Source organism: Psychrobacter sp., assembly GCF_049295055.1.
Taxonomy (GTDB): Bacteria; Pseudomonadota; Gammaproteobacteria; order Pseudomonadales; family Moraxellaceae; genus Psychrobacter.
The window spans coordinates 1-86,279 of record NZ_JBAQQF010000084.1; the positions used below are offsets into that span (position 1 = coordinate 1).

Here is an 86,279-nt window from a genome sequence, read left to right on the forward strand (position 1 = left end):
TACCTGAAAGAAAAAATGCTAAACAACCTAATCCAGAGTTTGATAGCTATTTGTACAAACTGCGTCATCTTGTTGAGAATATGTTTGCGAGACTCAAGCATTTCCGTAGCATCGCTACTCGCTATGAAAAATTAGCTCGTAATTTTAAGTCTATGCTTTATCTGGCCTGCACTATCATTCACTGCAAGATGAATTGAGGACACGCCCTAGTAATATAACTTTCAAATGCTGCTAAATAATCTTAGAACCAGTTATAAGTTAAAGAGGTGAAGAAGTTGGTGCCATCAGTATTGTAGCCGGGTAGCGTAATATATTTTTTATTGGCAATATTATTTAAACGTGCAGTCATAGATAAATTATCAGTGAGTTTATAGTTACCGCTGATATTTAATAAGCCGTAAGAATCGACTGACTGTGAATCTGTATTCGCAACACTACTATAATAATCACCAACATATTGATATTCAGCACGAACATCTAAGCTTGGTAAGCGATAACCTGCATATATCAGACCTTTATGTTCAGGACGAATAGATAGGAAGTTGCCATCGTTCACGCCACCGCTGGCATTTTTTGCTTGCTGATAATCATAGCTACCACCAAATAAATAGCTATTAACAACCCAATCTGAAGTTAAAGTAATACCTTCAATTTTAGCTCTATCAACGTTTTCACTACTACCACCCCAAGGATTTTCGGGCGTGGGCTTTGCCACATAGCCGATTAAATCGTCAACTTTATTGTTATAGCCTGTTAGACGTGTCGACTGTAACGCAGTATCGTATTCAACAAAAGCTTCATAGTTATCGCTGGTTTCAGGTTTTAAGTTAGTATTGCCTGAACCCGGATAATATAAGTCATTGAAAGTAGGCGCACGAAAGCCTTTGGCATAGCTGGCACCAGCACGTAGGTTCGGATTAATTCGATAAGCACCACCTAGATTATAAGTCGTCTCACTACCATATTGTGAGTTGTCATCAAAGCGCACGTTGGCTTGGGCATCAAATTGATTGTTGGCCAATAGGTAGCCTAAAAATGCGCTTTTCACGTCACGGTCATCAACGGTATAGGCAGTACTATCAAGCCCTTGGTTAAGGTATTCAAGGCCATATACACCTTGACCAACTTGAAACTTGTGCTGACCTACTAGGCTGACTTGATTTTGTTTGGTATCAAAAACACCAGGAAAGCTACTATAGTTATCACTTTTATCAATAGAATGGCCATACTGTAATTTTACAGAAGAACCAGGCAGATAACGCCAATCAACAAATGCTTGCGCAGAACCGTTTTCTTGCTTTGAATAGGCGTTTGCTGCACCGTCATCATAATCGGTGGTTGATTTGCTATATAAAACACTTGCACCGGTTAACCACTGCTCATTAATACGCTGAGTTAACGCTAGGCTAACGTTATCGCTTTTAAAGCCATCGTCATCGCTATTATAACCATAGCTATCTGGTAAGGTTGCATTGATACCATCAGTTTCATTATGGCTGGCTGATAAGCTCATGGTCGTGCCGTTGCCACTGTTAAGTTGAGCACTAGCGCCATACAGATATTCGTTATGTGAGCCTACACCTGCAGTCACAGAAACCTGACTCTTTTCAACGTTCGTGCCTTTGGTAAAAACCTGAATCACGCCGCCAATCGCGTCTGAGCCATAAATACTAGAGCCAGAAGCACCATATAATATCTCAATACGATCGATTTGATCAGCAGGTAATAAGCTCAATGTTGCACCGCCAGCACTAATTGAGCTATAGCGTATCCCATCAATAAGCACTAATATTTGCTTGTTATCATATCCGCGCATATAAAAGTTTGAGGTAGTACCAGGGCCGCCATTAGTATAATGACTGATACCTGGCTGACGTTTAATGATATCAAGTGCATTTTGACCTTGGAAGCGTTTCAAATCTTCTTGATCAACAACTCTCGTCTGAGCAATGGCGTTACGGGTCTTAGTCGGCGTGCGCGTGGCGGTTACGACAATCTCATCAAGCTCAACTTGTGGTAGCTCGTTATTGCTAATGTCAGCTGCATCGGTAGTGGCGGCTGTCGCACTTACAGCCAATACGCCTAAGGCACTTAGAATACACAACCGAAGATAAGTGGTCGAAGATGAACGTGATAAAATCATAGGTAATTCCAAAGTAAAAAAGCAGAAGATACAAAACCAAAAGATACAAAAGCAAGCCTTTAAGCAATTAAAACTTACAAAAAACAATAGATAAGTTACACGCGCTTATTATCTATAAAAGTGCTCTACTTATAAACCACTTTAACCTAATGTTTATTCATCATAAGATGAATATTCCTCAAGGTAGACTGCTATCTATTCGTTTAAGCGATATGAATGACGATTGTAAGGTTACTGAGTAAGGCTATTGTCCATTAATGATGCTTTTTATCATAAAGATTACTGTGTCGATCATCATAAGTGAAAACGTCGCAGGCTAACATAGACAGCCATAAAAACATGCAATCAAAAGTATTGCTGTCATAAAAAATTGCTATTATAGTGGCAGATTTTATCTGTTCTTTGTTGTGCCATTCATAAAGCCATGAGGTTTGTTTTGTCTATTAAGCATCGTCTGAGTACCACTGCTATACCACCTTCATCAAAGCCAGCTTCATCAAAACGGTTGCTGAAAATACCACTATTCGTGATGACACTGCTTTTCGCTATGATATTCAGTGTCATCTCGCAGCCCAGTGCGTTGGCAGCTGAAGCAAGCATACTGGGTGTGGGTGGTGCTAAAGCTGAGGAAGGATCTGATACGTCGGTACCAGATTCATTTGGACGCGATACCCCTCGGCATACGGTGCAAGGGTTTCTCGGGGCGCTGGGTGAAAATGATTATTTGCTGGCGAGTAATTATTTAAATTTATCCAAGTCTGATAATCCGACGACGATTGTGCGGCAGTTTAAGCAAGCGCTTGATGCAGGAGGTCGCTTTCAGCCTGACTTGCAGATTAATAATACGCTTGAGGGTAATTTAACCGATCAACTGCCGCCAAGCCAAGAAAACGTCGGTGTTATCAACGTCAGTGATAAAAGTATACCGCTGATACTTGAAAGAGTGGTTTCAAAGCAGGGTGAGCAATATTGGCAGTTTTCTACCGATACGCTCAGCTCAATACCGGAAGCGATAGAAAATTATAAGCCGACTTTGGTTTCTCGTTATACCATTGACTCTCTAGAAGGTAAAAAGATCTTTAGCTATCAGTTGGCTGATTTGGTTGCTGCTTTAGCGATGACGATCAGCAGTTTTTTATTCACTTATATTGCTGTATGGCTGCTATATCATTTATTGAAGCTTGTTTATCCTCGTGTTCGTGGTGTACCGCTACCATTGCCAGATAGGGTGATATTGCCGCTCGCAGTGGTGATTATGGCGCTGATTTTATCTGAGGTAATGGTATATGCTGGGGTGTCAGTGACACTGCGCGAGCCTATCAATCGTTATACAGATATCGCTTCTTGGCTTGCGACAACTTGGTTATTACTGCGAGTTATCGATGCTATATTTACCCGTGCGGTCAATTTGAGTTATAAGAAGAACTATACTGAACGCGTCTCTATCTTAGGGCTATTACGCAAAATCGTTAAAGCGCTACTGCTAATATTTGCCATTATCGTTATTTTTGGCAATTTAGGTTTTGATTTAACGACGGGTATTGCGGCATTAGGGGTCGGTGGTTTAGCGTTAGCCTTAGGTGCGCAAAAGACTATCGAAAACTTAGTAGGAAGTGTGGTGGTGGTGGCAGATTCACCCGTACGTATAGGTGACTATTGTAAATTTGGTACTTATGAGGGCACCGTCATCGATATTGGTATTCGTTCATCACGCGTGCGTACGTTGACCCGTACTATCGTCACCGTACCTAACGGTGATTTTTCATCGATGCAAATTGAAAATTTCACCTCGCGTGATATGTTCCGCTTTTTACATCAGCTATATATCAAACGTACGGGTGATATTGACGTCGTGTTCCAAATGGTCAAGCACTTGGATAAATTTTTGGATGAGCATGAATTGACCAACCAAGAATGGAATCAAGTGAATATTTTAGAGTTACGTCAAGATTGCTATATCATTCAATTACAAGCCTACGTCAATGCCAGCGGCATTATTGAATTCTACGACAAACAAAACGTGTTATTCGTTGATGTGTTAATGCAAGTTAGAAAATATGATGTAGAGCATGCCTTGCCAACGCAGCAGCTGATTGTCAAGCAACCAGAACTTCAGGCTCAATTAGAACATGAAGTCGAAAGTGAGACAGTTGACAAGAAAGAGGGCCAAAAAAATGCTGCTGATAATAAGCCTGAAGCCGTTAATTTAAGCAAAGAGGTAGATACCATTGAGAATAAGCAGGCAACAGATAAGCCCAAAGATAAACTAAAAAAGCACATGGTAGACAATAGATATAAGAGCATTCATAAAAATCGTGGTTATACTTTAGCAAGACTAAAGTTCAGGCAGGTTAAAAAGAGCTTTAGAGTTCCTAAAGTAAAAGGTAAGTAGTGAAATAGACTGTTATACCGGCACAGTCTTTTTATTATGCATCCAGCCATAATGTGACCATAATAGTAAGCTTGCCGCACTGCGATGTGGCGACCACTCTTGAGTCGCTGTCTTTAATTGCTTTGGCGTTGGACGCTCTGTTAAGCCTAATACATCCATCGCAGCGACTTTAATGGCTAAATCATCAACTGCAAGTACGTCTGCGCGCCCTAAAGAGAACAGTAAATACATCTCAGCCGTCCAGCGCCCAATACCAATAACGGCGGTAAGTACTCTAAGCACATCTTCATCACTCATGATTGTTAATGTATCAAAGTCGATGTTGTGGTCAATCAATGATCGCGTATAACGGATTTTCTGTTTCGAGAGACCTTGTGCCCGTAATGTGTCGTCTTCTACTTGGATGATCGTTTGCGGGGAGGTCAAGTTGGCATCAAGCAGTTTGCTCCAAATACTGGAAGCCGCCGCAACTGATAGCTGTTGACCTACCATCGCTCTTAGTAGTTGCTCAAAGCCACCGGCATTACGTCTTAAGTCAGGCAAACCTACTTGCTCATAAATCGCAGCAAATCTTGGTTCAATGGCGATAAGTTCCATGATGTGAGATTTTAACTGTTCAGTAGTTTGAATTGTTTTTATTGTCTCTGTTGTTTCAATCGGTTGTAAGCTCATAACTGATTTATCCTCTATTGCTATAAAAAAAGGACTGCGTTTATGCAGTCCTTTTTTTCTAAATTAAAAAGCTTATTCGCTATCAGTTTTCGTCTTTTTTAATAATACCAATACCGCGCCATTACCACCATCTTTTGGCGGGGCTGAGCAAAATGCCAGTACTTCTGGTAATTGACGTAACCAACCATTGACGCAGGTTTTTAAGATAGCCTCAGAGCCTTTACCATGGACGATTTTAACCATCGTTTCATTGTTTTGCTTGGCTTGGCTGAGCAGTTGACTCATAGCAATGCGTGCTTCTTCAATCGTACAGCCATGAATATCAACCGCATCATACCAACGTAATTTACCCTGTTTTAATTGGGTAAAGACTTTAGTCTGTAGCGTCGGATTCTTATAAGATAAGTAGGCTTCACCAGCGACAGGATTAAGTAGCGCTTGCATATCTGATAAGCCTGCGCCTAAGTCCACACCTTCACTACCTTGAGCGGCTGCACGTTTTGATAGCGTGGCTGCGTCAGGCTTTTTGGCTTTTGCTGCGTTAGCAGGTGAGCGCACATTTTTATCATCGAGCTGATTGACGCCATGCATTGCTTGCATGAATAAGACTTTGTCATCATCGATATGTTCGCTGTCCATCTGCTTAACGGTCTTTTTGACTTGTTTTTGCGTGAGCAAAGAAACAGGTTCAGTCGGCTTGCCATTGTCGCCATCAGGTGACGTGGTATCACGACCTTTGCTCAGTTGACCTTTGAGCTCTTTGAGCTGATCTTGAATTTCTTTTGAAAATAGAGAATTTGACATAAAAGTTAACGTATCGTTGGTTAATGAATGGGGTAATGATCGTTATCAGCTGATATCTGCACTTAACTATGATTTGCACTTATATGAGCAGTATCCGCTGATTTTGTCCTACTTTACGCGCTCGTAGGGACGCTCGCAAGTAAGGATTGTAACGCATTCCCTGGATGATCGGTCTTCATAAATTGCTCACCGATTAAAAAGTGCTGAATATTGTGATTAAGCATTAACTTAATATCATCGGCGCTATGAATACCGCTTTCAGTGACAATAAGGGGTCTTTGTGAAAGATCGTCAGGATTCGCAGCAAAGGCATCGTTAATGGCTAACGCTTGCAATAAGGTATTTTTTAAATCTAGCGTGGTCTGTAGATCGACTTCAAAGGTATTTAGATTACGATTATTGATACCGTAGATATTATGTTCTGAACGAGGAAGCTGTAAAGCACGTTCAAGCTCGCCTGCCGTATGTATCTCAATAAGTACATCCATACCAAGCTTAATACTCAGCGCATGTAGCTCTTGCACTTGTGCATCATCAAGGCATGCCATAATCAGTAGTATGCAATCTGCACCCATTAAATAGGATTGATAAATCTGATAAATATCAATCATAAAGTCTTTGCGTAATATGGGTAGACTACAAGCGTCACGCGCTTGGATTAAATAGCTATCATCACCTTGAAAATAGTCACGGTCGGTTAATACCGACAGACAGCTCGCACCACCTTGCTCGTATTGCTTGGCAAATTCGGCAGGCATAAAGTTATGATTGATAATGCCTTTGGAAGGTGAGGCTTTTTTAATTTCGGCAATAATACCAATATCAGCAGCCCGTAAAGCCGCAGCAAAACCACGACGTGGGCGTTTATCCGCTGCTACTTGTGCTTGTAAATCGGCAAGTGATAACTTATCACGGGCAGTAGCAACTTCATTATATTTAGTGGCGACTATGCGCTGTAACACTGAAGGGATATCGGTATTTGTTTTTAGGTTGGCGGTCATGATTATATCCAGTTATCGATAAATCTAAATTATCAGTAAAGTGTGGTGGTTATCAATGGAGCATGTTTATTAAGAGGGTTATTAACATAGTTATTAATATCGTTATCAATAAAGTATCGCTATTAGCAGTCTTAAACACCGGCTTAATGACCGTTTTATCTTAAGCGTCGGCTACTAGCTTCTGAGTATAAGCCGCCAATGATTCAAGTTTGGTCAATGCTGAACCATTTTGAATAACAGCCTGCGCTTGATTAACGCCATTAGGATAATTGCTGGCAAGACCGGAAGTATAAATAGCTGCACCGGCATTCAAGGCAATCATATCACGGGCTTTGAGTACCGCACGGTCATGGGTTGGCGCACCTGATAACGCCGCACGTATCAGCTCAAGGCTTTGCTCAGGCGACTCTACATCAAGCCCAATAAGCGTCTGTGATTCAATACCCGCATCTTCTGGCATTAACTCATATACAGTTATTTCACCATCTTTTAGTTCAGCGACTGTGGTTGAAGTAGCAAGGCTAATTTCATCTAAGCCATCTTTTGCACCGACGACCATCACGTGACGGGCACCTAAGTTCTTCATCACTTTGGCGATTGGTTCACAGAGCTGTGCGGTAAACACCCCAATGACTAGATTTGGTACGCCAGCAGGGTTGGTTAATGGCCCTAAGATATTAAAAATAGTTCGTGATTTGAGTTCGCGACGGACTGGGTTGGCATAACGCATGGCGCTATGATGATTGGGCGCAAATAAAAAGCCTATGCCTTGGTTTTCGATGCAGTCTTTTGTTTGCTCAGGTGTGAGCGACAGACTAATACCAGCTTGCTCAAGCAAATCTGAGCTGCCAGATCTGGTAGAGACACCGCGATTGCCATGCTTAGCAACTTGTGCACCTGCTGCTGCTGCGACTAAAGCTGAGGCAGTAGAGACATTGAACAAGTTTGCACCATCGCCGCCGGTACCAACGATATCGACCAAATAGTTACAATCCTTAGGTGCAATATTGGCAGCTAACGCACGCATGGCACTAGCAGAGGCGGTGATTTCATCGATAGATTCACCTTTCATACGCAAACCCGTTAAGATAGCACCCATCATGGCATTGCTACATTTGCCTTGCATGATAACTAGCATGACTTGATGCATCTCAGCAAAAGTCAAATCAATATGCTGGAAAATTCTATCCAATGCAGTCGTCAGCAATTTATGAATTTGCTCATCAGTCAGTTGAGCAATACCTTCCGCTGTTGTGACGTCTCGTATATCCTGCAGGTTAGCAGTAGTCATGAGGATTCTCGCTTATTATTATGTTTGACAGTAAGGGTTAGTGATTAAAGGGTTAGTGGTTTACCATTATAAAGCTAATTTGACAGACTGACCTTATTAACATAGTCAGTATCAAAGCAAGTATCGTCAAGACAGCGATCATTAAGCAGAATTGCCAAACAAATTAGCCTACTTGTGGTAACTCGTCTGAGGGTAATACCGCCAAATTATGACTCTGTAAGAAATTATTAAGCAGCTGATAGCCCGCTTCACTTAAAATAGATTCTGGATGGAACTGCACGCCCTCAATAGCAAAGCTTTTATGACGCACGCCCATAATCTCCTCAATACTATTATCTGCATTTTGTGTCCATGCCGTTACCTCTAGGCAGTCGGGCAGGCTCGTCTTATCAATAACGAGAGAATGGTAACGCGTGAATTGTGAGGGGCTAGGTAAGTTGACAAACACACCTTTACCATTGTGATAAACGGCGGATAAACGTCCGTGCATGACTTCGCCAGCTTTAACCACTTGTCCGCCAAAAGCTTGTCCAATCGCCTGATGACCTAAGCAAATACCTAATATGGGTATCACACCTTTAAAGGTATCGATGACTTCTAACGAAATACCAGCGCGATCCGGATCGCAAGGACCAGGACCAATGACAATGATGTCAGGGGCGAGGGTGTGAATCTGTTCGATGGTGACCTCATCATTACGCCATACAGTGATGTCCTGCTGCAACTCACCGAAGTACTGTACAATATTGTACGTAAAGCTGTCGTAATTATCGATCATCAAAATCATTATAATTTTCACCTACTATTGTCGTTATACGTGTATAAGTGTGCATCCATTACATCTAATAGCTGTTAGATGTAAGCTATTAAACATAAGCTATTGGGTATACTTTTATTAATGCTTGATATCTTACCACTATTTTTCCGTCTATCAAGAGTAGCGTATAAGCCATCATGTTATCTAACCCGTACTTTCGTTCAAAAGCATTTATTTCAGCATTTATTCTATGGTCATCATCAAAGCCACTTCATCTAATGATAAGCATTAAACGCACTAAAATAGTTCGTTATTACCATCGCAGTGCTTTTATGTGCACTTATTTAGTGCAAAATAGTCATGTATAGCTGCTTATTGTGAAGTATTTTCATCATTATATTGAAGTTATTGGTTTTGAAGTCATTGTCGCAGGCCAATGGGTTCATCAGCTTGATATGAGTGTCATCCCAGTTTGTATCGTATTGAATATAAAGTCTTGGCACAGCAGTTGCAGTATTATAGCGGTAGCAATTTATTGATTAAAATGAATAGCGTGTTATATATTGGCATAGATTTAATCCAGCGAATTATTCACAAGCGGATAAAATCACCATAACAGTTCAGCATTATTAATCAGATATTGTTAAAATAGCGCCAGCATTGGTTCAGCGGATAAGATGCTGACATTAGGTAAGTGCATACGTTGACCGATGGCGCTAATCCATAAATTCATAATATTTAGATCGCCATTAACTGATAACCACGAAGGATATGATTCATGTCAAATAAATTACTAGATCTCATTAAGTCATCTAATGCTAAATGGGTGGACTTTCGCTTCACTGATACTCGTGGTAAAGAACATCATATGAGCTTCCCAGCTCATAGCGTTGATGAAGAATCGATGGAAGATGGCAAAATGTTTGATGGCTCATCGATTGCTGGTTGGAAAGGTATCGAAGCATCAGACATGATTTTGCGCCCTGACCCTGATACGGCGTTTATCGACCCGTTCTTTGATGCGGTTACGGTTGTCGTAACTTGTGACATCATTGAGCCATCAACCCTACAAGGTTATGACCGTGACCCGCGCTCTATCGCCCGCCGCGCTGAAGAGTATTTAAAGTCTACTGGTATTGGTGACACGGCCTATTTTGGTCCTGAGCCTGAATTCTTTGTATTTGATGAAGTAAAATGGTCTGTTGGCATGTCTGGTGTCAGTCATGAAATCGTTGCTGAAGAAGCGGCTTGGTCAAGCAACAAAGATTACGAGTGGGGCAACATGGGTCATCGCCCACGTGTCAAAGGTGGTTATGTGCCAGTACCACCAGTTGATAGCTCACAAGATATGCGTACTGTCATGTGCGATCGCATCGAAGATATGATTGGTGAAGGTTGCATCGAAGTCCATCACCATGAAGTTGCGCCTTGTCAGTTAGAGATTGGCGTTGCTTTTAACACCCTAGTACGTAAAGCAGATGAAGTGCAAAAACTCAAATACGCCGTACATAACGTTGCCCATCAGTTTGGCAAAACAGCAACCTTTATGCCAAAGCCGATCGTTGGTGACAATGGTTCTGGTATGCACGTCCATATCTCAATCTCAAAAGATGGCGTCAATACTTTCTCTGGCGATGAATATGCGGGCTTGTCTGAAACGGCATTGTATTTTGTTGGTGGTATCATTAAACACGCTCGTGCGCTTAATGCGATTACCAATCCATCGACCAACAGCTACAAGCGTCTAGTGCCTCATTACGAGGCGCCTATTAAGCTTGCTTACTCAGCATCTAACCGCTCAGCATCTATCCGTATCCCACACGTCAGCAGCCCAAAAGCGGTGCGTGTTGAAGCGCGATTCCCTGATCCAGCAGCCAACCCATACCTAGCATTTGCGGCACTGTTGATGGCGGGTCTTGACGGTATTCAAAACAAAATGCATCCAGGTGAAGCGGCTGATAAAAATTTATATGATTTGCCACCAGAAGAAGAGGCATTGATTCCAACGGTCGCTGAGAACTTAGAAGTGGCACTACAAGCCTTAAAAGATGATCATGAATTCTTATTGAAAGGCGATGTATTTACTAAAGATATGTTAGAGGCTTATATTGCTCTAAAACAAGAAGAAGTACAGCGCGTCAATATCACGGTACATCCTGTTGAGTTTGATTTGTACTACAGCTGCTAATCCATCGTTGAAATTTTGAGTTTCTAATTAAAAAACCAGCTAAATAGCATTTAGCTGGTTTTTTTGTGTCTAATCAAATATATGCGTCAACTCAGATATCAAACCAGTAGCCACTTTTTTCAGTGATATCGAATAATTCAGAACTGTTAGATTTACATCTTTTGATGTTTTCTTCTGAAATATTGACCTTTTCAAGCTCTGAACTCCAACCTTCAATATATATTTCTGAAGGTATAATAGTCAAGTCAGGAGAGCTGATTATTTTTCCACTAATTTTAGCCTTATGAAATAGAAAAGTTTCGCCTCCACCAACAAGTGGAAGAATTTTTTGTAAAACGTATGCTATATCTCTATTGCTTATTCTAACTCTTTTACAGTTTTTATAATTTGGCTCATAGTTTTCTTCTATAAAATACAACCCTTCATCAATAAAAACAATCCAGCCTGTCAAGTCAACTGTACAATTCTCTATATTTTTTCCTTCACTATATAACTCTTGAAAATTCATATTATTTTCCTTCAGTTCTCTAACTTACAAGCCAGCAATTCATTTTCACAGCCACTACTGTTTTTATCATAAAAAACCCGCATAATAATTATATTATATTTTAATCAAACGCACTTATTAGGTTGACTGACTATGCACTCACTCTTGAATCGTTCACAACTTATTCAGACCGCAATGACCATACGCAGCCATGCACAAATTAAAAACAAAATGGTATTGGCTGGTTTGTTAATGGGTGCAGCCAGTCTCTACGCGCCGATAACGAATGCTGCACCTATTTATAAAGTCATTGATGAAAAAACGGGTCAAGTCACCTTTACCGACCGTCCGCAGAACTATGAGCATAAAGTGGGCAAGCAAATTAGTGAGACGTCTGTTATGACGGATACTCGCTCTACGTCCAATAGTGTCAATAATAGCACCGCAGTAAATAGCAATCCTGCGCCTCCTCAGCAAATGGTCGCCAGTAATGCAACACCACCAGCGCTAGCAAATGCATCGAGCACAATTCAAGCGCCACGCGTCAGTTATCAATTAACGATGATTGAGCCTAGTGAAGAGCGCGCTTATCGTCGCCCTGTACAAAGTATCGTTGTCAATGTACAAGTAAAGCCCGCCCTACAAGCAGGCGATAGTGTGAGCATTACGCTTGATGGTAATGAGGTAGCACAAAGTTTAAGTACATCGATTTCGACCGTTGATATTTTACCGGGCTCTCATATTGTAAATGCTGTGCTTAAAAATGAAAAAGGGCAGGTATTAAAGCAAATCTCACGTACCGTCTATGTCATTCAGAATACGCAGACACTGCAGAATAATAAGAAAATTGTCGAGCAGCTTTTAGCTTATCAGCAGCTACCTTGGCATCAAAAGGTGTTATTAAAAATGCGTCAAAATGGTAAGCAACCGAATATGCAATCATTTACTAAACCAGTAGCCGACAAACCAATGACCCTTGAACAGCCAGCTATAAAATAATTCGTGGTAAATATTGCCTAGCGTTGACGGATGAAAGATAGATTTAAGTAATAAACCAAACATCTCTATACATAATAAAGGCAATCACTGGCATCAGCGATTGCCTTTATTTATAACAGTTTTTTTATATAGAATAGACAGAAGTCTATTTGGTTAACTCAATTGTGCCATTAGCAGTCACTGAGATGGTACTATTACCAGACTCAAAATTTTGGCTTGGTACTGACGCATCAGCTGATTCAGCTTTCATACTCATCGCATTGTACATTGGACGTGGATAGTTGCTACCAGTGTTTAGATTTACTGTAACCACACGGTAGCTACGGGCATCCCAAGCACGGGTTAGGTTCTTAGCTTGCTGTTGAAAGGCGAGTGAAGCATTCGTCATCAGTTTTTGCTCTAAAGCGTCTTTTTTGAGTTCCGATACGCCAAAGCTTAGATTTTCCATGACCAAGGTTTCTTGCAAGTCCGCAATCAGTTGGCTGGTTGCGGTAAAATCGGTGCTTTTTAAATCTATATTTGCCTGTCCTGTCCAACCAATAATTTTATTGTTTTTATCGTAGCGTGGGTAGGTACGTTGTTGACCAGTGCTCACGGTGACAGTCGGGTAGCGCTTAGCGATTTTCAGAGCATTGTTAATTGAAGTATTAAGGGTGGTTGCCAATGCTTTTGAGTCAGTTGCCTGCGCCTTTTTATATAAGGTAGCATTTACTTCATCGTTTTGAATCTCTTCTTTGACTTCTGTCTGAAAAGTAAGCTGGTCATAGCCCGTTGGTTCTGCATGAGCGCTGCCCATCATTGCTGTCATTAGGGCCGCGGTAGTGGTGGCTAGAGCCACTTTATTCAGTAGAGTGGTTTTCATTATTATCTCCTAGTCATTGATAGTAGTAATATTTATGTGAGTCGTGTAGTGATTGTATTGATCACGCTTATTTTTATAACGTATGTCGTTTGTATTCATTTTTTATTCAACGTACCCTAACTAAAATAACAAGAATTAAATGTGCTGCTGTAAGAATTTTGTCACTTAAGTTACGGGCTAGGTTGTGAGAGTGACGAGATTATTTTTTTATCTCATTAAATTACACAGTTTTTTAGCATATGAAACGAATAGTTTTACGATTGGGGTTGTAATCATAAAAAATCCTTGTATAATCTGCAACTGGTGGCTCCATTGGTAGCCTCGCAACATTGTTCTATGAATCCCGCCAGGACCGGAAGGTAGCAACGGTAATAGTTATAATGTGTGCCGAGGATGTGCTTTTGGAGTCGCTTTTTTTTGCCTAAGATTTGATAGCTTAATATATGAGTGGCTATACAAGTAGTTTGAAATGCTGAATACTGATAATAAGTCCTTCATTATAAAGGGCTTTTTTTTCGCCTGTATTTTGTTAAATTTTAACATTTCATTGATTAAGATAGGTTAATATACAATATATTAACTTTTTACTAACATTCTAGACACTTTGGGATTTTCTTATGAAAATGTTTGTTTGGCTATTCATTGCATTCGTGGTACTGGTGATAGTTTTCGGGGTATCGATATTTAATAAGTTGGTACGCGCCCGCAATCAAGCAAAGAATGGCTTTGCGCAGATAGATGTACAGCTAAAACGTCGTCATGATTTAATTCCAAATTTAGTCGAAACGGCAAAGCGTTATCTAACGTATGAAGAAGAAACATTGACTCGCGTCATTAGTGCGCGTAATCATGCCCAAAGCTTGCAAGATTCTAGTAAGCATCAGCCAGATGCACTTGAGCATATGGCATTGTTTGCCAAGGCTGAGAGTATGTTATCGAAAGCTTTAGGACAGTTTTCTGCGGTTGTAGAAGCGTATCCTGAGCTAAAAGCAGATAGTATGATTAAAGAATTAATGGACGAGCTGACCAATACCGAAAACCGCATTGGCTTTGCGCGTCAGCACTATAATGATAGCGTGATGTTCTACAATAATGATCGCGAAGTATTTCCCAACAATTTGATTAGCACCACCTTTGCATTTCGTCCGTTAAGTCAATTGGTATTTGAAGATAGAAAGGTGATTGCTCAAGCACCGATTGTTAATATGGGCTAGTGTTTTACTACATTCATAGGCTCAAATATATTTAGCATTCTTTAGGTCAGACAAATAAATGGACTTCTTCGGTGAACAGCGCAAACGTACTCAGCGCAGCCTACTGCTGTATGGGCTATTTTTTCTTATTATATTTGTGCACATTGCGGTGGCACTCGGTGTCATGGCGCTATTGCTTAAACTATTTACCGGTGGCATTTATTATTGGGCATTAATACTGGTTGTTGTGTGGACGATAGGTAGCTTTGTCATTGGCAGTTTTTTGGAATATGGGCGCTTAGCAGCAGGCGGTCGTGCCATTGCTCAGCGCGTAGGTGCCGTTCGGTTGTTTATTGATCATAGCCAAGATGCTTGGGAGCACAGTCAAGGGGTTGCTCATCAACATGAGCCTATGCAAAAAGTTCGTTTTAGTGCGCATCATATCGCAGTACGTGATGAGCGTGATTTTCCGTCTGTTTATAGGCGTTATTATGAGATTGCTCAGCAGTTGGCCATTGCATCGGGTTTGAGCATGCCGATTCTGTATGTGCTGCCTGATGAACAAGGTATCAATGGTTTCGTCGCCGGTCGTCATAGCCAAGATATGGTGCTGGTGCTGACTCAAGGGGCGCTTGATAAGCTGTCTGATGAGGCGCTATACGGACTCATAGGACATGAATACGGTCATATATTGCATGGCGATGCGACGTTTAATCTGCAACTGATGATTGTGCTAGCAGGGTTACAGCTATTATATGATTGGAGCGATTCCGTTAATAACTTTGCCACTAGTTATCAAAGCGGCCATAAAAGTAGCCAGAAAAATTATTTTGATAATTTTTTTATCAATAGTGCGGTCAATCAAAATACCCCTTTACCGCAAAGAGCCATTGATAGCCATGCTCGTAGCACTGAGGCGCAAACGGCAAGCTTTACCACTCATAGTGAATGGGTCACCTATTGGCAGAAGCAGTCCCAAAGCCAATCCCACAAAAATCAGTCATCCGCTAAGAGTCAGTCGATATGGCTACCAAACAGCGCTGGCAATGATCGGCAAGCACCGCGTAATATCTTGACATTGTTTATACATGGATTGAGCTTCTCAAGTATGGCCAGTGCTCAGCTGATTAAGCATAGCTTTAACCGGGAGCGTGAGTTACTCGCTGATGCCACCAGTGTGCAATTGACGCGCTCGCCCGCGATTATGGAAACCTTACAGGCTATTCATCGAGATTCACTGGGTTCGCGATTGACAGGTATCGCTGATATCAATGGACTCAGCCATTTCTTCTTTGCCAGTAGTGGCGCGGACTTAGGCGATGTCTCATGGTTTGCCACGCATCCAAGTTTAACTGAGCGTATGAGCGCCATTAATGCCAATGCTTATCATGATTTTGCCGTGCAAGTCGCTACAGAAAAACGCCTAAATCAACAAAAAATTAGAGAGATATATGAGCAGCGCCGGTTGGGTGATTGGGGTGTCGTAAAAGCAAATAGCCTAAGTAAAAATAAGCAAGCGAAAACCTCGTTTCAACCTCAAACATTGTCCAATAGTAATAATACAGTTGATAATGTTAATAATAGAAAAATAACTGAATCTCCTAACAATGTTATTGATGAGAAAATTTCAGCTTTTACTCAAAGCGTACAAAACGAGCTTAGTAATAAGTTAGAAACCGAAGCAGGTCTTGAGTTCGTTGTAGATCAAGATGTCGTTATTGATGGGCGCTTGCAAGTAGAACCAGAGTCTATTGGTACTCATAAGATGCTAAAGCCATGGCAGGCAATACCTGATAGCGACTTGCCAGCGAAAGAATTAATCAGTACTGATGATATACAAAAGGTATCACTATCGCACTATGTGCTTAATCACAGTTATCATCCGCTAGGGGCGCAAGCTTTGATTGAAGCAGTACTGCTATGTCATCAAGGTTGCACACTGTCAACGACTGCAACTTATGATTTAGCTGATATTTGGACGGGGCTGCCTAGTGATGAAATGTCTGCTACGATTGATAGCCATACTGAAGCCGATACCAACAATGAAATCGATATTGCTAATAATGAGAAAATTTTACCGCATACAATAGACCATAAATTATTAGAGATGGTCGCCAGTATCGACCGCCGTTTAGATAGCGCTCTAATGACACTTTCTTTGGAACACCTAGGTCAGCATGATTTATCCGAAAACGCTATTAATGAGTTACATTCAAAGTATGAAGCCAGTCATAGCAATCAAGATTATCAACATTATGTGCAGCAAAAAAAGTGTCGTACGATGCTGTTGCGTTATCAGGACGGTATGACTAAGCTCTTTGAAACCCATCTAACCACAGATTTAAGCCAAGAAATTGCTGCTACTATATCTAGTGACAATGCTTATATTGATAAACCTAAATCAGTATCAACGCCTATAGGAAATACTAACTCTCGGTTGCCATCAGTGTCAGCATTATGGCAAGCGCTACAGCTACAGCAATTATTACCTATACTGTCTACTGTATTGAACGATAAGCAGTCGCATGTACCTGCACAGACATCATGGCAGCAAACATTGTACGCTGGCACGGATGATATTTATGCTCAGCTTGATCCTTCAGGACAGATATTTACGGGTCTCGATATTGCTGCAAAAACAATGCTTGTTCTATTAGCTTATCGTTTATCCAGAGACGCCAAAGGCCAGATCATATCGGCGTTGGATAGCTCAGTACATATTTCAATGCTCAGCTATAACAATGACAGCGTTGCCCACTATATTGTGGATTTACGACGTCATGCGCGTTTGATTTATATTGACCTTGAAGCAGTAAGTGATGCAAATTTACAATGGCTATTATTGACTGCGCAAAATTTAAATAGTGTGCAATTATTGGCATTAATAGAAGCTGTACCTGTTTTTAAATCATCGGTAATGGATACTAAATATGATGATAATTCTCAAGAGCGACAACAGAGCAGTGCTCAAATAGATTATAATGCAATGATTAATAAGCCTTATGCTTATAATAATTACCGGCAATGGCTGAGTACGTTGCATACAATGATGCTACACGATACGATAGTCAGCCAAGATGAATATGATTGCTTAACTGTACTGGCAGATCATTGGCTTGGCGTTAAAGAGCTTTTTTAGATTGCCTAGATGCTTTAAGCGTTAAATTGTTTTTAAAATTGAAAAACGGTAAACCCATTTTAGATAAGTAGGATAGTAGAGTCGTATGAGTGATATCCAAGGCCCGCTAATTGTATTGCAGCATCGTATGCAGCAGCGCCAGATTTTAGCGATGATGGGTATCAATCAGTGGGTGCAGCCAAGCTCAGAAACCCTTAACATCGCAGATATTGCTGTGCCTACTACAAATCCTCAAGGCATCAATCAGGCTATTTCTTCTCCGGCTAGCACTGAACAGCCAAGCGTTGAATCTCCCCATACTGATGCTATAAACGTCGAGATGTCACATATAATATCTGCGGATGCTCCATCAAGTATCGTAGATGATGAGTCTATTAATCATTATTATAATGATGCTAATGATAAAAATTTAAGCCATTCTGACTCACAAAGTCCTGTTACCTATAGCTTTGACACAACTGCTCCCGATATCTCTAATCAAACCGTTACATCCCTCGTAGATACTGTGGTACAGCATAGCGCTATTGCCGAGATAAATAATATTGAAGGCTTTCAGGGTCATAGTTTTAAAGAGGACAGCTTTAAAAAAGTAGCACCTTTTGACTTACAAGGTGGTCGCTACGGTAACTGGGTAATATTGGTTGATATCCAAGCCCTTAATAATGACAGTCAAAAGCTCTGGAAAAATATCACGCAAGCATTATCAATTGATTGTGAAACCACATCATTCCCTATATGTGAAGGTATGGATACGGCTGAGCTTGCCAATGCCAGCTTTGCTGGATATGTCTTTAAAATTGGTCGAAGCGAAGAGATACAAGTGGTCACATTAACGGCACTGCCTGATGGTCTTGAGCATCCTAATCTGACTACTGCACCCACTTTAGATGAAATGCTTACCGATAGTCGCTTAAAACGTCAGCTTTGGGAGATGCTCTCTAGCTCCGCTGATTAATAACAAATGTTTTAAAAGTTTGGTATAACAGCAAATTTGTGCACAAGCAAAAATTCTTTAGCAACTAAAATAAAAAATGTAAGAAGTATTTTAATTATTAAGTTTTCAATCCCAACTAACAACGATGATGCCATCAACTTTAGGATAATGATTATGACGACCAAAGCTACTCCTAACCGTACCCCTAACTTTTCAGCGGGTCCTGCGACGATACCGACTGCAGTATTATCACGTGCTCAAGAAGAGTTGCTTGACTGGCAAGGACGTGGTGTATCGGTGATGGAAATCAGCCATCGTAGTAAAGAGTACATCGCCATTACTGAGAAAGCCGAAGCTAAACTGCGCTCATTGATGGACATTCCAGACAACTATAAAGTGCTGTTTTTACAAGGTGGTGCCAGTTTACAGTTTTCAGCGATTCCATTGAACCTGTTAAAAGATGGACGCGCAGATTATCTAACGACTGGTACTTGGTCAGAAAAGGCGGTCAAGGAAGCACAGCGCTATGCCAAGCTTGGTCTTGGTGAGATTAATCAGGTTGCAACAGGCAAAGACAGTAACTTTACTGATGTACCAGCTGAAAGTGACTGGAATATGAGTGAAGATGCAGCGTACTTTCATTACTGCGCTAATGAGACTATTCATGGTTTGCAGATATTTGAGCCACCACAAGTCGATGCGCCCATTATCGTTGACATGTCATCTTGCATTTTGTCACAGCCAATCGACGTGTCTAAATTTGGGATGATTTATGCGGGTGCGCAAAAGAATATTGGCCCTGCAGGTTTAGTAATTGTCATTATTCGTGAAGACTTATTAGGGCAAGCTAGTGAGTGGTGTCCACTGCTGATGAACTATGAGCACCAAGTAGATAAAGAGTCGATGTCAAACACGCCAGCGACTTACTCTTGGTATTTGGCTGGACTGGTTTTTGATTGGTTGGAAGAGCAGGGCGGCGTTGCTGCTATCGGCAAAATTAATCAGCAAAAAGCAGATCTGCTTTATAAGACGATTGATGACAGTAGCTTTTATAGTAATCCAGTTGCCCCGAAGTACCGCTCTATCATGAACGTGCCGTTTACTTTGGCCGATAGCAGCCTCGATAAGGTGTTTCTAGAAGAGTCAGAAGCAGCGGGCTTATTGCATCTAAAAGGTCACCGCGATGTTGGCGGTATGCGTGCCAGTATTTACAATGCCGTATCGTTAGATTGGGTACAGCAATTGGTCGACTTTATGATAGCGTTTGAAAAAAAGCACGCTTAAGTACTTATAAGTTTTAAAAAAGACGCACTTTTTATGGGTTGCGTCTTTTTTTATGGCAAATTAACATTCTGTTTTGCTTAGTAAGACAATAGGTAGCACTTAACATTGCAAACCATTAGGTTAAAAAACCTAAGTTTGATATGATAAAATTTTGCGGTATTTATCGCTTTTCATGATTTATTATTTAAGCTGACATTATCTTGCCGTTATTGGGTAAACTCTTAATATAGTCATTGGTTGCATAGAGGGTTGGTGATAACTTTATTATGATAAAAAATACCATGCTAAAGACCGTCTTGTTCGCTGCAACATTAGGGGCAATGGTGAGCTGGATACCTGCCAGTATCGCGGCCCCAATCACGACGGCTGCGCTTGGTCATAATAGTCCTACTGAATATATTGACGCGCCTTTTATGCCTTATGCCAATCCAAAGGCGCCAACAGGTGGCACGTTATCGCTTGATGCGCGCGGTACTTTTAATAGCGCCAATCAATGGATGACCACTGGTGTCGCAATGATTGGTACTAACTATCTTTATGATACTTTGATGACCGGCTCACTAAATGAAGCATTCACCATGTATCCACAGCTGGCAAGTAAGGTCACTTATGACCCTGATGACACCAGCTGGATCATCTATCATATTAATCCTGCCGCTCGTTTTTGGGATGGAACGCCGGTCACCAGTCACGATGTGAAAGCGACCTATAATGCACTATTAAACAAAGGGCCAATGTATATTCGCAGCTATTTGGGCGACATCAAAGATATTCAAATTATTGATAAGCAACGTGTGAAGTTTGTCTTTGCCTCTGATGATAATAAAGAGATTTTATTAACGGTCGGGCAATTTCCTATTTTTGCAAAATCTTCTATTGATGCTGACTTTGAGAAAATCAGCTTGACGCCGTTAATGGGCAGTGGGCCTTATAAGCTTGGACGCGTCGACGCGGGTCGTTCAGTTAGCTACGTGCGTGATCCCAATTATTGGGGTCGTGATTTGATGGTCAATCGCGGTCGTTATAATTTCGATATGATTAAGTTTGTCTATTATCAAAGTGATGAGATTGCCTTTGAAGGCTTTAAGTCCGGTCAATATCGTTTTCGCCCTGAAAATAAAGCCTCTAATTGGGCGACAGGTTATAATTTTCCTGCTGTCAAAGCCGGTCTTATTAATAAAGAGACCATAAGTAGTGAAAATCCAGTACCGATGCAAGGACTGGTGATGAATATGCGCCGGCCCATTTTTCAAGATATTCGCGTCCGTCAAGCACTGAGCAAGGCTTACGACTTTGAGTGGATGAATAAAACCTTGTTTCATGGACAGTATGAGCGCTTACAGAGCTTTTTTCATGGCTCAGAGCTTGCGGCAACCGGTACGCCATCAGCGGCTGAAATGGAAGTGTTAACACCTTTACTATCTAATCTTGAGCCAATTCAACGTCAAGCCGTATTAGCAGAATGGCAGTTGCCAACCAGTGACGGTAGCGGCTTTAACCGTGCAGAGTTATTAAAAGCGCGGCAGTTATTACTAGATGCTGGGTTTTATTATCAAGATATGAAATTATACCAACCTGATGGCAAGCTTGCTCGGATTGAGATATTAATGACAGGCGACAGCATGGCGCGCGTACTGCTGCCTTATATTCGCAATTTAAAGCGCCTAGGGTTTGAGGCGAGCTTACGTCAAGTTGATGGACCACAATATTACGAACGTGTGCGCCGTTTTGACTATGATATGGTGGTTGATGTATTTGCTCAGAGCTTATCTCCTGGTGCCGAGCAAATTGGCTTCTGGGGAAGCTCTACCGCCGACCAAGCCGGCAATAGAAATACTATTGGTATTAAAAATACAGCGATTGACACGGTTATAGAAAAACTGGGTAATGCTAAAAATCGTGACGAGATTATTTTATATACTCACGTGCTTGATCGTCTGCTCCGTGCGGGTCATTACTTAGTGCCTTTATATGGTAAGTCGGCTACCAATGTCGCTTACTGGAATCAATACCGTCATACTGAGAAACTGCCGTCCAATGCTATTGGTATCGACTACTGGTGGACAGATAAAGCCGCAGAAGCCCGCGTTAATAAATATTTAAAACAATAGTCATTTTTAATTTAAAAAGATTTAATAGCACACCTGAGTGATAAAGATAACTACTAGTAAGGATTTAACATGAGTATTCGTATTCACCCCATTAAAGCATTTAATGACAACTATATTTGGACGTTAATTAATGACAGTAATAAACAAGCCATTGTTATTGATCCGGGCCAAGCTGAGCCTGTTATTAGATATTTAGAAGAAAATGAGCTGGAGCTAACCTCGATTTGGACCACTCATCATCATCATGATCATATCGGCGGCGTCGCAGAGCTACAAGAGTCTTATCCGATGACCCATTTGGTCGCCCACGCTGAACATAATGTCGATGAAGATCAGACCATAAAAGATGGCAGTACAGTAAGCGCGTGGGGCAGTGCGGCGCAAGTATGGGATGTGTCTGGGCATACTGCCAGTCATATGGCTTATATCTTAGATATTGACGGTCATAAGCATTGTTTTTGTGGTGATACGCTATTTAGTGCCGGTTGCGGGCGTGTTTTTACTGGGACCATTGAACAATTACACGACAGCTTTAAGCGCTTAAATGGCTTACCTAGCGAAACGTTGCTATATCCTGCGCACGAATATACGGCAAGCAACTTACGTTTCGGTCTGTCTATTGAGCCTGACAATGCTGCAATGCAGCGAGCATTGGCGCAAGCAGAAGAAAAAACGGCACAAGGTATACCGACATTGCCAGTTACTTTAGAGCATGAGCGTTCGGCAAATGTGTTTTTGCGCACGCAAGAGCCTAGTGTGGTAGCAGGGGTGAAAGCGAAAGTAAATCTTGATGATGAAAAATCTTTGACCATCTTTGCCGCTTTACGTGAGCTTAAAAATAACTTCTAGATGCTAAGCACTAACCAATAACCAATAACCAATAACCAATAACCAATAACCAATAACCAATAACCAATAACCAATAACCAATGCTTCTATTGCCGCTTTACTGATAAATATTAGCTGCTTATTTCTCTGTTATCATATTTGTTTATGTTAGGAAGCCGTCATTATGGGTCGTTATATCTTAAAAAGATTATTGCTGATATTACCGACGCTTTTTTTGATATTGCTGGCAAACTTCGTCATTGTACAAGCCGCGCCCGGTGGCCCTGTTGAACAGCAGCTCGCACTTATCGAGCAAGGCGCAAAAGACAATGCGCTTGGCGGTAATATTGGCGCGGGCAGTGCAAGCGGCAATAACAGCACCTATCAAGGGACTCGCGGATTGTCCGAGGAGATGGTTGCTGCCATTAATGCGCAATACGGCTTTGATAAATCTGCGCCTGAGCGCTTTTGGCTGATGCTAAAGAACTATGTAAAGCTAGATTTTGGTGAGTCGTTTTTTAAAGGGCAGTCGGTCACGGATTTGATTGTCGAGAAGTTGCCCGTTTCCATCTCGCTTGGGCTTTGGAGTACGCTGCTGATTTATATGATAGCCATTCCGCTTGGTGTCTATAAAGCCATGCATCATGGCTCAGGGATCGATAAAGCAACGGCGATGCTGCTTGCTATTGGGCATGCGATACCGGTCTTTGTATTTGCTGTGATTTTATTGGTGTTTTTTGCGGGCGGCAGCTACTGGAATATTTTTCCACTGCAAGGATTAACCTCAGAGAATTTTGATCAATTAAGCACACTTGGCAAGGTTAAAGATTATTTTTGGCATTTGGCATTGCCACTATTGGCAAGCACCGTCGGTGGTTTTGCTGGCTTGACCTATCTGACTAAGTTTAGCTTTTTAGAAGAGCTCGGTAAGCAATATGTGCTCACTGCACGTGCAAAAGGTTTGGGGGAACGTCAAGTGTTATACGGACACGTTTTTCGTAATGCCATGTTGATTATTATCGCCGGTATCCCAGCCGCTATCGTTGGGATTTTCTTTGCTGGTAATTTCCTTATTGAGATTATCTTTAAGCTTGATGGTTTGGGATTGTTAGGTTTCGAAGCCATTCAACAGCGTGATTATCCAGTGATATTCGGTACGCTATTTATCTTTACCTTGGTCGGGCTGCTATTACAGTTGATCAGTGATTTAAGTTATCACTTAATCGATCCGCGTATTGATTTTGAGGGGCGCTAATGTCAGATAAAATGTCAAGTCACTCGCTATCCTCAAATGCCTCTTCTATCTCTTTACAAAGAAAATCGCGCCTAAATCCTATCTGGCAGGCGCGGCTTAACCGCTTTCGCCGTAATCGTCTTGGTGTGATATCGCTGCTAATTTTTGCGGTGATATTCATTATTTGTATGGCAGCCAATGTGATTGCCAATGACAAGCCGCTGTTAGTACAGTACCAAGGCGATTATTATTTTCCAGTCCTAAAAGCCTATCCTGAAACGACCTTTGGCGGTGTGTTTGAGACCGAAGCTAATTACAAGGATCCTGCGGTGCAAGCGCTGATTGATGAGCAGGGCTTTTATATGATGCCGCCCATTCCATTTGCCGATCAAACACCTAACGTTGAGCTAGGTATTCCATATCCAGCAGCGCCCAACAGTCAGAACTGGCTTGGTACAGACGATTTGGGTCGCGATGTGCTGGCGCGCATACTTTATGGCATGCGGGTGTCGTTACTATTTGGTTTAGCATTAACACTTGCTGGCGCGTTAATTGGGATTATTGTTGGTGCGATACAAGGTTATTACGGTGGCTGGGTGGATTTGGCAGGGCAGCGCTTCATGGAAGTGTGGGGCGGGATGCCGCAGCTGTTCATGATTATTATTTTGGTCAGCTTATTCAGCCCCAGTATCACCATGCTATTTGCAATGATGCTACTATTTGGCTGGATGGGCTTGGTCGGTTTGGTGCGGGCTGAGTTTTTGCGCGCGCGTAACTTTGATTATGTGCGTGCGGCGCGTAATCTTGGCATTTCGGACAGTCAGATTATGCTCAGACATATTTTGCCCAATGCGTTAGCCTCAAGCTTGTCTCAACTGCCTTTTATTTTAACGGCCAATATTATTGCTCTGACGGCGTTAGACTTCTTAGGTTATGGTTTGCCGCCTGGGTCGCCGTCGCTCGGTGAGCTGATGGTACAAGGGAAAAACAATCTCGATGCACCTTGGCTTGCGCTATCTGGATTCTTTAGCTTAACCTTTATTTTATCATTGCTAATTTTCGTTGGCGAAGCGCTGCGTGATGCGTTTGATCCGAGGCGTTCTTAAAATGACTATGAATGATACACAAACTGACGACCTAAACCATAGCAATACATCGCAAAAGCTAATGTTGACCGTCGATAAGCTCAGCATCGTAACTGATGCAGGTATTACTCTGGTCGATAAGCTATCGTATGAGCTGAGGCAAAAGCAAACCCTGGCTATCGTTGGTGAGTCAGGCTCTGGTAAATCTATTGCCAGTTTGGCGCTATTGGGGCTGTTGCCCGATAATTTGAGCATTAGCGGTAAGGTGCAGCTAGCAAATTCAACAGGGTTGACTGTGCTACCGATAGCCAATGGGAAAGGGCGTAATACTGCGCTGCGATCTATTCGTGGGCAGCGTATCGGCATGGTATTTCAAGAGCCGATGACCGCATTAAACCCGCTACATACGGTTGGCAAGCAAATCGCGGAGTCTCTCCGTCTAAGCGGTATACCTAAAAAACAATGGCACAGTCAAACCATCGATTTACTAAACGATGTCAATATTACTAACCCGACTGATAAGCTCAACCGCTATCCGCATGAGCTATCAGGTGGTCAACGCCAGCGTGTAATGATCGCCATGGCTTTGGCGCAGCAGCCTGATATTTTAATCGCTGATGAACCAACCACCGCGCTTGATGTCACTTTGCAACATGAAATCCTTGAGCTGTTGGATAATCTTAAGCGTCAGCATAATATGGCGATGGTGCTCATCAGTCATGACTTAAATTTAGTCAGGCGCTACAGTGATGAGGTCATCGTCATGCGCCAAGGGCAGACGATTGAGCAAGGTGAAACCCATGCTGTCTTTAGTCAGCCTAAAGCAGATTATACTCGCTCACTGATTCAGCAAGACTTTGGAGAAGCATTAAATTTCTCTAATGATGATCAGAATCAGAAATTAATCGTGCTGCAGGTAAATAATCTTCAAGTACAGTTTGCCATTGAAAAAAGCTTGTTTGGTGGTACTAAGCGCTGGTTTGATGCAGTAAAAGATTTAGATATGACCCTACAAAAAGGGCAAGCGTTGGGTATTGTTGGTGAGTCAGGCTCTGGAAAAACCACCATAGCGCTTGCGTTGACTCAGTTGCTCAGCAATCAAGCGCGAGTCAGTGGGCAGATAATAGTCAATGAACAAGATATTTCAAAATTGTCTAAAAAAGAGTTACGTATCTTTCGTTCGCAAATTCAGATGGTATTTCAAGACCCCTTTGCCAGTATCAATCCTCGTATGACGGTCATGCAAATCGTAGAAGAAGGGTTGCTAGTACAAGGCGTTGATAAAATAGCGCGGCAGCAAGCGGTGATGGACAGTCTTGCTACCGTGCATCTGCCAGCTGATTTTGCGCAGCGCTATCCGCATGAGCTATCAGGTGGTCAGCGCCAACGCGTGGCTCTTGCCCGCGCCCTGATTATGCAGCCCAGTCTATTGATATTGGATGAACCGACTTCTGCACTTGATAGTACCACGCAGGTGACTGTAGTGAACTTGCTACGTGAAATTCAACAAAAACTGCAAATCAGTTATGTGTTTATCAGCCATGACTTAAAAGTCGTACGTGCCTTATGTCAGCATATTATGGTAGTTAAAGATGGTGTGTGTGTGGAATCTGGGAGTACTGAAGATATTTTTAATCATCCACAGCATCCGTATGCTCAGCGGTTATTGCAGGCGAGTGCGCTTTAGCTCAGTCAGATAGCGTTAAATAATCAGAACATAGCAGTTCATCATAATCGCGACATCCTAAAAACGGTAATGGTACAATAATTTAAACAGTAGTTTACTTTATGTAGACCCTCATACTATCTATATATCACTTAAACAATAGTTTCGTCGGCTCTTTAAAATTCTCTTCATTACTATGGTTAGCATCATCAAAAAGGATTTTTGCTCATGAAAAAACAAAACAGCTTCTCTAAATTAGTAAATAATAATTCATTGCAATATGCCGGTTATTTGGCAGTTGCCAAAACGCGTGCCAAAGTGCTAAAAGCGTTCGCTTATGTGGTACCTATCAGAAGACCAATGTTATTTGTCGGTGAAACCTCTTGTGATGAGCTATGTGATATGGTCATCAACGAAGGCAGTACCAACGTATTTATCGTCACCGATGAGGTATTAAACAAACTTGGCATACCAGCCAAAGTTACTGATTATTTAGATGCAAAAAATATCAGCTATAAAGTCTATGACGGTATTACGCCAGATCCTACTTTTAAAGTGATTGAAGAAGGCCTGCGCCAATCTGTAGATGCTAAGTGCGATTCGATTATTGCCATCGGTGGTGGCTCGGTCATTGATGCCGCTAAGATGATTGCGATGTCGCAAGGCAATAACTGCAAGCCGAAACAGCTTATTGGTATTCTTAAAGCAAGAAAGCCTTCGGTTCCGCTATATTGTATTCCTACGACTGCTGGTACTGGCTCAGAAGCAACGCTTGGTGCGGTCGTATCAGACGATGAAACTCATCAAAAAGCACTGTCTATCGATCCAAGAATGGTGCCGTTAGCCGCAGCTATTGACCCTGTTATTATGAAAGGTATGCCAGCACACATTACAGCGGACACAGGTATTGATGTATTGACGCATGCGTTAGAGGCATGGATGAGCGCCAATGCTAGCGTTGAGACGGATTATTATGCGGCCTCTGCTGTTAAATCGGTTATGCATTATCTACCGATAGTTTATAAAGACGGCGGCAATCTTAAAGCAAGAGAAGAGATGGGTATCGCCGCTCACTATGGTGGTATCGCCTTTAATAAAGCAGGTTTGGGCTACGTCCATGCCATCGCTCACCAATTAGGGGCGCACTATAGTATTCCCCATGGTCGCGCTAATGCCATCGTTCTGCCTTATGTACTTGATGTAAACCGTCAAGCGACCAAAAAGAGATTGGCTGAATTGGCTAGAAAAACGGGAATGGTCAAAGCGGGTCAAGCCAGCAGTAGTGATAGTGATATCGCTGATCATCTAATCGCTCAAGTGCGCAGTTTGATTGAAACCTTAAATATCGATCCGACAGTCAAAGGCATGGAAACTAGCGATTTTGATAATATGACCAAAGCCGCGGCAAAAGAAGTGAGTGATACTTATGCGGTGCCAACCTATCTATCAGCGTCTGAGATAAAAAATATCTTAATAAAGATTAAGCAGGCAAGTGACAAGCGTGCGAGTAGTGACTCTAAAACTGATAGTGATTCTAAAAGTAATAAAGTCGCTTAATAAGCATTAAAAGTAAAAAAGAGCATATTACTAAGAAAGTAATGGGCTCTTTTTTTTGATTTTATATTTAGCTTATAGTGGATCCACTTTTAAAAGAATACAGTGCTACTGGGATTGATTATTCGCAGCCTCTGTCTGCGTAGGCACAGCAAGCAAGAAAAATTGATACCAGTAGCACGTTATAGTATTTATATTTTTTTTATTTAGGATTGACTATAGTAATAGCTCAAACAATAAAAAAGGATGCCTCATTAATAGACATCCTTTCTTTATTTCTCTAACTTGTTTTTTTTAACCAAAACTTAAAAAGCGGGTTTACGCTTTGGCACCGCATCCAAAAACTCATTGCGCGCTTGATTGTCGTGTACATACTCACCTAACATCGACATCGTTCGTGTAGTAGAGTGTTGCTTATTGACACCGCGCATCATCATACACATATGAGCGGCATCCATCACGACTGCCACACCGCGGCAACCCGTCACATCCATAATCGTTTGCGCTATTTGTTCGCTTAAATTTTCTTGAACTTGCAAGCGACGAGCAAACATATCGACGATACGAGCAAATTTTGATAAACCTAATACGTGCCCATTTGGTAAATAACCGATGTGCGCGACACCATGAAAGGGTAACAGGTGGTGTTCACATAATGAATAAAATTCAATGTTTTGTACCAGTACCAGCTCACGGTTGGTTGATGGAAACAAGGCGTCATTAACGACCTCATCTAGGCTTTGATGATAGCCTTTGGTCAAATGTGCAAACGCTTTGGCGGCACGTATTGGCGTATCTTCAAGTCCTGGACGATGCAAGTCTTCACCTGTTGAGGCGATGAGCTGGCGATAGGACTCGGTACTTTCTTGATAATCTGATGTTATTGTTGGGGTATTGCTCATAAGTTTGGCAGCCATCCAAAATGTGGGTGTAGCTTAACGCTAAATCCCTAATTAGCAACAGTTACAAACAACGGTTGTAAAGGATTTTTATAAAAATTGTGCAAGCTTGGAAGGGTTGAGATTATACTTGAAATCAGCTTAACTTCATACCGTTAAGGACAATACCTCTCATCTATATAAAATAAGGTGGTCTGCAGTATTGTAGGTCAAGGACATAAATAGTTGGCTTAAGAAATTCGATAAGACAGTTATAGTTTACGACTGTTTACTTAAATTGATTCGTGTATAATAAAGCAACTTTTATATTTATAATTGCTACTTCTCATAAAAAATTATCTTAACAAATGTTAATCGTTTAACAAGGAAATATTATGCTACTCCAAGGACAACGTTTTGTCGTCACCGGCATCGCAAGTAAGCTTTCTATCGCTTGGGCCATCGCTGAAGCCCTGCATCGTGAAGGCGCGTCTTTAATTCTGACTTATCCCAATGATAAAATAAAAAAACGTGTGGATATGGCCGCTGAAAAATTTGAGGCGGACCTGGTCCTTGAATGTGATGTAGCCTCTGATGAGTCTATTGCCGCCTGCTTTGAGCAAGTCACGGCGCATTGGGGCGATGGTATTGATGGCGTGGTACACGCGATTGGTTTTGCACCAATGGATCAGCTTGATGGCGATTTTGTCAACGCGACCACTCGTGAAGGCAGTAGCATTGCTCATGATATTTCAAGCTACAGCTTTGTGGCATTGGCAAAAGCCTCGCGCGCGTTGCTTGCCGTGCGTCACGGCTCAATGTTGACATTGACCTATGAAGGTAGCATTTCAGTATTGCCAAATTATAATGTTATGGGTATGGCAAAGGCCAGTCTTGAAGCCAGTGTCCGCTATCTTGCTACTTCTATGGGCGGTGAAGGCATTCGTGTCAATGCCATCTCGGCAGGTCCTATTCGTACGCTTGCCGCCAGTGGTATCAAATCATTCCGTAAGATGCTAGATATCAGTGAAAAAATTGCACCGCTACAGCGCAATATTACCCAAGCTGAAGTTGGCAATGCCGCGTTATTTTTATTATCACCGTGGGCATCTGGTATCACAGGTGAGATTATGTTCGTTGATGCAGGCTTCAATACCGTTGCCATTAGTGAGCAGTTAATGATGGTAGATGAAACAAAGTAATCGTATTTGATAGTTAATTATATGGTTTTAGAAATACGCAAGGCAGCCAATCGGCTGCCTTTTTTGGTTATACTATGGGCTTTTGCAGTAATAAGCCATTAGGCGACGAATATGATAACCAGACTACCAAAATGGATATTGTGGGGCGGGGCAGTACTGGCATTTAGTGCAGGCTGCGTCAATACTGCAGCATTGATGGGTTTTACCAATTTGTCAGTCTCTCATGTGACGGGCAACGTGAGCTTATTTGCAGCGGCTATTGCTTATTTAGATGCGCGCAGTATTTTATTCATCGGTGCGATATTACTATCATTTTTGGCAGGTGCAATTTTGAGTGGCTTTGTCATTGGACAAAGGTCCTTAAAATTAGGCAGACGTTATGGCACTGCGCTATACATTGAAGCAGCATTATTGTTAATAAGCTATTGGCTATATCAGCAACATGATTACTTAGGACAGTTAGCCGCCGCCATGGCATGTGGATTACAGAATGCGATGGTAGCGACTTATAGTGGCGCAGTTATTCGTACGACACACTTGACAGGGCTAACCTCAGACATGGGCGCTGCCATCGGTAACTGGCTGGCGGGTCGGCGTATCAGTAAGCCGACATTAGGATTTCAAGCCATTATTTGGTACTGCTTTTGCGGCGGCAGTGCCGTAGGCGCATTTTTATATGCCAGAGTAGGCTACGGTGCGTTGTTCTTACCCATTGCCATTGTTTTGACTGCTGCGTTTGTTTACAACTACGTATCAGACCGTTTACCAGAGAAAAGACAACCAAGACAAAAAAAGCGCTCATCGGTTTGATGAGCGCTTTTCTATTTTATTCTAGCTAAGCAGACTACTTATCGTCTTCTTCATGATCTTCGTGTTCGTGCATACCTTGCATCATATCGAGAGCTGAGTCATCGGTACGCTGTTGGTCCTTTTTGGCAAGGCCATCTTGATTGATATCTTGTCTTGCCATTTTAGTCGTTGAGTCAGTCTTATTGTCGTCTGCCATGAGGCGCTCCTATTTGTTTTTATGAACGTTCTTTGTACTAACTTACTAAGTATGTGATACTGCTTATGCGTTGTACAGGGAAGATGTGAGCCTGTTTAGTGACGGTATGTAACTTTGTATCAAACTGACTCGAAACGCTCTGAAATAGATTTTGTCGTGATTAATATAGCTGATTAGTTTTGGATAAGTAAAGTTAAAATCATATGGCTGATATGTTTTTTACTATGTCTATACGGATAATATTTTGGTGGATAGTATTTCTGCTATGATGGCGGCGTATTTTTTAGGGTTGGAGATAAAGTAGGCGCTAACCGCTAAAATACGTCTTTATATTTATAATTTTTAACACCGTCTTTTGGCACAATAAGGATATTATATGTCAGAGAAAAAACTAGACAGCCATCTACCTGATGATGGCAATGAATACTTATTTACTGATACCTTTCCAAAGGGTACCGGCAAAGGATTGATAGTTGTCGCTATTGCAGCGGTTATTAGTCTGCTTATCTATAATGTATTGCCATACGATATTAGTGCCAATAAAGGCCTCGCCGTGTTGTTCTTTATCGGCGTATTATGGCTGACGGAAGCGGTGCATGTGACCATTACAGCCATATTGGTCGTTGTCATAGGCGCGCTGATTGGTTTACCAGACTTCGATGCTGCCATCGGCTTACAAAGCTTTGCCAACCCAATTATTTATTTGTTCTTTGGTGGTTTTGCATTAGCGGCAGCGTTGCATGTGCAGCAATTAGATAGAAAGATTGCGCTCAAAATTCTGTCTATGTCAGGCGGCAATCTTAGAAACGCGGTGTTCTTAATATTTGGGGTCACTGCATTTTTATCGATGTGGATATCGAACACAGCGACGGCAGCGATGATGCTGCCATTGGCGCTTGGTATTTTAACGCAGGTTGATCGTGAAAAAGACCGTGGCACTTTTGTGTTTGTGCTATTAGGTATTGCTTATTCTGCCAGCCTTGGTGGTTTGGGTACGATTGTTGGTTCGCCGCCCAATGCGATTGCCGCCAAAGCGCTTGACATTGCTTTTGTCGATTGGATGAAGTTTGGTATTCCAATGATGTTAGTGCTGTTGCCATTATTGCTTGGTGCGATGTATTTATTCCTTAAACCTAACTTGAATCGTCAAGTAACACTCAACGAAGACGCGCCTATTGAATGGAATAAGCCACGTGTGCTAACGATTATCGTCTTTATCGTCACCGCATTGAGCTGGATACTCTCAAAACAAATTGGTGCAGCACTGAATGTCGATGATATTGATTCTATTGTCGCGTTGTTAGCGGCATCAGCAGTGGTTAGCTTAGGATTGGTGTCATGGAAGCAAGTGTCTGACAATACTGACTGGGGCGTACTCATGCTGTTCGGTGGTGGTATTGCGCTATCAACGGTTTTAAAAGTCTCAGGAGCCTCTTTAGTTCTTGGTCAGACGGTTGCTAATGGACTATCAGCTGCACCGCTTATCGTAGTGGTAATTGCAGTCTCGGCATTTATTATCTTCTTAACGGAGTTTGCCTCTAATACCGCTTCTGCCGCCTTGTTAGTACCTGTCTTTGCTGCTATTGCTGAGCAAATGGGTCTACCACCTGCAGTATTAGTCATGATTATCGGTATCGGTGCGTCTTGTGCCTTTATGCTACCGGTTGCTACTCCGCCAAACGCTATCGTCTTTGGTACCGGTCTCATTAAGCAGACAGAGATGATACGTGTTGGTGTCATCCTTAATATCATTGCTACGTTCGTAGTGGGTTTATGGGCGTATTTTTTCTTACTGTAAAATGACCAAAATATTAATGGTAATAGGCGTATTGCCATTGTTTATATAAAGAACCGATATCGAGCTATAGCTGGATATCGGTTTTTTTATATAGGTGTACTTATTTTGTACTTGTGAGTTAATAACAGATTAAAGTGATGCTTTTTTTTGCTGCTACTATGGACACGCTATCACTGATATTTAGCTATAAGAAATAACCACATATAATTAAATGGATTTAATGAAAATGATGTCACGTTTAGTCAAAATCACTCTCTATGTTTTTATCATTATCCTTACCATACTAGCTGCTGTATTGGTTTTTTATTGGGCACCTGATCGTAGTGTTGCCGAGCTTAAGCAATGGCAATTGCCTAATAGCGAGTTTATCGATATTCAAGGTATGCAGGCTCATGTAGTGCAATCAGATAAGTGTGATGTTTATCGTAGCAGAGCGTCAATCGATCAGGCGGTTATTGCTGGTGAATCGCTACCCGAAGCTATCGTTTTATTACATGGAACGTCTGCAAGCTTGCATACGTGGCAGGGGTGGACCAAAGAGCTAAGTAGTGAGTATTGTGTGGTCAGTATGGATTTACCGGGTTTTGGTTTGACTGGCCCTTATACAGATGAGACTACAAAATATACTAGCGCTAATTACGCTAAATTCGTCGCTCAGGTGCTCGAACGCTTGAATCTAAAGCAAGCGCCTCAACTGACACTAGCAGGTAACTCTTTAGGGGGCAAAATCGCGTGGCGTACCGCAGCTTTGTATCCTGAATATGTCAAAAATCTCATACTGATAGATTCGGTCGGCTATCCAGCTACGCCAAAAAATGTACCTCTTGGCTTTAAGCTTGCAAAATACTCTGCGTTAACGCCTATTTTAAGCCATGTATTGCCCCGAGATGTGGTTAAAAAGAGCGTTTTGAGTGTTTATGCTGATGATAGCAAGGTCAATGATGCTCTGATCGATCGCTATTATGACTTGACACTGCGTCAAGGTAACCGTAAAGCCTTAAATCGTCGTTTACAAGAAACGGATAGCTCGGATAATCAAGAAGATATTAAACGTTTAACTGTGCCCACCTTAATCTTGTGGGGCGCGCAAGATGATCTCATACCAGTCGAAAACGCCGCGCTCTTTCATAGAGATATTGCCAATAGTCAGCTGAAGATATTCGATAATTTAGGACACGTGCCACATGAAGAAGATCCCATTGCGACAGTCGCTGTAGTCAAACAGTTCTTAGCGGGAGACCCAGTATAAGTAATCCCTAATAAGCCTGCTATGGTGGATCTTATGAACGCCAGTGGGTTTGGTTTGTTTCTTTTAACTTTTAGATTTAATTAAAAAGACTCTCTGCTATATGACTAATTTGACGACTAGACCCGCAATCACCATCGCTGCCATATCAGATATTCATAGCAATGTGTTTGCGCTTGACGCTGTGCTTGCAGATATTAAGCGTCGTAACGTTGATCAAATCGTTAATCTTGGTGATATTTTATACGGCCCAATCGCACCTAAAGCTACTTATGGGCTGTTGATGGCAAATCAAGATAATATTATGACGATTTGCGGCAATCAGGATCGGCAAATTTATGCTGCTACGGCAGCTGATATTGCTATTAATCCAACACTGGCCTTTATCTTAGATGACTTACCAATAATCGCTATCGAGTGGATGCGCTCGCTACCTTTTGATTATTATTTAAGCGCAGAGGTCTACTTGTGCCATGGCTCGCCAACTGATGACATGATGTACCTGTTAGAAGATGTGAGTAGCGGTCTGCCTAACTTACGTAGTGACGCAGATATTCTGGCACTGCTTAATGGTATTGACAGTGCTGTCATCGTATGTGGTCACACCCATATTCCTCGTACAGTAAGGCTATCAACCGAGCAAGTCATCATCAATACGGGTAGCGTTGGTTATCCCGCCTATGAAGATGATTTGCCTAAAGCTCATAAAATGCAGACTTATTCTCCTCATGCCAGTTACGCTCTTATTACCTGTGTTGAGACTAAACAAGGTAAGCGCTGGCACACTCAACATATTAAAGTGCCCTACGATCATGAGGCTGCCGCCAAGCTTGCCTTAATCAATGATCGTGAAGATTGGGCGTTTGCATTAAGAACAGGGCGGGTTTTATGAGTATAAAGATAGACAAAGATTTTTTAGAGTAAGCTGATAAAACTGACTAAAATAAATATTAACTGTATATATATCTAAGAAGGAGCGTGTCAGATGCCAACCCTATATATGATTCAATTAGGCGGTCGTCCCAAAGGTCGTTTGATTGAGCAACATGATATTTTTTTTGGCGTGGCCAAGCAGGTGAGCGAGCTGATAGACGATATTAATATTCACTGGCCTGAAGTCAAAAATAAGTGGCATATTGATTCGTACCGAGCGATTACTAAGGTTGATGGCTATACGATTAAATTGGTTGAATCGAGCAACCAAGTAGAGAATAATCGTGCCTTAAAGCTATTTTTTATCAATTTAGGCGGCTATCAGCAGGGCAGCTTTGAGGAGTTTCATTATAAGCTACTTATCGTTGCTGCCAATCAAGCGGAGGCGATTAAACAGGCAAAGCAGAGCGAATTTTATAAGCAGTTTACTTTTAATGATAAAGCGTCACCTTTTAATGCCGCCTCGCATATTGACGATAAGTTTGAGGTAGAGTTAGATGACATATACAGTGTGAATGACCTTATCTCAAATGTTGAGATTATCATCGAACCTATTGTAAGAGCGCTCGATGACAGTCTAAATGTCGTAGAAGATAAAGAGTATGTAGGTTATTTGAGTATTAAAAATCTTAAGAAATTAGCACTGTAATCATATTAATGGTCGCTTATGTATGTGTGATTTTTCATCTATAAGGTTTAATCACTTTACAGATTTGAAAATTTTATGATGGCTTTATTAATCTAAGACTGTCTATCAACAGCAATGCAAGTCTAAACCATACACGAGCAACTTGAATCACAGTCCAATTATCCCCATAATCTAACCACTTCCAAATAATAAATAGCCTAAGTAAATATGCCTGATACTCCAAAAAATAATCAAGAAAATAGTCAAAATGCAAAAGCTGAAAGTCTAAACACTAAGGCAAACGATAAGCCGCAAGAAAATACAGACGCTCAAAACGCTGTTTCTGTTGCTAATTTACCGGTGCTTGCAAAAGATGAGTATTATCTAAGCCGCCTTGAGCGTGAGCTGGCACGTGCATCATTATCTAAAAAACCGACATCTAAAAAGCCTGCTGCTCATAAAAATCCTAATGCAGATGCCAAACATGACGCTAAAAACGATACTAAAAATAGCGATGATTTGGATAAAAAACGTGCGCAATTTGAAAAGTTAAAAATCCGCTCACAACAAGCGGTACAAGCACGTATGGACAGTATTCCAAATGACTTGCCAGCAAAGTTAAACCTTGATTTGCCGGTTAGTCAACGTGCAGATGATTTGATACAGGCTATCATCGACAACCAAGTGATTATCGTTGCTGGTGAGACGGGCTCAGGTAAGACCACTCAGCTGCCAAAGCTTGCCATGCTGGCAGGTCGAGGAATACGGGGGCAGATAGGGCATACACAGCCGCGACGGCTTGCAGCACGCAGCGTGGCAAACCGGATTGCGGAAGAATTGGGTGAGCAGTTAGGTAATACCGTTAGTTTTAAAATTCGCTTCAACGAGCAAGGCACCGCGCAATCAGTCGTTAAGCTGATGACTGATGGTATTTTATTGGCTGAATTAGGTCATGATCGATTTCTAAGTAAATACGACACCATTATTATTGATGAGGCACATGAGCGTAGCTTAAATATTGACTTTATCATGGGCTATCTTAAAAAGCTTTTGCCTAAACGCCCGGATTTAAAAGTTATTATTACCTCGGCGACCCTGGATACTAAACGTTTTAGCGAATACTTCAGTCATTACGATGCTAAGCTGAAACGTAAAGTACCAGCGCCTATCTTTAATGTAGAAGGACGCAGCTTCCCAGTTGAAGTGCGTTATCGTCCGCTGACCGATGAGCCGGTGACCAGCTCAGATGACGATAGCTATGATGACTTTGAAGAGAATTTACCGCGTGCCGTAGTTGCCGCCGTAGAAGAATGCTTTAGTGATGCGCAAAGTAAGGGTCATCCCGATCAAGCTGATATCTTAATATTTGCCGCTACCGAAGCTGAGATACGTGAGCTCCAAGAAGTGCTTGAGCGGCATGGACCAAAGCATACCGAAGTGCTGCCGTTATTTGCAAGGCAGACGTATGAAGAACAGCAACGCATCTTCCAGCCGTCCGGTCGTGGTCGCCGTATCGTCATTGCGACTAACGTTGCTGAAACCGCATTGACTGTACCCGGTATTCGCTACGTCATTGATCTAGGGTTTGCGCGGATTTCACGTTATTCCTATCGCTCACGTGTGCAGCGTTTACCGATTGAAGCCATTGCTCAAGCTGCTGCCAATCAGCGTAAAGGTCGCTGTGGTCGTGTCGCACCGGGCGTTTGTATTCGTCTGTATAGCGAGGAGGACTTTAGTGGTCGTCCTGAGTTTACGGAGCCGGAGATTCTACGCACTAACTTGGCATCAGTCATTTTACAGATGGCAAACCTGCGTTTAGGCAGTGTCGATGACTTTGAATTTATCGAGCCACCTGATAGTCGTCTCGTTACCGATGGACATAAGCTGTTAAATGAGCTCGGTGCGATTACCGAAAAGGATGAGCAAGCAGCTAGCTATTCTAATACTACAGCAAGTAATAAGCCAAAACGTCAAGGTTTAGATCATTTGAAGTTGACGCGTATCGGGCAACAGATGGCGCGTATGCCAATTGATCCAAGGCTGGCGCGTATGTTAGTTGCCGGTAGTGACTTTGACTGTATCCGTGAAATGCTAATTGTAGTCGCAGCGCTTGCCGTGCAAGACCCACGTGAACGTCCAGCGAATAAACGCACGCAAGCGGATCAAAAGCATGCCGAATTCCGCCAAGATGATTCAGACTTCTTGTTTTATTTGAGCCTATGGAAGGCGTTGTTTGAAAAAGATGAAGACGGCAATAAGCTGTCGGGTAATCAGCGCAAGCAGTTTACGAAGAAAAACTATCTTAGCTTTCCGCGGGTACGTGAATGGCATCAAACCCATAAGCAGCTGGTGCAAATGGTCACCGAGCTTAAGCTGACTGATAATGCTGCCGACTCAAAATTGAATACTAAAAATGGTGAATTAGCCAATAGTGACCCAACCGGCGTCGATGATGAGGAACTTAAAGCGGTTAAATATGCGAATTTGCATCGCGCATTGTTGACCGGATTGTTATCTATCATTGCCCATAAAACCGAAAGCCGTGGTGAATATTTGGCAGCTCGCCAGCAAAAGACGAAGATATTCCCAGCCAGTACGGTATTTAAACAGATACCACCGTGGGTAATGGCATTTGAGATGGTAGAGACATCACAAGTCTTTATGCGCACCGTTGCCAAGATTGAGCCAGAATGGATTATCTCAGCGGCTGGCAACTTATTAAAATATCACTACTTTGAGCCGCATTGGTCGAAAAAGACGGGGCGAGTAAAAGCTTACGCACAGATTAGTTTATTTGGTCTTATTATCATTGGCAAGCAGCTAACCAATTATGAACAAGTCAATTTAATCGAAGCACGGGAGATATTTATCCGTGATGGCTTAGTGACAGGTAACTTTGGTCGGCAAGCGCCATTTTTACAGCATAATATGGATAAAATTGCCGACATTGAACGTATTGAGGATAAGTTACGTCGCCGTGATTTATTGGTCGATGAAGAGACGTTATATCAGTTTTATGATAAAAAAATCCCGGAGCATATTGCCAGTCGTAAAGCTTTTGAAGATTGGCGTGCGGAAGTCGAAAAAACCGATAGCAAATATCTATTCTTTACTGATGATGACGTACTCAATAGCCAAGCACCGACCACAGGCGACTTCCCAGAAGTTTGGAAGTTAGGTGATTTGAAGCTACCGCTACGTTATATCTTTGATCCGTCAAGTGATGATGATGGAGTAACCATTCGTGTACCACTTGCTGCACTACCACAGCTTGACGCTATTGAGCTATTATGGGGCGTACCCGGTTGGCGTTTTGAGTTGGTATTGCAATTACTTAAGTCGTTGCCTAAAGAGACTCGTCGTCAGATAGTACCGATTCCAGATACGGCCGATAGCTTGTTTGATGAGTTACAGCCTGCAGGTGGTCAAGGACTACTTAAACAGCTTTGCCAGGCGTTAAATCGTCGCGGCATTATGTCGGTGACACCCGATAACTTTAATCCGTCTACCATTGATCGCTATCTACAACCGCAAATCTGTGTGGTCGATGATAAGAACCGCATTATCGAAAAGGGTCGCGATTTACAAACGCTACAGATTCGTCATGCAAGTGAGACCAGTCAAGCGGTCACTGAACAGCAAGGCGCACATACGAGCTTCCCTGAGCACTTTAAATTTAGTAAAAACCATCATAGCGCTGGCGTAGTGATGAAGCAGTTTGCCGCCTTGGTGTCTGATGAGGCAGGTGCGGCGGTGTCGATTCATCAGTATACTGATGTGAATGCTGCATTGCAGGCGCACCGTATGGGTGTATTAACGCTCATGAAAGGGCAGCTTGGGGCGAAAAAGAAACAGTTGACCAGCCAAATTGATAGCATATTCAAATTGGCTTTTGCCCCACTTGGCGATATGGATAAGTTAAAAACCATCGTTATTGATGCGGCGTTAGATGCTGCTCTTGAAGAGCATTACATACTCTTTGATCATAGTGTAGACTTACCTGAAAGTGCCGATAGTATCGCGACCAATCTGGCGGAGGAGCTACCATTCACCCTTGAGGAATATACTCAAACGGCAGAAGCAGTAATCAGTAACTTCTTATTGACTGGTCAAGCAGTGATTAAAACCCTTAAAAATGTCTATACCCGTTGGCAGCGTATTCGCCAAAGTTTGCTGATGCTTGATCGTGAAATATTTGGTGAGTCTATTGATGACATCGAAGATCAGTTGGAAGATTTGCATTTAGCGAAGTTTGTTTATCGAATGGATTATAGTCATTGGCAGCAGTATCCGCGTTATTTAGAAGCGTTAGAGATTCGCCTTGAGCGCCTTGAGCATAATCTTGAAGCCGATCTTGACGGTGTCTATGCGCTTGATTTACATATGGAACGCTTGTCAGGGCGTGCTGATAGCGAATCTATCAGTGAATATCGCTGGTTGGTTGAAGAATATCGCATCCAATTATTTGCTCAACCAATGAAAACTCGTATGGCTGTATCGCCTAAGCGTCTCAGTAAAATGTGGGATAAGGTCAGTTAGTTTGTTGGTGTTACTAAATTTTTATCTGTAGCCTGTGTATGCCCTCCTAAAATATCACTTTTTAGATCTTTCTTAAAACGATAAAGCACCAAAGAAGTCGGCACTCCATGCCGGCTTCTTTGGTTATAAAGGATAATTTTTTATAAATGAGTATTGATAATGCTTCCTGTGATACACGCCAATCAGTACTGACACTATATTGGCCAATGTTAGTGATTGCTGTCTTGGCAATGACGCTACGTCCAACCATAACCGCTACCGGTCCGCTGTTAGCTGAAATTCGTTTGAGTACTGGTATAGGGCTGCAAGCTGCTTCATTGCTGGTGGTATTACCGATGCTATGCATGGGTATCTTTCCGTTATTATTGCCTTGGCTTGGAAAGTGGCTGAGTGAAAGCGCTTGGATAATAGGCGGGCTATTTGCTATTGCTCTATCAAGTTTATGGCGTTTGTGGCTAAGTACAGGTTCGACATTGATTGCCAGCGCCCTGATAGGAGGTATCGGTATTGCTGTTGTACAGGCGATGGCACCTGGTGTGGTAAAGCGCTGGTATCCACGACGCGTACCGCTTGCTATGGGAGTTTATTCAGCGGCACTGATGACCGGAGGCGGTGTTGCAGCCATACTAAGTCCAGTAGTCGCTCAGCATTATGATAGTTGGCAATCAGGACTGGGTATATGGCTGGTAGTGCCGGTCATTGCATTATTGCTATGGTGGTTTAGACCTAGCGAAGTAATGGAAACCAAGCATAGCAGCGTCGCCATTAACTTCTTTACGAATCAACGTGCATGGTTGCTGGCAAGCTATTTCGGACTCGCCAATGCCGGTTACGCTTGTATGATTGCTTGGCTGCCCACTTACGCCCGAGCTTTAGGCTGGAGTGCTCAAGATAGTGGTGAGCTGATTGGTATCATGACTGTTTTTCAGGTGCTCGGTGCACTAGGTATTCCAGCGTTGTCAGGCAATCGTTTAGATAGACGGTCCTGGTTGTTCTTTGCCATAATCATTCAGATAGTTGGTTTTGCAGGATTAGTTCTTATGCCAATGTCTCTGCTTATGCTTTGGGTCGCTATGATTGGTTGCGGACTTGGCGCTTGCTTTTCACTAACGCTGACGGTAGCGCTTGATCATCTGTCAGTGCCCAAACTGGCTGGCGCACTGACCGCATTTGTGCAAGGTATTGGTTTTATTATTACAGCGATTGCGCCTTACATAGCGGGGATTTTGCGTGAGTGGACGGGCAGTTTTCAAATAGTTTGGCTAATGCTTATTGTGACTCTTGTCGGTATGTTACTTGTCACTACCAAGTTTGCCCCTACAGGTTATGCTAAAGCAATAAACTTACCTAATACTTAAATTTTACTTAACACTTAAAGTACCCTGCAAGCTTAAATACATAAATTGTTACTTCTTATTTCAGCGCCATAATGTTTTAATAGGTATCAAAGAAAATTTAGGACTTAATATGGAAAGGATATCCAATCTTGAAGTGCTCGTGGCCTCTAAAGTGCACACGGCACATTCGGAACGTGAAGACAAAGTCTCGTTATTAACGGGCGAGATGGCACAAAAGATAGTAAATGCTGCTTTTTTAGCTGCACAAAAAGATAAGCTGATGGTATCGATTACGATCGTTGATCGTTCAGGACAGGTACTTGCCCTTTTGAGGGATCATCGAGCAGGCGTACATACTATTCGTTCTAGTTATAAAAAAGCTTATACTGCCAATTCGCAGAAGAGAGAGACCGCTGTTATTGCTAAAGGAATCAAAGACGGAACGATTCCTGAAGATATCAGATACTTAGATGAAAACTTTCTCATGATGCCTGGTGGTATGCCTATTTTTATCGATGGTATTGTGGTTGGTGGTATTGGTGTAGGCGGCGCCCACGGTAGTGAAGATGTTCAGATTGCAAAGTCAGGCTTAAAAGCTTTAGGTTTACATAAATTATAAAAGCTGTTGCCTATGATTGCAGTCAATCTTGGTATTGGCTTGTATCTGACTTACCAATGAAGTGTGTTCTTTTAAGTTAATGTTGTTCCCGCTGAGCGAGACCATAACTCATTTATATCAGTAGCCACAATTTATTGCCAAAAATTAGAAAAAAAGGCTGGATTAGTAATCACTAATCCAGCCTTTTTATTGAAACTCATTTATCGAAGCTCATTTATCAAAACTAATTTATCGAAGCCAATGCAAACTAAGGCGTTAGTTTAACCTTCGGATATACCATATTGGCAGGAGATAAAAGATTATCTAAGGTCTCTTTATCCATAAGTTTTTCTTCTAAGACGATGTCATAAACACTGCCACCAGTTTCTTGCGCTTTTCTAGCGACATAAGAAGAGGAGTCATAACCCAGATGTGGATTAAGCGCAGTGACAAGACCGATATTATTAAACACTTCGATATTGCAAGCCTCGTTATTCATGATAAGACCATCGATACAGCGGGTGGCAAACATCTCACAAATATTGGCAAGCATGCTCATACCCGTAAATAAATTAAAGGCAATAACCGGCTCAAAGACGTTGAGTTGTAGCTGACCATTTTCAGAAGCCATAGCGATGGTACTGTCGATACCCATCACCTGAAAACATGCTTGGTTTACCACTTCTGGGATAACTGGATTCACTTTACCAGGCATAATTGAGCTACCAGGCTGCATTTCAGGTAGGCGGTATTGCGCCAGACCAGCGCGAGGACCAGATGATTGCAAGCGTAAATCATGTGCGATTTTAGATAAGCGCACGGCGAGTAGACGTAAATTACCAGATAAAGCGACATAAGCACTGGTATCTTGCGTAGCTTCAATCAAATCTTCAGCGATATAGTAAGGTCTGCCAGTTAGCTCTTGTAAGGTCTCTGCACAAAGCTCTGAATAACCAGCTGGGGCATTCAAACCCGTGCCAATCGCTGTACCACCCATATTAATTTCATGAAATAGCGCACGAGTAGACTCAATACGTGCCATCTCTTTTTTTATCATCGTTGCAAAAGCATTAAATTCTTGACCAGCTGTCATAGGTACCGCGTCTTGCAAATGAGTGCGACCCATTTTTAGTTTATCAGCAAGCTCAACACTTTTATTTTTAAAGCTATTATACAAAATATCCATTTTAGATAATAGGCGAACGCAATAATCGTCTAAGGCCACATTTAGCGCCGTAGGATAGGCATCGTTGGTCGACTGTGAAAGATTGACATCATTATTTGGATGCACATGTTGATATTCGCCTTTCTTATAGCCTAAAATCTCTAGCGCTCGGTTGGCAATCACTTCGTTGGCATTCATATTGGTTGAAGTGCCAGCACCGCCTTGGAACATATCGACAATAAACTGATCATGATATTTATTAGCGATTAAATCATCGCACGCCGCTACAATGGCATTTTTAGTTATTTCATTTAACACGCCTACTTTATTATTGGCAATAGCAGCGGTTTTTTTGACGGTCGCAAAAGCACGAATGAAAGTAGAAAACTGATGCAAGCGTACACCACTGACAGTGAAGTTTTCAAAAGCGCGTAAGGTTTGAATACCATAGTAAGCATCAGCAGGGACATCACGATAGCCGAGCAGATCATGTTCTTGGCGAGTAGCAGTAGTCATTCAATAAAATTCCTTTAATAAAAAGCCCTGATTAAAATGTGTATCGACCCTTGTTTTTATCAAAACAAGGGTCGTGCTATCACATAAGTTGATCAATTGGTTTACAACCTTGTAGGATAAGCTTTTTACACGGCAATTAATAATGAATATTTATTGCATGATGCATGATAAAACAAAATTTTTTATATATAGTGGATTTACTTTTAAAAGAATACAGTGCTACTGGTATCAATTTTTCTTGCTTGCTGTTCCTATGCAGACAGAGGCTACGAATAATTAATCCCAGTAGTACGTTATAATATTTGTATTTGTTTTATTTAGGACTGACTATATTAAATTTTTATAGCAGCAGAACGTTACCATTCCTGTATTTTTTTTACTTTAACCTGATGATAAGAGTATTTATATTCATAAGATTAAAAAAGCAAAGACAATAATCTTTTGTCTTTGCTTTAATAGTGAGTATTAAGACTCGGTTTTAGAGTCAACGCTGCTAATCTCAGAGATTATAACCCTGGCTTTATGATTTATAGTTTTGCTCGAATATTTTCTGTCATTACACCTATCGAATAAAAGAATAGGGCAATCAGTGTCAATGCTACGATAAAAGGTGTAAAAATCCAAATAACCATATTGATTAGTAATGAAGATAATAATCCATTAAATATGGTGGTATGGGGTGCGATAAAATCAGTGATGACATCGACTGCACGCTTAGCAATCGGAAAGAGTAGTGTGCTGACCCCCAGAATATAGATGTATTTGGCAAAGTCAGGATTGCTCGTTAGGACAATAGTATAAAATCCTAAGTAAAAGGCAACACCTAATGCCCAACATTTGAGAGTGTAGCTTAAACGAATCATATTCCATCCTCCCGAAGCCCGTTGCTGTTTTACTAAGTATTAAAAATTGACTGAGAATTTAAAGTGGTCAATTAAGTGCAAAATATTGAATATACATTATATGTTATATTATGAATATATAGATCAAGTCAATTATTTTCTTTGATAGTATGAAAATCTTTACTTTGTAAGCACCAAGTATTGTATGGTTTTTATAAAAATGCTATGCAAATTACCTATAAATAGCCTAAGTAAATAAATGTTTTAAAACGATATATATCTCAAAAAATGTAATGTACTAAAAAGGAAGTCAGTATGTGGAACGAACGTTATAACGAAGCAGAGTATGTCTTTGGCACAGAACCTAATGATTTTTTAAGGCAAGTCTTTGAAAACATACCGGCAGGTGGCAAGGTGTTATGTTTAGCAGAAGGTGAGGGTAGAAACGCGGTGTTTTTAGCTGAGCAGGGTTATAAAGTTACCGCCATGGATTTATCTGAAGTTGGTCTAAACAAAGCGTTGAAGCTAGCATCTGATAAAGGGGTGGATATTAAGATTGAAGTTGCAGATTTGGCTGACTATCAGTTTGGCGAGGCACAGTGGGATGGCATTGTCTCAATTTGGGCGCATTTACCTGAATCCGTCCGTCAATACGTTCACGCACAGATTACACCGGCGTTAAAGCCAGCTGGCGTCTTTATTTTAGAAGCTTACACTGAGCAGCAGCTAACCATGGAGGCAGTCGGTGGTCCACCTGCTACGCAAAAAGAGCGCTTTGAGTCATTGGCTATCTTACGCACAGAGCTTGCAGACTTAGAAGAAGTAATTGGTACTGAAAAGCTTCGTATGATTTCAGAAGGCAAGCGCCATCAAGGTCTGAGTGCAGTGGTGCAGTATTTAGGTCAGAAAAAACACTAATAATGCAATTAGCTAACGATCTTTGGTGGTAAGTAGATGGTGAATGTATTTAAAGGTTCGATAAGCACACTGTAAGGGTTGCTCTGTTCTGACGCAGTGACAATACCTAGCTTTGATAAGAGCGTGAAGTTTGCAGCGATTAGAGAGGCGGGTTTGACTTCAAGTCTCTTATGCCAGACGCGATACGTGCCAAGCTTGCCATCACGGCGATGATAAAATCCTGCTAGCGGATGGGTTAAGTAGATAAGTGCTGATTCGGTATCAGGAAATATACCGACAAATCTTTCTGCTGGCACGGCATAAGTAATGATAGAAAAATGTTTTAAACCGCAGACAACGTCAATTCCTGTTGGTTTGGGTCTCTCGTATAAATAATCCTCAAAGCGTCGCAAATCTTGCACGATATGTCCTCATAAAATCATAATTTTATTTAATATTGATATAATTAGATTATATTCATTATAGATCATACTAATTGTAGATTAAAGTCGAGTAGATGCTAATTTAAATCACTGCTCGGACTGATTCCAAACAAGCGCTTATACTCTCGGCTAAATTGGCTGGGACTTTCATATCCTACTTGCATAGCAATCTGAGATATTTGTGTTTCGTTCATCTTGATAAGTCGCCGTGCTTCCATCAAACGCAGGCTTTTTTGATACTGAAGTGGGCTTAGCTGAGTAATTTCTTTGAAGTGTTGATGGAAGCTCGAAACACTCATACCGCACCTACTAGCCAAACCCTCTATGATTACTGGCTCACTCAAATGTGCTTTTAGCCAATCAGTGGCTTGAGCGATACGATGGGTGTGACTGGCATTAATCACCAGTTGCCGCAATTTATGACCTTGTTGTGCTGAGAGCAAACGATAGTAAATTTCTTGCTGTATTAAAGAAGATAAAAATTTAGTATCATTTGGATAATTGAGCAAGCTTATCAATCGCTCAAAAGCGCCCAATATAATGTCATCTAATGGCCATTTTATTCCCAAATGACCATCGCCTGTATGTTGATTAGGCGGTATTTTGGCTAGGACTTCTCTAATCATCGCAAGATTTAATTTCATTGATAAGACGATCACAGGGTTTTCTATCGAGGCATGTTTGATATGCATGCTTAAAGGGATATTGACTGGACAAAACATCAGGTTGCTATTGTCAAATTTTTGGCAATCCGTACCTAAGTAAATCTCGCGCTCGCCTTGAAGCACAATACAGATACTGGGTTCTTGAATGTAGCTGACCGTTTTTCTTGGTCTATCGGCACAATAAAAGAACAAGCCTGGAATAGCAGATTCGATGGTTTGGTTTTTGGGTAATATTCTAAGCAATTGCTCAATGATTTTTGTTTTCATCGTATTTTATTGGTTTTTGAGTTTGCTTGATAATATAAATATTTATAGGATTAGGCAAGAACTTTAGAGGACTGTTCTAACGGATTGTGAGCCACTCTTCTATAATAATCCTATCACGACACATCAAGTCTGATTTAAATAATATTGAATAAGTCTCATAAAGCTAAATAAGGAATACATAATGAAAATTTTCTATAAAACTCGCGCTACAGCAACTGGTGGACGTTCTGGACATACTGCACTTGACGATGGTTCATTAGGTTTTGATTTGGTGTCTTTCCAAGAAAAAGACAAAGAAGGCGTCAATCCGGAACAGCTGTTTGCAATGGGTTATGCTGCCTGTTTTGATAATGCATTAAACATGACGGCGCAACAAATGAAACTGCCGGTGACCGCTTCAAAAACTTCTGCACAAGTCGGTATTGGCATGAAAGCTAATGGCAGTTATAACTTAGACATAGATTTATATATTGAAGTGTCTGGCATTGATGAAGTACAAGCGCAGACCCTGATTGAAACAGCTCATCAAGTCTGCCCATATTCTAATGCCACTCGCGGTAATGTTGACGCACGCTTGCATGTGACTGTTGTTTAAGCACTATTAGCCCTTCATAGCTACAAAAAAATATAAAAATAATAAGGTTTTCAGTTGCTTGGGTACGTAGAGTAGTCAAGCAACTTTTTATTAAGTGATTCAATTTTAAAATGAGAAAGATGATGTTAAAAAAATTATTCAAACCTAAATACATTCCTTATGATACTAAATATATTCAGTTGACGACAGAAGATGAGCATCATATTCGCACGATTACTGACGATATTAAAAGCTATATCGCTGGAAGTGATAAAGCTAGTAACGTTGATTACCATACCCGCGATGCTCATGCTAAAGGCTACTGCGCCCTCAAAGCTAAGTTTGAGATTTTAGATAATTTGCCCAAAGAATATGCGCAAGGTCTTTATGCTGATTCTGGCATACATGATGCGGTGATTCGTTTTTCTAACGGCTCCTCACGCGTATACTCTGATCGTAAGCTAGGAATGGCACAGGGTCTTGCGATTAAGGTTTTTGATGTGCCGGGTAAAAAATTAGCGCCTGGCGAGGAAGACAGTACGACGTTTGATTTTAATCTGATTAATCATCCGGTCTTTTTTTGCAATAGAATTGAAGAATATACCTATCTGTCTAAGCTGTTTTTGGCCCTGCCTGAATATACTGAAAAAGGTATAATCGGTAAAGCGCAACTGGCCTTTAACTGGCTAACCAACCACGGTTCAAGATTACCGACTAAAGAATCGCTGAAGACTTTTAAAGCCGTGAGTGGATTTGCGACGATTGAGCCAAAAAACACATTGCTTTATGATTTTCACTCGCAAGGTGCGGTGCGTCATGGCGATTATATGGCTAAAATAAGAGTGACGCCGACCGCTGTATCTGCTAAAAAAGTGACTCGTCGTGAGTTAGACCTTGCAGCGAAAGAAGAGGCGATTCGCCCGTTGATTATTGATGAGATAGGCGAGCACGATTATCAGTTTGATATACAGATTCAACTTTGCCGCAACCTTAAAAAGCAGCCAATTGAAGAGCTCACCACTGAATGGAAAGCGTCTGATACGCCCTTTGTTACAGTAGCAACGCTAACGATTCCTTGCCAAGATGTACCTGATGACGGTAACTTTGAAATAATGGAAAATTTATCGTTTACGCCATTCCGTTGCTTAGAAGAAAATCGTCCTATTGGCAATTTACAACAGTCACGTTTAAAAGCTTATCAAATAGCGTCGGAGACTCGCCATGAACTTAATAACATTAAACGCCACGAGCCCAAAAATATAAAAGAAACCTTTGCTAAGTCGTTCTTTTAAATAATTTTTTCGATTCTTGTATTGCCTGTTATCCATTCATATAAAAAGAGCCTTTCGTCAAACTACAGGCTTTTTTTATATGAATGGATTTTAGTAAAAGGTATTGATTTTATTAGGGCGTGTTGGACGTTCAATTAGTGGCACTGAACAAGACTGTTTTTTAGGTTAGATAAACAAACAACTTGGCTTAAATTATAAAGCTATCTATAGTCAGTTCAGTTTAAAAGCGATATAAGTGCTGCTGGAATGGATTTTTTGTAGCCTCTGTCTGCATAGGCACAGCAAGCAAGAAAAATTTATACCAGTAGCACGTCATTATAAATGTATCTCTTTTATTATAGAGTGGCTATACGATAGACAACCTTATTTTACATTGATGTTTTTGGCGTTTCTTTATTCAAAACAAACACCAGTACTGCACCCAAAATAACCGCACTTGCCACAACGAATGCTATGGTCAATTGCTCAGATAAAAATACCACGCCCAGTATCGCAGCAAGTACAGGCACGCAAAGTTGTACAATGGCTGCTTGCGTAGTCTTTAATAAAGGCATTGCCATATACCAAATACTGTATCCTATGCCAGATGCGACTGCTCCTGACGCGCACGCCAGCCATATTCCTTCGATAGTTATACTATCTATATCGATGTTTGCCAAACCTATATTATCCAGATAAATAAAATCTATTAATAATAGTATCGGAATGACCGCAAGACTTCTGATAAAGTTAAAACCTGTGGCTTGTAGTGGGGATGCGCATGATTTGCCGCGTATGCTATAGATACCCCAAGCTGCACCACTTATCGCCATTAGCGTTGCAGCTAGTAATGAAGGCATAGCTGCTGACGGTAGCATCAAATAAATAAATCCTGCTACTGCGATGATAAATGCAATCCATTGCAAAGTAGTTAAGGTTTCTTTTTTATAAATACCCCAACCAATCATAGTGAGCTGAACCGCTGAAAATAAAATCAGCGCACCAGTGCTAGTCTCTAGCTCTACATAAGCAATCGAAAAACACAGTGCATAAATGACTAAGCTTGCGCTACTTAACCAACTGCCTTTATCGTTTAAAAGCGCATCCTTAGAGGTATTGCCGAGCTTTAGCGCTTGGTGTCGTAAGCGATAGGACTGATACGCCATGATGATACTCAAACAGACAGCAGCACTCAGCAGGCGAATGATGGTAAAGCTCCAAGCATCTATGTAACCCTGCGCTAACGCCATCCTACAAAATAGAGAATTTGCCGCAAACGCAATTAACGCAATCATGGTATAAAGCGTGACTTTCAAAAATAATTCCTACAATCATTAATATGGTTTTTGAATAAAATAGAGGCAGCGTCAATGCCATATGCTGATAGTTAGTATAGAGCGATGTTCAAACATCTTATCTACAAGTTGTAGCTTAAATGCTCGTTGTAATAAAAATAATAAAAAGGAAAAAATACGTGGATTTAGCAAGTATCTTTATTTATGACACAACATGGGCATTTGCCGCTGAAATATTAATACGCGTCATTGTAATGTTCGCTCTTATTATTTTGTTTTTACGCTTCACCGGCAAGCGTGGCGTTCGGCAGTTATCTATTTTTGAGCTGACGATTATTTTATCTTTAGGGTCTATTGCAGGTGACCCAATGTTTACCGAGGATTTACCCATTATTCAAGCGGTACTCATTATGAGTACCGTAATCTTGCTTTATCGGCTGTGTACTTGGGCTATGATGAAGTATCAGCCTTTTGAAGATCTTTTGGAAGGCAGGGCGCGTTATATCGTTGAAGATGGTTTGCTCGTACTCGATAAAATTAAACAGGGAGAAATGTCACATGATGAGTTTTTTGCAGAAATGCGCCAGCAAGGGGTTGAACATTTAGGTCAAGTGCGTACGGGCTTACTAGAGACGGATGGCGAATTTAGTCTATTATTATATTCACCCGATAAAACAGGCTATGGCTTACCACTTTTCCCCAAACAGTATCAAGCAGTCGAACAAATAGAGCCTGGGATTTATTATGCTTGTATGTATTGTGGTTATGTCTGCTATCTCTCAAATCCTAATAAAGTATGCCAGCGTTGTGAGAACGACGGTAAAAAATGGGCAAAGGCATTGAATAGCGAGATTGTTAGATGATAACGAATTAGGTAATAGCTATATTGAATTATCTATGACAATGGTGAGCTGTCTTATATTGATGGGTTGAGTCATCCTTAATGATGCCAACGTAAGACAGCCTAAAATTGAAGTTTTTTAATATGTTCTATATACGCTAGTGTTTTTTGGTGTCACCAACGACTTTATCCATAATAGCAAACAGTAAGCCAGACACCACAAAAGTCATATGAATAATGACTTTCCACATCAGTTTATCCGCTTCGGCATCGCTCAGTTCGCTGGGGATATCCATAAATGACTTTAAAAGGTCGATAGCAGAAATAGCGACGATAGCACCGATGACTTTTAATTTAAGCCCTGAAAAGTCAACTTTTCCCATCCAACTGGGGCGGTCAACATGCTCGCCTGTGTCGATCTTTGAAACAAATATCTCGTAGCCACTAAAGATGATAATTAATAATAAACTGGCGACCAACGAGATGTCGACCAATACCAATATATTGACGATGACATCCGATACAGAGGCGCTGAATACAGTGTCGAACATCAGCAATAGTTTCTGGATAAATTTTACAAATAGTAAAATGATACCAAAAACCAACCCTAAGTAAAAAGGCGCTAATATCCAGCGACTATTAAAGATAACTTTTTCTAACCAATATTCAATATTTCTTAACATCAATGTCTCTTATGGTGTTGAGCTGAAAACGAGGCTTAGGATAACGTAATTTTATTATAATGTGCCAAATTTCAATAGTGTAAACAGTATCGTTAAAAAGAGTTATCTCATGCTGTTTTTTGTTTAATAGTTATCCAACTTTTCAACAATCTCCCTGACTTGTTGAACCCGCTGTTCTCTATCGCCACTCACACGAAAAAACGGCTTTTGGTAAAGGTTTAGCTGGTTTTCAAAATAAGCGCTTATCTCATCACGCTGATGTGGGCTGTCACGTAAATCATCAGCGACCCAAGGCGTATCGATGTCGGTCAGTAATATCAAATCATAATGATGCGCCAAAGCGGCTTGGGTGAGCGCATCAGGACAATCGTCATAATACCAATTGGAGTAGACCATTAGCTCAAATAAACTGGTATCACAAAACAAATAATGGCTATTATCTTGCGTTTGAGTGGCTTGCTTAGCCAGTTTATTTTCTAACTCAATTTGACCTTGCGCAATCGGCAGTAAATCATCCCAGGTACAAGTCAGCTGCTCGTCATCCCATTTCGCCTGTAGATAAGTACGCATATATTCTGGCACCCAAGGGCAGCCAAAGTGCGTGGCTAAGTCACGGCATAGAGTGGTCTTACCCGTGCTTTCTGCCCCTAAAACAGCGACCTTGATGACAGATTTAGGCGTATGCTGCGTGAGATTGAACGCGGTAGCGTCGTTGCCATTCATAATAAGCCCAAATTGCAATAAGAGTGAAGACTACGTATTGTAGTGACGTAAAGGTGAGACCTTTATAAAAATAGAGCGGTACTGAGATGGCATCAGCGACAATCCATAACAGCCAATGCTCAATCTTGCGCCGTGCCATCAGCCACATCGCCATCAAAAACAGCGCAGTGGTCAGCATGTCGGTATAGTCAACCCAGGTAAATAAATGCACACCAAGCTCAGCGCCATCGAAACTAAATTGATTGTTAATGACTGGTCTAAAGTAATAAACCAAAGCAACAAAGGCAATGGTAGCAGCGGCTAGTAATGCCAATATGGGTATGTCTTTCTTGTTTAAATGTTCCACTTGAATAGTATTTTGGGTATTTGTAGCTTGTAGATGTTTGTCTTGCTGATGATCAGTTGGATTTATAGGGTCTTGATGCTTTATATTCTTTTTATTTTTTGACCAATTGATCCAGCCATAGATACTCATAACGCTATAATAAGCATTGATAAACATATCGCCGAATAACTGCCATTTCCAAAGCAGATAGACAAATATAGCGGTGCTCACCAAGCCGATAGGGAATACCAAAATATTGGTTTTGCTGGCGAGCAAGACGCTGGACACCCCAAAGATAACTGCAATTAATTCTAAGGCGATAAATAAGGTTGGATAATCAGCGTACTGACCGAATAACCCATTTAAAAGTTCCATCATTGATATTCCAAAATAGACAAGTAGTAGTATTGATAATTATTATTTAATAAAGTCTCAAAAGACCAGCTGTCAAATAAACTGCCCTGATTATAGCGCAGCTGTCATAAAATGAAGCCAATCTTTACGCATTCCTGATAAGAAGCTGATTATTTGTAACAAAGTATTAGAAAAATAATAATATTCAGGCATAATAAAGGCACTTATTTAAGTTTACAGTCATTCACCGAAAATTAGACGACTGTTTTTTTACTTTACCTTATGCTTATTTCAAGCACCCTAGTAGTAGACAAGGAAGCGTATCATGACGACTTGTATCACAGGCACAGGCCTATATATCCCGCCTTTTAGCATCAGTAATGAAGAGCTAGTAGAGTCCTTTAATCAGTATGTTGAAAACTATAATACAAAACACGCCGACGAGATAGCAGCAGAGACTGTTACCGCACTTCAGCCTTCATCGGCGGCTTTTATTGAAAAAGTATCGGGCATCAAATCACGCTATGTGATGGAAAAAGACGGTATCTTAAACCCTGAGATCATGGCGCCTGTTATCGCGTATCGTAACTTAGGTGAAGAGCTGTCTATCATGGCAGAAATGGGTGTAGCCGCATTAAATGATGCCTTGGCTGATGCTGGGCTTGAAGCCAATGACTTAGATGGTATCATCCTTGCCTGCTCAAACTTCCAGCGTACTTATCCAGCCGTTTCTATCGAGATTCAAAATGCAATCGGTATGGTTGGCGGCTTTGCTTATGATATGAACGTCGCTTGTAGTGCCGCCACTTTTGGTCTATCACAAGCGCATGGTTCTATCGTATCAGGTCTTGCTAAGCGCGTCGCTGTGGTCAATGTTGAGATTACTTCAGCGCATCTTAACTGGCGCAACCGTGACAGTCATTTTATCTTTGGTGATGTCGCCACCGCTTGTATTGTAGAAGAACTCGATACGCCAAGAGGCTACGAGATTCTAAACTCTAAACTATTTACTCAGTTTTCGACCAACATCAAAAACGAATATGGCTTTATGGATCGTTCAGAGTTTTTGGCAGCACAGACCGAGATGTATCCGGATCTTAAAGAGCCAGTGACCGACAAGTTATTTTTGCAGAATGGTCGTAAAGTATTCCGTGAAGTCTGTCCAAAAGTGTCAGAAGTTATTACTGAGCATTTGCAAGAAAATAATATCCCAACGTCTGACGTTAAAATGATGTGGCTCCATCAAGCCAATGCCAATATGCTGGATTTAATCTTGCGTACGGTTATTGGTAAAGAAGCAGATAAAGCGATTGTGCCGAGCGTCATCGCTGAATTTGCCAATACCAGCTCAGCCAGTCCGATGATTGTCTTCCATCGTTATAAAGATGAGTTAAAATCAGGCGATTTGGGTGTGATTTGCTCGTTTGGTGCCGGTTATTCTATTGGTTCGGTATTGGTCAAGAAAGTTTAAAAATCTTTAGTTAAGCTTCAAACATGTAAGGGCTATTGAATAATTGCATAGTGGACTATGAAGTCTTGCTGCAAATATTCAATAGCCCTAATGCTTTGTAAAGCTCAACCAAATAAGCTATGAGCTTCGCTGACTTCTATGTATATTTATGAAATTTTGACATTTTTATGAGTAACTGTTGGTTAATACCTACGAAATAATTAGATAAAATTACATTAACAATTCTATCTTTTTCGTATAATGTTAAGGCTCAACAGTAGTTCGTTTGTACTTTATAGAAATTATTTTAAAATTGACAATATACATAAGATAGGGGATTACTATGCGGTTACATGCTTTGTTAGTTCTAACGGCAATTTTATCTGCGGCTTCTGCTCAGGCTGGAGTTTATGCCGGTTCAAATGGCGTTCAGGTTGGTAATATTTCAGTTGGTGTAAGTGGTATTAGCATCCCTGGATATGATTTGGTGGACATTAGTGGTTCTAGTAGCCAAGCAAATGATAATGCTACCTATAACTGTACTGCCAAAAATCCGAACGCGTCTATTAGTGGTAGCAATCGAACAATAACAGTCAATGGGTCTTGTCAAACGATTACCGTTAGTGGGGCAAACAATTCAGTCACAGCGCAACAAGCAAAAAAACTGGTTGAGTCTGGTGCTAATAATGATATTACTATTACGAAAGTGAATAGCATTTTAGTAAAAGGAGCAAACTCTTCAGTAGAATACCGTTCTGGGTTAACAGTAAAAAGACCGACGGTAAGTGCCACTGGACCGAACTCATCAGTAGACACTTTTTAATAATACAAAAAATCATAGATTTTGCTGATTTGTGATAGGCTCTAAGTAAATATCTGCAAATAAAAAATCAAGCGATAATTAATCAGAGTTATCGCTTTTTTCATAGCTAATGAAAGGTGGTTTTTTAAAGTATTACTTTGTTTCGCGATTCATTGAATCGGATCTTAATTATTCATCAATTATAGGTTTTGGTAGCTTAATTACTCACAAAATGAGCAGCAATTTAATATAATCAAGTTATAAATTAGGAAAAACGCTTTTCAGTAAATAGCAAAAAAATTTGCTATAATCACGGTCTTATTCCCATTATTTAATTAAAAGTCCTTTTATGAAAGAATCCTTACGCCTGCGTTTAGACCAGATGGTAGACCGTTATGAAGAGGTCACTGCCTTATTATCAGACCCGAGTGTCATCAGTGATAACAATAAGTTCCGTGAATTGTCTGTCGAACATAGCGACTTGATGGATATCACTACGTTATGGCAGAACTATGTGGGTGCAGAAACGGATCAGGCTGATGCCGAAGCCATGTTAACAGAAGCGTCAGATCCTGACATGAAAGAGATGATGCAAGAAGAGATTGACAGTGCTCGCGATACTATCGTAGAGATGGAAGAAGCACTTAATGTCATGATGCTGCCAAAAGATCCTAATGATAAAGTGCCCGCATTCCTTGAGATTCGTGCAGGGACAGGCGGTGATGAAGCGGCGATTTTCTCTGGTGATTTGTTCCGCATGTATCAAAAATACGCGCAAGCTCAAGGCTGGACATTAGAGATTTTGTCAGCCAATGAGGGCGAGCATGGCGGTTATAAAGAAATTATTACCCGTGTGTCTGGTAATAGCGTCTATGGTCGCTTAAAGTTTGAGTCTGGCGTGCATCGTGTTCAGCGTGTGCCTGATACAGAAAGCCAAGGTCGCGTGCATACATCAGCCTGTACCGTTGCTGTGATGCCTGAAGTTGAGATTGATGATACGGTCGATATTAATCCTGCAGATCTAAAAATGGATACCTTTCGCTCAAGTGGCGCGGGCGGTCAGCACGTGAATACCACCGACTCTGCCGTACGTTTGACGCATATTCCAACCGGTACCGTGGTAGAGTGTCAACAAGAACGTAGCCAACATAAAAACCGTGCGCAAGCGATGAAAATGCTGATTTCAAGAATCCAGCAAGTCAAAGTCCAAGCTCAGGTTGATGCCGCTGATACCATACGTCGAGATTTGGTCGGTAGTGGTGATCGTTCAGAGCGCATTCGTACCTATAACTTCCCGCAAGGCCGTATGACTGATCACCGTATTAACCTGACTTTATATAAGCTTGATGCCATTATGGAAGGCGATATGGATGAGTTACTAGATGCACTGTTACGTGAGCATCAAGCCGACTTGATGGCCAGTATTGGCGGTGCTTCATAAGAGATTCATAAGCCCATAAAATAAGAGGCGTACGTTATGCATATGATAACCAACTCATCACTACTATTACTACCGTTTAACAAAATCGCGATTATTATTACCGCGATGTTAATGGCGTTTTGGTTATCTGCTTGTAGTGTCACGCCTCCATCAACGCCAGTAGTGCAGCCAGAGCCGAGCGATAGTAGTACAGCAAATGACAATTCAGAAAATAATAGTGCAACGAATGATACTGCATTGAATATTAAGACTGACCCGTTTTCTTATCAAGCCTGTGTTTATCCGCCCGATGAGATTATAAAAGCCTGTACGGCAAAGGGTGGCGTATTTTCACAGCAAGGTCGGCTTGGTTGCTATCAATGTGTGGTGACTTATAGCGATGCAGGTAAAGCTTGCCAAGACAGTAGCGACTGTCAAGGTAAGTGCAAAAGCACGGGTGAGTTTGTAGAGGCTAATACCAAAACTCAGTCCGGACAATGCGCCAGTGATAGCAGTCCGTTTGGCTGTTATCAAACGATTGAAGATGGCATGGCACAGCCTGCTATCTGCGTCGATTAATTTGGTATTTGTTTTTAATGTTGAAAACGCATCATTATTATACAACTGTCTTATTTGAAATTTTTTAATTCTGTATTTAAAATTTATAATTTTCGTTTATTCCTTTAATTATCTAATAATTTTGAGAGTGTTATGTCAAAGCCTAATAATCAAAATCAGCAAAATAATCAAGAGCAAGTTCCAGAAGACGCCAACGAGCTGATTGCTCAATTGCAAGCTAAGCTCGATGATATCGTCGCATCGGGTAAACAACCTTATCCGAATACGTTTAAGCGCACGGATTATGCTCAAGACTTGCAAACGGCATTTGATGGTATCTCAAAACAAGAAATTGCTGATAATGATGCGAAAGGCGAAAAAACACAGGTTAATGTCGCCGGTCGCGTCATGCTCAACCGTGGCGCGTTTATTGTTATCCAAGATATGACAGGTCGTATTCAATTATACGTCGCACGTAAAGAGCTAAATGAAGAAACATTAGCCGATATCAAATCGCTAGATTTGGGTGATATCGTTGGCGTATCAGGTTATATCGGTCGCTCAGGCAAAGGTGATTTGTACGTACATATCGAAGAGATTGAGTTATTGACCAAAGCGCTACGCCCAATGCCAAATAAGTTTCATGGTCTAGCCGATGTGGAAGCTCGTTATCGTAATCGCCATCTAGATTTGATGACCAATGAGACGACTCGTGATACCTTTATGATTCGCAGTCAGGTCGTTAGCGGTATTCGCAAGTTTATGTTGAATGAGCGTTTTATGGAAGTAGAAACGCCAATGATGCATCCTATCCCAGGTGGTGCAGTGGCGCGTCCATTTGTAACGCATCATAATGCGTTAGATATGCCATTATATTTGCGTATTGCTCCTGAGCTTTATCTTAAACGCTTAGTTGTTGGCGGCTTTGAGAAAGTATTTGAGATTAACCGTAGCTTCCGTAATGAAGGTGTCTCAACCCGCCATAATCCTGAATTCACCATGATTGAGTTTTATCAGGCGTATGCGGATTATCATGATTTAATGGATTTGACTGAGCGCTTATTTAACGAATTGGCGACGGATATCTTAGGTACTACTGAGATTACTTATCAAGAAGAAGCCATCAGCCTAAAAGCGCCTTTTATACGCTTATCTATGTCCGATGCGATTGCCAAATATGCAGAAAATTTCGATATGGCACGTATCAATGATCGTGAGTATCTCGCAGAATATGCATCGACAACGCTAAAGCAGCAGGTAAAAGATGTCTTTGGTGTCGGTAAATTGCAGACGATTATCTTTGAAGAAACCGCTGAGCATCAATTACGTCAGCCAACTTTTATCACAGAATATCCTGCTGAAACTTCACCACTAGCACGCCGTAGTGATGACAATCCTGAGATTACCGATCGTTTTGAGCTGTTTGTCGGTGGTCGTGAATTGGCAAATGGTTTTAGTGAGCTGAATGATCCTGCGGATCAGGCTGAGCGTTTCCTTGGTCAAGTGGCTGAAAAAGACGCTGGCGATGATGAAGCGATGCACTTCGATGCAGACTATATCGAAGCCTTATCTTATGGCTTACCACCGACCGCAGGTGAAGGCATCGGTATTGATCGTTTGGTAATGCTATTGACTGACTCTGCTAGTATTCGTGATGTGATTTTATTCCCACATATGCGCCGTAAGCTTGAAGGTTAGAGATTAGAGATAGTTTGCTTGCCATAAGTCCACGCTGGTACTAAACTGAACATAAGAAGGCTATTTTTGCTTTTAATGGAATAGTCTCATATGGTTTTTCGAGTACTTAATTGATAGGGACGTTATGAATACTATGAACGCTAAGCAAGTACCACCCTCTATTTGGCAGCAAATGATTCAGCAGAATTTTTTATCCTTGTATGATTTATCCAAAGATAAAATCACTGATCCTGAATATTTTCAGGGTTATGATTTTGTCTTTGAGTTTTCTAATGCGACGGTCTATCTTATTGTTAATGATGTCGTTATGCAGGCAAGCAAACAAGGCATTGACAGTACTCAGGTTCGTGCATGGAGAAAAGAGGTCGTCAATCAGCTGATCAAGCAACATGCTCAGCTTTATCTTAAAAACGATAAAGCCATCGTTAGTAGAAAAGAAGCGACATTTCATAAGCCCATTTATTTTATTGGTTTAACGTCACTCTCAGTACAACATCAAGACAGTGATCAAAATGATAAGTATTCAGAGACGCCATCCTATGCGGTTGGTTATGAGTATGGCAGTCAGTTTTTTGCTGAAGATTGTGTGTTGGACTTGGACGACGAACAAAGTGTTCTGCAAGTATTTAGCTATCAGAACTTTTCTGAGATATTGAATCAATTGGTGACGCCAAGTGACTTAACCGCATATCTAGCGTTTCATCGCAGTAAACTGACTGGATTTGAGACGTTTGAAGATGAATCGACTTTGCTTGCTCAATTCTTACAAGCGCCAGATTTTCATCAAAGGGCGATTGAGGTGCAAGAGCAGTTAGTCAGTCATGAGCTGATAGGGCAGATTGAACCGCGTTTGCTAAGAGCGGCAGAACCTGAGCAAACTGAATTTGCCGCAGCGCTGATGGCAGAAATTCAAAAGAATACTCGAATGTGGTACAAGCTTTTTAATAGTTTAGTCAAAAGCTGTTATGAAGCGGGTACGCCACTACCAAAAGAGCAGGTTGATATTTTGGTAGATGAGTCCATGTACACTTATGCGTGTTTAATAGAAAAAATATTGGCGCATAGAACGATTGATCAAGAATCACGCTGGACAGGCTATGTGCGTCACGAACACTCTTATAATGTATTTGGTCGCCATTATTTGATGGTGTTTTATGCGCAAGATGAAAACAGCTCATTAAGCGCAGACAAGGTTCGTGCTGGTCACCAAGATTTGTTATTTGAGCTGAATGCCCAAATGCAGCAGCCTGTTATGCAAGATCTGTTTTTAATTGGTGTCGACGTTAGACCTTGTGAAGATAGCGTTAATACCGAAGTGCATCTCGATGCTTTCCATCAAAATGGATCGCTTATCGATGCGAATACACAGCGTTTATATCAACAATTGGCTCAATTGAGAGCTCAATCATAGCTTAGTTTTGATAGCTAGTTTTGATACTTAATTTTGATGGCTAGCTTCGATGGCTAGCTTCGATGCTTAATTTTGAGACAGTGTTTTAAGATAAATCGCTGATTTGATGCTTTACTTATATTTTTACGACTCACCTTGGCATTTATTATGACGCAGCAATATCAAGTTTTAGCCCGAAAATACCGCCCCAAAAACTTTCACGAGTTAATTGGGCAGTCACATGTCTCACAGGCACTGATTAATGCGATTGATTATAATCGTCTGCATCATGCTTATCTGTTTACGGGCACGCGCGGTGTCGGTAAGACGACCATCGCCCGTATCCTATCTAAATGTTTGAACTGCGATACTGGTATTACCAGCACCCCATGTGGTGTGTGTGATAATTGCGTGGCAATTGATCAAGGGCGTTTTATTGATCTGATTGAGATTGATGCTGCTTCTCGTACCAAAGTTGAAGACACGCGTGAGCTACTTGATAATGTACCTTATGCGCCAAGCCAAGGTCGCTATAAAGTGTACCTGATTGATGAAGTACATATGCTGTCGACACACAGCTTTAATGCGCTACTTAAAACCTTGGAAGAGCCGCCTGAGCATGTCAAATTTCTACTAGCAACGACGGATCCCCAAAAGCTGCCAATCACTATTATCTCACGCTGCTTACAGTTCGTATTGCGTCCTTTATCGCAGAGCTTACTCAGTGAACACCTAGCCAATGTCTTAACTCAAGAGCAAGTAAGCTACACGCAGCCTGCGCTTTGGCAATTGGCCAGTGCAGCAAAAGGTTCGGTACGTGACGCCTTATCGTTGACCGATCAAGCCATTGCTTTTGGTCAAGGTGCGCTTGATGATGTGACCGTCAATGCGATGCTTGGTTTGATTGATGCCGCCGACTTAGTAAGCTTGATCACAGATATCTATAATCATGATAAGCCTGCCGTCGCTACCCATATTGAGCAGATGCGCGCGCAAATGGTCGATGCCAGCAGTATGTTTGACGGACTCGCTGAGCTGTTACATCAGTTGGCATTGACCCAGCTGCTACCTGAGGTTGCTCTCAATGTAAATGAAGCGCAAGCACAGCATATCAATACGCTTGCCCAGCGTATGAGCCCTGACGTATTACAGCTTTATTATGAAATTGTGGTACAAGCACGTGAAGGCGTTAAGCTTGCCAGTACGCCAATGCAAGCGCTTGAGATGTGTATTTTACGTCTCTTGGCTTTTCGTCCCTTACCAGTTGATGAAATCTTAGCCAACATACCTGATAGCACTATACCGACTATAGAGCCAGTATCTGCTACTGTTACCTCCAATACAGCATCATTAACTGCTGTTGAGTATTTGGAAACAGTACCATTATCGATGTCAGAATCAGAATCAGTGCCACTGCTACAAGAAGATGATATTGATTATCGTAGTGATATTAATCTCAATATTGATATCGAGCAACAAAGCTCAAATTATGATAGTAATGAATTAAGCCAATACAGTAGTTACCACCATCATGATGAGGCGGAACTATTAAGTAACGAGATTAGCTCCGAACCTGTTATTGAGCCTGAACCTGTTATTGAGCCTGAACCTGTTGTTGAGCCTGAGCCCGTTGCTGAGCCTGAGCCCGTTGCTGAGCCTGATGTAAATGATTCTCAGTTATCGATACAACATGAGGATCCACGCACCCTGCTGCGTTGTGCACCGCAAGAATTGACGGGTGAGTGGACGCCGGAAAAATGGGACTATTGGCTACAAACTGCTCGTGAAGCGGGTAGCTTGGCTCAAGATGAATTAGCCCTTGCGCGTCAAGGTATGATGATAGGGAGCTGTAATGAGAAGGCGGTTTTTGTCACTGCGGTTGATAGTAAGCATTTGCAAACGACATTCGAGCAGCTAGCGGCAACATTACAAGCGCAGTTTACTCAGGCAGAAATCAGCTTACAGATAGATGGTAGCATCATGCAAGCCGATGATAAAACGCCTGAGCGTCGTCAACAAAAACGCCTCATTCAAGCCAAAACGGTAGCAGAGTCAAGATTGCTAAATACGCCAGTGATGCAGTATTTAACCGAGCGCGGCGAAGGAAGAATGGGAAAAGTTCAGTTATATTAAACAATCAAAAATTATATAGTCAGCATTTTACAAAAACCAGACCGTTATTAAACTCATGGTACATATTAAAATATCAAGGTTAAATTACTCTATCGCCTTGATATTTTTGGTTTTATTGCTTGGTAAGTCACATTAATTGACCGTAAGAGTTATATTAAAAAACTGTAAGATTTGTTGTAATCCGCTATAATGGTTAAGTTATATTAACAACTATAAAATAGCTTAGGTGAGAATATGTTAGATAATTTACGTGGTATGGCCGTGTTTGCCAGTGTGGTCGGACACGGCTCTTTTAGTGGTTCAGCTCGCCAACTGGGTATTACCACCAGTGCCGTCAGTCAGCAGATACGCTCCTTAGAAAACGAGCTGGGTGTGGTGTTATTACATCGTTCAACCCGTAAGCTAAGCCTAACAGAAGCGGGTGCTAGCTTTTATGAAGCGGCCAAAGACGTAGTGAGCGCAGCAGAACAAGGTCGAATTAAAGTCAATCAATTACGTGATGAGCTGGCAGGTAGTTTGCGTATTGCAACGACACCTGAGCTGGGTGTACATCATATTTTGCCAGCGTTATCCACTTGGATGTCAGCGCATGATGACCTCAGTATCACTTATTTCGCCGACAATAATTATATTGATATGATTGATGAGCGTATCGATATTGCGGTACGTATGAGCCCCAATATCAACGACTCAACTTTGAGCAGTCACCCATTATCTGATGTGCGCCAAATGTTGGTCGCTTCACCACAATATTTACGTCAGCATAAAAAGATAGAAACGCCGAAAGATTTGGTAGACCATCAGCTTATCTGCATTGATATCATGAAGGATGCGAATCAGATTGAGCTTACTCAGACTGAGACTGGTAAAAAAACACGTATTAAAATGACCTCGCGTATCCATACCAATAATGTCTTTATGGCAATGACAATAGCCAAAGAGGGTCATGGAATTCTTAGAATGATGGAAATGGATGTCAAAAAAGAACTGGAATCTGGTAATCTGGTCGAAGTTTTGACAGGCTACCAGATGCCAAGCTTTGTACTGTATGCCGTCACATTAAACCGTGATCAACAGCCTGCAAAAATCACTCGCTGCTTAGAAGTATTAAAAAAATATTTTCATGCAAATTAGATTTTAAGCCACCTAAGTAACAGTACAGCTTAATTATTAGTAGCAAGTAAAAAGCCTATAGATATACATTATCTATAGGCTTTTTTTAAGTGTGTATTTTAACTGTTTTTATTTGAATATCGTTTTATAACAACAGTTCAAAATAATCGCTTAAAATGATGGTTTTAATAGGTCAATCAAACGTTCGACCACCTGTGAGCTCTCATCACGGCTTATATTAAGCGGTGGTAGCAAACGAATGACATGACCACCAGTGACATTGATGATGAGTTTTTGTTCATCACGGGCACGATCAACCAATGTGCTACAGTCCATATCTTTAGGTAGTGTAATCCCAATCATCATCCCAGCACCGCGACTACTAACGCCATATTGTCCAAGCGCATCAACCATACTCTCGCGGATAAAACGCCCTTCACTAACAGCGTTGTCCATGATATCGCTATTTGCCAACACATCATAAACACTATGAACCACACGGCTGGCTAATGGTGTGCCGCCATAAGTTGAGCCATGACTACCAGCACCGAACAAGCCGTTAGCGCGACCACGTACCATGCATGCGCCTACTGGGAAGCCATTACCTAAGCCTTTGGCTGTCGTTAATACATCAGGGCGTGCGTTGCTATGCTGATAAGCGAAATATTTACCAGTACGACCATTACCGGTTTGCACTTCATCCAGCATGAATAACCAGTTATGGGTATCGCATACTGCTTGGATTTGTTCAAGGTAACTGAAGCCGTTCGCCGCTGTATTGAGACCGCCTTCGCCTTGAATCGGCTCGACAAACACCGCACAAATATCTTCATGGTCATGAGCTGCTTGTTGAATCGCTGCAATATCGCCAAAGGGAACACGAATAAAGTCGTCATCTAAGGTATAAAAGCCTTCACGCGCTTTAGGATTGGCTGTTGCTGATAGGGTCAATAACGTACGACCGTGGAAAGATTGCTCCATAACAATCACTTTTGGGCGCTTAAAGCCCTGCTGATACGCGTACAATCGTGCCAATTTTAGTGCTGCTTCGTTCGCTTCTGCACCACTATTAGCAAAAAACACACTATCCATTTGCGCCGCACTACATAAGGCTTCACCAGCACGCTCTTGCCACTCGATACCAAATAAATTACTGGTATGAACTAAAGTTGCTGCCTGCTGTTGAATCGCATCCGTGACTTGTGGATGACAATGTCCTAAGCCGCATACTGCGATACCGGTCAGTGCATCTAAATAGGGCGTATTATCTTTGGTATAAAGCCAACTTCCTGAACCTCGTGCAAAGCTAATTGGTTGACGATTATAAGTGGGCATCAGGTAAGTAGCAGACATGTAAAACATCCTTAGAATGATAAAGTGGTTAAAGGTAGCGCTTAAAGGTAGTGTTTATAGCTCATCAGAAAACGGCGTAGATTCGGCAGGTAAAGTATAATCTTCGTTTGCCCAGGCGCCTAGATCAATAAGTTTGCAGCGATGACTACAAAAAGGCTTATATTTATTGTCTTGCCATGCAGTTTGAGTACCACAGCGCGGACAAGGATAGGTTTTGGGTGAGGTTTTAGTGCTAGGAGTAGGTTCAGTCATGATAAAAGTGAGTATATCCTTAATATTATTAACAAAATAAGTGAGCAAAAAGTTATTTATAATTGTTATAAGTGACGTATAAGAATTAATCTGGTGTGTCTATTCCAAAATCATTACTGTAGCAAACTGCTTTACAATGCTATTTGTTGATGGCTAATAGCTTTCAGTGTATTACTATCGGGCTGCATTGACTATATAATAGCATGTGGTCGAATAATGACAAATGACAAATACTTTAAGGGTAGTACATGACTGACAATCTTGAGCTTTCACATCAAAAAAAGCGAGAATTTCAACCACAAAGACTCTCAGCACCACGCGATTTTATGATGCCAGAAGTATTGTCTAAAGATGAAGTGTCTTTAGTATTAGAGATTGGCGCAGGGAAAGGCAAGCATGCGCTAAGCTTTGCTCAGCAAAACCCTGATAAGCATCTTATTGCTATTGAGCGTACCCGCAATAAGTTTGATGCCTTTGCTAAGTTGGCTGCGCAGCAAAACTCAAACAATTTAGATGCTATTCATGCTGATGCTATTGCATGGATTGTACATGCGATAGCTCCAAATAGTATCGACAGTATTTTTATACTATATCCCAATCCTGAACAGCATAATCCTAATCAACAATGGTTGAATATGCCTTTCTTTGAGTTTTTACTTTCTCGTTTGAAAGTAGGTGGGGAAGTCATACTGGCGACCAATATAGACGCTTATATGGACAATGCTGAACAGCAAGCTCATGAGGTTTGGTGTATCCCAAATAGGCGACGTAAAGTCAAAAGTGACAGTCAGCGCACACATTTCGAAGTTAAGTATTTAGCGCGCCAAGAAACCTGCTGGCAGCTTACTATGAGCAAGCCTAAAGGTTATCGAACCAGATTTGATAATTGGGCAATCGGCAACCCATAAAGTATAAAATAATAGCCTAAGTAAAAATTAACACCAAAATAGATAAAGCTATAAGAAAATTAGCATACCATCCTAAAATACGATAATATAAAATAGCCTAAGCAAATAAAAATATTAAACAAAAAAAAGAGAAACCGCCCCAAAGAGCGGTCCAAAAAGTGTTCGTGCTTATATTACAAAAAAGGCTTAACCAATGTACTAGAGTCAGTATGAGCATCCAATACCGTTAAAAACGTATAAGCGCCAATAAACTTACGACTAATAAACATAAATTCTTTGGGCGGAAGATTAAACTCAAAAGATTGCATAGCGCGTGAGGCGTCATTTGAAAGGCGGGTATGTAATTTGCTATTTGCCCAAATATAGCGCTGCTGTTCATCCAAACAATCAGCAGGGATATCAGGGTTTAGAGCAGGGTCACTAAAAGGCTCTGTAGCAAGCAAAAATAATGAGGCAATATCAGAACGTACTTTATCACTCATCGTGTCGAAGAAATCATAACCTGTCATTGCGAGCATCATTGCCTGATGATCATGACGATATCCTGCTCTTAATAAGCCATGAGCGATCGTCAATAGATTATCATCAAACTGGCGAATAGCACCAAAATCTAACAATACCAGCTTGTCTATCTCATTTTCGTCCTCACTGACACGAACGAGATAGTTACCAAAGTTTGGATCCGTTTGCATCTCACCCCATACAAAAATCTCTTGTATCATGATTTCGATGGCAGCCTGACCGATAGCATTGCGGCTTTCATGAGGTAATAATCGCAGTGCTTCAGAAACCACGCTAATACCGGGTTCATAGGACATGCATAGCAAGCGTTTGGTTGAGTAAGTACGATTTATTTTTGGAACAATATAGCGCGGATCATCAAGTAGACGCTCATAGAAACGCTCAGTAGTGGCCGCTTCTGCTTCATAATCGACTTCATGATGGAGTAGGTCGCGTATTTCTTCAAACCAAGCATCGAGCGAACGTGTTTGAGGAACAATATTACTGACCTTTAATAAACGCTTGAATAAAGCAAGATCAGAATTAATAGCATCAGCCACACCCGGATATTGAATTTTCAATACCACCTGTTCGCCAGTTGCAAGTACTGTTGCGCGATGAACTTGGGCTAGGGATGCGGTACCAATAGGAATGGGGTCAACCTCAAGTTCATGCAATTTATTACCCAATAACTGGCGCAATGTCTGCTCAATTTTTGGCCATGCTAATGTCGCTGTATCGTCATTGAGCGTTTGTAAGGCTCGAGTAATCTCAGGTGGCAAGATATGCTCACCATAAATCGCCAGCATTTGACCAATCTTTACCACTGAACCTTTTAATTTGCCCAGCTCTTCTGCCAAGTAATTTGCCTGTTCTTCCATAAAAATCTGGTTACGTGCCGTACGTGCTTCTTTATTTAAGAACATACCGGACACGCTATTACCTGCCCAACGACGACCAATATTCAGCGAAGTTTTGGCAATCGACAGTCGACGCTCAAACCCTGAAGTTTTTAAGTTATCAATCGACTGCTTAGTGGGAGACTGTTTGTTGTCAAAAGGTCTAGAGGTATCATTTGCCATAAATATAATCATTCATCCGGTTGGTATTGATTTGTGGGTTTAATACCGACAATACAAGGGAGATGCGACACACTGGTACAAAATTGTACCATATAAAAGGAAGATGGATTGCCCCACCTTAGCTGACAGGTGCTTTGTAAATTACTTTGTAAATTACTTTGTAAATTAAGGTGTGATTATTAAGATAGCCGTTACTTGTCTAATCTACTATACATTATGCTTTGCTGTAGCTCACGCACCAATATGATGACCTTTATTCTAACATGTAGCACTGTGTGATTTTTAAATTGGTTAAAGTATATTAAAAGGGCTATATCAAAAAATTCGACCTAGCATCACACTAGGTCGAATCATCAGATAAAATCATTAGCATTTAAATATTAAGTGGAACCACGTTATTTATAGAATATTTTATAGCGTACTAAATATTAGGTATTCTCGCGAGCGATAGCATGATGTCCGATATCACGGCGATATTGTGCACCGTCAAAACTAATCGCAGCAGTGACTGCTAACGCTGCTTGCTGCGCTTCTGAAATAGTATCTGCTAGCGCAGTGACACACAATACGCGCCCGCCATCAGTAATGATTTCTTTTTTACTATGAGTGGTTACGTCAGGATTAATATTATCTGACTCGGCGTGACTAAAATTAGTGCCTGCATGGAACACTTTTACGGCATCAACACCTTGGTTATCAAGCGCTGGCAAACCAGAAATCACATTACCTTTGGAAGCGCTTTCAGGATAGCCTTTAGAAGCAACGACAATACCAAGAGCAGGGCGCACATCCCAATCGGCTTCACTAGGTAATGTACCTGCTAGCCCTTGAGTAACCAAATCTACCATCGATGACTTTAAACGCATTAAAATTGGCTGAGTTTCTGGATCACCAAAACGGCAGTTAAATTCAATTACAAACGGATCACCTGCCTTGTCAATCATCAGCCCAGCATATAAGAATCCAGTATAAGGATGACCCGCCGCTTGCATCGCATCAACGACTGGCTGAATGACTTGCGCCATTACTTTGTCATGCACGTCTTTTGTAACTACTGGGGCAGGAGAGTATGCGCCCATGCCACCCGTATTCGGTCCGGTATCACCTTCAAAAGCGCGCTTATGATCTTGGCTAGTCGCCATCGGTAAGATATTTTCACCATCTACCATACATATAAAGCTGGCTTCCTCGCCTTGTAAGAACTGCTCAATAACGACGCGGCTACCGGCATCACCAAATTTATTGTCGGCGAGCATATCGTCAATTGCTTCATAGGCCTGCTCAACAGTTTCGGCAACGATAACGCCTTTGCCAGCAGCTAAGCCATCAGCCTTGATAACAATCGGGGCGCCTTGTTCTGCCACATAGGCTTTTGCGCTTTCTACATCGGTAAAACCTTGATAGGCAGCCGTAGGAATATTGTTTTGTTCCATGAATTCTTTAGCAAAGGTTTTTGAGCCTTCTAATTGTGCACAATATGCAGTTGGGCCCCATGCCTTAATACCAGCTTCGCGGCAAGCATCGACAATACCAGTAACGAGTGGCGCTTCAGGACCAACAATAACCATATCAATATTATTGTTCTGGCAAAATTCGATGACTGCGCTATGCTCACTGGCACCTGACGCTGTTTTCAAGATAACGTTTTGGCACTTAGGTTCAAGCGCAGAACCGGCATTGCCAGGGGCGACATAAACGTTTTGCACTTTGTCATCTTTTGCACATTGCCATGCCAATGCGTGTTCGCGACCACCTGAACCAATCACCAAAATATTCATCATACGTCTAGCCCTTAGCATTAAAATTCATAATGAGTGAGTTAATAGCGAGTCAATAAAGTACTGTTAAACATAATGCCGTATTCTAACAAAAAAGTCGCAACGATTGCCATGAGTATCCACTTGCCTGCAATGATTAGGCGATATAAACGACAACTCGTCTCATTATCAAAGGTTATCGACATATCACTAATTCATGAAATGATTTTGTAAGCTTTAGCTATGTCCGCAGGTACGTTACACTCTAATAGGAAAGTATGAGTAAAATAACAAAGTAGGATTAACGCTCAATACTTTAATGCTGGGTACAAATTTAAGTACAATAATTTTAAGTACAATAATATTCATTTATCTTCATAACAGAAAGGATCTGTGTTATGCCAAACGCTTCGCATATGAACAAAACATGTGCCGATACAAATACTCTAAAAAATAAAATGGACACTGAATCATTGCTGCTCGAACGTTTCTTAGACTATATTCCCGCGGCGCATCAAGCGAGTTTTAGTGAGAAAGCAATGCATGAAGATGTTCATCGACTCGCCAGCTTAACCGACGAAAACCAAATGATTTGGCACTTATATAAATCAGCAGCAGATGCTCAGAACCAGCTACATCTAAAGCTATACGGCAATCAAGAGCCAACCACTTTATCTGACATATTACCAGTGCTTGAAAACTTTGGGGTGTCAGTCATCACCTCGCAAACCTACACCTTTGATTTAGCAGAGCAGCCAATTTGGATGCAAGAATATAAGCTGACCTTAGCGCATGTAGATGCGGTTGATATGCAGGTAGTACGCAGTCAATTTGAGGACAGCTTACAGGAAATTTGGGCAGGACGCGTTGAAGATGACAGTTTTAATGAGTTAGTGCTTACAACTAAGCTTGATACTTATGAAGTGGTGGTACTACGTGCGCTATCGCGTTATATGCACCAAGCGCGTGCAGGTTTTTCTATACGATATATCAAACAAACGATGATCAAAAATAGCGCTGTCAGTGTGCTATTGGCTGAATTATTCGATGCAAAAATGAATCCTCAATATGGGACTGCAAGCGATGAGGAACGTACTGAGAAAGTAGCAAAGACTCAAGAAAAAATTACTACCGCATTGGCAGCTATTGATAGCTTAGATGAAGATCTTATTTTACGTTGGTACTTGGATTTGATTAACGCCATGGTACGAACTAACTTTTATCAAACAGATAATGACGGTCAACGTAAAGACAGATTGTCCTTTAAATTCTTGGCAGCAAATATACCAAACTTGCCAAAACCTAAGCTGATGTTTGAAATATTTGTTTATTCACCGCGTGTTGAAGCGGTACATATGCGTGGTGGTAAGGTCGCTCGTGGCGGCTTGCGTTGGTCAGATCGGATTGAAGATTTCCGTACGGAAGTATTGGGATTGGTCAAAGCACAAATGGTCAAAAATGCAGTGATTGTCCCAGTAGGCTCAAAAGGCGGCTTTATCGTTAAGACCAAAACCATGGCGGATGGTCGTGAAGCCTTTCAAGCAGAAGGTATCGCCTGCTATCAAGCATTCCTACGCGGCATGCTCGATGTCACTGACAACATCGTCGATGGCAAAATTGTCCCGCCAGCCAATACGGTACGTCATGATGAAGATGATCCATATTTAGTAGTTGCTGCTGATAAAGGTACCGCAAGCTTTTCTGATATCGCCAACGCCTTATCAGCTGAATATAATTTTTGGCTAGATGATGCCTTTGCCTCAGGTGGCTCAGTTGGCTATGACCATAAAGCGATGGGTATTACGGCACGTGGTGGCTGGGAGTCGGTCAAGCGTCACTTCCGTATGCGTAACATGGACATTCAAGCACGTGATGACTTTACGGTCGTTGGTATCGGTGATATGAGTGGTGACGTATTCGGTAACGGGATGCTGCGCTCAACGCATACCAAGTTGGTTGCGGCATTTAACCATCTGCATATCTTTATCGATCCCAATCCTCATACAGCAGATTCTTATGTCGAACGCGAGCGTTTATTTAATCTGCCGCGCTCGACATGGGCTGACTATGAGCAGTCATTGATTAGCCAAGGTGGTGGTGTATTTGCGCGGACGGACAAAACTATTGCTATTAGTCCTGAGATGAAAGCACTGTTTGATATTAAAGAGGACAACCTTGCACCAACTGAGCTCATCAGCGCTTTACTACGAGCGCCCGTTGATTTGATTTGGAATGGTGGTATCGGTACTTATGTAAAAAGCGCTAACGAGACCCATGCAGATGTCGGTGACCGCGCCAATGATGCGGTACGGGTTAATGGTGGTGAGCTACGCACGGCAGTAGTCGGTGAGGGCGGTAACTTAGGCTTCACTCAGCAAGGGCGTATTGAATATGCGCAAACGGGTGGACGTATTTATACTGATGCCATCGATAACTCGGGCGGTGTAAACTGCTCAGACCATGAGGTGAATATCAAAATCTTACTCGGCAAAGTGATCGAGCAAGGTGATATGACGTTTGATGAGCGCAATGAGCTGTTAGAAAGTATGACCGACAGCGTGGCTGAGCTGGTACTGCGCCAAAACTATCTACAACCGCAAGCCATTGAACTCAGCCAAGTTCGTGCAGTGGCAAATCTAAGCGATCATCAACGCTTTATTCAGCTGTTAGAAAGCGAGCATCGTCTTGATCGTGCGATTGAATACTTGCCGTCAGACGAAGAAATTGCCAAACGTCAGAAAATGAATACTGGTTTGACCAATCCTGAGCTGGCTATCGTGATGGCTTATGGCAAAATGTGGGTTTATGACAACTTGTTATTGTCTGACTTACCAGATGTGCCGTACTTTGTTGATGAGCTACGTCAATATTTCCCAGATAATCTGGCATCAAACTTCTTTGATCAGATGACCGAGCACCGCTTGCACCGCGAAATTATCAGTACTTATCTGACCAATAACGTGGTCAACCGTTTAGGTATCGAGGCACTATTCCGTCTAACTGAAGAAACAGGTCAATCGCTGGCCACTATTGTTCGTGCCTATGTCATCGCACGTGATGCCTTTAATATCTCAATAGCGTGGGAGCTGCTTGAGTCACTTGATAATAAAGTCGATGCCAAGCTGTTACTCAATCTTGAGCTGCGTCTGCGTGATGCACTTGTGCACGGTGTCGTTTGGTTTATCAACGCCTTTGGGCAAGACTTGCAAGTTGCCGATATGATTCACCGTTTTAGAGGCAGTGTTGAGCAGTTAACCAAGTCAGGCGGATTTATCGAACAGCAGTTCGCAGGTTACTTACAAGATGATAAGAACCGTTTAAGCAAAGAGGGTCTGACAGATAGTGATGCAATACTATTCGCGATGCTGCCTTATCATGTCGACGCCCTCGATGCGGCACTGCTGTCTGAACAATATGAGCGCCCTGTTGATGAAGTGGCAACCTTGTACTTTGAAGCCTATAAAGTCTTGCAGCTCGATTGGATGATGGAGAATATCGCCACCTTACCGCAGCGAGATCACTGGGATCGCCGAGCACGGCACGCACTGATTAATGAAGTAACTCGCAATCTGCGTTTACTAATGGATGCGCTACTATCACAGTCTGACGCTAAGCAAGCATTTAATGACTGGAAATTGCGTCATACCAGCCAGCTTGAATCGGTAACGGCAGAGATGCAGAAGTTAGATGACCTTAATAGTCTTAATAACAACAATGAGGACAGCGTCATCAGCTTATCAGCATTATCAGTTCTGATGAGTGAGTTAAGCGGTTTAGTGACTAAGTAGCTAAAGATAGTAGCTAAAGATAAAGAAAACAAGTAGCCTAATAATAAGCAGCCTAATAAATAGTTACTCACTTATCCTGTAGAAAAAAAGCCACCGTTATCAATTAACGGTGGCTTTTTAATGGCTAATATAGTTGATCTAATTTTAAAAGAATACAGTGCTACTGGTACTAATTATTCGCAGCCTCTGTCAGCGTAGGCACAGCAAGCAAGAAAAATTGAGACCAGTAGTACGTTATAATGTTTGTATTTTTTTATCTAGGACTGACTATAATTAGCACACGATAATAAAAGGCTTAATCTAATTTAATAAACGTCTCTAAAGGCACCATTTTTCCATTCTTTTGTAGACATATCTTATCAGCATCATCGCGATAACTCTCGAATTGTGGTTTTAATACGACATCGCCCTGATCATTAATCAGACCAACCTTGCCAGCCTGTTTAAAGGTATAAAGCTGATGATATAAAAGCTTTCTGATAGGCGCATCAGAAGAGAGCAGTCGCTTACCATTGCTATCGATGATTTGGGCGCTAACAATATCCTCTTGAATATCTTCGCTCATACCGCTAGCGGTGCTGCCAGCAACTAAAGTGCTGCGCAAAAATAATAGCGGGCTCACGTTATTATTAAACGACTCTATATGCTGATTGGCAGAAAATGGAATGATGACGTCATTATTTTGGTCAATAAGCGCTGTCTGATTTTGCAAACTTACTTGTAGATATAAAGGCTGTCCGGTACAAGCATTTAATGGCTTTATGACCACGTACTGCGGATGAATTGCCCAATAACCTCTATCATCTAATAGTCCTGTTAGACTTTTACGATTCGACGCTGAATTGTCAGTATTGTCGGTTACTAAAAAATAATCTTGGTCATAATCAGCATCGTAATGCGCATGCTCGATATGAGCATCTGCTAACGGGTAAATCCACTCACCATGGCGATTAAGAATCCCTTTTTTGGTATTGCTCTCTGATGACTTAACGCTGACAATAAAGCTGGTGCCAATATCAGGCTCGGTTTGAATGTCGTCATACTTAAAAGGTACAATGATCTTGCCAGCTGCATTTACGACACCATATTTGTCGTTTTGCTGAGTTAATAAATACTTATTCATCAGGATATAGCCGTCATTCAATCCATCTAGAATGACTTTGCCATTCAAATCTTCTAGCTGCTGCGTACCATCTGCTAATTCGATTAACTTGCCAGCAAACTCTCTATTATCGTCGATACGCTCAAAATAACTATTCGGTAAATAGCCGGCGCAGCTAATCGTTGCATAAGCAGAGCTGATAGTACCAAGAGATAAAACAGCTAACAGTGCAAAGCTGGCAGGACTAGTAGCTGTTTTTCCAATATCTCGTTTAGTAAAGTCTCGTTTAATATAAAAGCGGTTGGTTTTGTTAATCATGGCCATAGCCTCTTATCTATAGCCTCTTATCTTATGTTTTTATTAGCCGTTTTACCTGATGCGATTCTAAATCACTAGGCTTTTTCACTGATAACCTGACGACACCCTTGACCACTGATTTTACTAAAACCTCCAGAGAGTTTTTCAACTTTGATTTGGGTTAGGATACGTTCCTTTAATGCCTGCACATGGGAGATGATGCCAATCAATTTACCTTCTTGCTGTAAGCTGGTTAAGGTATCGAGCGCAATATCAAGTGACTCTTCATCAAGCGTACCAAAACCTTCATCTAAGAATAGTGAATCGACGCGAATATTATGACTGGCCATTTGCGACAATCCAAGAGCCAGTGCCAAGCTGATTATAAAACCTTCACCGCCGGATAGGTTTTTGGTGCTACGGATATCACCGCCTTGATAGTTATCAATGACATTGAGCTCAAGTGGATTGCTGTCATCGTGTATGAGCAAGTAGCGGTCACTCATCTTTTGTAATTGATCATTGGCATGATTAATCATCACTTCAAAGGTTAATCCTTGAGCAAAGGTGCGATACTTTTTGCCATCCGCTGAGCCAATGAGTGTATGCAGTTGCTGCCAGACTTGTAGCTTTTGTTTTTGCTCATTGATAGCAATAAGCTGTGTCTCTTGTTGCCCTTTTTGGCTGGCATTGTCTTTGAGCTTTTGATCAATCGCACCAATCTGCTGACTGAGCTGATCAATATCGTTTTGTATTTTTTGATAGTCGCCCGCTAGTGACTCTCTGCTTTGTTCGGTTATGGGTAAAACAATCATAGGTGTCGCAAGTTTTTGCGCTAATGCTTGCTGGGTGTTATCCAATTGCGATTTAACGTGTTGTAGCGCATTATCAATCGCTAGTTTACGTATAGACAGCGACTCACGCGCTTCTTTTGGCAGGCTTGCATTGATGAAAGCCGCTTCATCTGTAAACTGTGACTCTGCTAGTAAGTGAGTAAACTTAGTTTGCTGCATATCTAACGTCGTCGTAGCAGATTGCCATTCTGTCGCTAGCTGCTGTTGTCTAACCTGCAATTGTTCTAACGCTTGCTGAGCATTATCTAGCTGTCTTTGTATATTTGCTTGCTTAACTCTTGCTTCATCAACGGCGCGGCGTAAGTGTGTTTCTTCATAATCTGGGTTCTTATCTTCAAACCGCTCTTTTCTGTCTAGTTTTAACTTCTCAATCAAGCTGGTTTTATCGGTAATTAAGCGGACTAAGTCTTTAAGTGCGGTTTCATCATTAGTAAGCTGTGCCTGTTTGGTCTCTATCTGCGCGGTCAAACTACTCAAGGTATTAATTAGCTGGTGCTGGCTACTGCTTTGCTCATTGTAGTGTTGTTTTAACTGCTTTAAGACACGGCTTTGGGCACGCAATCTTTCAATATGACAATCATAGTCGCCGCTGTCGAGTATTTTTTGCTCATTGATACGGTTAGACAGTTGCTCAAGTGCGGATTGAATACCTGTGCCTTTGAGCGCGATACTGACATGATTTTTGTATTTATCTACTGGATACTTACTTACCAAAGCTGCAATGGCCGTCATCATGGGTGTGAGTTCGGAGAAGTTAGCCGTGATTTTATCTTCAATACTCTCAATTTTTTGAGCAGTAAGCTTGATGTCAGTTGTCAGGCTACTTATATCGCTAATAAGCGCTTGCTGCTGTTTTTCCTCATGCTCTATGACGGTACTGAGTGTCGATATAGTGTTGCTAAGGTCATCATACTGAGTGAGTATTATTTTAAGAGATTGTTTTTGTTCGAACAGATTTCGTTTGGCGCTGTCCAACAAAGATGAGGTTGAGTCAATATCAAGGCTATCTTCAATAATCTGTGTCAGCGGATGGATAGTTGCTACAACCGATTCAGAATAATCATTTTTAGCATCAAACAGTGAGGATAGATAAGCCTGAATATCACTATATAAAGCTTTAGATTGCTGCTGTAGGGTTATCAATAGTGCTTGTTGGTTATTAAGCGTCTCTTTCTTTGTTGCATAATCGATATGATGTTTCGATAAAGTGTACTCGAGAGTTTCAATTAACGTTGCAAGCTCAGATATCTGCTGCTGGGTTTTTTGCGTCTGCGTCTGAGAGAGCTGGTTTTTATCATCACTATTACTTTCTAATAGTGGATGATTGTTACCATAAGGATGTTCATGCGCACCGCACAGCGGGCAGGGTATGCCATCCTCTAGCTCTACTATGTAATCTTCAAGCTTAGCCACTTTTTGTAGTAACGTTAGGTGTTCCTGCCTGTCTTGTCTTTTAAGCTTGGTATTTTGAATATCTGATTTATGATTAGCAATCAAACTTTCTAAGGTGACTAGTTCTTGATTCAGAGTTGGTAGTGATAGGTTAATATTTTTAATTTGACTGGCAAGCTCAGACAGCTGCCGTAACTTAAAGCTGGCTTGCTCGATTTGAGTGTTAATTTTATCGATTTGCTCTTGCTCGCTGCGCATACTAGCAATGGACTGATGTTCAATGAGTGTTGTTTGCTGCTGTTGTAGACTGGCAATCTGTTCGCGTTGCTGCTGCACTTGTGCTTTATCTAAGGTTTGTCGCGCCGTTAATTTATCAAATTCAGCTTGTAATCGTCTCGCCTGATTATCATGAGTCAGCTTATCAGTGGCTAAATTTGTATTATCCTGTAGCAGTGCCTTTAATCGGCTACAGCTATTATCAAAGGTTGCCATATCTGTATCTAGGTCAGTCAGCTCTTGGTAATTGCTAAAATAACTTTCTATACTTGTAAGCTGATCGTTAATTTGTTGTTCCGTTTGTGCGTGGTTCTCTATTTCTTGATTTAATTTATGGGTGCTGCTTACTAATATGTCCTTTCGCTGGCTGTCGTCTGCTAGAGACTGTAATTGCTGTTTTATATCTACATCTAACTCGCGTGTTTTTGCAATGAGGGGTAAGGAAGTTTGAAGGTTATCCGTGGCTTGTTTTTCAAAGGTATTGATATCCTTTAGATTAGTTGATACTTGCTCAAGCGTTTCTTGCTGTGTGGGAATATTATTCAGCAAATCTTGCTGCTCAATATCTAGCCGCTTGACCATATCTCGACTATAGCTCAGCTCGCGAAACTCACTGTCGATTTCCAAGGCTTTACTCGCGATATTTAAACGTTGGGCCTCTGGAATAAAGGCTTGCTGTACCTGCTGCGCTGATGCAAATTCGGCCTGATGGGCTGAGAGGTTTTGTTGTAATTGCTGAACACTGTCCAACCATTGTAGCTGCTCGCTCAGTGTTTTAAAGATTTGCCGTTGCTTGCTTTGCTGTTGATTAAGGTCTTTTAGCTCTGCTGCTAGCAGTTCTTCATCATCAAGGCTTAATAAAAATAAACTATTAACGCCTGCCTGTAACTTGCCAAGCACTTCTTCCTCAAAGCGTTTTTTTTCATGGACATTTAGTGAGATTTTGGCATAAATAGCAGTGCCTGTTATTTTTTCTAAAATTGCTGCTCTATCGCCAATATCAGAATTTAAAAAGGCGGCAAAACTGCCCTGTGCCAGCATAATAGAGCGGGTGAATTGATTAAAATCCATGCCTATCAAGTCTTGGATATAGACGGAAGTTTTAGATTTTTTCTCTTCTAAAATATTGCCCGTTTCGACGTCACTGATTTCATGCTTAATCGGTAATAAATTACCCTTGGATTTTTTGTGGGCACGATGTTGGTACCATGAGCATCGATAGCGCTTGGTATCAATTTCGATGATAACTTCTGCTGAGCATTCACCTGTACCTTGGGTCATTATCTCATTGGTAGAGCCAGTAATATCGCCCAATCTCGGCGTTTGGCTATATAGCGCCAAACAAATCGCATCTAATATGGTGGTCTTGCCAGCGCCCGTTTGCCCAGTAATGGCAAAAATACCTTCATTCAGAAAAGCGGAATCATTAAAATCAATGTGCCATTCGCCTTTTAAGGAGTTGAGGTTTTTTAGTCTTAGTTCAATTAGGCGCATGGCATGGTCTTATTTTTATTAGGGTTAATAATAACGAAACTAACTATAGGAGTAATGATGAAGGTATTGAGTAGCTAGCAGTTATTATTTTCAGTTTCTATATTTAATGGCTATTATTCTGCTCGAGTATCTTCATGACGCAGGTTGTAAACGATTTGCTCATAAGCATCACGTAAGGTTGATTTTTGCTCATCAGGAACGTTATAAGTGATTAAACAACGCTCAAACACCTCTTGCTCATTTAAATCCTGTAGCGTCTCAGAGGTCTGCTGTTGATTTAAAACTTTGTTATAGATGCGCGTGTTTTTAATTTTCAACACCTCACAAGGTAAGCCTTCTACCATCGCTTGAATATGCTCACGTAATTCACTGACGATATCCTCACCCGTATAAATAATTTCCAGCCAGACAGATTCTGTATCAGCCAGTGAGTGAATGGTTTTATTAATAGTCTGGTGGATAGTGTCTAAATCACCTGAGATTTGCGCTAATCTTTGAAATTTTGGGATAGGTAGCGAGATTACCTGCATCTGACGTACCACGTCATGATGCAATAGCTTGGATGTTAATTTAGATGGTGTTAAGTTAGATGCTGAATGAGAAGTAGCTAGAGCAATAGACGTTTGATTCATTTCTTGGTCATGGTTTTCGATAGCGTTTTCTTTAGTATGAATCTTTACTTTTTTATCGCTTTCCTCACTTTCATAGCTTTTTACCGACTCTTCAAAGCCAAACAAATCGTCCATAAAGGTAGTAGTTTGACTTGCTACTTTTTTATTGATCTTTTCTACTGATTTTTCAAAAGTGTCATCAGTTGTAGTCTGAATTTGTAGGGCAGTAGAATCAGGAATGGTTTTAGATACTACCTCTTTATTTTTAAACTTATCTGCTGCTGCGCCAAACTGTATAAGCAACACTTGTTTTTGTTGTCTGGCTTCGCCAAAACCCATGGCAATCGGTGAGCCTGAGTAGCGAATGCTCTCACGACCACCAACGCGCTGCGGTACATGCAAATGTCCAAGCGCCACATAGTCAAAGCAGTCATCGAACATATCGGCAGAGACCTTGCCGAGCGAGCCCACATAAAGCTCACGCACACCATCATCGTCGGTGGTAGTGCCACCAGCAGCGAACAGATGTCCTGTGGCAATGATAGGAATATGACGCTTATGCGCCTTGGCTAGTTCAGCTTGCTTGGTTTTGGCAATGTCTGCGACATTATCATAGTGCGCACAGATACCAGCGATGACATTGGCGTCTTTAGTTTGACCGGATTCGCCAACACTACTGCTACGCACATCGCGGTCACGTAAATAAGGGACGGCAGCGATAATACAATGTGGATTACCGTCTGTATCATCTAACACCATCACTTCATCATTCAAATCCTCGCAAGCGGTACCAATAACATGGACGTTTAAAAATTTAAGTATATTACTTGGGGCATCCAAAAATGTTGGTGAATCATGGTTGCCAGCGACGATGATGACATGTTGACAGCATGACTTTGAAACCGTACCTAAAAACTCATAATACAGCGCTTGGGCCTTATTACTTGGAGTCATAGTATCGAAGATATCACCCGCCACAATTAATACATCGACTTGCTGCGCGCTAATGGTGTCTTGTAGCCAACTTAAAAACGCTTCAAATTCCTCATAGCGCATGCGCCCATATAACCTGCGCCCTAAATGCCAGTCGGAAGTATGGAGTATGGTTAGAGGTGTAACAGCAGATACAGGCATAATTAAACTTAATGATGAATAAAAGACAATGATTATTCTAGCAAGAAATAGTGGGGTTTGCTCTGGTTATAAAAGGATAAAAAGAGTGTGACTCGTTGTATTAATTAATAGTGCATTAATAATTTATAGAAATAAAAAAGGGTGTGTTATGTCGTTTATAAAACTATGCATATTGGCTTGTATTACTATGTCCTCTTTGTCGGCTTGTGCTAGTTACGAGCAAGCTGAAATAGGCAACAAAAGCGTCAGTCAAATTAAAGACAGTGACTCGTTTATTAGCTCAATCACGCCAAGCAATGCTGACGTACTTATTGGTCAAGTGACTGGTATCATTGAACAAGACAGGATGCAGCAAAAAGTCACTCTGGTCACTAAGAGTGGGCACTCTTATACAGCGTCTATTAGTAAATCCAATTTCGGTCAGCAGAATGCTTATCAAATGCAAGAACTGGCAGTCGGTGATTACATCGAAGTGACGGGAGAGCAATCGCATAGAGAGGATCAAAGCCTAATTACTGTACGTACCATGCCTTATGTTTTACGTAAAATCATAGTCGCTGATCATCAAGAGAACTGTGTCGGTGTCACGCCACAACTATGTTTGCTCACTAAGACTGCTGAAATGAACGCTAGTAAGTCTGATTGGACGTATCGATATAGTGGTATAGAGGGCTTTGATTATGAGCCTAGTTATGAATACACTTTACTCATTAAGAATACAACAATCGCCAATCCACCTGCCGATGCATCGTCCATTCATAGTAAGCTTATAAAGATAATTGAGAAGAGAAGGACTACAGCATAAGGATTAAAAAAACTTCTTTAAAAAGATCTAGCGGTCTATTATTAGTAGTTCCGAAAATAAAGTCTGTTTTAAGTAGTCTGTTAATAAGTTTGGAGGGTGAAATAGCTGGTTCCGCTAGGGTATACCTTAATTAAAACCTCTTATCAGTTTCACTAAGTTATTTGATTATTACACTTTGATATTGCCATTGTTGCCCATGATAAACAAAAAAAGCTACGATGCTCCATCTTATTTTTGAGTATCGAAAGCTCAGCCTAACCTATGTGCTAATTTATATTTAAAAACAATAGTATTTAATCTTATTTATTGCAAACTAACTTAATCAGGGTCTATGACCCAATTCTTTTTGAAATTCAAGCCAAGGTTCAAGTTGTCCTTCAACGATACCTTCATAAGTTTCCCAATCATTTTTTAGAAAATCATAAAGTATAGGATGCATCCTATCATTTAGACCTGCTGATAAATCAACAGTTGTTAAGCTTATGTAATTGTCTGCTAACATCTCTATGTTATAGACCTCACTTTCCCTATACGCTATTAAGCCTTGGTAAGTACTACAGCTTGCTAAATAATAAGTTTCAACTTTACTCTCACTATAGTTTTTACCTTCATAAACACTATATATGTATATGAAGTCACTATCATTCTTACTCAATGCTCTAATTATAATTTCAAATTCCACCCATCTGTTAAATTTAGCTATGCTTTAAATTTTTTAGTCATTAAGTTCATATCTAGAAATAGGAGTTCGATGCCTGTATAGCGCATCGATCACGAACAGAATATATATGATAAGTACACCATGAAGTACACTTTGACTACCTCAACAAGTTGAAACGTTGATACCATTAGCCCACAGCCTAGGATTCAAGTCCTCACTAGGGTACCGAACCAGTGAAAGCACCTGATTGGTTCCTCATAGGTATACCTGTAACAAACTATTGTTATTATGTCGATGTCGTAGAGGTCTTTAAGGCTATCGACAATCTCGGTAGTAGTTTGACCTTAATAGCACTTAGCCAATTATTAATTGCTCCAGGCTATCACTCTCTTTTTGCTCGGCAAGATTAGCCACCATTGATAATGCATGTGCTTGCTGCCTAGATGAGTTTTCAGTTAGTTGATCTTTTGGCGTAGCAGCGGTACCGCCACGTAGCCAATTATCTTCAGTGTTAACTAGACTTTGCACATTATACCAAGCCAAATCGTGATGTAGCGCCACGACATCGCCCATGATTAGCAAAGCTGGCGTGGGAAGCTGGTTTTGTTCTTGCAATTCAACGATGGTCTCAAGCGTACCTGTTAATACTTGCTGATTGGGCATACTGGCATTGGAGACGATTGCAATTGGAGTATTGCTACTACGCCCAGCGTCAATCAAACCTTCCGTCAAGCGTGGTAGAGAGTGCAGACCCATATAAAAAACTACGGTCTCGTCAGTATTCAAAAAGCTCTTAAAGTTGCTGTTGGGCGCGCCAGCCTTTAAGAACCCAGTAACGAAGCGTACCGATTGTGAATGGTCACGATGGGTCAGCGGAATACCGGCATAGCTAGCAGCAGCATTGGCAGCGGTAATACCCGGAACAACTTGATAAGGGACGTTATGCGCCCTCAGACTTTCGATCTCTTCACCGCCGCGACCAAAAATAAATGGATCGCCACCTTTTAGGCGCACCACACGTCTACCTTCTTTTGCGCTATTGACCAATAATTCATTAATGCCTAATTGCGCTACGGCATGATTGCTGCGTTTTTTTCCAACGAATACCTTATCGGCATCGCGGCGGCATAAGTCCAGCACTTGCGGCGATACTAAAGCATCATAATAGACGATATCTGCTTGTTGCATGAGTCTTAGGGCTTTAAAGGTTAATAACTCTGGATCACCAGGACCTGCACCAACGATATAGACTTCGCCCACAGGCTGAGTAGACGTGGCGACTATATTGCCATGACTGTTATCGGTAAGAGAGTCACCTGTAAGTACAGGCGCGGTTGTTGATGCGGCTTGCACGTTTGATACGTCAGAGTGCTGGCTGGTAGAGTTGTTCTTGACAATTTGCGCAGCGGTACTGTCTAAGTCTGTTTGTAATTGCGCCGCTGCTTGGGTTTCATTGCCCGCAAACATCAACTCGCTGACTTGACCTTCAAAGGCGCGTTCCCAAAACTGCCGACGTCCGGTAAGCGTTGGAATTTTGGCTTTTACCTCACCACGAAACTCGCCAGCAAGCTTGGCCAATTTACCGTAGCCTTGCGGAATCAAGGTCTCAAGGCGTGCCCGTAATAAACGCGCCAGCACCGGTGCTTTACCATTTGACGAGATGCCAATCACAATCGGATTGCGATCAACGATGGCAGGGAAGATAAAATCGCATAAATTTGGCGTATCAACCACGTTGACAGGGATATTTAATGTAGTCGCATCAGCATGTATTTGATGGTTGAGCACCTCATCGTCAGTACCGGCAATAATAACGCGCGAGTCTGTCATATATTTTTTATTATAATGCTCATAAATCAGCTCGTGCTTGCTATCACTTAGCAAGGCTTGTATCTCGTGGCTAATGCTTGGCGCAAGAATAGTGATACACGCGCCAGCACGACTAAGCAAATCCGCTTTACGTAGCGCCACATCGCCGCCGCCTACGATAAGTACTTTACGACCTTCTAACTTAAAAAATAGTGGAAAGGTATTCATAGTATGACCAGTCATTCAATTTAATGTATACCGCTATTATGAGTTATCAAGCACGGCGGCTCACGTAGCGAATTGGCATTAGCATATTCGTTTTTGACATGATAAGGATGATTTTTGAAGGGAAGTGGAATAGCGATATGATATAAGGAACTGAAAAAGCCACAGGCTAACCTCAACGCCTATGGCTGTAATTTACATTAAGCATTCACGATAATAATATTTAACTGGTGACCAAAAAACTATTCAAACTCACTCAGCATTTTAGTAATGCGTGCATCTTTCTGTTGCCAGATATCCTCTAACCAATCAAACATCATTTTTTTGGTGGCTTCATCACGGTCATAACCGCCGTCCATGACGGCAGCAAACAAATCGTCTGGTATTTTTAAACGAGTCACATCTACGCCTAGACGACGAATATTACCTTTCCATAAATCATCATAATCAGGCGCACCGTCTGGGTATACGATAGTGATGTCTAAAATGGAATCTAGCTCATTGCCTAACGCATTAAGTGCGAGCGACAAACCACCAGCCCGCGGTTTTAATAAATGCTCATAAGGTGAGCCTTGTTTATCGTGTTTTTCTGGAGTAAAGCGCGTTCCTTCTAGATAGTTAAGCAGGGCAAAGGGTTTGTTTTTTAATTGACGACAGGCACGCTTAGCCTCAAGTAAATTTTGCTTTTTAAGCTCCGGATTCTTTGCCATCTCTTTAGGAGAAAAGCGCTTCATCATCGGAAAATCTAAGAAATAAAAGGCTTGACCAATGACCGGAATATAAATCAGGTTAAACTTCGTAAAAAACCGTGTTAAAGGCAAAGTGTCTTGGCTGATATATTGCACAATACTCGTATCAACCCACGACTGATGGTTGCTGACTAAGAGATATTGCTTATCTTCGCTTAGATCGTCGGGTAGGTTAATACGCCAGTCTTTATGAGGTAGCGCGTGGTCGATAACGGCATTATTACTATTAATCCAATACTTAGTAATCGCAATTAAGGCATCATCGGTCATTTTTGATTGGGTCAATACTTTCGCCGCGCCCATAGTCCAGACCGGTAGACCAACCAACGCACTATTAGCAGTAAGGACGCTAACTCCCGTGAGAAAAGAAGCCGCTTTGCCTACGACTGGCAGCTTATCGTGGAGTTTTTCATAGAATGAATCAATTTTTTTTATAAAAGCCATAACAAATATCCATATTGATGAGTGCGAATGCTGTGATGTTATTGGATAGGTCACTACGTCCGTGATTTATTTTTGCAGGTTGGACTTAGTGATGAGCAGTCCTTCATGACAAAACATAGAATAACTCAATGTTAGACAATAAGACGTTAAAGAAACGTTACTTGTTTAAATTAAACAATTGTATATTTAGCAATCTTAAAATGGCTATTTTTTGCTAAACTTCGTTAAGAGTATTGTCAATATATGTATATGTTCTGAAAATAGGACAACATTCGGTTAATTATTTCAAAATACTATTTAGGTTTAAGTGATGACTAAAGTTAAAGTATATATCAAGGTAAAAATCAAATTTTACCTTAGTGTTTTACTACTTGCAGGCACTATAAGTGCTCAGGCAGTATCAGAGGCACCAAGAGAGCTGTGCAAATTTGACGAAGGTTACGAGCTATAGTCAATCCCACTTAAAAGTGTTATAAACTAATTATCAAATCTAATTGTTATTATAAAGACCATGACTTACTCACTACATTTTCGTAGACAAGTTCTCAAAAGTATAGATGACGGCATGACC

At 41.4% G+C, this 86,279-nt stretch carries 67 protein-coding genes and 1 other RNA gene; 39 read left to right on the plus strand and 29 right to left on the minus strand.

Annotation, left to right across the window (positions count from 1 at the left end):
- The coding region (locus tag WAZ74_RS12515) for a transposase (protein ID WP_422308634.1) at nt 1-197 on the plus strand (197 nt) is incomplete at its 5' end.
- A gap of 44 nt (nt 198-241) precedes the next feature.
- Here the strand turns inward: WAZ74_RS12515 and WAZ74_RS12520 are convergent.
- A complete protein-coding gene (locus WAZ74_RS12520; RefSeq protein WP_422308635.1) occupies nt 242-2,143 on the minus strand; it encodes a TonB-dependent receptor plug domain-containing protein in 1,902 nt (633 codons plus the stop codon).
- A gap of 424 nt (nt 2,144-2,567) precedes the next feature.
- Here WAZ74_RS12520 and WAZ74_RS12525 point away from each other — a divergent pair, with 424 nt between their 5' ends.
- Nucleotides 2,568-4,535, plus strand: a complete 1,968-nt coding sequence (locus tag WAZ74_RS12525; protein WP_422308636.1) for a mechanosensitive ion channel family protein — start codon at nt 2,568-2,570, stop codon at nt 4,533-4,535.
- 12 nt (nt 4,536-4,547) lie between these two features.
- On the opposite strand, the gene WAZ74_RS12530 is transcribed toward WAZ74_RS12525, so the two are convergent.
- The 5 genes from WAZ74_RS12530 to WAZ74_RS12550 form a co-directional block, all read right to left on the minus strand.
- Nucleotides 4,548-5,207 carry a DNA-3-methyladenine glycosylase family protein gene (locus WAZ74_RS12530; protein ID WP_422308637.1) on the minus strand — a complete coding sequence of 220 codons (660 nt, stop codon included), beginning with the start codon at nt 5,205-5,207 and terminating at the stop codon, nt 4,548-4,550.
- A 72-nt stretch (nt 5,208-5,279) separates the two neighbouring features.
- On the minus strand, nt 5,280-6,011 hold the full coding sequence (locus tag WAZ74_RS12535) for a Smr/MutS family protein (RefSeq protein WP_422308638.1): 732 nt from the start codon (nt 6,009-6,011) through the stop codon (nt 5,280-5,282).
- Nucleotides 6,012-6,124: 113 nt separating this feature from the next.
- A complete protein-coding gene (gene trpC, locus WAZ74_RS12540; protein ID WP_422308639.1) occupies nt 6,125-7,012 on the minus strand; it encodes an indole-3-glycerol phosphate synthase TrpC in 888 nt (295 codons plus the stop codon).
- Between the two features lie 160 nt (nt 7,013-7,172).
- Nucleotides 7,173-8,303, minus strand: a complete 1,131-nt coding sequence (gene trpD, locus WAZ74_RS12545; protein WP_422308640.1) for an anthranilate phosphoribosyltransferase — start codon at nt 8,301-8,303, stop codon at nt 7,173-7,175.
- Between the two features lie 163 nt (nt 8,304-8,466).
- On the minus strand, nt 8,467-9,090 hold the full coding sequence (locus WAZ74_RS12550) for an anthranilate synthase component II (RefSeq protein ID WP_422308641.1): 624 nt from the start codon (nt 9,088-9,090) through the stop codon (nt 8,467-8,469).
- A 748-nt stretch (nt 9,091-9,838) separates the two neighbouring features.
- On the opposite strand from WAZ74_RS12550, the gene glnA reads away from it, so the two are divergent.
- Nucleotides 9,839-11,248: a type I glutamate--ammonia ligase gene (glnA, locus tag WAZ74_RS12555; protein ID WP_422308642.1), complete on the plus strand. Its 1,410-nt coding sequence runs from the start codon at nt 9,839-9,841 to the stop codon at nt 11,246-11,248.
- Nucleotides 11,249-11,339: 91 nt separating this feature from the next.
- Here glnA and WAZ74_RS12560 read toward each other — a convergent pair whose 3' ends face one another.
- Complete coding sequence (locus tag WAZ74_RS12560) at nt 11,340-11,756, minus strand: hypothetical protein (RefSeq protein ID WP_422308643.1); 417 nt, start codon at nt 11,754-11,756, stop codon at nt 11,340-11,342.
- A 144-nt stretch (nt 11,757-11,900) separates the two neighbouring features.
- Between WAZ74_RS12560 and WAZ74_RS12565 the strand changes: the two genes are divergently transcribed.
- A complete protein-coding gene (locus WAZ74_RS12565; RefSeq protein ID WP_422308644.1) occupies nt 11,901-12,734 on the plus strand; it encodes a DUF4124 domain-containing protein in 834 nt (277 codons plus the stop codon).
- A 145-nt stretch (nt 12,735-12,879) separates the two neighbouring features.
- Here WAZ74_RS12565 and WAZ74_RS12570 read toward each other — a convergent pair whose 3' ends face one another.
- Entirely contained in the window at nt 12,880-13,596 is a 717-nt protein-coding gene (locus WAZ74_RS12570) for an SIMPL domain-containing protein (RefSeq protein WP_422308645.1), read from the minus strand.
- A gap of 310 nt (nt 13,597-13,906) precedes the next feature.
- On the opposite strand from WAZ74_RS12570, the gene ffs reads away from it, so the two are divergent.
- The 11 genes from ffs (at nt 13,907) to WAZ74_RS12625 (ending at nt 28,627) form a co-directional block, all read left to right on the plus strand.
- An RNA gene (gene ffs, locus WAZ74_RS12575) (signal recognition particle sRNA small type) lies at nt 13,907-14,003 on the plus strand.
- 210 nt (nt 14,004-14,213) lie between these two features.
- A complete protein-coding gene (locus WAZ74_RS12580; RefSeq protein ID WP_422308646.1) occupies nt 14,214-14,810 on the plus strand; it encodes a LemA family protein in 597 nt (198 codons plus the stop codon).
- A gap of 58 nt (nt 14,811-14,868) precedes the next feature.
- Nucleotides 14,869-17,928, plus strand: a complete 3,060-nt coding sequence (locus WAZ74_RS12585) for a M48 family metalloprotease (RefSeq protein WP_422308647.1) — start codon at nt 14,869-14,871, stop codon at nt 17,926-17,928.
- Nucleotides 17,929-18,013: 85 nt separating this feature from the next.
- Nucleotides 18,014-18,883, plus strand: a complete 870-nt coding sequence (locus WAZ74_RS12590; RefSeq protein ID WP_422308648.1) for a hypothetical protein — start codon at nt 18,014-18,016, stop codon at nt 18,881-18,883.
- Nucleotides 18,884-19,036: 153 nt separating this feature from the next.
- Nucleotides 19,037-20,146, plus strand: coding sequence for a 3-phosphoserine/phosphohydroxythreonine transaminase (gene serC / locus WAZ74_RS12595; protein ID WP_422308649.1), 1,110 nt, complete (start codon nt 19,037-19,039; stop codon nt 20,144-20,146).
- 266 nt (nt 20,147-20,412) lie between these two features.
- Nucleotides 20,413-22,257 carry an extracellular solute-binding protein gene (locus WAZ74_RS12600; protein WP_422308650.1) on the plus strand — a complete coding sequence of 615 codons (1,845 nt, stop codon included), beginning with the start codon at nt 20,413-20,415 and terminating at the stop codon, nt 22,255-22,257.
- 69 nt (nt 22,258-22,326) lie between these two features.
- On the plus strand, nt 22,327-23,106 hold the full coding sequence (gene gloB / locus WAZ74_RS12605; RefSeq protein WP_422308651.1) for a hydroxyacylglutathione hydrolase: 780 nt from the start codon (nt 22,327-22,329) through the stop codon (nt 23,104-23,106).
- 163 nt (nt 23,107-23,269) lie between these two features.
- Nucleotides 23,270-24,340, plus strand: a complete 1,071-nt coding sequence (gene yejB / locus WAZ74_RS12610) for a microcin C ABC transporter permease YejB (RefSeq protein WP_422308652.1) — start codon at nt 23,270-23,272, stop codon at nt 24,338-24,340.
- 11 nt (nt 24,341-24,351) lie between these two features.
- Nucleotides 24,352-25,425, plus strand: a complete 1,074-nt coding sequence (locus WAZ74_RS12615) for an ABC transporter permease (RefSeq protein ID WP_422308697.1) — start codon at nt 24,352-24,354, stop codon at nt 25,423-25,425.
- Nucleotides 25,426-25,432: 7 nt separating this feature from the next.
- Entirely contained in the window at nt 25,433-27,091 is a 1,659-nt protein-coding gene (locus WAZ74_RS12620; protein ID WP_422308698.1) for an ABC transporter ATP-binding protein, read from the plus strand.
- 207 nt (nt 27,092-27,298) lie between these two features.
- The gene (locus WAZ74_RS12625; protein ID WP_422308653.1) at nt 27,299-28,627 is read left to right on the plus strand and encodes an iron-containing alcohol dehydrogenase; all 1,329 of its coding nucleotides are present in this window, start codon (nt 27,299-27,301) and stop codon (nt 28,625-28,627) included.
- Nucleotides 28,628-28,929: 302 nt separating this feature from the next.
- On the opposite strand, the gene folE is transcribed toward WAZ74_RS12625, so the two are convergent.
- Nucleotides 28,930-29,526, minus strand: coding sequence for a GTP cyclohydrolase I FolE (gene folE, locus WAZ74_RS12630; protein WP_422308654.1), 597 nt, complete (start codon nt 29,524-29,526; stop codon nt 28,930-28,932).
- A gap of 371 nt (nt 29,527-29,897) precedes the next feature.
- Here folE and WAZ74_RS12635 point away from each other — a divergent pair, with 371 nt between their 5' ends.
- Nucleotides 29,898-30,704 (plus strand): enoyl-ACP reductase FabI, encoded by an 807-nt coding sequence (locus tag WAZ74_RS12635; protein ID WP_422308655.1) that lies wholly within the window; start codon nt 29,898-29,900, stop codon nt 30,702-30,704.
- 111 nt (nt 30,705-30,815) lie between these two features.
- On the plus strand, nt 30,816-31,514 hold the full coding sequence (locus WAZ74_RS12640) for a YoaK family protein (protein WP_422308656.1): 699 nt from the start codon (nt 30,816-30,818) through the stop codon (nt 31,512-31,514).
- A 34-nt stretch (nt 31,515-31,548) separates the two neighbouring features.
- Here WAZ74_RS12640 and WAZ74_RS12645 read toward each other — a convergent pair whose 3' ends face one another.
- Nucleotides 31,549-31,710, minus strand: a complete 162-nt coding sequence (locus WAZ74_RS12645; RefSeq protein WP_422308657.1) for a hypothetical protein — start codon at nt 31,708-31,710, stop codon at nt 31,549-31,551.
- A 376-nt stretch (nt 31,711-32,086) separates the two neighbouring features.
- On the opposite strand from WAZ74_RS12645, the gene WAZ74_RS12650 reads away from it, so the two are divergent.
- From WAZ74_RS12650 to WAZ74_RS12680, 7 genes are all read left to right on the plus strand, one after another.
- A complete protein-coding gene (locus WAZ74_RS12650; protein WP_422308658.1) occupies nt 32,087-33,508 on the plus strand; it encodes an SLC13 family permease in 1,422 nt (473 codons plus the stop codon).
- A gap of 226 nt (nt 33,509-33,734) precedes the next feature.
- A complete protein-coding gene (locus WAZ74_RS12655; RefSeq protein WP_422308659.1) occupies nt 33,735-34,757 on the plus strand; it encodes an alpha/beta fold hydrolase in 1,023 nt (340 codons plus the stop codon).
- A 100-nt stretch (nt 34,758-34,857) separates the two neighbouring features.
- On the plus strand, nt 34,858-35,646 hold the full coding sequence (locus tag WAZ74_RS12660; protein ID WP_422308660.1) for a metallophosphoesterase family protein: 789 nt from the start codon (nt 34,858-34,860) through the stop codon (nt 35,644-35,646).
- A 93-nt stretch (nt 35,647-35,739) separates the two neighbouring features.
- A complete protein-coding gene (locus WAZ74_RS12665; protein WP_422308661.1) occupies nt 35,740-36,336 on the plus strand; it encodes a DUF1543 domain-containing protein in 597 nt (198 codons plus the stop codon).
- 207 nt (nt 36,337-36,543) lie between these two features.
- Nucleotides 36,544-40,854, plus strand: coding sequence for an ATP-dependent RNA helicase HrpA (hrpA, locus tag WAZ74_RS12670; RefSeq protein WP_422308662.1), 4,311 nt, complete (start codon nt 36,544-36,546; stop codon nt 40,852-40,854).
- A 146-nt stretch (nt 40,855-41,000) separates the two neighbouring features.
- Nucleotides 41,001-42,212, plus strand: coding sequence for a CynX/NimT family MFS transporter (locus WAZ74_RS12675; protein WP_422308663.1), 1,212 nt, complete (start codon nt 41,001-41,003; stop codon nt 42,210-42,212).
- 109 nt (nt 42,213-42,321) lie between these two features.
- Nucleotides 42,322-42,810 (plus strand): GlcG/HbpS family heme-binding protein, encoded by a 489-nt coding sequence (locus WAZ74_RS12680; RefSeq protein WP_422308664.1) that lies wholly within the window; start codon nt 42,322-42,324, stop codon nt 42,808-42,810.
- 247 nt (nt 42,811-43,057) lie between these two features.
- Here the strand turns inward: WAZ74_RS12680 and WAZ74_RS12685 are convergent, their stop codons facing one another.
- Nucleotides 43,058-44,470: an aspartate ammonia-lyase gene (locus WAZ74_RS12685; RefSeq protein WP_422308665.1), complete on the minus strand. Its 1,413-nt coding sequence runs from the start codon at nt 44,468-44,470 to the stop codon at nt 43,058-43,060.
- 527 nt (nt 44,471-44,997) lie between these two features.
- The gene (locus WAZ74_RS12690) at nt 44,998-45,333 is read right to left on the minus strand and encodes a hypothetical protein (RefSeq protein WP_422308666.1); all 336 of its coding nucleotides are present in this window, start codon (nt 45,331-45,333) and stop codon (nt 44,998-45,000) included.
- 294 nt (nt 45,334-45,627) lie between these two features.
- Here WAZ74_RS12690 and WAZ74_RS12695 point away from each other — a divergent pair, with 294 nt between their 5' ends.
- Nucleotides 45,628-46,230, plus strand: coding sequence for a class I SAM-dependent methyltransferase (locus WAZ74_RS12695; RefSeq protein ID WP_422308667.1), 603 nt, complete (start codon nt 45,628-45,630; stop codon nt 46,228-46,230).
- Nucleotides 46,231-46,238: 8 nt separating this feature from the next.
- Here WAZ74_RS12695 and WAZ74_RS12700 read toward each other — a convergent pair whose 3' ends face one another.
- Together WAZ74_RS12700 and WAZ74_RS12705 are read right to left on the minus strand one after the other, a co-directional pair.
- Complete coding sequence (locus WAZ74_RS12700) at nt 46,239-46,631, minus strand: hypothetical protein (RefSeq protein WP_422308668.1); 393 nt, start codon at nt 46,629-46,631, stop codon at nt 46,239-46,241.
- A gap of 98 nt (nt 46,632-46,729) precedes the next feature.
- Complete coding sequence (locus WAZ74_RS12705) at nt 46,730-47,584, minus strand: AraC family transcriptional regulator N-terminal domain-containing protein (protein ID WP_422308669.1); 855 nt, start codon at nt 47,582-47,584, stop codon at nt 46,730-46,732.
- 181 nt (nt 47,585-47,765) lie between these two features.
- On the opposite strand from WAZ74_RS12705, the gene WAZ74_RS12710 reads away from it, so the two are divergent.
- Both WAZ74_RS12710 and WAZ74_RS12715 read left to right on the plus strand, forming a co-directional pair.
- A complete protein-coding gene (locus WAZ74_RS12710) occupies nt 47,766-48,179 on the plus strand; it encodes an organic hydroperoxide resistance protein (protein ID WP_422308670.1) in 414 nt (137 codons plus the stop codon).
- A gap of 122 nt (nt 48,180-48,301) precedes the next feature.
- Nucleotides 48,302-49,450, plus strand: a complete 1,149-nt coding sequence (locus WAZ74_RS12715) for a catalase family protein (RefSeq protein WP_422308699.1) — start codon at nt 48,302-48,304, stop codon at nt 49,448-49,450.
- 368 nt (nt 49,451-49,818) lie between these two features.
- Here the strand turns inward: WAZ74_RS12715 and WAZ74_RS12720 are convergent, their stop codons facing one another.
- Nucleotides 49,819-50,745 carry a DMT family transporter gene (locus tag WAZ74_RS12720; protein WP_422308671.1) on the minus strand — a complete coding sequence of 309 codons (927 nt, stop codon included), beginning with the start codon at nt 50,743-50,745 and terminating at the stop codon, nt 49,819-49,821.
- A 158-nt stretch (nt 50,746-50,903) separates the two neighbouring features.
- Here WAZ74_RS12720 and WAZ74_RS12725 point away from each other — a divergent pair, with 158 nt between their 5' ends.
- The gene (locus tag WAZ74_RS12725) at nt 50,904-51,587 is read left to right on the plus strand and encodes a DUF421 domain-containing protein (RefSeq protein WP_422308672.1); all 684 of its coding nucleotides are present in this window, start codon (nt 50,904-50,906) and stop codon (nt 51,585-51,587) included.
- Between the two features lie 136 nt (nt 51,588-51,723).
- Here WAZ74_RS12725 and WAZ74_RS12730 read toward each other — a convergent pair whose 3' ends face one another.
- The 3 genes from WAZ74_RS12730 to pnuC form a co-directional block, all read right to left on the minus strand.
- Nucleotides 51,724-52,248: a TIGR00645 family protein gene (locus WAZ74_RS12730; RefSeq protein ID WP_422308673.1), complete on the minus strand. Its 525-nt coding sequence runs from the start codon at nt 52,246-52,248 to the stop codon at nt 51,724-51,726.
- 123 nt (nt 52,249-52,371) lie between these two features.
- Nucleotides 52,372-52,971 (minus strand): AAA family ATPase, encoded by a 600-nt coding sequence (locus tag WAZ74_RS12735; RefSeq protein WP_422308674.1) that lies wholly within the window; start codon nt 52,969-52,971, stop codon nt 52,372-52,374.
- Nucleotides 52,922-53,671, minus strand: a complete 750-nt coding sequence (pnuC, locus tag WAZ74_RS12740) for a nicotinamide riboside transporter PnuC (protein ID WP_422308675.1) — start codon at nt 53,669-53,671, stop codon at nt 52,922-52,924. Before pnuC ends, WAZ74_RS12735 begins: the two co-directional genes overlap by 50 nt.
- Before the next feature lie 304 nt (nt 53,672-53,975).
- Between pnuC and WAZ74_RS12745 the strand changes: the two genes are divergently transcribed.
- The 8 genes from WAZ74_RS12745 (at nt 53,976) to WAZ74_RS12780 (ending at nt 64,235) form a co-directional block, all read left to right on the plus strand.
- Nucleotides 53,976-55,121 (plus strand): beta-ketoacyl-ACP synthase III, encoded by a 1,146-nt coding sequence (locus WAZ74_RS12745; RefSeq protein ID WP_422308676.1) that lies wholly within the window; start codon nt 53,976-53,978, stop codon nt 55,119-55,121.
- A gap of 322 nt (nt 55,122-55,443) precedes the next feature.
- The gene (locus WAZ74_RS12750; RefSeq protein WP_422308677.1) at nt 55,444-55,923 is read left to right on the plus strand and encodes a DUF3060 domain-containing protein; all 480 of its coding nucleotides are present in this window, start codon (nt 55,444-55,446) and stop codon (nt 55,921-55,923) included.
- 328 nt (nt 55,924-56,251) lie between these two features.
- Entirely contained in the window at nt 56,252-57,343 is a 1,092-nt protein-coding gene (gene prfA / locus WAZ74_RS12755) for a peptide chain release factor 1 (RefSeq protein ID WP_422308678.1), read from the plus strand.
- A gap of 36 nt (nt 57,344-57,379) precedes the next feature.
- Nucleotides 57,380-57,901, plus strand: a complete 522-nt coding sequence (locus tag WAZ74_RS12760; protein WP_422308679.1) for a hypothetical protein — start codon at nt 57,380-57,382, stop codon at nt 57,899-57,901.
- A gap of 132 nt (nt 57,902-58,033) precedes the next feature.
- Entirely contained in the window at nt 58,034-59,578 is a 1,545-nt protein-coding gene (gene lysS / locus WAZ74_RS12765) for a lysine--tRNA ligase (RefSeq protein WP_422308680.1), read from the plus strand.
- Nucleotides 59,579-59,702: 124 nt separating this feature from the next.
- Nucleotides 59,703-60,989: a hypothetical protein gene (locus WAZ74_RS12770; RefSeq protein ID WP_422308681.1), complete on the plus strand. Its 1,287-nt coding sequence runs from the start codon at nt 59,703-59,705 to the stop codon at nt 60,987-60,989.
- 147 nt (nt 60,990-61,136) lie between these two features.
- A complete protein-coding gene (dnaX, locus tag WAZ74_RS12775) occupies nt 61,137-63,101 on the plus strand; it encodes a DNA polymerase III subunit gamma/tau (protein WP_422308682.1) in 1,965 nt (654 codons plus the stop codon).
- A gap of 234 nt (nt 63,102-63,335) precedes the next feature.
- Entirely contained in the window at nt 63,336-64,235 is a 900-nt protein-coding gene (locus WAZ74_RS12780) for a LysR family transcriptional regulator (RefSeq protein WP_422308683.1), read from the plus strand.
- 150 nt (nt 64,236-64,385) lie between these two features.
- Here WAZ74_RS12780 and WAZ74_RS12785 read toward each other — a convergent pair whose 3' ends face one another.
- Both WAZ74_RS12785 and WAZ74_RS12790 read right to left on the minus strand, forming a co-directional pair.
- Nucleotides 64,386-65,567 carry an aspartate aminotransferase family protein gene (locus WAZ74_RS12785; RefSeq protein ID WP_422308684.1) on the minus strand — a complete coding sequence of 394 codons (1,182 nt, stop codon included), beginning with the start codon at nt 65,565-65,567 and terminating at the stop codon, nt 64,386-64,388.
- 54 nt (nt 65,568-65,621) lie between these two features.
- A complete protein-coding gene (locus WAZ74_RS12790) occupies nt 65,622-65,819 on the minus strand; it encodes a DNA gyrase inhibitor YacG (RefSeq protein WP_422308685.1) in 198 nt (65 codons plus the stop codon).
- A gap of 248 nt (nt 65,820-66,067) precedes the next feature.
- Here WAZ74_RS12790 and WAZ74_RS12795 point away from each other — a divergent pair, with 248 nt between their 5' ends.
- Nucleotides 66,068-66,727: a DUF938 domain-containing protein gene (locus WAZ74_RS12795; RefSeq protein WP_422308686.1), complete on the plus strand. Its 660-nt coding sequence runs from the start codon at nt 66,068-66,070 to the stop codon at nt 66,725-66,727.
- Between the two features lie 173 nt (nt 66,728-66,900).
- On the opposite strand, the gene WAZ74_RS12800 is transcribed toward WAZ74_RS12795, so the two are convergent.
- From WAZ74_RS12800 to WAZ74_RS12810, 3 genes are all read right to left on the minus strand, one after another.
- Complete coding sequence (locus WAZ74_RS12800; protein ID WP_422308687.1) at nt 66,901-68,310, minus strand: ABC1 kinase family protein; 1,410 nt, start codon at nt 68,308-68,310, stop codon at nt 66,901-66,903.
- Nucleotides 68,311-68,738: 428 nt separating this feature from the next.
- The gene (purD, locus tag WAZ74_RS12805) at nt 68,739-70,088 is read right to left on the minus strand and encodes a phosphoribosylamine--glycine ligase (RefSeq protein ID WP_422308700.1); all 1,350 of its coding nucleotides are present in this window, start codon (nt 70,086-70,088) and stop codon (nt 68,739-68,741) included.
- Between the two features lie 41 nt (nt 70,089-70,129).
- Nucleotides 70,130-70,273 carry a hypothetical protein gene (locus WAZ74_RS12810; protein WP_422308688.1) on the minus strand — a complete coding sequence of 48 codons (144 nt, stop codon included), beginning with the start codon at nt 70,271-70,273 and terminating at the stop codon, nt 70,130-70,132.
- Nucleotides 70,274-70,465: 192 nt separating this feature from the next.
- On the opposite strand from WAZ74_RS12810, the gene WAZ74_RS12815 reads away from it, so the two are divergent.
- Entirely contained in the window at nt 70,466-73,855 is a 3,390-nt protein-coding gene (locus WAZ74_RS12815; protein ID WP_422308689.1) for an NAD-glutamate dehydrogenase, read from the plus strand.
- A 295-nt stretch (nt 73,856-74,150) separates the two neighbouring features.
- Here the strand turns inward: WAZ74_RS12815 and WAZ74_RS12820 are convergent, their stop codons facing one another.
- The 3 genes from WAZ74_RS12820 to WAZ74_RS12830 form a co-directional block, all read right to left on the minus strand.
- Nucleotides 74,151-75,275 (minus strand): WG repeat-containing protein, encoded by a 1,125-nt coding sequence (locus WAZ74_RS12820; RefSeq protein WP_422308690.1) that lies wholly within the window; start codon nt 75,273-75,275, stop codon nt 74,151-74,153.
- 74 nt (nt 75,276-75,349) lie between these two features.
- Complete coding sequence (locus tag WAZ74_RS12825; protein WP_422308691.1) at nt 75,350-79,270, minus strand: AAA family ATPase; 3,921 nt, start codon at nt 79,268-79,270, stop codon at nt 75,350-75,352.
- 113 nt (nt 79,271-79,383) lie between these two features.
- Nucleotides 79,384-81,015 (minus strand): exonuclease SbcCD subunit D C-terminal domain-containing protein, encoded by a 1,632-nt coding sequence (locus WAZ74_RS12830; protein WP_422308692.1) that lies wholly within the window; start codon nt 81,013-81,015, stop codon nt 79,384-79,386.
- A gap of 148 nt (nt 81,016-81,163) precedes the next feature.
- On the opposite strand from WAZ74_RS12830, the gene WAZ74_RS12835 reads away from it, so the two are divergent.
- On the plus strand, nt 81,164-81,820 hold the full coding sequence (locus WAZ74_RS12835) for a DUF4377 domain-containing protein (protein WP_422308693.1): 657 nt from the start codon (nt 81,164-81,166) through the stop codon (nt 81,818-81,820).
- 322 nt (nt 81,821-82,142) lie between these two features.
- On the opposite strand, the gene WAZ74_RS12840 is transcribed toward WAZ74_RS12835, so the two are convergent.
- The 3 genes from WAZ74_RS12840 to WAZ74_RS12850 all read right to left on the minus strand — a co-directional run bounded on the left by WAZ74_RS12840 (nt 82,143) and on the right by WAZ74_RS12850 (nt 85,708).
- Nucleotides 82,143-82,502: a hypothetical protein gene (locus WAZ74_RS12840; protein ID WP_422308694.1), complete on the minus strand. Its 360-nt coding sequence runs from the start codon at nt 82,500-82,502 to the stop codon at nt 82,143-82,145.
- Nucleotides 82,503-82,835: 333 nt separating this feature from the next.
- Complete coding sequence (cobA, locus tag WAZ74_RS12845) at nt 82,836-84,518, minus strand: uroporphyrinogen-III C-methyltransferase (protein ID WP_422308695.1); 1,683 nt, start codon at nt 84,516-84,518, stop codon at nt 82,836-82,838.
- A 239-nt stretch (nt 84,519-84,757) separates the two neighbouring features.
- Nucleotides 84,758-85,708, minus strand: a complete 951-nt coding sequence (locus tag WAZ74_RS12850; protein ID WP_422308696.1) for an acetyltransferase — start codon at nt 85,706-85,708, stop codon at nt 84,758-84,760.
- Nucleotides 85,709-86,279 lie beyond the last annotated feature (571 nt).

Bases quoted from the DNA above. Each gene is read 5' to 3' on its own strand.
- WAZ74_RS12625 (WP_422308653.1), top strand. From the start codon at position 27,299: ATGAAAAAACAAAACAGCTTCTCTAAATTAGTAAATAATAATTCATTG.
- hrpA (WP_422308662.1), top strand. From the start codon at position 36,544: ATGCCTGATACTCCAAAAAATAATCAAGAAAATAGTCAAAATGCAAAA.
- trpC (WP_422308639.1), bottom strand. From the start codon at position 7,012: ATGACCGCCAACCTAAAAACAAATACCGATATCCCTTCAGTGTTACAG.
- prfA (WP_422308678.1), top strand. From the start codon at position 56,252: ATGAAAGAATCCTTACGCCTGCGTTTAGACCAGATGGTAGACCGTTAT.
- gloB (WP_422308651.1), top strand. From the start codon at position 22,327: ATGAGTATTCGTATTCACCCCATTAAAGCATTTAATGACAACTATATT.
- WAZ74_RS12635 (WP_422308655.1), top strand. From the start codon at position 29,898: ATGCTACTCCAAGGACAACGTTTTGTCGTCACCGGCATCGCAAGTAAG.
- WAZ74_RS12705 (WP_422308669.1), bottom strand. From the start codon at position 47,584: ATGAAAACAAAAATCATTGAGCAATTGCTTAGAATATTACCCAAAAAC.
- cobA (WP_422308695.1), bottom strand. From the start codon at position 84,518: ATGAATACCTTTCCACTATTTTTTAAGTTAGAAGGTCGTAAAGTACTT.
- WAZ74_RS12695 (WP_422308667.1), top strand. From the start codon at position 45,628: ATGTGGAACGAACGTTATAACGAAGCAGAGTATGTCTTTGGCACAGAA.
- WAZ74_RS12770 (WP_422308681.1), top strand. From the start codon at position 59,703: ATGAATACTATGAACGCTAAGCAAGTACCACCCTCTATTTGGCAGCAA.
- WAZ74_RS12665 (WP_422308661.1), top strand. From the start codon at position 35,740: ATGCCAACCCTATATATGATTCAATTAGGCGGTCGTCCCAAAGGTCGT.
- WAZ74_RS12560 (WP_422308643.1), bottom strand. From the start codon at position 11,756: ATGAATTTTCAAGAGTTATATAGTGAAGGAAAAAATATAGAGAATTGT.
- lysS (WP_422308680.1), top strand. From the start codon at position 58,034: ATGTCAAAGCCTAATAATCAAAATCAGCAAAATAATCAAGAGCAAGTT.
- WAZ74_RS12535 (WP_422308638.1), bottom strand. From the start codon at position 6,011: ATGTCAAATTCTCTATTTTCAAAAGAAATTCAAGATCAGCTCAAAGAG.
- WAZ74_RS12645 (WP_422308657.1), bottom strand. From the start codon at position 31,710: ATGGCAGACGACAATAAGACTGACTCAACGACTAAAATGGCAAGACAA.
- glnA (WP_422308642.1), top strand. From the start codon at position 9,839: ATGTCAAATAAATTACTAGATCTCATTAAGTCATCTAATGCTAAATGG.
- WAZ74_RS12640 (WP_422308656.1), top strand. From the start codon at position 30,816: ATGATAACCAGACTACCAAAATGGATATTGTGGGGCGGGGCAGTACTG.
- WAZ74_RS12730 (WP_422308673.1), bottom strand. From the start codon at position 52,248: ATGTTAAGAAATATTGAATATTGGTTAGAAAAAGTTATCTTTAATAGT.
- WAZ74_RS12590 (WP_422308648.1), top strand. From the start codon at position 18,014: ATGAGTGATATCCAAGGCCCGCTAATTGTATTGCAGCATCGTATGCAG.
- WAZ74_RS12835 (WP_422308693.1), top strand. From the start codon at position 81,164: ATGTCGTTTATAAAACTATGCATATTGGCTTGTATTACTATGTCCTCT.
- WAZ74_RS12660 (WP_422308660.1), top strand. From the start codon at position 34,858: ATGACTAATTTGACGACTAGACCCGCAATCACCATCGCTGCCATATCA.
- WAZ74_RS12530 (WP_422308637.1), bottom strand. From the start codon at position 5,207: ATGAGCTTACAACCGATTGAAACAACAGAGACAATAAAAACAATTCAA.
- WAZ74_RS12580 (WP_422308646.1), top strand. From the start codon at position 14,214: ATGAAAATGTTTGTTTGGCTATTCATTGCATTCGTGGTACTGGTGATA.
- folE (WP_422308654.1), bottom strand. From the start codon at position 29,526: ATGAGCAATACCCCAACAATAACATCAGATTATCAAGAAAGTACCGAG.
- WAZ74_RS12785 (WP_422308684.1), bottom strand. From the start codon at position 65,567: ATGTCTGCTACTTACCTGATGCCCACTTATAATCGTCAACCAATTAGC.
- WAZ74_RS12585 (WP_422308647.1), top strand. From the start codon at position 14,869: ATGGACTTCTTCGGTGAACAGCGCAAACGTACTCAGCGCAGCCTACTG.
- WAZ74_RS12800 (WP_422308687.1), bottom strand. From the start codon at position 68,310: ATGGCAAATGATACCTCTAGACCTTTTGACAACAAACAGTCTCCCACT.
- WAZ74_RS12690 (WP_422308666.1), bottom strand. From the start codon at position 45,333: ATGATTCGTTTAAGCTACACTCTCAAATGTTGGGCATTAGGTGTTGCC.
- yejB (WP_422308652.1), top strand. From the start codon at position 23,270: ATGGGTCGTTATATCTTAAAAAGATTATTGCTGATATTACCGACGCTT.
- WAZ74_RS12795 (WP_422308686.1), top strand. From the start codon at position 66,068: ATGACTGACAATCTTGAGCTTTCACATCAAAAAAAGCGAGAATTTCAA.
- WAZ74_RS12550 (WP_422308641.1), bottom strand. From the start codon at position 9,090: ATGATTTTGATGATCGATAATTACGACAGCTTTACGTACAATATTGTA.
- WAZ74_RS12790 (WP_422308685.1), bottom strand. From the start codon at position 65,819: ATGACTGAACCTACTCCTAGCACTAAAACCTCACCCAAAACCTATCCT.
- WAZ74_RS12570 (WP_422308645.1), bottom strand. From the start codon at position 13,596: ATGAAAACCACTCTACTGAATAAAGTGGCTCTAGCCACCACTACCGCG.
- trpD (WP_422308640.1), bottom strand. From the start codon at position 8,303: ATGACTACTGCTAACCTGCAGGATATACGAGACGTCACAACAGCGGAA.
- WAZ74_RS12750 (WP_422308677.1), top strand. From the start codon at position 55,444: ATGCGGTTACATGCTTTGTTAGTTCTAACGGCAATTTTATCTGCGGCT.
- WAZ74_RS12745 (WP_422308676.1), top strand. From the start codon at position 53,976: ATGACGACTTGTATCACAGGCACAGGCCTATATATCCCGCCTTTTAGC.
- WAZ74_RS12675 (WP_422308663.1), top strand. From the start codon at position 41,001: ATGAGTATTGATAATGCTTCCTGTGATACACGCCAATCAGTACTGACA.
- WAZ74_RS12620 (WP_422308698.1), top strand. From the start codon at position 25,433: ATGAATGATACACAAACTGACGACCTAAACCATAGCAATACATCGCAA.
- WAZ74_RS12735 (WP_422308674.1), bottom strand. From the start codon at position 52,971: ATGAATGGCAACGACGCTACCGCGTTCAATCTCACGCAGCATACGCCT.
- dnaX (WP_422308682.1), top strand. From the start codon at position 61,137: ATGACGCAGCAATATCAAGTTTTAGCCCGAAAATACCGCCCCAAAAAC.
- serC (WP_422308649.1), top strand. From the start codon at position 19,037: ATGACGACCAAAGCTACTCCTAACCGTACCCCTAACTTTTCAGCGGGT.
- WAZ74_RS12820 (WP_422308690.1), bottom strand. From the start codon at position 75,275: ATGATTAACAAAACCAACCGCTTTTATATTAAACGAGACTTTACTAAA.
- WAZ74_RS12655 (WP_422308659.1), top strand. From the start codon at position 33,735: ATGATGTCACGTTTAGTCAAAATCACTCTCTATGTTTTTATCATTATC.
- WAZ74_RS12600 (WP_422308650.1), top strand. From the start codon at position 20,413: ATGATAAAAAATACCATGCTAAAGACCGTCTTGTTCGCTGCAACATTA.
- WAZ74_RS12850 (WP_422308696.1), bottom strand. From the start codon at position 85,708: ATGGCTTTTATAAAAAAAATTGATTCATTCTATGAAAAACTCCACGAT.
- WAZ74_RS12525 (WP_422308636.1), top strand. From the start codon at position 2,568: ATGAGGTTTGTTTTGTCTATTAAGCATCGTCTGAGTACCACTGCTATA.
- purD (WP_422308700.1), bottom strand. From the start codon at position 70,088: ATGAATATTTTGGTGATTGGTTCAGGTGGTCGCGAACACGCATTGGCA.
- WAZ74_RS12715 (WP_422308699.1), top strand. From the start codon at position 48,302: ATGTTAAAAAAATTATTCAAACCTAAATACATTCCTTATGATACTAAA.
- WAZ74_RS12685 (WP_422308665.1), bottom strand. From the start codon at position 44,470: ATGACTACTGCTACTCGCCAAGAACATGATCTGCTCGGCTATCGTGAT.
- WAZ74_RS12760 (WP_422308679.1), top strand. From the start codon at position 57,380: ATGCATATGATAACCAACTCATCACTACTATTACTACCGTTTAACAAA.
- WAZ74_RS12830 (WP_422308692.1), bottom strand. From the start codon at position 81,015: ATGCCTGTATCTGCTGTTACACCTCTAACCATACTCCATACTTCCGAC.
- WAZ74_RS12680 (WP_422308664.1), top strand. From the start codon at position 42,322: ATGGAAAGGATATCCAATCTTGAAGTGCTCGTGGCCTCTAAAGTGCAC.
- WAZ74_RS12710 (WP_422308670.1), top strand. From the start codon at position 47,766: ATGAAAATTTTCTATAAAACTCGCGCTACAGCAACTGGTGGACGTTCT.
- WAZ74_RS12780 (WP_422308683.1), top strand. From the start codon at position 63,336: ATGTTAGATAATTTACGTGGTATGGCCGTGTTTGCCAGTGTGGTCGGA.
- WAZ74_RS12815 (WP_422308689.1), top strand. From the start codon at position 70,466: ATGCCAAACGCTTCGCATATGAACAAAACATGTGCCGATACAAATACT.
- WAZ74_RS12650 (WP_422308658.1), top strand. From the start codon at position 32,087: ATGTCAGAGAAAAAACTAGACAGCCATCTACCTGATGATGGCAATGAA.
- WAZ74_RS12810 (WP_422308688.1), bottom strand. From the start codon at position 70,273: ATGTCGATAACCTTTGATAATGAGACGAGTTGTCGTTTATATCGCCTA.
- WAZ74_RS12520 (WP_422308635.1), bottom strand. From the start codon at position 2,143: ATGATTTTATCACGTTCATCTTCGACCACTTATCTTCGGTTGTGTATT.
- WAZ74_RS12825 (WP_422308691.1), bottom strand. From the start codon at position 79,270: ATGCGCCTAATTGAACTAAGACTAAAAAACCTCAACTCCTTAAAAGGC.
- WAZ74_RS12615 (WP_422308697.1), top strand. From the start codon at position 24,352: ATGTCAAGTCACTCGCTATCCTCAAATGCCTCTTCTATCTCTTTACAA.
- pnuC (WP_422308675.1), bottom strand. From the start codon at position 53,671: ATGGAACTTTTAAATGGGTTATTCGGTCAGTACGCTGATTATCCAACC.